The organism is Streptosporangium sp. NPDC049078 (assembly GCF_040648855.1).
Taxonomy (GTDB): Bacteria; Actinomycetota; Actinomycetes; order Streptosporangiales; family Streptosporangiaceae; genus Streptosporangium.
On sequence record NZ_JBEZEL010000012.1, the window covers coordinates 114,765 to 230,107 of the forward strand.

The window sequence follows — 115,343 nt, forward strand, 5'->3', positions numbered from 1 at the left end:
ACCAAGAGCGTCCAGCGGCGCTACATGCTCAACTGATCCGGCCCGGCGCCGCACGGCCCGTCGGGGCTGTGCGGCGCCGGGCCGTCATACGGGTCCGGGTCGGTGTGTCCGGCGGTTCAGGGGAGTGGGGTCACGCTCTCAGCCGGCACTCGTTGGGCAGGTCACCGGTCGAGGGCCTCGGCAGCGTCGCGCTCGGCGGCGGGTTCTGCCCACGCTCCACCCAGCTCTCCAGGGTCTCGAAGGCGCTGCGGAAGCACGGCAGCAACGGGCGGAGCTTGTCGGGGTAGGAGGCGTAGAGGCTGTCCACGTGGGTGCCGTCGGTGATCCGGTAGTAGCGGAACGGCCGGCGGTCGCCGACCATGTCCGCGTAGACGTCGCCGGAGCGGGAGATCGGCAGCAGCGTGTCCAGCGTGCCGTGGATCGTGATCAGCGGCTTGCCGATCCGGCCGGTGAGCCCGATCTTCCGCACCGCCGCGTACGGCTTGCGCGCGTCGTAGTCGTAGTCGGCGTCGCAGGCCGGGGTGCCCGAGGAGCAGAAGGGCGTGCCCGCGTCGGTGTCGCCGTCGAAGGAGGGGTCGAGTTCCTCGCGGTAGACGCGCTGGGTCAGGTCCCAGTAGTACTGGTGGTGGAACGGCCACAGGAACTCCGAGCCACGGGCGAAACCCGCGTCGTACATCGCCTGGGTGTCACCCGCCGGATAGGCCCGCAGCGCCGGAGGCAGGTAGTTGAGCAGGTTGTCGCCCTTGACCCGCCAGAGCGTGCCCTCCCAGTCGATCCCGCCGTCGTAGAGCCAGGACCGGTTCTCCAGCTGCCAGCGGACCAGATATCCGCCGTTGGAGATGCCCGCGGCGTAGGTCCGCTTGGGAAGCCTGCCGTAGCGCTGCGCGACGACGGCCTTGGCCGCGATCGCGATCTGCGTGACCCGGTCGTTCCACTCGGCCACCGCGTCACCGGGCTTGCGGCCGTCCTTGTAGAAGGTGGCGCCGACGTTGCCCTTGTCCGTCACCGCGTAGGCGTACCCCTTGGCCAGCGCCCAGTCGGAGACGGTGAAGTCGTTGGCGTACTGCTCCCGGTTGCCCGGGGTGCCGGTGACCACCAGCCCGCCGTTCCAGTCGTCCGGCAGCCGCAGGACGAACTGCGAGTCGTGGTTCCACCCGTGCGTCGTGTTGAAGGTCGAGGTGTCGGGGAAGTAGCCGTCGATCTGGATGCCGGGCACGCCCTTCGGGTTCACCGCCCCCGCCGGGTGCAGGCCCGCCCAGTCGGCAGGGTCGGTGTGCCCCGAGACGGTCGTGCCCGCCGTCGTGAGGTCGTCCAGGCACGCCTTCACCTGGTGCTCGGCCCCCGGCACCGTCACCCGGTCCAGCTTGGCGCAGTGCGCCGGTGCGGTCCCCGCACTCGCCGCGGGCGCCCCGGCGAGGACCGTCAGCAGGGCGAGCCCGACAGCCACGACCCCCGCCAACAAACCTGTGAGGCCGCGCCGGCGACTGGACTGAGGAGAGGGAGGTCGTGAGGAACGAGCGGCCTTCATCGACGAGGGAAGGAGTCGGGTAAGAGCGGCCTCACCGCGACGCGCAGCGTCGCCATTGATACTGCTACTCATGGTCGGCTCCGCTTCAGGTGGTCGGAGAGGGCGGCGCGGAACTCGGCGGGCCGCTCGATGTGCGGGCTGTGGCCGCAGTCCAGGACGACCTCGGTGTACGGGCCGTACCGCTCCAGGACGGTGCGGGTCTGGGCGACCATCGGCTGCGCGGGGGTGCCGGGCGAGCCGGGGACGGCCCCCAGGGCGCCCAGGTGGGCCAGGTCGAAGAGCGAGGTGTCGGAGATGATCACGTCTGCCTCGCCCCGCACCCACAGGATCGGCGGCTTCGGGTCGATCGTGTGCAGGTCGTCGAGCCGGAAGTGCGTCGGGGCGAACGAGTTGAGCACGCCCCGCGTACCGGGGCGGACCCCCGGCCACTCCTCCGACGCCACCGCGTCGCCGGGGTAGTGGTCCTCGCCGACCCTCGTGGACAGCAACGACGCGACCAGGGCGTCCTCGTCCTCGATCACCGTGCCGGGCTTCACGTACGTGGTGCGCATCACGTTCCTCGGCGAGACCGGGGAGTCGCCGGAGGTGTCCCCGGCCGCGAGCAGCTTCACGAAGTCGGGGTTGGCCGCGCCCGCCCCGGAGCCGGTGCCGTCGGGGTGGTTCAGCACGCCGTCGGGGCCGTGCGTGCCGCCGAAGCCGTACGGGGAGACCGGGTTGACGAGCGTCACGCTCCGTACGGCGGCCGGCCGGTCGCGCAGCGCCTGCAGCACGACGCCGCCGCCCATGCTCCAGCCGACCAGGTGCACGCCGTCCAGCCCGAGGGCGTCGAGGAGGGCGAGCACGTCGTCGGAGTAGTCCCGCAGGCCGCGGGTGGCGTCGACAGGGGCGGGCTCGGTGTCGCCGAAGCCTCGCAGGTCCACGGCGAGCGGCCGATGGCCCGCCTCGGCCAGGGCGAGCAGCGTGGCCCGCCAGAAGGCGGCGCTCGACACGTTCCCGTGCACGAACAGCACCGTCTCGCCGCTCTCCGAGGTGTTCTCCGAGGCGCTCCCCACGACCGACAGGACATTCTGGGTGATCCGGCCGGTGGGCACCGGTCGGTTCTCGATGTGCATCAGACGTCTCTCTGTACGGTTCAGCGGGTGGTGGTCTTGGCCTCGTCGGGGGTGCCGATGGTGACGAGGTCGCGCCCCCTGGTCTCGCGCGAGACATACACGGTGATCAGGGTGAGCACGGCGGCTCCGGCCACGTACAGCATGATCGGGAACGCCGACCGGTAGGTGTCCAGCAGGGCGACCGCGATCAGCGGGGCGAGGGCGCCCGCGACGATCGAGGCGAGCTGCGAGCCGATCGAGACGCCCGAGTAGCGCATCCTCGTCGCGAACAGTTCGGAGAAGAACGCGGCCTGCGGGCCGTACATCGCGCCGTGCAGGATCAGTCCGACGGTCACCGCCAGGGTGACCGCGGCGAAGCTCTTGGTGTCGATCAGCGGGAAGAAGGCGAAGGCCCACAGCCCCACCCCGGCGGCGCCGATCAGGTAGACGGGCCTGCGGCCGAGCCGGTCGGAGAGCGCCCCCCACATCGGGATCGAGACGAAGTGGATGGCCGACCCGATCAGTACCGCGTTGAGCACGAGGGGCTTCGGCAGTCCCGCCTGTGCCGTCGCGTAGACCAGCACGAACGCGGTGATCACGTAGTAGGAGACGTTCTCCGCGAAGCGGGCGCCGATCGCGATGAGGACGTCCCGCCAGTGGTATCTGAAGACGTTCACGATCGGCAGGGACGGCGCGGGCTCGGCGTTGGCGACCGCCTGCTGGAAGACCGGCGACTCGCTGATGGAGAGCCGGATCCACATGCCGACCAGTACCAGGACACCGGACAGCAGGAACGGGATCCGCCAACCCCAGCTCACGAACGCCTCGTCCGTCTGGACCGCGGCCAGCACCGCCAGCACGGCGGTGGCGAGCAGATTGCCGCCGGGGGCGCCGGCCTGCGGCCAGGAGGCCCAGAAGCCGCGGCGCGCGGCGTCGCCGTGCTCGGAGACGATCAACACCGCGCCACCCCACTCGCCACCGAGGGCGAAGCCCTGGACGAGCCGGAGCAAGGTCAGCAGCAGCGGTGCCGCCATGCCGATCGCCGCGTGGGTCGGCAGGCAGCCGATCAGGAAGGTCGCCCCGCCCATCAGCAGCAGACTGATCACCAGCAGCTTCTTACGGCCGAGCCGGTCGCCGAAGTGCCCGAAGACCAGCGCGCCCAGCGGGCGGGCCACGAAGCCCACCGCGTAGGTCAGGAACGCCAGCAGGGTGCCCGTCAGCGGCTCCGACTCGGGGAAGAACAACTGCGGGAACACCAGCGCGGCGGCCGAGCCGTACAGGAAGAAGTCATACCACTCGATCGTGGTGCCGACGAGACTGGCACCGACGATCTTTCCGATGGGGGTACGGGTTTTCTCTGCCATCTCACTCACCAGGGGAAGTCGCTGTTGGGGGGATTTCGGCTACCGTACGTAGTGACCGGCGTCACTCCTATGGGTACGACCGCCATAGCCGACAGGTGCTCTATGTGGACGTGTGCGGCGGCCCTCCGCGAGTCGGTGTGGCCCGGCCTGGCCTGACGGGTCCCGGCACGGTCCGGCGCGGCCCGGTCAGCCGCTGAGACGGTGCAGGCGCAGGGCGAGCTGGACCTCCAGCGCCCTGTCGGGGCTCTGCCAGTCGTCGCCGAGGAGCTGGCCGATCCGGTCCAGGCGCTGGGTGACCGTGTTGACGTGGATGTGCAGGGCCTCGCTCGTCCGCGACAGCGAGCCGCCCATGCCGAAGTACGCGGTGAGGGTCTGCACCAGAGCGGTGCCCCTGCGGGCGTCGTAGTCGATCACCGGGCCGAGCACCGAGGTGAGGAACGCCCCGATGTCGCGTCCCTCACCGACCAGCAGCCCGACGAAACCCAGCTCCCTCGCGCCGGCACCCTCCCCGGCCCTCCCCAGGGCCACCAGGGCGTCGGCGCAACGCTGCGCCTCCCGGTGCGCCGCGGCCACCTCGGCGGTGCCGCGCACGGGCCCTCCGGCGCCCGCCGTGGCCGGATGGCCCAGTGAGGCGCTCAGCTCGGTCGCGACCCGTTTGGCCAGCGGCCCCGGCCGGTCCCCGGGGAGCATCAGGACCACCTCGTCGCCGCGCTGCGCGGCGAGACCGTGGTGCATCGCCGCCTGGGAGGACGCCCAGAACGCGGCACGCTCCCGCCCACCGCCGTGGCGCACCACGACCACCACATGGTCATAGTCCAGATTCACCCCGACCCGCCGGGCGCGGTCGGCCAGGCCGTCGAGCGCGGGCCGCGAGATCAGGTCGTCGAGCAGCTCACCCCTGACCCGGCCCTCCGCCTCGGCCACCGTACGCCTGAACAGCAGCAGCAACGCGGTCACCAGCGCGGCCCGCTCCAGGATGCGCTGGTCGGCGTCCGACACCTGGCCGCCGCTGCGCAACACCAGTGTGCACAGCGGCTCCGCGCCCACGTCCACCGACGCGACCAGCAGATCTCCCTGCCGTACACCGCGCCCCAGCGCCCTCGACGAGCGCGCGGCGTCCGCGATCGCGTCCTTGCCCAGCGCGCCGTCCTCCAGGACGCGCGCGTCCCCGGCGATCGGGCGCCCGGCGTCGTCGAGCACCGCGAGCGAGCCGCCGAGCACCTCCGTCACCACCGCCGCCACGTCCTCGACCCCGCCGCCGCGCAGCACCAGGCCGGTCATCCGGTCGTGCGCGAGCGCAGCGCGCTCCACGGCCTGGCTGTGCGCGCTCACCTGCCGGTTGGCCTCGCTGAGCTCCTCCAGGGCGTGCCTGGTCTCCTGCAGCAGCCGGGCGTTGTCGATCGCCACCGCCGCGTGCGCGGCCAGCGAGCCCAGCAGCACGACCTCGTCCTGGGTGAAGGGCCGTACGCTCCGGTTGGCCGCGAACAGCACCCCGATCACCCGCGCGCCCAGCTTGAGCGGCACGCCGAGGATGGCGACCAGCCCTTCCTCAAGCACCGCGTCGTCGATGTCGGTCTTGTGCCGGAAACGCTCGTCGGCGAAGTAGTCGGCGGTCGAGTACGGGGTGGCGGTCTGGGCCACCAGCCCGCCGAGCCCCGCGCCCATGGCGAGCCGCAGCGCCCGGAACTTCGCCGACACCGAGCCGTCGGTCACCCGCATCCAGGTGTCGCCCCGCTCGGGGTCGTGCAGCGTCATGTAGGCGGCGTCCGTGCCGAGCAACTGCCTGGCCCGGTGCACGATGGCCTCCAGGACGGCGTCCAGGTCCCGCAGCCCGGCGAGGTCGCCCGCCGTGTCGAACAGCGCCGACAGCTCCGCCTCACGCTTCGCCCTGCGCCTCAGCAGCGCCCGCACCCTCAGCGCGGCGAGCTTGGCCTCCTCCAGCTCCGCCAGCGCCTCCGCGCCGATCCCGTCGGACCTCGCCGCGAGAACGGGTCCCTCGAACTCGACGGCCGAAGCCTCCCTGGCCAACAGCTCGAGAAAGATCTGTGTTGTTTGGCGCTGTGTTGTTGGCGACGCTGACGCGTCGCGGTTCGGCCGCTGTGTTGTTGGCGACGCTGACGCGTCGCGGTGAGGCCGCTCTTGTCCGGCTCCTTCCCTCGTCGAGGAAGATCGCTCGTTCCTCACGACCTTCCTCTCCTCAGTCCAGTCGCCGGCGCGGCCTCACGGGTAGTCCCACCACCAAGGACGCTGGGGCATCGCGGTGAGGCTCTTCCTGTCCCGCTCCTTTTCTCGTCGCTCATCCGCTTCCCTCGTGTTTGTTTGCGGCGCTGGTGCGTCGCGGTGAGATCGCTCGTTCTTCGCGACCTCTTCTCCTCAGGCCGGTGGTCGGCGAGGACTCATGGGTTCATTGCGATGTTAGGTGGCTTTGCGGGGGTCAGCGGGCGGTCCAGCCGCCGTCTATGGGGAGGGAGGTGCCGGTGACGAAGGAGCCGTTCGGGCCGCAGAGGTAGGCGACGAGTTCGGCGACCTCCTCGGGTTCGATCAGCCGTTTGACGGCGGCGGGGGCGAGCATGATCTGCTCGATCACCTCGTCTCTGCCGATGCCGTGGGTTCCGGCCTGGGCGCCGATCTGGTTCTCCACCAGGGGGGTGCGGACGTAGGCGGGATTCACACAGTTGGAGGTGACGCCGTGGGGGGCGCCCTCCAGGGCGATCGTCTTGGACAGCCCTTCGAGGGCGTGCTTGGCGGTGACGTACGCCACCTTGTAGGGCGAGGCGCGGAGGCCGTGGACCGAGGAGATGTTGACGATCCGGCCCCAGCCGCGTTCGTACATTCCCGGCAGGACCTCCCTGACCAGCAGGAAGGGCGCCTCCACCATCACTTTGAGGATCTTGGAGAACACCTCTGGGGGGAACTCCTCGATCGGGGCGACGTGCTGGAACCCGGCGTTGTTCACCACGATGTCCGTACCGGGCGGGATCGCCCGTACGAAATCCGGTTCCGACAGGTCCGCGACGACGGGTGTGCCCGAGATCTCCGCGGCGACCTTCGCCGCCGCCTCGGGGTCGATGTCGACCACCAGCACGTGTGCTCCGGCCGCGGCCAGCCGGTGCGCGCAGGCACGCCCGATCCCGCTGCCCGCTCCGGTCACCACGGCTCGCCGACCCGCTAGGTCAATCATGCTGCCGAATCTAGGCAATGACCCGAATCCTGGCCCATGTCGCCCACCTCCACACTCCACCGTACGTTTATGTGGCGGATATCCGCCTGCCCGGTCTCGTCCCGTCGCCCGGCTCGGGACATCTCGGTGACGGAGGGCGCGAAGCGGGTCACCGTCCCGGAAGCCATCGCGTGAGAAGCGATCGCCTCGCGTACCTTTTCGGCGAGCGAGACGAACGTGAACATTCAATGATTCGTTGTCTCGCTCGCTTTGGCCGCTGAGGGGGATCCGGTCGTACGGACGACGGGAACGGTTTCCCGGTGCGGGTTCGTGGAAGGGCGCTCGGCTCTCAGACGGTGACCGGGTAGGTGAGCGTGAGTTCGTCGCCGGGGAGGCCGCGGATGCCCCAGTTGACCTTGGGGGACTCCATGATCACGATCTCCAGGTCCTCGGCGGGGAGGTCGAGGGCGTCACCGACCTCGGTGAACAGGGCGCGGATCAGCGCGCGTTTGGCCTCGTCCGTCCTGCCGCTGAAACAGACGATCTCCACGATGAGATACCGCTCGCTCCGCTGCGGGCAGATCATGTCCTCGGCGTCCAGCAGCAGGAACCGGTGGAACCGCTTGTCCTCGGGGAGCCGCCAGACGTTCACCAGACAGCCGTGGACGGTGTCGGAGATCTCCTGACGCCGGTCGGACCAGGCGTCCCTGCGACCGTAGAACTTGATCTGGGTCATGTTGCCGAGTCTTCCAGGAAGCCGATCTACGACGCCAATCGGGGAGCCGGTTCGCGATCGTGCCGGTTCGCCGGCGTTCCCGGTCGCGATCGCGCCGGTTCGTGGCCGGTGGCCGGGGGTGCCGGGGCACGTGCCGGAGTGGTCATCGGTCCGCGGGGGGGGCTGGGCGCGGGCGGTGACCGGCGGCCGGGGCGGTCTACCGAAATGCGGGCCGGTGCTCCGGCCTTCAGGCCGGGGGTGAAGGCCCGCGCGGGAGTGCCCGCCAGGGCGCGAGCGTGCCTTCACCCGCAGGTCACAGTGGGCGTTGCTGCTGCTCGATGTACTGCTTGAGTACCGTGAGCGGTGCACCGCCGACTGATCCGGCGAAGTAGGACCCGGACCAGAAGTGTCCACCCCACAGGTACTCGCGGACATGCGCGGCATACTCCTTGCGCAGGAGCCGTGCCGAGACGCCCTTGAGACTGTTGACCAGTTTGGACAGGGCGACCTTCGGCGGGTAGTGGATCAGCAGATGGACATGGTCGTGTTCGCCGTTGAACTCACGCAACTCGACCTCGAAGTCCGCGCACACCTCCCGCATGATCTCCTCGCAGCGGGCCAGCATCTCGTCCGTGAACACCCCCCGCCGATACTTAGTGACGAACACCAAGTGCGCATGAAGGTTATAAACGACATGACGTCCCGTCCGGACATCGGGGTTCGGATTCCAGCGCGGTGACATAAACCAAACGATACGATCACGGTGTGGAGTTGGTGAAGCAGACCCGGGCGCACAAGGCGCGTCTGGACCTGAACGCGGCACAGGTGGCCGTGCTGGACGGTCAGGCGCACACCGCTCGCACCCTGTGGAACCTGCTGCATGAGTACTTCACCTTCCGCCAAGGCCGGTTTGCGAGGTTGAAGGAGTGCGACGCGGCGATCCGGGCGGCCCGCCACGAGATCGACTGGATGGGCCAACTACCCGCCCAGGCCGCCCAAGCCGTACTGAAGACCTATCGGCAGGCGTGGGCGAACTTCTTCAACCCCGACCATCCCGCCCAGCGGCCCACCTTCAAGGGCCGCCTGCGCTCCCGGTTGACCGTGGACGTCCCCCAGGCCCGCGATTTGCAGATCAAGCGGATCAACCGGCGCTGGGGCACGGTCAACCTGCCCAAGGCCGGGCGGGTCCGGTTTCGATGGACCAAGGACCTGCCCGGCCTCACCAAGGGTGGCCCCGCCGGGCGGATCACCGGAGCCCGCCTGGTCAAGGAAGCCGACGGCTGGCACATCGTGTTCCGGGCCGAACGCCACGTGCCCGCCCCCGCCCGCCACCTTGGCCCGCAGGTCGGGATCGACCAGGGAATCACCGTCGCCCTGGCCCTGTCAGATGCCACCATGCGCGAACACGGCCCCTGGCTCACCAGCGGCCAGAGAGAACACCTGCGCCGCTTGGAGAAGAAGTCCGCCCGCCAGCGCCGCACCCGCCCCCCCGGCCGGCTCACCTCCAAACGGCTGGCCCGCACCTACAACCAGATCGCCAAGGCCCGCGCGACAGCCAAGCGCCGAGCCGTCGACTGGCAGCACCAGACCACCACCGAACTCGCCGACACCTTCAGCGTGATCAAGGTGGAAGACCTGAAGATCAAGAACATGGTCCGCTCCGCCAGGGGCACCATCGAAAACCCCGGCAGGAACGTCGCACACAAGGCCGGGCTGAACCGCTCGATCGCCGGAGAAGCCTGGGATCGCACCGTCACTCTGCTGGAGTACAAAACCCGCGACCGGGGCGGGCAGGTCGTCAAGGTCCCCGCCCCTGGCACGTCGCAGACCTGCCACCAGTGCGGCCACCGCGACGCCGCCAACCGCGACAAAACCAGGTTCGCGTGCCTCAACCCTGATTGCGGGTGGGTCGGCCATGCCGACACCAACGCCGCGATCAACATCAACAACGCCGACGGAACGCCGGTGTCAGGACGTGGAGACCTCGGGGCTACCCGGTCTGCGAAGCGTCAACCCCCGCGCGCCGCTTAACCGCGACGCGACGGGAGAATCCCCAGCCTTCAGGCCGGGGAGGAGTTCAAGAGGGGGGCCGGGTCATGGAGAGGACGTCGAGCAGTTCGTCGAGCCGTTCCTCGGTGAGGGTGCCGTTGGCGACGTGGCCGCGCTCGATGACGACCTCACGGATGGTCTTGCGCTCGGCCAGGGCCTGCTTCGCTATCTTCGCGGCCTCCTCGTACCCGACGTACGGGTTGAGCGGGGTGACGATCGACGGCGACGACTCCGCGTACTCGCGCATGCGGTCGACGTTGGCGGTGATGCCGTGTACGCACCGGTCGGCCAGTAGGCGGGAGGCGTTGGCGAGCAGACGCACGGACTCCAGGATGTTGCGCGCGATGACCGGGAGCATCACGTTGAGCTCGAACGTGCCGGAGGCGCCGGCGAAGGCGATGGCCGCGTCGTTCCCGATGACCTGGGCGGCGACCATGGTCACCGCCTCGGGGACGACCGGGTTGACCTTGCCCGGCATGATCGACGACCCGGGCTGCAGGTCGGGCAGGTTGATCTCGCCCAGTCCCGCCCGGGGGCCGGAGCCCATCCAGCGCAGATCGTTGGCGATCTTGTTGAGCGAGATCGCGACCGTGCGGAGCTGGCCGGAGAGTTCGACGACGGCGTCCCTCGCGCCCTGGGCCTCGAAGTGGTCGGGAGCCTCGGAGAACGGCAGCCCGGTGGTCTGGCGCAGCTTCTCGATGACCTTGGCCGCGAAGCCGGGCGGGGTGTTGACGCCGGTGCCGACCGCCGTACCGCCCAGGGGCAGCTGGGTGAGGTGCGGGAGCGCGCTCCGCACCCGCCCGATGGCGTTGTCGATCTGTGTGGCGTACCCGCCGAACTCCTGTCCCAGCGTGACCGGGGTGGCGTCCATCAGGTGGGTGCGCCCGGCCTTGACCACGCCGTCGAACTCCAGCGACTTGTCCCGCAGCGCGGTGGCGAGGTGTCGCAGCGAGGGGATCAGGTGGTACGAGACCTCGGTGGCGGTGGCGACGTGGATGGAGGTGGGGAACACGTCGTTGGACGACTGCGAGGCGTTCACGTGGTCGTTCGGGTGGACGGGACGGCCGAGCCGCTCCTCGGCGAGGGTCGCGATCACCTCGTTGGCGTTCATGTTGGAGGAGGTGCCGGAGCCGGTCTGGAAGACGTCGACGGGGAACTCGCCGTCCCACTCGTTCTCCGCGACGTCGGTGGCGGCCTCGGCGATCGCCTCCGCCAGCTCCTTGTCGATCACCCCCAGCTCCGCGTTGACCTCGGCGGCGAGCGCCTTGATCAGGCCGAGGGCCGAGATGTGCGGGATTTCCAGTCCGCGCCCCGAGACGGGGAAGTTCTCCACCGCCCGCTGGGTCTGCGCCCGCCATTTCGCCCCCGCGGGAACCCGTACCTCGCCCATCGAGTCATGCTCGATCCGATACTCGCTCATGACCCCAGTCTGCGTCCTGAGGAGGAAATCAAACGGCGGGTACGGGGTCGCCCTCGCGGGGCGTTCTCGGAAGGGGGGTCTCAGAAGATGGCGGCCACCGCGAGGATCATGATCACCACGAGGGCGATCGCCGCCACGCCCATGAGGACGAGGACGCCGATCCGGGTCTTCTCCGACGGGGGCTTCCTCGGCCCGGGGCGGCCGGGGTCGGGCTGGGCGTTCTGCCCCGCGATCGCGAACAGGTCGGTGCCCAGGCCGGGGGAGCGGTAGGCGCCGTCCGACGCCTCGGGGCCCGGCGGACGCCAGGGCTGTGCGGGCACCGGCCCCGGCTGGTCGGGGGGCGGGTTGCCGGGGACGAGTCTCAGCGGAGGGGGCGCCTCCGCCCCCGGGCCTCCCGCGCCGGGCCTCCCGAACTCCGGAGTGACCGGCGGGAAGCCGTGTGGCGGGGTGGCGGAGAGATCGGCTCTGCCGCTCACGGGGAACCCGTGGGGCGGCGTCGCCGACGCCTCGGCTCCCGGCTCCGCGAAGGCCGTCTCGTCGTCCGGTTCCTCGAACGCGCCCGGCCTTCCGAAGGCGCCGGGTCCCCGGGCGACGGGGGTTCCGAGACCGGGAGGGCCCTGCCGTCTCGCGGCCGGATCGCCCGGCTCTCCGAAGGGAGGACGGTCGGGGTAGGGCGAGGTCGTCGGGCGGCCGGAGGCCGCCGGGGACGGGGCGGCGGGCGGTGTGCCGCCGGGGATGCGCAGGCCGTCCTTGGGGCGGATGACCATCACGGTGCGATTGGCGTCGAATTCCTCGGCGTCGTCCTCGGGGTCCTCGTCGGCGCCCGGGGCATCCCCGATGTCCGCCGGGAAAGGGGCCGCGGAGGCCGAGGGGGACGGCGTGGGAGGGGGCGTGGCGGGCGCGGGGGCCGGTGGCAGGGAGTCCGCGAGGTGCGAGGGGGTGTCGGCCACCGCCCGCAGCAGTGCCCCCGCCTGGGCGGCTGTCAACCGCGCCGTGTGGTCCTTCTCCAGCAGCTGTTCGAGCACCGGGCGGAGCGGCCCCGCCTGGGTCGGCGGGTCGACCTGCTCGCTCATCAGCGCGGCCAGGGTCTCCGCCACGGAGGCCCGCTCGTAGGCCGGGCGGCCTTCGACCGCGAAGTACAGCGTGGCGCCGAGGGACCACAGGTCCGACTCGGGCCCGGTGTGCTCGCCGCGGGCCCGCTCGGGTGCGGTGTATCCGGGGGAACCGATCACCATGCCGGTCTTGGTGAGGCTCGTGTCGCCCTCCGCCTTCGCGATGCCGAAGTCGGTGAGGACCACCCGGCCGCTCTCGGTGATGAGCACGTTGCCGGGTTTGACGTCACGGTGCAGGACCCCCTGGGCGTGGGCCGCGCGGAGCGCCCCCAGCAGGTCGGCCCCGATCTCGGCGACGAGGCGGGGTGGCAGGGGCCCCTCCTCCTCGATCACCTGCTCCAGGGAGCGCGCCTGCACGAGCTCCATGATGATCCAGGGGCTGCCGTCCTCGACGATCGCGTCGTGGACGGTGGCCACCGAGGGGTGGCTGATACGGGCGGCCGTACGACCCTCGCGGATCATCCGCTCCCGAAGCTCGGCGCGTTGCGCCTCGCTGAGGCCGGGCTCCTGACGGATCTCCTTGATCGCGACCTCACGGCCGAGGGAACGGTCGTGGGCTTTCCAAACGGTGCCCATCGTGCCTCGGCCGAGCGGCGCGATCAGCTCGTAACGGTCCGCGAGCACACGCGTCTGCTGTTCCGGCATGAGAAGAAGATAGCCATTCCACCTTGAGAAGCGCTTTACCCGCGCTTACGGAGTTCCCTCGGCCAGAGAAGACGTGGGAGGACCAACCTTATAAAGGGCGTCATAAAACGGACAAGTGGCCGATAGGTTGGCGAAATCTCCACCGGCTTCCGATGGACCCCCTCACCGGGGCGCCGGTGCGCCCGGAGTTGGGGTGTCGGCCCGGACGGAGGTCCCGACGGCGGTGGGGGCGTCCCCGGCGACGAGGGGCGCGGTGCCGGAGGCGGCGCGGAGCCGACCCGGTGCATCCCGCGGTGCTGGGAGCGGCGGCTGAACGGCGGGGCCGACGCGCCGTCGGACCCGCTCGCGGACGACCTGACGTTGAATCCGCCCGTGGACGACCTGCCGCCGGACCCGCTCGCGGGAGGCCTGACGTCGGGTCGTGCGGACGGCCTGGAGAAGGACTCCTCGACCAGCCCGCCGGCCGCCACCCTGGCGAGCATCATCAGGGCACGTCCCGCGTCGAGCCGGGCGTTCGGGTCGATCGTGAGGAGGCCGCGCAGCACCGGCGTCAGCGGTCCGGCCCGCTCCATGGGGATCGGCTCGCCGCTGGTCAGCGCGGCGAGCGCGGCGGCGGCCGTACGACGCCCGTGCAGGCCCCGGCCCTCGACGGCGGTGTAGAGGGTCGCGCCGAGCGACCACAGGTCGCCGGCCGGGCTGGCCTTGGCGCCCAGCACGCGCTCGGGGGCGATGTATCCGGCCGAGCCCAGCACGATGCCCGCCTGGGTGATCGACACGTCTCCTTCGAGCGCGGCCAGGCCGAAGTCGGTGAGCACGGCCCGGTCGTCGGTCACCAGGACGTTGCTCGGCTTCACGTCGCGGTGGAGGATCCCCTTGGCGTGCACGGCGCGCAGCGCCCCCAGGACCTGCCTGCCGATCTCCGCCACCTGGCGGGGCGGCAGCGGGCCGTGGTCCTGGAGGAGTTGCTCCAGCGACCTGGCGCGGAGCAGCTCCATCACGATCCAGGGGCGCTCGTCCTCGGTGACGACGTCGAAGACCGTGATGACGGAGGGGTGGGCGACCATCGCGGTCGCGCGCCCCTCGCGCTCGGTCCTGGCGCACAGTTCGGCGCGGAGCTCCTCGTCGAGGATCACGGGAAGGCGAACCTCTTTGACGGCCACCTCGCGGTTGAGCAACTCGTCGTGTGCACGCCAAACAGTGCCCATGCCGCCGCGCCCAACCGGTTCGGACAACCGGTAGCGCGCTGCGAGAAGGTATCCGGGCGGCGCACGCATGTGGTGCAGCTTACCGATTTGCGTAATGCGACCAGTAGAGACAGGCCCGAATCTTCTTGCCAACTTGAGTCAGATTTTCAGGCTTGTAACTGTTAGGAAACAATGAGTGACATCTGTTGGATTGGCTGGACTCGACGGCTTCTCTCCGTAGTCGGACCGCACGTTGCGGTGAAGGGGGTTGTTCTCGTCGGGAGTGGTGGCCGACGGAACGATGGTCCCGCCAATGATGGTTGCGGCCGTCGTTCCCGAGGTGTCACGCACACCGCCGCACGGCGCTCCGACGTCGAGCTCGTCGACCTCGGGCGCCTGTACGGCGGGTCCTGACCCTCGGCGTCCCGCGAGGGGGTGTGTGGTCAGCGGCGGCCGATGGTGAGGACGGGGCCGGTCGAGTCGGCGAAGAAGTCTTCGCCCTTGTCGTCAACGACGATGAACGCGGGGAAGTCCTCGACCTCGATCTTCCAGACGGCCTCCATGCCCAGCTCGGGGTATTCGAGGACCTCCACCTTCTTGATGCAGTCCTGGGCGAGGCGGGCGGCGGGGCCGCCGATGGAGCCGAGGTAGAAGCCGCCGTGGGCCTTGCACGCGTCGGTGACCTGCTTGGAGCGGTTGCCCTTGGCGAGCATGACCTTGGAGCCCCCCGCCGCCTGGAAGCGTTCGACGTAGGAGTCCATGCGCCCGGCGGTGGTGGGACCGAAGGAGCCCGAGGCGTACCCCTCGGGGGTCTTGGCGGGGCCGGCGTAGTAGACCGCGTGGTTCTTGAGGTACTCGGGCATCTCGCCGCCCGCGTCCAGGAGCTCGCCGATCTTGGCGTGGGCGATGTCGCGGGCGACCACGAGCGGGCCGGTCAGCGACAGGCGGGTCTTGACGGGGTATCTGGTCAGCTCGGCGAGGATGTCCGCCATCGGGCGGTTGAGGTCGATCTTGACGACGTCGTCGGAGAGGTGGTCGTCGGTGGTCTCCGGCAGGAACCTCGCCGGGTCGGTCTCCAGCCGCTCCAGGAAGACCCCCTCGGGGGTGATCTTCGCCAGGGCCTGGCGGTCGGCGCTGCAGGAGACCGCGATGGCCACGGGGCAGGAGGCGCCGTGGCGGGGGAGACGGATGACGCGGACGTCGTGGCAGAAGTACTTGCCGCCGAACTGGGCGCCGATGCCGAGCTTCTGGGTGAGCTCGAAGACCTTGGCCTCAAGGTCGGTGTCGCGGAAGCCGTGACCAGAGGGGGAGCCGGAGGTGGGGATGGAGTCCAGGTAGCGGGCGCTGGCGTACTTGGCGGTCTTCAGGGCGAACTCGGCGGACGTGCCGCCGACGACGATCGCCAGGTGGTACGGCGGGCAGGCGGCGGTCCCGAGCGAGCGGATCTTCTCCTCCAGGAACTGGAGCATCCGCTTCTCGTTGAGCACCGCCTTCGTCTCCTGGTACATGAAGGACTTGTTGGCGCTGCCGCCGCCCTTGGCCATGAACAGCAGCTTGTACTCGTCGGGGTGGCCGCCCGGGTCCTCGGCGTAGAGCTCGATCTGCGCGGGGAGGTTGGAGCCGGTGTTCTTCTCCTCCCACATGGTGAGGGGGGCCATCTGGGAGTAGCGCAGGTTCAGGCGGGTGTAGGCGTCGTACACCCCGCGGGAGATGTGCTCGCCGTCGGCGCCGTCGGTGAGCACGTGGCGCCCGCGCTTGCCCATCACGATCGCGGTGCCGGTGTCCTGGCACATCGGGAGCACGCCGCCCGCCGAGATCGAGGCGTTCTTCAGCAGGTCGAGGGCGACGAAGCGGTCGTTCCCGCTCGACTCGGGGTCCTCGATGATCTTGCGGAGCTGGGCGAGGTGGGACGACCGCAGGTAGTGGGAGATGTCGTGGATCGCGTTCTCGGTGAGCAGCCGCAGCGCCTCGGGCTCGACCTCGAGGAACCTGCGTCCGGCGGCCTCGACGACCCGTACCCCCTCGGTGGTGATCAGGCGGTATTCGGTCTCGTCCGGTCCCAGGGGAAGCAGGTCGGTGTAGTCGAACTCGGGCATCGTCGTCGATCCTCCGTGCGGGCGCCGTTTTCCCTAGAGGGTACGGCCTCGTGTTTCGCGCTCGGCCTCCGCGGTCGGGTTGCGCGCGGCCAGGCGGACATATGAGATGAAAGACACATATTTAGGGCAAGTGTTGATGACCTATGCGTCTTTTATGGCTATCTGTCCGAATTCAAGGAGGAGGCTGGAAAGAGCCGGATCGAGCGTCCGGCGGAAGCGGGGAGACAGACGATGAACATCGGAAACACCATCATGCTGGCGATCGTGGCCCTCTTCGTGGTGGCCGGTCTCACCGTGTCACTGATCGCGATCACGCTGACGAGCATCAAGGAGACCGGCGGACGCGTTCCCCAGTGGCCGGTGAGCTGGCCGGAACCTCCGCTCACCCTCCCTCCGCAGAAGCCCGGCACCGCCTCCGGGCCGGCGAGCCTGCCCTCGCAGCTGGTGACCCTGCACCCGCGGGACGGGGAGACCGTGTGGCGGGTCAGCCTGCCCCAACGGGTCGAGATTCCCCGGCAGCGGGTCGCCTCGTCCCGGTCGGCCGACGTGCCCTCGCAGCGGGTGAGCCCGCTGAGCTGAGGCCGATGACGATGCCGGCGACGACGAGCGCGGCGCCGAGCAGGTCGGGTGCCGAGGGTGCGCCGAGGCCGAGGACCGCGCCGGTGGCGATGGCGCCGACCGGGATCAGCCCGGCGAACAGTCCCGCGGTCGCCGGGCCGAGCCGGGGCAGGGCGTCGTACCAGAGGAAGAACGCCACGCTCGTCACGATCAGCGACTGGTAGCCCAGACCCGCGAGTTCGGGCGCCGTCGGCACGCGGATCATCGCGGTGCCGTCCACGAGCAGCCCGGTGACCACCAGCATCGGCACGGCCAGCGTCACCGAGTACGCCGAGACGCGTACCGCTCCCAGCTTCGGCAGCAGCGGGATGGCGAGCAGGGAGAAACAGACCTCGCAGCCCAGCGCGCCCAGCGACCAAAGCAGCCCGGTCAGGTCGCCGCTGCCGAGTCCGGTCGCCACCGTCGCCCCGGCGACGACCACCGCCGCCGCCCCGACGAGCCGGGGCGAGGGGCGTCCGCCGATCAGGGCGAGCGCGAGCGGTACGGTGCCGAGGACGGTCCCGACCAGGGCCGGACCGCCGTGCCGGGTGGCCTCGATCACGCACACGTTGAAGATCACCAAACCGGTGAGGGAGAGCGCCGCGAGCAGCGCCGTCTCACGGGGGGTGAGGCGGACGAACCGCAGCCCCGCGAGCCGGGCGACGGCGAGCAGGATCACGGCCGCGAGCAGGTAGCGCAGGGCCTGGCCGCCGTGGACGGGATACTCCCCGATCACCCCTGAGACCCCCGCCAGGGTGCCCACCAGGAACATCGCCGTCGCGGCCTCGACCGGGCCGCGCCATCCCCGCCGGGCGGCGGTGCTGACATCCACGTTCATGTGCGAAATGCTAGGAAATCAATGGCACCCCTGTCGGGTCCAATCCAGCGGTGAAACAGAGGACCAATTGGCGGACCTGCACATCGTCGTCGACCGGGCGGCGGGCGGTGTCGCCGCCCAGATCGCCCGCGAACTCCGCGAGGCGGTGCGGCGCGGGCGGCTGGCGGCCGGGGCGAGGCTGCCCGCCAGCCGCGAGCTGGCGCGGGATCTCGGGCTCTCTCGCGGCGTGGTGGTCGAGGCGTACGAGCAGCTCGTCGCCGAGGGTTTCCTGATCTCCAGGATCGGGGCGGGAACCACCGTGGCACCCGCCGCGAGCCGTCCCGCGCCCTTCGACGGTCCTTCCCCGACGCCGCCGGGCCGGCCGCGCGCGAAGGCACGCACCCCCCGCGCGCAGGAGAGCGTTCGCGGGGAGGAGAGCGGTCGCGGGCCGTACCGGGGGCGCCGTTCCACCGCACCCGACCTGGGGGCGTTCCCCAGGCAGCGGTGGCTGGCCTCGATGAGGAGGACGCTCGCCACGCTGCCCGCGGAGGCCCTCAACTACGGCGACCTCGGCGGTGTCCCGGCGCTGCGCGAGGAGCTGGCCGCCTATCTCGGGAGGGTGAGGGCGGCCGACGTGAGCCCGGACAACCTGGTGATCGTGGGCGGGGTGGCCCAGGGGGTGAGCCTCACCGTCCAGGCGCTCGCGGGCAGGCTCCCCCGAGCCGGCTCCCCCCACGATCTCGGCTGGTTCGTCCGGCGGGCCGCGAACCCCGTGCCGCCCCCCGGCCGGATTCGGCTCGCGGTCGAGGATCCGGCGGGGGCGCGTCAGCTCCCTCTGCTGCACGCCGCCGGCGCCGACCTGGTCGCCGTCCCCGTGGACGGCGAGGGCGTCGACGTCGGGGCGCTGGCCGCGACCGGAGCGCGGGCGGTGCTGCTCACGCCCGCGCACCAGTATCCGACGGGGGTCGTGCTCTCGCCCCGCCGCCGCGCCGAGCTGATCGAGTGGGCCGTCGCGACCGGCGCGGCGATCCTGGAGGACGACTACGACGCGGAGTTCCGCTTCGACCGCGACCCGGTGGGCTGCCTGCAGGGGCTGGCGGCCGACCGGGTGATCCTGATCGGGAGCGTCAGCAAGTCCCTCGCCCCCGGCCTCCGCCTGGGCTGGGTGGCGGCCCCGCCCGAGATCGCCGGATCGCTGCGGCTGGCCCGCGGCGAGCTGGACCTGGGATCACCCGTCCTGGAGCAGTACGTCCTGGCCGACTTCATCACGACCGGCGACTACGACCGGCACCTGAGAAGGATGCGCCGGGAGTACCGCGCCCGCCGCGACGCCTTCACGCTCGCCCTCGGCGAGCACCTTCCCGAGATCACCGTGTGGGGTGTCTCCGCCGGGCTCCACCTGCTCGCCGAGCTGCCGCGTGACTGGGACGAGGTGGCGGTGGCGGAGACGGCCCAGGAGTACGGGCTGGCGGCCGAGCCGGTGGGTCCGATGCGATACGCCCCGGGTCCGCCCGCACTGGTGATGGGCTTCGCCCGTCTGCCCGTGCACCGCGCCGACGCGATGGTCGGTGCCCTCGCGGACGCCCTGCGCCGCTGGGTCGCCCCGTGATCCGTGCCCTCGCGGGAACCCGGCCGCCGGTGCCACCGAGGTCGGCGGCCGCGATCCGGGTCCTCGTGGAAACCGGCCCGGCCGTCTCGCGATCCGCCTCCCGGTGGGTGCCGCGCGCCGCTGAGCAGCCCTACGACGACGCCTCCCACCTGTGGATACGCCGTCCGGTGGACGTCGCCCACTGCCCGATGGATCGTCCTGATGTCCTGACAAATTCTTGACGGCTTCCCGGTCCTCACCTAGAACTGGGGATCAACCGCTTTCCTCTCCGAAAGGCACAATGCGTGTTGGATCATCGGGAATCCGCAGAATTAACGCGTTTCCCAGCGTGGTCCGGGGGGAAGCGGAGAGTCACCGCACCGCTGAGGACACCCTCGTGGCGCCCTGCCTCGCCGAGGCCGCGGAACCCTCCCGGCGCGAGGGGCGTCCGGTGCGCGACACGGAGGTGATTATGTGAGAAGAGGCGATCCTGTGAGAGAGTCCGGCTCCGCCGTCGAAGGAGCCCCGGTGCGAACGGCCGGCGCGCCCATCTCCTGGGGGGCCTGCGAGGGCCCGGGCTGGGGGCGGCAGCCGGATCGTTCTCAGGTGCTCGCCGAGATGAGAGAGCTCGGCCTGACGGCCACCGAACTCGGCCCCGCAGGGTTCCTGCCGCCCTCGCCGACACACTGCCGCTCCCTGCTCGCGGAGTACGGGCTGCGCGCGGTGGGCGGGTTCGTCCCCGTCGTCCTGCACGAGGCCGACCACGACCCGCTCCCGATCGTCCGGGCCGCGATGCGCGCCTTCATGGACGGCGAGGTGGACGTGGTCGTGCTCGCCGCCTCCACCGGTGGCGAGAGCCACGACGCCAGGCCGGAGCTGGACGCCGTCGCCTGGAAGACCCTCACGGGCAACCTGCGCCGGATCCTCAAGAACGCCAAGGAGTTCGGCCGGACCGTCACCCTGCACCCGCACATCGGAAGCGTGGTGGAGAACCGCGAGGAGGTCCAGCGGGTGCTCGACGACAGCTCGATGCCGCTGTGCCTGGACACCGGCCATCTCCTCGCGGGCGGCACCGACCCCGCCGAGCTGGTCTCCCACGCCGCGGAACGGATCGCGCACGTCCACCTCAAGGACGTGGACGCCGCGATGGCCGAGCGGGTCAGGGCGGGCGAGCTGACCCACACCCGGGCCGTGAGAAACGGCCTCTACCGCCCGCTGGGCGAAGGCGACGTGAACCTCCCCGCCGTCGTCGGCGGCCTGACGGCGGCCGGGTACGACGGCTGGTACGTCCTGGAGCAGAACATCGTGCTGGAGCCTGCCGGCGGTGGTTCCGATGCTCCCAGGGAGCCCGGTGGTTCCGGCGAGCCCATGGAGAACGTCCGCGAGAGCCTGGCGTACCTGAGGAAGCTCACCGGCGACGAGAGCGGCCGACCGGGCTGACGACGAGGGCCGACGAGGTCCGGGCGAGCCTCGTGCGGCAGGAGGCGACGGCGAACCGCCCAGGCCGGGCCGGCCGATCACCGGGACCGGGGTCACGGTCGTTCGGCGGGCTCCTGCGGGCCTCTCCCGGGGCTGCCTTCGTCCGAGGGTTCCAGGTCGGGCTGGAAACCCCTGGCGAGGAACACGATCAGGGCCACCAGGACGGCCGCCGGTACGAACGCCACCCGGACGCTCACCAGGTCGTTGAGCGTCCCCACCACGGCGGCACCGACGAGGAAGCCGACGTAGTTGAACATGTTGACCCGCGCGATCGCGGTCTCCGCGCCGGCGCCCAGCCGTCCCGCGGCCGAGAACGACTGCGGGGCGATGACGGACAGCCCGACGCCGATCAGGCCGAACGACACGACGGCCACCGTGACGCCGGGCGCGACGACGACTCCGAGCGTGCCGACGGCCGCGATCACCGCGCCCACGCGGACCACCGGCGCCGGCCCGTACCTGCGTACGGCGAGGTCGCCGGGGACCCGCGCCAGCAGCATGGTCGCCTGGTAGACGAGGTAGGCGAACGGCACCAGCCAGCCGCTCGCCGCCAGCGCCTTCTCCATGTAGACCGTGCTGTAGTTGGACACCGCCGCGTCGCCGACGTACAGGAACGCCATCGCCAGGCAGAGCGGGATGATCGGCCGCCACGGCACCCGGGCCGTCACGTGCCCGGCCCGCTCACCGGCCCTCTCCTCCCGATGTCCGTAGAGCCGGGGGAGCATGACGACCGAGATCACCGCGCCGATCAGCACCGGGACGGAGAAGGACCAGCCCAACTCGACGCCGAGCGCGCTGAAGGCGGAGTTGAACCCGGCGCCCAGCATCGAGCCGATGCTCCACACCGCGTGGAAACCGGTCAGCACGCTCATGCCGTACCGGCGCTCGACCGCGACCGCCTGCATGTTCATCGCCGCGTCCACCGCGCCGACGAACAGGCCGAACGCGGCGCTGAGGACGTACAGCCCGGCGAGCTGCCCGTTCCAGCCCATCAGCACCACGGTGGCGCAGACGCCGACCTGGGCGATCCGCAGGACCGGGGCGCTGCCGTACCGGCTCGCCAGGAGACCCGCGACCGCGCTGCCGACCCCGGCGATCACCGGTACGAGCAGCAGGACCAGGGTGAGGTCGCCGTCGCTGAGCCCGAACCTGTGCTGGAGGTCGATCACATGGGTGAGCAGGGTGGCGAAGCAGAGACCCTGGACGAAGAACGCCGCCCAGGTCGCGACGCGCGCCTGCCTGTCACGTGGGGTCGGCATGACGACCTCCGGGAAACATGAGGGGGATTCAAGTTTCCGTCAGGTTATGGGCGAGGTACCCGGTGGTCAATGGTTGATGATCTACTGGTTTTCGCCGGCCCGTCGCGCCGGACGTTCCGGCTCACGGGGCATGTCGGCGCACTCGCGCCGCTGCCGGAGCCCGCGCAGGGATTATGGTCGAAGGGTGGAGAGTCCCCGTCCCCCCGCCGTCCGCCATACCGGTCCCCAGCCGCGCCCCGCCGACCTGAGAGCCGGAGACGTCGACCGCGAGAGAGTGGCCGCCGTACTGGCCGACGCGCTCGCCGACGGGCGTCTCGACCACGCGGAGTACGACGAGCGCACCGAGGCCCTCTATCGCGCCCGCACGCTGGGAGAGCTCTCCGCGCTCACCGCCGACCTGCTCCCGCCCGAGGCGCAGCCGCTGCGCACCGACGTCCGCCCGGTGGCGGCGTTCTTCGGCTCCGAGGAGCGTTCCGGCCGATGGGTGGTGCCGACCCGGTTCACGGCCACCGCCATCTGCGCGAACGTCAAGCTCGACCTGTGTGACGCGCTGCTGCAGTCCAGCCACGTGACCCTGCACGTCACCGTGATGGGCGGCACCCTCACCCTGATCGTCCCCGAGGGCGTGCGGATCGAGATGCCCGCCTCGTCGTACATGGGGGGCAAGAAGAACCAGGTCCCCGCCTCCCCCGACGGGCCGGTCATCGAGATCACCGGCGTCGTCACGCTGGGGAGCATCGTGGCGAAGTCTCCCAAGCGCCCCCGCCGCTCCTGGTTCCGCCGCTGACACCGTTCCCGGGTCGGCGGCGGACGCCGTTTTCCTGGTCTTTCCTGATCCTTTCGGGCTTTTCCCGGCCGCGATCGCTCTTCCGCCGCGCACTCCTCACCGGAAACCCTTCGCCGAGATCCCTTCACCGGGAGCCCTCGGCCGGAGGGCGCCCCGCTGAGGGCGATCCTCGGCCGAAGGGGAATCCCGGCTCCGGCGTCCCGGCTCTCAGCTGGCGCTGTCGAAGTTGATCGCGCTGTAGGCCCGCAGCTTCCAGAGCTGGTGCTCGCTCTCGATCTTCCGTATCGTCCCCGAACGACCGCGCATCACCAGGGAACTGGTGATGGCCCTCCCCGCGCGGTAACGGACGCCCTGCATCAGCTCGCCGTCGGTGATGCCGGTGGCCGCGAAGAACACGTCGTCGGACCTGACCAGGTCGTCGGTGCTCAGCGTGGCGTCGAGGTCGAGGCCCGCGTCCAGCGCCCGGCGGCGCTCGGCGTCGTCCTGCGGCCAGAGCCTGCCCTGGATGACACCGCCGAGGCACTTGAGCGCGCACGCGGCGATGATGCCTTCCGGGGTGCCGCCGATGCCGAGCATCAGGTCGACGCCCGTGCCGACCCTGGCCGCCATGATCGCACCGGCCACGTCGCCGTCGGTGATGAGCCTGATCCTGGCCCCGGCCTCCCGGATCTCCTGGATGATCTTTTCGTGGCGGGGCCGGTCCAGGACGACCACGGTCACATCCGAGGGCACGCCGCCCTTGGCGCGGGCCACCGCGGCGATGTTGTCCGCCACCGGCGCGTTGATGTCGACCGACGAGGCGGCCTCGGGGCCGGTGACCAGCTTGTCCATGTAGAAGACGGCCGAGGGGTCGTACATCGAGCCGCGCTCGCTGACCGCGATCACCGAGATGCCGTTGGGCATGCCGAGCGCGGTGAGCCGGGTGCCGTCGATCGGGTCCACGGCCACGTCGCACGCCGCGCCACTGCCGTCACCCACCTGCTCGCCGTTGTAGAGCATCGGCGCGTTGTCCTTCTCACCTTCGCCGATCACCACCACACCGCTCATGGACACCGTATTGATCAACTGGCGCATCGCGTTCACCGCGGCGCCGTCGGCGCCGTTCTTGTCACCTCGTCCTACCCAGCGGGCACCGGCCATCGCGGCCGCCTCCGTGACCCGGACCAGTTCCAGAGCGAGGTTGCGATCGGGTGCGTGTTCTCCCGTGGCGAGGGCGTCGGGAACGGACGTCTCATCGGACATGGTGGGAAACCCCTCTCGTGTCAATGCAACGATCGTAGTTGGCCCCCCTCTGACCGGTCGGCGGAGGATAATGTGCCCACCATGAGCAGCGACACGGAACGGCTGGTGAAAGGCGCGGGCGGGCGGACATCCGAGCGGGGTGCCGCCACGCGCGTCGCGCTCCTGTCCGCCGCGAGGGAGATCTTCGTCACAAGCGGTTTCGCCGAGACCGGGGTCACCGACGTGGTCGCCCGCGCGGGAGCGAGTGTCGGAAGTCTTTACCATCATTTCTCCGGCAAAGCCGATCTCTATCTCACGCTCTTCGAGGAGTTCCAGACCCGTCAGACCCAGCGGACCAAGCAGGCGGTCCAGGACGCCAGGGCGGAGGGTGAGGGCGACCCGATGCGCCTGTTCATCGCCGGGGCTCGCGCCTACCTGGAGGGATGCCTGGCCGAGCGGGAGGTCTCCGCGCTCTTCCTGCGCGGCGACGGGCCGCCCGGGTTCGAGGTGATCATGCGCGACCGGCTCCGGCAGTGGGCCAAGCGCAACGCCGCCCTGTTCGAGGGCGACGAGGGGGCACTGGTCGTCGTCCTCACCGGCGCGCTCGCCGCCGCCGTCTCCGAGGTCGCCCTCTCCGACGACGAGGACGCCTCCCGGGCACTCGTCGAGGACGTGCTGACCATCATCGCCCAGATCCACCGCCCCTGAGAGCCGACCGCCCACCCGAACGGATAGTGTCGACAGTCGTGCGAAAGTTCACCCAGGGCTTCTACGGCTACGTGTTCGCGATGGCGGTCTGTCTGGCCGCCGTCGGCCTGTTCCTGCTGGTCACGCCGCAAAGCAGGACCGAGCACATCCCCAGGGTCGACTACTCGATCGCCCTCGCCGACCTGCGCCGTACGGCGCCCTTCCTGGTGTGGGCCCCCGAACCCGTCGCCGCCGGATGGGTCCCGAACAGCTCCAAGAACACGAGCGCGAACGGTGTCACGACCTGGAGGCTCGGGTTCGCCACCGCGAAGCGCTTCCACGCGATGCTCGCCCAGAGCGACGAGAAGCCCGAGGCCGAGTTCGCGAACCGGCTCTCCAACACCTCCACGGTCACCGGCACCGTCCAGATCAACGGCGTCACCTGGGAGCAGCGCGTCCGTGAGGACAAGAACCAGCGCTCCCTCGTACGGTTCCTGCCGGACGTCACGATCGTCGTCACCGGCACCGCCCCGTGGGACGAGCTGTCCACCCTGGCCGGGTCCCTCAAACAACTGCCGAGAAACACCTCCTAGAGAGCCGGTCATGTGGCCGTCAGGCGGGCCGGTGCCGGCCACGGGTCATGTGCGTGATCGTTGGTTGTCACGCACCTGACCTGCGTGGTCCGTAAAAGGGTGATGGGGTGGCTCCTCCGGCGGGACGGTCTGTCGGAGAACGGTTGAGCCGCGGTCGCTCCTGGTTTTCGGTCCAGACCCCCGTGTCGGGAACCCAGGCGATCACAAGGGCGCTACGTGCCGCTGATCGCCTTGTCGGACCGCAGCGTCTGAGTGCGGGTGGTCAGGAACGTGCGCAGCTTCTCCGCCTCGGTGTCGGCCTTGGCGGTGTCGGCGTTCTCGTTCAGCTTGTAGGACGTGACAAGATCGTCGAGCAGGCCGGACGCGGTGCCGTTGCCGAGCAGTTCGGTGTACAGAGCGCGATACTGCTCCTGGTAGATCTTCTTGAAGGCGGCGTTCTTGAGGAACTTCTCCTTCAGAGGATGGCCCAAGCGCATCATGCCGCCGCCTTCTGCACCTTGCGGACGCTCCGGCCGGCCATTCCGGGGTGGGGTGGCACTCTGAGACGGCTGGTTCTGCCGACCTTGCTGGTTCTGTTGCCCTTGCTGGGGGAGTCTTCGGCCGCCGCCCATCGAGATCGTGTCGTTCACACCACTCTTGGCGTTACCGTTGAAGGCGAAGTTGAGGTCCCAGGTGATGACTTTGAACTTCTTGGTGTCCAGGTCGTACCACAGGTAGTAGTTGCGTCCGGGCCCAGCCATGTCGTCGAAGTTGACCATGAGGTTCTGCAGGACCAGATAACGGGCGAACGACTCCACGTCCAAACGCTCGCCCAGGCCTGAGGTGAATTCGGCGTCGGAAGCCTCGTTCACCCATTTGACCAGATCGATGACCGGCTGCAGATCCTGGACGCCGACCTTGTTGATCTGCTTGAAGTCGTTGGTGTACCCGGTCTGGTCCTCGCCCTTGTAAGTGAAGGAGCCGCTGGCCAACGACTTGTACAGCACGCCTTCGCCGAGGTTTTCCGCATAGCCCTCGTCGAGGTATTCCACGATCAGGCGCGGTGTCGAGGTGCGGCCGTTGACGGTGAAGGCGCTGTGGATGGAGCGCTGGGTAGGCTCACCGGAGGCGCCGACCAGTGCGATGCCCAGTGCCTCGTTCAGCATCGTCGTCGAGCCCATCGCGGCCGGCCGTACCGCCACCTGGTTGTGCCCCTGGTAGCGGCGGCCCTCCACAAACTCGTCGAAGCTGATCAGCCACGGCAGGTTCTCAGGCTCCTCGCCCTTCAAGGACGCGCCGAACCCACCACCTCTGGGCTGGTCGCCATTTGGCTCACCGCCTTCGGGTGGTTGGAAGCCCTCGGGTGGTTGGAAGCCCTCCGGCATACCTCCGCGTCGTTGCCCGCCGCCAGGCATGCTCCGTTGCCTGGACTGTCCCTTCCAGGTCAGCCCGGCCAGAGTGGAGTTGCCCTTGAGCCGGATGCCCACGCTGGGGACGCGGGTGCCGTCGATGGTCAGATCGGCTTCGACATACTTCTTGTCGCCGTCCTTGAAGTACTCGTTCAGCATGTCCTCATAGGCCGCGTCGGTGAAGGTGATCTTCACCTCGTGCGCCACGGAGGTGTCGAAGAGCTCCTTGGTGCCGGTCACGTTCGTGATGACGGTCTCGGCCGTGGCGGTCTGGGAGACGGTGACGTAGGGGCGGATCATCCCGCTGCCGAGTACGCCCCAGCACAGGGCGAGGAACGCCGCGCACAGCGTGACCAGCTTCCAGTTGTGTCGGAGTTTGACCGGAATGCGATGCTTGAGCTGCGCCATGGTGCCGGCCTACAGGTCGCTCTGGTCGTATCCGGTCAAGATGGTGACCGGCTGGCCGTGGTTGCGCTCGCGCAGCGCGGCCATCACGTCGGCAGGCTCGCTGCCCTTTTTGATCTTCACGGTGTACATCAGCTCCGTCAGTGCGCCACCTCGGATCGACTCCATGCTGACCAGCTCGAACTCCTCGGTGTGCCGGATGAGCACATCCTGGATGACCGCGGTGTAGTCCTCATCCGTGGGAACCTGCACCTTGACCACCTGCCGCCGTACGTTGAGCTGGAACCAGTTGAACCGGTGCATGACCATGATGATCAGCGAGATCGCCACGGCGGCGACGATGGCCAGCAGGTAGAAGCGGGTACCGACGGCCATCCCGATGCCCATGACGAGGAAGATGAACCCGACGTCACGCGTCTCCTTGATGGCGTTACGGAACCGCACCACCGAGAGCGCGCCGACCAGGGCGAAGGCGCGGGCGATGTTCGAGCCGACGACCAGCATGATCAGCGAGATCAGCATGCCCAGGATGACCAGCGTCTGCACGTAGGACTGGCTGTAGGACACGTTGCGGTGCGTGGCCCGGTACACCCAGCCGATCATCGCGCTGAGCACGAACGACAGCGACATCGCGATCGCGATGTCGGCCACGCTGAACGTGCCGGACAGGTCCTGGAACGAGAAGTCCATGGGGAGTCATGCCTCCGAGAGAACGGCCGGCTGATGGCGGCCGAGATCGAGATCGTGGTCGGGAATGTGAAAGACCGAGCGGGGGGCGAGTCCATGCGCCTCCACGCTCTGGCAGTACTTGGAGACCCGGACCACCTGCAGGTTCCGTTTGGCGGTCAGGTCGGTCAGCCAGTACGGCACGCGCTCGTTGGCCTTGACCTCGACGATGGACATGTGGGCGGGGACGATGAGCCTGTTCTCGGCGTCGGCGCCCAGGTGGAAGTCGCGGTCACGGCCCCGGACGCGGTTGTCGAAGGTGACGCGCAGGCCCACGTCGGCGTCGCGGCCCACGTAGGCGTGCCGGGTGTAACCGGTCATCGCGACAGCCCGCAGGTCCAGACGCAAGGAGAGGTCGAGCACCTCCTGCAGGAACGCGCGCTGGGACGGCTCGTGCTCGACCATCTGGCGGCCGTCACACAGGCGCAGCGCGTCCCTGTAGGGCAGGCTCACCCGTCGCTTCTGCGTGACCCGGTTGACCCGCTGCTTGATCTCGACGAACACCGGAGTGTCGTCCCGCAGGGTGAACCGGTCGCCGTAGTGGCGCACCCGCAGTTTCCTGCGGAACCTCAGCCCTTCGATCTTCTCCCAGTAAAAGCGCAACTGCCGGGTGTCGTAGTAGACGCTCCAGATGCCGTACCCCTCCTGGCCGCTGTGACGGTCGCGATCCAGGCGCTGCTCGATCTCTTTCCTGAGCGTGACCGCCTCCGAGGTCTCCACGAGGTACTTGATCTCGTACCGGTTGAAGGCGTGCAGCCTGCTCGGTGCCCGCAGCCGGTGACCCCGATCGTCGGCCGGATCACCGGCTGGTTCGGCGCCGGATGTGCTTCGATCGCTGTCGCGAGCCACGGAGACGGCTGGTTTGCGGAATCTTGCCAGCATGTTTCTCCTTTCGTCAGCGCACATCTGACAGCACCAAGCTGGGAACAGTGTGTGAACCGCATCCGACGAGAAGGTGAACCGCCTGTGGACGTTCAGCTGTCCTGGGGCTGCTCCAGCGGGAGAAGCACGCGGAAGGTGGTGCCGCGGCCAGGTGTGCTGGTCACCTCGATCCGGCCGTCGTGCGCCTGCACGAGCGCGGCGGTTATGGCCAGGCCCAGCCCTGTCCCGCCGCTGTCGCGGGAGCGGTCCGGATCGGCACGGTAGAAGCGGTCGAACAGGTATGGCAGATGCTCGGGGGCGATGCCCTGCCCCTCGTCTCGCACTTCGAGTAGTGCGGCTCCGCGGTGGGGGGCGGGACCGGTACCGGCGTGCACGACACCGGGGGTGAGAACCCCGGCAACCGCTCGCGGAGCGACGGTGAGGCTGATCCCGGTGCCGGAAGAGGTGTGCTGGATGGCGTTGCCGACCAGATTGGCGATGACCTGATGCAGGCGGCGCTCGTCACCGCGCACGAAGACCGGCCCGTCGGAGATGATCAGTTGGATCGGCCGTTCGCGATCGCGAGCGCGAGCGGCGTGCACCACGTCTCCGGCCAGCACGTGCAGGTCCACGACGCTGGGCTCCATCGCGGGCTCCTGGTCCAGCCTGGCCAGCAGCAGCATGTCCTCCACCAGGACGCCCATGCGCTCGGCCTCGGCCTCGATTCTGCGCAGCAGCCGCTCGGTCACCGGATCCCCGGCGTCCTGGCCGTGATGGTAGAGCTCGGCGAAGCCCCTGATGGAGGTGAGCGGGGTACGCAGTTCGTGCGAGGCGTCGGCGACGAAGTGCCGCAATCGCCGTTCTGAGCGCTCGGACTCGTTGAGTGCGGTGGCCAGGCGCTCCAGCATGGTGTTCAGCGCGCCGCCGAGACGGCCTGTCTCGGTGTCGGGGTCGGTGTCGCCGACCCTGCGGTGGATGTCTCCGCCTGCGATGGCCTCGGCGGTCTGCTCCATGCGGGTCAGCGGTCGCAGGCCCAGCCGCACCACGGCGAAGGCGAGCGTGCCGAGCAGCAGTAACACCAGGCTGCCCGCCACCGCCTCGATGACCAGGATCTGGTGCACGGTCGCCCGGTTGGGCTCCAGCGACATCGACACGGTCAGCCTGGTGCCGTCGGGCAGGCTCCTCACCAGCAGTCGCCACTCACCCGTCCCCGTGGCGGGCACGGTGATGGGGCCTCGCGGGACGGTGGCTATCGCCGCGGCGGGGACGATCGGTCCGTCGCCGTTCTCCGCGGGCAGGCTGCGCAGCAGAGTCCCCGAAGGGGAGTAAAAGGCGATCTTGAACTGTGTGGGGATCTGAACGGGCTGCCCCCTGTCCGCCGGGGGTGGGGGCGGAGGCAGGAGCGGGCGCCGGCCGAAGGTGACAGCCGTCTCGGTCAGCTGGGCGTCCACCCTGGACAACAGCGAACGCTCCAGCAGCAGTACGCTCGCGGTGGCGAACACCGTCAGCCCGGCCGCGCACAGACCGAGCAGCGCGGCCAGCAGTCGATGCCGCAGGGGCCAGGTCCGTCTCACGAGAACCTCTGCAACCGGTAGCCGACGCCACGCAACGTGTGGATCAGCGGCGGGCCGTCAGCGTCGATCTTCCGCCGCAGGTAACTGATGTAGGACTCCACGATCCTGCTTTCGCCGTCGAAGGCGTGGTCCCACACGCGATCGAGGATCTGCGCCTTGCTGACCACCCGCTCGGCGTTGATCATCAGGTAGCGCAGCAGGCTGAACTCCGTCGGAGACAGGTGGATCGCCCGGCCCGCCCGCCGTACGGTGTGTGCCTGCTCGTCGAGTTCCAGGTCGGCGTAGCGCAGCACGCCGTCGTCGACCTGCTCCTGCGCGGGCCGCGCCCTGCGCATGATCGCCCGCAGCCGCAGGAGCACCTCCTCCAGACTGAAAGGTTTGGTCACATAGTCGTCACCACCGGCGGTCAGCCCCGCGATCCGGTCGGACACCGCGTCCTTGGCGGTCAGAAAGAGCAGCATGGGGCTGTCACCGGCCTCGTGGAGCCTGCGCGCGACCGTGAACCCATCCAGGCCGGGCATCATCACGTCCAGCACGACGATGTCGGGCCGCTCTCGGGCCACCGCCTCCAGTGCCTCGCGGCCGTCCGCGACGGTCCGTACGGCGAAGCCGTTCAGTTCCAGGGCCTCGGACAGCAGTTCGCGAATGTTCGGTTCGTCGTCGACGACCAGCACCTTCGCGACGGGTTGTTCGTTCACCGCATCGTTCTACTCGCTCTCTATGAGAGAAAGATTGGGAACGGCCGGTCGAGTAGGGATGGCTCTGTCCAACGGCGCGGACATCCGGAGCAGGGCGGCGACGTGATTCCAAAACGATCGATGATCGTGGGCGGTGATGCCGTTGGAAACGCCCGCTCCGACGTCAGCCGGTCGCCGAGGGGACTCAGAAGGGCGTCTCCCCGGCCGGGTCGGGTTGCCGCCGCTGGGCCATCGCGGCCGCGAGCCTCACCCGGGCGCCCTGGAGCCACTCCTCGCAGATCGCGGCCAGCTTCTCGCCGCGCTCCCAGAGCTCGATCGACTGTTCCAGGGTGAGCCCGCCCGCCTCGAGACTGCGGACCACCTCGGTCAGCTCCTCGCGCGCCTGCTCGTACGACGGTCTCTTCTCATCGGCCACGAACCCACCTTAGATCGTCGCGCCCATCCGGTGACGCCGTGCCGTGCCGGGAGTCAACGCCGGCCCGCGAGGGCCGACCGGCGCCGGCGGGCTCCCCTCCCGCCTCGCCGGTGCCGTACGGCTGGAAGAATGCCGAGGTGAACGTTCGTGACGCGGCCGTCGGCGACATTCCCGAGCTGGTGCGCCTCCGTGAGATCCTGGCCGACCGGATGGCGATGGACGGCCACCTCCCCATCGAGGAGGAGTGGCAGCACGCCTACGCCGAGAGCCTCCGGGAGCGGCTGGGCAGCTCCGACACCGCCGTCTACGTGGTGGACTCCCCCCACAGGGGGCTGGCGGCCTGCGGGATCGGCCTCATCTTCGACCGCTTTCCCGGCCCCAGCCTTCCCGACGGCCGCTACGGCTACGTCCAGGGCATGACCACCGATCCCCGCCACCGGCGCAGGGGGCACGGCCGGGCGATCATGGGAGCCCTCCTGGAGTGGTACCGCGACAGCGGGGTCCGCAGGGTCGACCTGCACGCGACCTCCGACGCCGAGCCCCTCTACCGGCAGCTCGGCTTCGTCGACGACGGCTACCCCTCGCTCACCTGGCGGGATCGCTCCTGACCCGGACCCGGTCGTCGGGGAAGCGCACCGTGAGCTCGTCACCGGGGGAGACCTCGCTCGCGAGCCGTACGACCTCGCCCGAGGGGCGCTGCACGATCGCGTAACCGCGTTCCAGCGTGGCGGCGGGAGACAGCGAGACCAGGCGGGCACGCAGGTGCTCCAGCGAGTCGGAGGCACGGTCCAGGGAGGCGGTGAGGGACCGCCTCGCCCGATCCCTGAGCTGCTCGGCCTGCTCGGCCCTGCGTTCGACCTCGCGCACCGGGTCGGCGAGAGAGGGGCGGGAGCGGGCCGCCGCGAGCCAGGCCGTCTCGCGGTCGAGCCAGCCGCCCGCCACCCTGCGACCCCGGTCGCGGAGCTGGCGGATCAGCGTCATCTGCTCGCCGACGTCCGGCACGACCTTCTTCGCGGCGTCCGTCGGGGTGGACGCGCGCACGTCGGCGACCAGGTCGAGCAGCGGATTGTCCTGCTCGTGGCCGATCGCGCTCACCACGGGCGTACGGCAGGCCGCCACCGCCCGCACGAGGGCCTCGTCGGAGAAGGGCAGCAGGTCCTCCATCGACCCGCCGCCCCGCGCGACCACGATGACGTCGACCTCGGCGTCGGCGTCGAACTTGCGCAGCGCCTCGACGACCTCACCGACCGCGTACGGCCCCTGCACGGCCACCGGCTCGACCTTGAACCGCACGGCGGGCCAGCGGCGCCGGGAGTTTTCCAGCACGTCGCGCTCGGCGGCCGAGTCGCGGCCGCAGATCAGCCCGACCGTGCCCGGCAGGAACGGCAGCCGCCGCTTCCTGTCGACGCCGAAAAGCCCCTCCGAGGCGAGCAGCCGGCGCAGCCGCTCAAGCCGCGCCAGCAGCTCACCCACCCCGACCGGCCGCATCTCCAGCGCGGTGAACGCGAACGAGCCCTTGTTGACCCAGAAGTCGGGCTTCAGGTGGGCCACGATCCTCGCGCCGTCGACCGGCCGGGGGACGGTCGCCTCGTAGACACCGCGCGGGCAGGTGATCCGGGCCGACACGTTGGCCACCGGGTCGCGCAACGTCAGGAACACCGTGCCGCCGCGGGCGGTCAGCTCGGTGATCTGCCCCTCGACCCAGACGGTGCCGAGCTTGCCGATCCAGCCGCCGACCATCTGCAACACCGTGCGAACCGGTAGAGGCTGCTCAGGGGTGGTGTTCGAGCTCATGGCCGGGAGCCTACGCGCCGGAGGCGACTATTCCGCGGCCGCCAGCTTGGCCAGGCGGTTCTCGTACATCCGCACGACGACCTCGCGGTCCGCGGTGGCCCGCTCGTAGGCGAGCAGCTCCCGGATCTGCTCGGAGGTCCTGCCGCGCATCCGCGCACGCAGGGACGCGACCGTCAGTTCCGCGTAGCCGGGAAGAGGCTCGGCGGGCGTGGCGGTTTCCGAGGAGGACTCCGCCGCCGTGGTCGTCGTCCTCGGGGAGGGGCCGGCCGCGTCGGCGGCCTCGGGGGCCGCGACCCTGGTCCCGGTCACCTCGACCACCGCGGCGTCCGCGGTCTCGGGCTTCGCGGTGTCGACCTCGGTCACCTCGACCTTCACCACCGCGGGGGCCTCCGCCTCGGCCGCGGAAGTCGTGGCGCTCGTCAGGGTGCCGCTCTCGGCGCGCTCGGCCACGGTGTCCGCAGGGGCGGCCTTGGCGGTCGTCTTGCGGGTCCTGGTCGTCCTGGTCGTCCTGGCCTTCGGGGCGGTGGCCTCGACGGCCTCGGGGGCTGCGGTTGCGGCTTCGGCGGCTGGGGCGTCGGCGGCCTTGGCCCGGGTGGCCCTGGGCTTCCTGGCGGGGGTCTCGGTGACCGCGTCCGCCTCCGCCGCCGGAGTCTCCGCGCCCTTGACCTCGGGGGCCTCGGGGGTCTTGGGTGCCTTGGCGGTCTTGGGAGCCGAGGTCTTGGAGGTCTTGGCGGCCTTGGGAGTCTCGGCGACGGCCGGGGACGCCGAGACTTCCGGGGCGGCCGGTGCTTCCGTGGCCTTCACCTCGGCGGTGTCCGAGGGCTCCGTGGCGACGACCTCGGCGGGCTTCGCCGGGGCGGCCTCAGGCTCCGGAGCCGGGGTGCTCTCGGACTGCGGAGCCGGGGTGCTCTCAGGCTCCGGAGTCGAGGCGGGGGCCTCGGTGGTTCCGGCGGCGGCAGGGGTGTCGACGGCCTCGGGAGCCTTGGCCTCCGGGGCGTCGCCGGCCTCTGCCCTGACCTCGGGGACCTCGGGGACCTCGGGGACCTTGACCTCGGGCGAGGCGGGCGTCGCGGTGTCGGGCTTGGTGGGGCTGAAGATGACGGGGTCGGGGGTGGTCTTCGTCCCGTTGCGCTCGCCGGAGGGAGCGCTCGCGGCCTTCTCCGGACGCGGCGCGAAGATGACGGGCTCGCGACGGGTGGGCTTCCCCGCCTGCTCCGTGCTCTCCTCGCCGCTCTTCGCCGGCTGGTCGCCGATCGTCCCGGTGGGTTCCTCGGCGGTCTCGCCCTGGCCCGAGGTTCCCTTGAACCTGGTCCGGACGCGGTCGCCGAGGAGCAGGGCCTGGCCGACCCCGCTCAGTGCGCTCTGCAGCATGTGCAGCGGCAGGTCTTTTGCCTTTTGTGTGACATTGCGAATCATGTCGGGGACTGACATATCGTCTCCCTGGGAGGTCTGTATCGAGAAGGCTAGTGTGACAAGACTTGTGCCGCATGAGCTTGTGGGACGTATGGGCAGTCTCGCGGGCGTGTCCACGTAGCATATGAGCATGACTTCAGACACCCCCGCGACCCGACGCGTACTAGTGGCGAAGCCCCGTGGTTACTGCGCGGGGGTCGATCGTGCGGTCCAGGCCGTGGAGAAGGCGCTGGAGCAGTACGGCGCCCCGATCTACGTACGTAAGCAGATCGTCCACAACACCCACGTGGTCAAGACGCTGGAGCAGCGCGGGGCGATCTTCGTCGAGGAGACCGAGCAGGTGCCCGAGGGCGCGATCGTCGTCTTCTCCGCCCACGGCGTCTCTCCCGCGGTCCATCAGGAGGCCGCGGACCGCAGCCTCAAGACGATCGACGCCACCTGCCCCCTGGTGACCAAGGTGCACAACGAGGCCAAGCGTTTCGCCTCCCAGGACTACGACATCCTCCTCATCGGTCACGAGGGCCACGAGGAGGTCGAGGGCACCGCGGGCGAGGCGCCCGACCACGTCCAGCTCGTCGACGGCCTGCACTCGGTCGACACCCTGCAGGTCAAGGATCCCGATCGGCTGGTCTGGCTGTCGCAGACCACGCTGTCGGTGGACGAGACGACCGAGACGGTCTCCCGGCTCAAGGAGCGCTTCCCCAACCTGATCGACCCTCCGAGCGACGACATCTGCTACGCCACCCAGAACCGCCAGGTCGCGGTCAAGGAGATCGCCGCCCAGGCCCAGCTGGTCATCGTCGTCGGCTCCGAGAACTCCTCCAACTCCAAGCGGCTCGTCGAGGTCGCCCTCGACCACGGGGCCGACGCCTCCTATCTGGTCGACGACGCCTCGCTCATCGACGACGCCTGGTTCGACGGCGTCACCACGGTCGGCGTGTCGAGTGGTGCCTCGGTGCCCGAGGAGCTCGTCGCCGAGGTCCTGGCCCGTCTCGCCCGAAACGGGTTCGGGGACGTGGAGGAGGTCGAGTCCGTCCGCGAGAGCGTGCGCTTCGCCCTCCCGCACGAGCTGCGCAGGGACCTGCGCGCCACGGTCTGACGTCGGGTCGTCCGCCCACGGGGTCGAAGTCCCTCGGCGAGAGCGTGCGCTTCGCGCTCTCGCACGAGGACCACTGTCACGCTCCGGCCGGCCGATCTTTCATGTGCGGCCCTGGCCCGGCGGCTTTCTCCGCGATCCGGGAGATCCCGTCACGGACGAAACCCCGCGCCCGGCCGCTACTGCCCCTCGCGGGGGGTGCCGTACACCCTGGGCTCGAAGTATCCCTCGGGCTCGGGGGCGAAGGCCCTGCCGTCGCCGTCGCCGTCGCCGCCGTCGCCGCTCCTGGGGCGGGGCACCGAGGCCTTGGAGGCCCTGAGCTCCTCGCGCAGCTCTCGGACGCAGCGGGTCAGCCCCCGGCGCCAGGCGATGACCAGCACCAGGAACGAACCGCCGAACAGCCACGGGGCCCCCTGCGACAGCGCGGTGTACATGCCCAGGCCGAAGGCCTGCACGGGCGTGGACGCGAACAGGGATCGGATCGCCTCGACGAACGCGGTGGTCACGAAGAAGAGCAGGGGCGGGGACACCACCAGCGACAGCAGGTCCCTGCGGTTCACCAGCGACGCGGCGGCGACGCAACCGGCGACGAACGTCGCCCCGGTCAGCGCCGCCACCCCGGTCAGCGCCTGCAGCACGCCGCCCACCAGCGTGGACGCCAGCACGAAGGCCAGTGCGCCCCGAACGGTCAGCCGGATGCCCGAGGCCCGGTCAAGCTCACTCATGCGATCACCCCGCCGACCGGCTGCACGCCGCCTCGCTCGTCCACCACTCGCCCCCTGACCTTGACCACCGCGGCCCCCCGGCGCCGTCGCCCTCGCTATCTCCAGTGTCCGGCCGCAGGAGCCCCCGAGGGAACAGTTTCAGGGCAGGTCGTTGGTCAACCTACCGTTCAGGCGGGATACGAGAGGCGGGCTTGGCTCCTCTCGCGCCAGGAGTTCGGGTGAGGTCAGGGCGCGCGGCAGGTCCTCGACCGCCTGCGGCGTGTCCAGGTCGCTCTCGACCAGCCCCAGGTCGTTCAGCTTGCGGGCGCTCACCAGCACCCGGGTCTCCAGCGAGCCGACCGTCCTGTTGTACGACTCCACGGCCCGGCTCAGCGAGCGGCCCAGGGCGTCGACGTTGCGCCCCATGCTGCCCAGCCGCTCGTACAGCTCCTTGCCGACCTCGAAGATCGCCCGTGCGTTCTCGCCGAGCGCGGCCTGCTGCCAGGCGTACTGCGCGGTGCGGAGCATGGTGATGAGCGTGGTCGGCGTGGCGATGTGGACCCGCCGTCGCATGGCGTACTCCAGCAGGGCGGGGTCGCGTTCCAGCGCGGGGGCGAGGAACGCCTCGCCGGGAATGAACAGCACCATGAACTCCGGCGCCGGACTGAACGCCTGCCAGTAGGGCTTCGAGGCCAGCCGGTCGACGTGGTCGCGCACGTGCCGGGTGTGGGCGTCGAGCCGGGCCGACCGATGGTCGGGGTCGGCCGACTCGGCGGCCTCCAGGTAGGCGGAGAGCGAGACCTTGGAGTCGATCACGATGTTCTTGCCGCCGGCGAGCCGCACGATCATGTCGGGTCGCAGGACGCCGTCCGGCGTGGTGACGCTCACCTGCTCGTCGAAGTCGCAGAACCGCTGCATGCCGGCGATCTCGGCGACCCTGCGGAGCTGGAGCTCGCCCCACCTGCCCCTCGCCTCGGGCCGCTGCAGGGCCCGTACCAGCGAGTTCGTCTGGGCGCGGAGCTGCTCGTTGCTCTCGCGGACGATGTCGATGTGCTTGGCCAGCTCGGCGTGGGCGGCCCGCTGGCCCGCCTGGGTGTCGCGCAGCTGCGTCTCGACGCGGGCCAGGGTGTCCTTCAGCGGCTCGATCAGGTGCTCGACGGCCTGCTTGCGCTGCTCCAGCTCCCCGGCGGCCTCGGCCCGGCTGGCGGCGAGCCTCGTCTCCGCCAGCTCCAGGAACCGCAGGTTGTTGACGTCCAGCGCCCGGCTCGACAGGGCCTGGAACCGTTCGGAGAGCTGTTCCTCGATGTAGACGACCTTCTCCTCGGCGATCTTCGCGCGGGCCTCGGCGTCGGCGAGGCGGGCCATGACGTCGGCGGCTCCCGAGGAGGAACGCGCCCGGCCCAGCAGGAAGCCGATCGCGAGTCCCGCGGCGAGGCCCACCGCGAGCTGGAAGGAGAGAGCCATGACATCCACCCCGGCATGATTCCAGGCTCGGCCGCTTCCGGCGGTTCCGACACGCTCCCCGGCCCGGAACGGCTCGGTTCGCGCCCCATGAGCGTGCCGCGAGCGTCCCGTGAGTGACCCGCGAGCGTCCCGTGATTCGTACCTGTGACCTGCCCGTGGCGGGTAGCAGTGGGTCATTCCGCGTAAACTCGGCTCACGTGAGCCTGAGCATCGGCATCGTCGGATTGCCCAACGTCGGCAAGTCAACGCTTTTCAACGCGCTGACGAAGACCGCCAACGCCCTGGCGGCGAACTATCCGTTCGCCACCATCGAGCCCAACGTGGGCATCGTCGGCGTTCCCGACCCGCGTCTTGAAAAGCTGGCCGAGATCTTCGGGTCGGCGAAGATCCTGCCGGCGAAGGTCGAGTTCGTCGACATCGCCGGCCTGGTCCGCGGCGCCTCCGAGGGACAGGGGCGAGGCAACCAGTTCCTCGCCAACATTCGTGAGACCGACGCGATCTGCCAGGTCATCCGGGTCTTCAACGACCCCGACGTGACCCACGTGGACGGCGGCGTCGCCCCCGGGCGCGACATCGAGACGATCAACACCGAGCTGATCCTCGCCGACCTGCAGACCCTGGAGAAGGCGATTCCCCGCCTCCAGAAGGAGTCCAGGACCAACAAGGACCGCAAGGCCGCGCTGGAGGCGGCGGAGGCGGCGTTCAAGCTCCTCGACGGTGGCACCACCCTGTACGCCGGGGCCAAGGGCGCGGGCATCGACCCCAAGGACCTGCGCGAGCTGCACCTGCTCACGGCCAAGCCGTTCCTGTACGTCTTCAACCTCGACGCCGACGAGCTGGTGGACGAGAAGCTCAGGGCGCAGCTGTCGGCGCTCGTCGCACCGGCCGAGGCCGTCTTCCTCGACGCGAAGATCGAGTCCGAGCTCGTCGAGCTCGACGACGCCGAGGCGCTGGAGCTCCTGCAGTCCGTCGGCCAGGAGGAGTCGGGCCTCACCCAGCTCGCCAGGGTGGGCTTCGAGACCCTGGGCCTGCAGACCTACCTGACCGCGGGTCCCAAGGAGACCAGGGCCTGGACGATCCGCAAGGGCGCCACCGCCCCCGAGGCTGCCGGGGTGATCCACACCGACTTCCAGCGCGGTTTCATCAAGGCGGAGATCGTCTCCTTCGACGAGCTCGTGGAGACCGGTTCCATCGCCGCCGCCCGCCAGGCGGGCAAGGCCCGCATCGAGGGCAAGGACTACGTCATGCGCGACGGCGACGTGGTGGAGTTCCGCTTCAACGTCTGACCGAACGTCGTCTTCGCGGCTCGCCGTCCGTCTCGGGGTGGGCGGGGTCTTCTCGCGAGGGCAGCGGGTGGTGCGGAGGTGTATTTCGAGAGGTTGTGACCCCAGGTGACGTATTTCGTGTTAAATGCGCAGGTCGCGACAGTCAGGGGGCTGTCCGGTTAGCAATGGGTGGCGTTTGAGTAATCACCCCACGCGCTGGCCAGGGGGAATGCGCTTTTCCCCGACCATAGGCCGCATCGGCGCCCTCGTCGAGGTTCCAGACCCGGTTTGCTCAGTCATCATGATGCCTGCAGCATAGGCGTGGCTTTCCTGGAAGAATCGGCGGGGCGGCTAGAGTAAGTGCGTCACCATGGCCAACGGGATCGTCAACAATACGACACCGCACCGGCCGAGGATTGACGCGAGCGGAGGCGTGATGGCTCGAAGGTCGACAGTCCAGCGTGATCCCCGGATCGCTGGCGACCCTGAGCTGTCGTCATATCCGGACTTCCCCGACGATCCCGATCTCGACCGCGCTCCGGCGCGCGGGCGGGGCGTGCCGCGCGGACGCTGGTCCGGTGGAGGCGGCCGCTGGCTGGTGTGGACCGGCCGCGCCGTGCTCTGGGCGCTGATCGTCGTCATCGTCGTGAACGGGGTCCGCGCGCCCTTCGAGCGCTTCACCCAGCAGAACGCACCCGTGGGCGCGGCGCCCGTCGAGGGAAACGGGTTCCCGACGGTCCAGGCCTCCGCCTTCGCGGCCCAGTTCGCCGGGGTCTATCTGAACTTCGACGGGGCCCGCCTCGCGGAGAGGGAGTCGAGGCTCGCCCCCTACCTGCCGGAGGGCGTCGAAGGACAGTTCGGCTGGGACGGTTTCGGCAGGATGGTCGCTGGAGCGGTGCAACCGTACGGGATCGAGGTCGTCGACGCCGACAACGCCGTCGTCACCGTGGCCTACCAGTCGGAGGACCGCCGCCAGCTCCTGTCCGTGCCCGTCTACCGCGACCGGGCCGCGGAGAGGTTCGTCGTCGCCGGCCGTCCGGCCATCCTGCCCGCCCCGAGGGCCGCCGCCCTGCCGCCCAAGGCCGCACCCGAGCGCGACCGCGCCGTGGAGCAGGAGCTGCGCACCACGCTGGAAGACTTCTTCAAGGCCTACGCCGGTGACACCACCTCGCTGCAGCAGTACGCCGACGCCGGGGTCACCCTGCAGGGGTTCGGGGGGGCGTTCACCTTCCTGCAGCTCAAGGACCTCTCCGTGCCCGTCGGCGGGGGGGCGACCCGCGAGGTGACCGCGACGGTCACGTGGGGCGTGCCGTCGAAGGCGGCCCCGTCCACCGACCCCGAGCCCGCCGATCCCGGCCAAATGGGAGGCAAGCTGGAGCAGTCCTACTTGCTCACCATGGTCGAGCAGGGCGACAAGTGGTTCGTCAAGGACATCCGCGGCGCATACCGATCTGTGGCGGGGTAAGCATGATCGAATGGTGCCGATCCACGGTGAGCAGACCCCCCCTGATCGATGAGCCGTCGGTCCGGGTCCCGGCGCACACGCGCCGAGGACTCTTAGCCGCTTGGCGGGCACGATCGTGAGTACGGAGGACAAGAAGTGATTCTCAAGACCATGCTGCTGAGCGCCATGGAGTTCGCTCAGCCCACAGCACCTCCGGCGGGCGTCAACACCGAGGGTCTCGCCGACTTCCTCCGCAGCTTCTTCGCGCCGCTCTTCCTGGTCATCGTCTCGGTGGTGGCCCTCTTCTTCCTCTTCACCCGTGAGATCACCAGATTCGTCCAGTTCATCATTCTGGCGATCGCGATCGGAGTGATCTTCTACGTTCCGAACATCATCGAGGTGACTGCCAAGGCGATCGCGGGCGCGCTGGGCATCTCGGGGGGTTGAGACCGGGTTCGAACGGTCAAACAAGGAGAGGCGGAGAGGAGGATCACGTGGATCTGCCCACGTACACCAATATCTGGAGGATCGAGAAGCGGCTCTACAAGCTGTACGACCTACGGCTGCCGATGCCGCTCCCGATCGTCTGGATCGGTGGGTTCGTGGGAGTGCTGGCCCCGTGGTCGCTGCTGCTCTACCTTCTCGGTCTGCCCTTCGCCGCTCCCTGGCACGTGCTCTATCTGGTGCCCCCCGGTGTCGTCACCTGGCTCTCCACCCGGCCGGTGATCGAGAGCAAGAGGCTCACCGAGCTGCTCCAGTCGCAGGTGCGCTACGTGGGAGAGCCGCGCACCTGGTGCAGGATGGCCCCCCTCTCCGAACCCGCCGAGGTCACGCTGACCGGCCGGATCTGGCGGGCCGCGCCGCAGTACACGGCCGTCAGGGTCAAGGCGTCGCGCAAGGCCCGGCACGCCCAGGCCAAGCGCGCCGCCGCCCGCCGCGAGGTGCGTCCCGCCGTGGCCGCGGCCGCGGCGGCCGCCGCCACCGCGCCCGTCGCCAGGACCGAGGTTCACGCGCTTCGCCAAGGTGTCGCCCCGGCCCTTGGTCAGGCTGCGGGCATCGGTCAGACCCCGGCCCTCGGTCAGGGCCCGGCCGCCGAGACCTCCCGGGGCGTCGAGACCTCCTGGGCCGTCGAGGCCCCCCCGGTCGCCGTCCCCGCGATCCCCGCCGTTCTTCCCGGGCCCGCAGCGCCGCCCGGGCCCGCTGCGTCGTCGGTGCCGTCCCTGCCCGTCGTGACTCCGGTGCCCGAGCCCGTCGCGTTCGCCGAGGCGGCCGAGGCCGTCGAGTCCGCGCCGGGCACGCCGATCCTCGGCCCCGCCTCGCGACCGCCCGCGGACCATTCCCGGGGACCTTCCGAGGAGCGGGCCGACCGCACTCCGCCGGCCGGATCCGCGGCCGAGGGGAACGCGGACGATTCGAGGGACGAGACCCCGGCGGCGTCCGGCGCGTCCGCGGCTCCGCCCGCTCCGATCGGCACCGAGGCGCTGCGGCGGCTGCGCAGGCTCGCGGCCTCCGCGGAGGCCGAGCGCGCCGCCGCGGCCCCCGCCTCGCCCGTCGTGCCCCCACCACCGGCCGTACCTTCCGCCCCGGCCATACCGGTCACGCCTCCCGCGGCGGTCACGCCGCCCTCCGAGGTGATCGTGCCTTTCACGCCGGTCGAGCGACCGAACACGCCGGTCGAGCGTCCCGACGCGCCGGCCGAGCGCCCCGAGGTGATCGCGCCCGCGGCGTCCTTCGAGACCGACGCTCCCGCCTCGAAACCCTCCGAGGAACGACGCGAGGCGCCGGCCGTGCCGCAGCCCTCGGCACCCAGGGCGCCACGGGAGGAGACCTCCGCCCCGGCCCGTGCGGTGTCCGCCGAGAGGCCGGCCGTCGTGCCCGACCCCGTCAGGAGGCCCTCGGAGCCCGCCGCCCCCTCCTTCGTACCGAGGTTCGTCGGACCGGTGCCGGTCGGGCGCCGCGCCGAGGCGGCCGAACTCCCGCAGACCGGACAGAGCGGGCAGGACAAGCGGGACGGATCGGACGAGGAGAGCGCACGGCGTCAACACCGCAAGGGGCAGCCCACGCCGATCGGGCGCGCGGCGGAGACGGCGGAGGCACCGAGGGCACCGAGGGCGTCGAAGGCATGGCCGCCGGAGCGGCCCGCGAGTGCGCAGGCGGGTCCCGGCGCTCCGGCGGGCACCGGCGTCCAGGGTGGCGGCATGTCGATCCGCGCGGTTCCCTCGGGGCCCGACACGGCGGATCCGGTCGCCCCCGCGGTACCGGTGACCGGTCCCGCACGTGGCGAGGCCGAGACCAGGGTCCGCCGGGTCGAGTCGGTGGTCGGCCGTGACTCCTCCGGCGGCTGGCGGCGGCTGGCCCAGGTGGTGATCGGACCCGGTGGTGGCCGTACGGACGGCTCGGAGATCGACGAGGCGCGGGCCAGGGCGGTGTTCAGCGGCAGTCGCCGGGTGGTGGTCCTGGGATGCACCGGCGGCGCCGGGCAGACCACGACCGCGCTCATGCTCGGCCACACCCTCGCCCGCTACCGCGAGGACCGGATTCTCGCGGTCGACGCCAGCACCGGCTCCCACGCCCTGTCCAGCCGGATCCAGGGCGAGTCGCCGGAGACCCTGACCTCCCTGCTCTCCGGGCTCGACAGCGTCCAGGGATATCTCGGCATGCGCGCCTACACCAGCCGCTGCGCCTCGGGGCTGGAGGTCCTCGCCGGAGACAGCGACGCCGGTGCCGAGCAACGCCTGTCCGACCGGACGCTCTTCTCCGACCGGCGGCTCGGCCAGACGATGGACATGCTCGACCGGCACTACAAGGTCGTCGTGATGGACCCGGCCGCGGCTCTGGCCGCGCGGGTCCTCCCCTACGCCGACCAGCTCGTCCTCGTCGTCCCGGCGAGCGAGGACGGGCCGGACGCGGTGGCGATGACCTACGAGTGGCTCGACGGGCACGGTTGCTCCGACCTTCGCCATCGGGCGGTCATGGTGGTCAACGGGGTGAGCCGCCGCAGCATGGCCGACGTGGAGCAGGCGGAGGCGGTCGCGCGGGGCAGGTGCCGGGCGATCGTCCGGGTGCCCTGGGAGGACGCCCTGGCCCCCGGCAGGGCCGATCGGGTGGAACCGTCCCACCTGCGGGCGCCGGGCCGCCGGGCGTATCTCGCCCTGGCCGGTGTCGTCGTGGCGGGCTTCGGAACGGTTCAGGCGGGTCGACCCAGCGAGGAGGAACTAGCCCAGTGATCCCCCGGGCGCGAGGAGATGCGGTGAGCGGGCGAGACGAGGTGCGGGTGGTGAGCGGGCAGGCCGGGGTCCGGATGAGCGGACGCCGTGGGATCCGGATCGGCGAGGGGTCCGGAGGCCGCGGAGCCAGGGCCACGCGCGCGATGGAGGAGGGGTCGTGAGCCGTGCCTCCCAGGCGCGCAGCCGCCTCGCCGTCCGATACTTCGACGATCGGATTTTGCTGACCGACTCGTCGGTCTGGGCCTATTTCAGGCTTCCCACCGTGAGCTACGAGTTCATCACCCCCGAGGAGCGGGAGGCGCTCGCCACCAACATCACGATCGCGCTCGCCGCCATCCGCATGCCCGACGCCGAGGTCCACCTGCGGGTGGCGCACCGCACCTACCCCGCCGCCGAGTGGGCGATGGCGCTGAACGCCACCTCCGACGAGGGGCCGGGCTGGCGCGACTACCTGGAGGACATGTATCGCCACGTCTGGGCCAAGGACTTCTGGACCAAGGAGGTCTATCTCGGCGTGCGGCTCGGCACGCGCGGGCGGCAGCTGGGCACCGGGGTCCTCTCGCAGCTCTTCGGTTTCTACCAGCGCAGTGAGAAGGCCCTGGGCATCGAGGACGACCACGTCCCCAAGGCGGAGATCGCCAAGTGGTCCGAGCAGGCGGAGCGGCTGGGCAGGGCGCTGTCCGCGAGCGCGCTGTACGCCAGGCACGCCACCTCCGTCGAGCTCGCCTGGCTGTTCCAGCACGCCACGACCGGTTCCCTCGGCGACCCCCCGGCCTCGGCGAGTCCCAAGCGCCGCTGGGGGCAGGGGGAGATCGAGTCCCTCGTCGAGGGGCAGATCCACAACGGCAGGGCGCTGCTGCGGATCGAGCAGCCGCAGGGCGACTCCTACGTCGCGCACATGTCCTTCGCCCGCTTCCCCGACCTCATGCCCTTCCCCGACGGCGAGCCCTGGATGCACTTCGCCGACCAGCTGCCCTTCCCGGTGGAGATCAGTTCGAGGATGCGGCTGATCCCGCCGGTCAAGGCGAGCAAGGACGTCGCGCGCAAGCTCGCCCACGCCCGTGACATGGACATCCACATCCGTGAGGCGGGCGCCGAGGCGCCGCTCGCGCTCGCCGAGCAGATCGACGCGGCCAGGATGCTGGAGCACGGCATCACCAAGGAGCGTCTGCCGTTCGTGTACGGCTGGCACCGCCTGATCGTGTCGGCCCCGACCGAGGAGATCTGCGTGCAGCGGGTCGAGGCGGTCGTGGAGCACTACCGCGACATGGGCATCGACATCGTCAACTCCACCGGCGACCAGTTCTCGCTGTTCTGCGAGACGCTGCCGGGAGAGCGGGTCCGGGTGAACGCCTACGCGCAGCGGCAGCCGCTGCGCACCATCGCGGGCGGCATGGCCACCGCCACCGTCGACCTGGGCGACCGGACGGACGAGGGCGGCTCCGGCTGGATGGGCCCGTACGTCGGGGAGACCCTCGGCAGGGCGCGCAGCATCGTGCACTTCGACCCGCTGGTCGCGGCGACGCGCAACCGGCCGACGGCGATCGCCATCACCGGCGAGCCCGGCGGAGGCAAGACCACGCTCGCGCTGCTGATGATCTACCAGATGGCGTTGCGCGGGGTGACGGTCGCGGTGATCGACCCCAAGGGCGACGCCGAGTCGCTGGTGCAGCTGCTGCAGAAGCGGGGCAGGAAGGCGCGGATCATCCCGCTCGGCTCGGCGGCTCCCGGCCTGCTCGACCCGTTCTCGTTCGGTGACGACCTGGCGGCCAAGAAGACGATGGCCACCGAGACCCTGCGTCTGCTGCTGCCTCGCATGTCGGAGGAACGCGAGTCGGCGATGATCCAGGCGGTCGCCGCGGTCTCCAACGGCCAGGACCCGTCGCTGGGCAAGGTCGTCGACTTCCTTGAGCAGACCGAGGACGCCGCCTCCAAGAACCTGGGCGCGGTGCTCCGCTCCATGTCGGACATGCATCTGGCCAGGCTCTGCTTCGACCCCTCGGGCGGCGACCAGATCGACACCGAGGGCTGGACCACGGTCTTCACCCTGGGCGGTCTGACGCTGCCCGACGCCTCCACCGGCCGCGACGACTACTCCTACGAGCAGAGGCTGTCGGTGGCGCTGCTCTATCTCGTCGCGCAGTTCGCGCGGGGTCTGATGAACGGCCTGGACCGGCGGACGCCCAAGGCGATCTTCCTGGACGAGGCGTGGGCGATCACCTCCACCCCCGAGGGGGCCAAGCTGGTGCCCGAGGTCAGCCGGATGGGCCGCTCCCGCAACACGGCGCTGGTCCTGGTCTCGCAGAACGCCGGCGACCTGTTGAGCGAGCAGGTGACGAACTGCCTGTCGTCGGTCTTCGCCTTCCGCTCCACGGAGCGGGTCGAGGTGGAGCACGTGATGGCGCTGCTCGGGGTCGAGCCCTCCGAGGAGCACAAGGCGGTGCTGCGCTCACTCGGTAACGGCGAATGCGTCTTCCGGGATCTGGACGGTCGCGCGGGCCGTATCGGGGTGGACCTGATCTCGGACGAGCTGCTGCGTTGGCTCGACACGAATCCGACCCACGACAAACCCGACGAGAAAGTGCATGATCTTCCTGGGGGCGACAGAGTCGGTAGGCCGGGGGCTGCGGCGCTGGAGGTGCGGTCATGAAAGGCTCCCTTAAGGGATTCGAGGGCTTTCGCGGGAGACGGCCACTCGGAGGGCCGAAGGGTCTCCGAGGGCTCCGTGGCTTCCGCGAGCTCCGAGGGCTCCGTGGCATTCGCGGGCTTCGCGAGGTCCGAGGGCTTCGTGAGGCCCGAGGCACAACGGGCTCTCGCCCGGGTTCCCGCAGGGGACGGCTGGGCAGGCGGATCGCGATCGGGCTGGTCGTGCTCGCCGCCTTCCTCGCGCTGCCGCTGGCGTTCCCCGGCGACACGTCCACGGCCGTCGCCGCGGCTCCCTGTGACATGTCTCCCGACCTGTCACCCGACATCGTCGCCGGAGGCGTGGACGGCCTGATCCAGCCGCCGCTTCCCGACCCGCCCGCGACGGGCGCCCCCGCGGCACAGGCCCCGGCGGCGGCCCAGGGCAACTACGCGACGTACGGCATGAGCGGCCAGTTCTGGCACACCCACCTGCTCGGCTGCGACGACATCGCGGCCGTGATGGGCAACGCGATGGCGAACACGGTCTTCCTGTGGGCGAAGGCGCTGGACCGGTTGACCATCACGACCTACCAGGCGGCGGCCACCGAGGGCCCGCTGGAATCGATCAAGAACGTCGTCGACGACATCGTGGTCCGTCTGGCCGACGCCATGTACTGGCCGTACCTGCGGCCGCTGGTGATCCTCGGCGCCATCTGGCTCGCCTGGTACGGGCTGATCCGCAAACGCGCCACCACCACCGCCGAGGGCGTCATCTGGATGGTCCTCGCGGTCACGGTGGCCGTCTGGTTCTTCAGCCGCCCCGGCGACCTCACGGGCATGGGCAAGATCGTCACCGACAAGACCGGCGAGGTGGTCAACTCCGCCTTCGCCGGGCTGCCGGGCGCGGGCGGGACCTCCTGCCTGCCCGCACCGGGTGAGGCGAACCCGCAGGTTCAGGGCGGCGGATACGGGCAGAGCGGCGTGCCCGGCGTCGAGCAGAACGCCGACGCGCTCTGGTCCACACTGGTCTGCAAACCGTGGCTGATGGGCCAGTTCGGCACGGCCGACCCCGAGGCCCCCATCATCAAGATATTCGGCGCCAAGCTGCTGGAGATCCAGACGATCGACGCGACCGAGCTGAAGGCCCAGCAGGTGCCTGAAGCGGGCTCCCACCAGGCGCGATACGAGACGGAGATCGCCGACAAGCTGCAGAACACGCCGTACTTCCCCCTCTTCCAGGGCAAGGACTGGACGAACCGCCTGGGGGTCGCGATCGGCGCCTTCATGGCCGCGGTGGTCGCGGGACTGCTGATCTTCCTGGTGGCGGTCTCGCTGCTGGTGCTCAAGGTCGGGTTCCTGCTGCTGCTCATTCTCGCTCCGGTCTTCCTGCTGATCGGCGTCCATCCGGGATCCGGGCGGATCATCGCCATGCGCTGGGTGGAGATGCTGATCGGCACCCTGCTCAGACAGGCGGTGCTCGCCCTCGTCCTCGGCATACTCGTCTACGGCTACGCCCTGATCATCTCCACCGCGATGCCGTGGGGCATGCAGGTCATGTTCATGGCGATCCTCACGATCGCGGTGTTCTTCTACCGGAGGCCGTTCCAGCACCTGTTCTCGTCCATGGACGGGCACACGCTCACCACCCGGATGCTCGGCGACGCGGCGTCCGCGCCGACCCTGCAGCGGGCGGCGTCCGCGCTGCCGCCGGTCGCGGCGGTCAGGGCGGGCCGGTGGGGGATGCGCAAGGCCGAGCCGGTGCTGCAGGCGGCCGCGATGGTCGGCGGAGCCTCGGTCGGCGCGGCCGCGGCGGCAGCGGTCGCCCAGGGCAGGGTCCGTGGCGAGGAGGGCGGTGCCACGCCGAACACGCCGTCGGGCACCCGGGTGCCGACCGGCGCCCAACCGGCGCCCCTCGACACCGACGCCCAGGCCGCGGGCAGGCGCAAGGGCACCGGCAGACCGGTCACCGCGGCCCGCGCCGGCGCGGCGCCGCCGCTCAACCTCTCCGGAGCCGGTACGGGAGGCAGCGCGCCTCCGACCAGGTCCGGAGGATCCTCGGGACGCGGCTCGGGAGGGACGGGCTCCTCGGGAGGCTGGTTCGGCGGCCGTTCCGGCGGCTGGGCTCCGCAGGGAGGCTCGGGCGGCCGATCCTCTTCGGCGGGCAGGTCGTCGGGTTCCTCCGCCCCCGCGGTGCGGCCCTCGGCGCCCGCGCCCGGCAGGTCGTCCGGTTCCTCGGGCTCCTCGGGCGGCGGCGGTCGTTCCGGTGGGAGCATCTTCGGCGGCGGCGGTTCGTCCCGGGGGTCCTCGGGATCCGGCTCCTCGCGGGGCGGCTCGGGCTCGGGATCGCGTAACGGCGGAGGTTCCTCCCGCGGCTCCTCGGGGTCGGGAGGCTCGGGGTCGGGCGGAAGCATCTTCGGCGGCTCCCGGGGCTCCGGTGGCTCACGAAACCGCGACTCCGGAGGCAGGTCGTCCGAGGCGCCCCCGCTCTGGATCACCCGGCGGGTGGAGCGCGGCGGGGAGGCCGGTGAGCCGCCGCCGTTCTGGCTGCGTTCGTCCAACCGCGACAAGGACTGACCGTGGTCGAGGGAGGCAGTCGGCGGGGAGCCGTCTTCGCGGTGCTGGTCGTGATACTCGCCGTTGTCGGCGTCTACCTGACCATGTGGCCGGACACCAGTGAGGGGCCGGGGCAGCCGGCCGGTGTCACCCGTACGGTGGCGGCTGGGCAGGAGGCGGCGGAGGAGCCGGCCCGTCCGGCGGCGACGGCGAGTAACGCGCCCTTCGACGTCTACTCCTACCTGCCGATGACCAAGCAGGAGCTGGCCGCGGCGGCCGACTACGCGCAGCGTTTCACCGCCGAGTACGGCACGTTCAGCTACGACGAGGACCCGGCGGTCTACGGCGACCGCCTCAAGGGATACGTCACGGCGGAGTTCTCGGGGACGCTGCTGCGGACCGTCACCTCACCGGGCACCGTCGAGGCGAACAAGGCCGACGAGATCGTGTCGATCGGTACGGCGCGGGTCAAGGGGATCCGGCAGATCGACAGCGCCTCGGTGACCTTCGTGGTCGTCGGCACCCAGAACGTCACGGCGAGGAGCGGGGCGAACGAGCGGACCGCTGAGTACGCCGTCACGCTCATCCAGGCCGGCGCGGAATGGCGGGTCCACGATCTCCAGCCCGCGGACTCCGGCCAGGAGGGGGACGACCAGCCCGTCGAGAGCGGCGCCACCGGCGGGACCGGATGAGCGGCGGGATCGCGTACGGACGGGAGCGAGCGGGCGGGGCCGCGTACCGGCGGGATGAGATGGGCGGCGGGGTGGCATGAGGAACAACAAGCCCGTCCGCCTCGCGTTGATCCTCGGAGTCGCCGCGCTCTGCCTGATCACGCTGATCATGGCGCCGATGATGATGATCAGTGGGTTCCCCTCCTTCCCGTCGATCACCGGCGGGGCGGCGCAGCAGCCCGAGTGCGGAGAGGGCGACGGGGCGGCGGAGGACCAGTCGGAGACCGCGACGTCCGACATCCCCGAGGAGTATCTGAAGCTGTATCGCGAGCACGGCAAGAAGGTCGGCGTGCAGTGGAACGTGCTCGCCGGGGTCGGCAAGCGCGAGACCAACCACGGACGCTCCACGCTCCCCGGGGTGCGCAGCGGCACCAACTACGCGGGCGCGGCCGGGCCGATGCAGTTTCTCATCAGCACGTGGGGCGGCAAGGCCAAGATCAAGATCCCGTCCACGTTCAACGGCTACGCCTCCGACGGCGACGGAGACGGCTGGGCCGACGTGTACAACCCGGCGGACGCCATCCTAGGCGCGGCGAAGATGCTGAAGCGGAACGGCGCGCCGGAGGACGTGCGACGTTCGCTGTTCGTCTACAACCGCGCCTGGTGGTACGTCGACCAGGTGATGGAGATCGCCAAAAAGTACGCCAAGGACGGAGAGGTCACCGTACCGCCGGAGGCGGACGAAGACTGTGACGAGCCCATGCTGGAGGCGGCGCCGACGAGCACGGTGGCCGCGATCCTGGAGTACGCGCTCGCCCAGCGCGGCAAGCCCTACATCTGGGGCGGTACGGGTCCCGCGGGCTACGACTGCTCGGGGATCATCTACATGGCCTACCGGAGCGTCGGCCTGACCATCCCGCGCACCACGTTCGGCCAGTGGCCGTTCGGGGTGGAGGTTCCCGCGGGGGAGGAGCAGGCCGGAGACCTCGTCTTCTTCAACTCCGGTCCGGGAACGGGCCCGGACCGTCCCGGCCACGTGGGGCTGGTGGTCTCCCCGGGCAAGATGGTCGAGGCGAGGTGCCGGTTGTGCGGGCCGATCAAGGTCACCACCTACCGGGAGCGCACCGGGATCGTGGGGTTCACCCGGCCGCTGCGACACCCCCAGGTTCTCGCGCAACTCAAGACACGGGAGCAGGGCTGACAGAATCGAGAACCATGGAAAAGGTCGTTGTGGGCGCCGCCATCGTCGACGGCGACGGGAGACTGCTCGCCGCCCAGCGTGCCGATCCGCCGGAGTTGGCCGGAGGGTGGGAGCTGCCGGGGGGGAAGGTCGATCCGGGCGAGGACGAGCACACGGCACTGGTCAGGGAGTGCCAGGAGGAGCTCGGCGTGCTGATCGAGGTGGGCGAGCGCGTCGGGGGCGACTGGGCGCTCGCCGGCGGCTACGTCCTGCGGGTCTGGCTCGCGGTGGTCGCCGAGGGCAGGCCCGAGGCGAAGGAGCATCTGGACCTGCGCTGGCTGGCCGAGAGCGAGCTCTACGACGTGGCGTGGCTCCCCGCGGACCTGCCAATCGTCCGGGCGGTACAAGGTCGCCTCAACGATGGGCAAGGTCGGTTCAATAAGGATTGATCAACTCCGCAGCGTGACATAACTGCTACTGGACGTGGCGATGTCGCGTGTCCGTACCCGGGGAACGGAGATATGCGGTGACCTTAAGGTGGCGTGGTGCTGGGTTCGTGTCAGCGGTCGGAGCGGGAGTGCTCGTCCTCGGAGCCTCGGGGGTGTACGCCGTTCAGCTGGACGAGTCGGCCCCGTCGCCCCTCGACCTGACCACCGTGGCCGATTCGGGCGCGTGGGCACGGGGGAGCGGCGCCGAGCGGGTGATCCGCTACCGGATCCGGCTGCGGGGGCCGGGCACCGACGCCCGGCTCGCGGTCCTGACGACCCCCGCCGAGGCGCTCAGGGGCATCGAGTGCCCGGAGGAGACCAGGTCGTCGGCGCCCCTCCCGAAGGGGGCGGGGGTGTGCGTGGTCGGAGCCCTGCCCGCCGAGGGCGGCTCCGTCGACGTGCTGCTCGCCCTGCCGGAGCGCCCGCGTGATCTCACGGTGTCCGCCCTGGCCCGGACGATCGGCCCCGACGGCAAGACGGTGAGCCAGCGGGCCCAGAACACGATCAAGAGCACGGACGCGGTGATGCGGCGAGGCGGGGGTGCCGCCGAGGTGCCGGAGACGCTGGAGCACGCCCGCGTCGCGCGGGAGGCGAGGCCCGCCGAGCCCCGCGGCGGTGTGGGAGCTCCAGGTGCCGCCAGCATGGTCCTCAAGGTGCCCCAGACGGCCGAGGAGTCGGGGGAGGCACCATTGGGCGCACCCGATGTCTCGGAGGCGCAGAGGGCCGAACAGCGCATGTCGGCGTTCCTTCTCGATCTCGCCGGGAAGGCGTTCGTCGCGCCGCCCGCTTCGGGTCCTGACGCGGGGGCGAACGCCGCCGGAGCCACCGCCGATCAGGGAACGTCGCGGGGAGCCGGGGCGCCCGTGAACCCGCGGACGGGCGCGCTTCCCGGCGCCCCGGGGGCGACGGGAGGTCCGGCGGCCTCCCACGAGACGCGGGACACGGTGCCGGGCGGGCGCGGGGAGGCCGGGTCTCCGGTGGCCCCCGCCCGGGTTCCCGAAGGGGCGGCTCCCGGTCGCCCCGCGGCCCCGTTTCCTCCCGGTGGCTCGGCCGCCGCGCTCCCTCCCGGTCGCCCCGCAGTCCCGCTCCCTCCCGGTCGTCATACGGCCCCGCTTCCTCCCGGTCGTCCGCAGGAGGGAACACGGCTTCCGGACGGCGCCGCGGCTCAGGGGGCCGCGCCGGAGGCCGGTACGGCGGTGCCGGGACAGGGAACGGCACCGGGGCAAGGAGCGATCGCCATACCGCCGGCGGGAGCGCCCGAGCCCCCCGCCCTCCAAGGGCAGAACGGCAGGAACCACTCGGCCACGGGTGTCCAGACGGGCCGCAAGGCGGCCGGGCGGAAGGCGCGCGGGCAGCGGCACGCGGCCGGTCGGCCCGGTGCGCGCGAGCAGGGAGTGAACCCGCGGGCTCTCCTGCGGCAGGCGGGTCCCGGCGGGCAGAGGGCCGGGCTGCCTGGAATGCCGCAGACGGGACCCGGTCAGCCGGTTCTCCCGCAGATGGGACCGGGCCTGGAGCAGATGGGTCCCCTCTATCCCGGTTACCCGGGAAACGGGAAGAAGGCCGCCGGCCCGGGAGCGGGCCGGCCGATGGTCGGGCCGATGCCTCCCGGCTACCCGGGCATCGGACAGCCCGCCGTGCCCGGACAGGGCATGGGGCAGCCGATGCCTCCCGGCTACCCGGGGATCGGGCAACCGGGGCCGGCGGGACAGCCCGGCGTGCCGCAACAGGGTCCCGGTGGGCCGGTGGGCGGCCCGATGGTTCCCGGCGGGCAGGGAGCGGGGCAGCCTGGCGGGCCGCAGGCGCCGGGCGTTCAGCCCGGCGTACCGGGGGCCATGACGCCGCCGATCTCGATGGGCATGGCGGGAGCGGGTCAGATGCCGGGGCTCGCGAACGGTCTCCAGCTGCCGCAGGCGGGTCCCTTCCCCGCCGCGCAGGTCCCCGTCTCACAGGATTCGCGTCCGCAGGGGGCGCCCCTGCCGCAGGATCTCGACGGTCCGAGCGGTCAGGTCCAGCCGGTCGCCGAGTCAAGCCCGGTACTGACAGGGGCGACGGGTCTCCCGGCGGTAGGTGCGGGGGTGGGGACGTTGCTCGGCCTTCTGTGGCTGCAGCGGAGGATCCAGCGGCGTCGTCGGTCGCGACACGTTTTGTAAAACGCGGATTACTGTTATTTTTGCCCGACTAGTATTTCTTTGGCGTGTTCATGGTTGATTGCACGGAGGACACCGGTGACGCGAGCACGGCGCAGGGCAGCGTTCTCCGCCGTCGCGATGTCCGTCGGACTCAGCGGCGTCGTTCTGTTCGCCGTGGCGCCGTTCGCCGGATCCTCCGCGGCCGGCGCGACCGTCAGGACGATGGTCATCGAACCCTCGCAGGTCGAGGGGTGTGACGTCGATCCCGCGGGTCCCTGTGAGGAGCCCACGCCGGTCGTCACCGTCACGGTCACCGAGGATCCCGAGGTGCCGCAGGAGACGGTGACGACCACGATAACCGTCCCGGCGTCGCCGAAGCCCAAGCCCACGAAGACCACGGCAGCCCCTCCGCCTCCGCCGGAGACGGCGGTCGCGCCGCCGCCGGTCCAGGAGCCGCCCCCGGTGGTCCCGACCGCCGGGGCCAACACGCCGGAGAACACGGAGAACAGCGAACCCCAGTTCCCGCAGACCACCCCTGACCCGAACCAGCAGCTTCCCGCCGCCGATCCCACGCCGTCCGACACGGCCACGCTCGACCAGAGTTCCTCGGGCACCTCCGTGTACGAGATCCGCAACGCGGGTTCCGAGTTCGACGGGGCCACGCTGAGCCGTCAGCTCGGCATCCCGGCGCTCATCCTGGTGCTGCTGGTGCTGTTCGCCGTGCTGATCTTCGAGGGCAGGCTGCGCCGGATGGCCCACGCGGCGGCGATCCGCAGGGCCGGTCCGCGCGGCATGGACCCGATGGCCTACCCCGGCGGTCCCGGTTACGCCGCCGCCGGCCCCTACCAGGGCGGTACGGCCTACGCGCCGATCATCAGCTTCGTGCCCATGCAGATGTACGCCCCGGTCTACCCGGAGGGCTACACCCCCGAGCAGTATCCCCACGGGTACGACCAGACGACGGCGTACATGCCCGCGCCCGGTCACGAGCAGCCCCCGGCCACCGGCCACGGTGCCCCGTACGACCCGCGGACCGGCCAGGTGTATCCCGTGCCCCCCGGTCAGTCGCCTTACGGCCCGACGCTCCAGGAAGGCCCGACGCTTCAGGACGGTCCGGCGCCTCAGGGCGGCGTGGCGGCCTTCCAGGGCACCCCGCACCCCGGCCAGGACTCCCGTGAGGGACGCCTCCCGCAGGGGGCGCCGGAGTTCCCCGGTGCGCCGTTCCCGCAGGAGCCCGCCAGGAGCAGGCCGGGCGACGACCCGCTGGACGACTTGCGGCCGGCCGTCACCGATGACGCTCCCGGTCAGGTTCCCTCGCAGGACCGGCCCCTCAAGGACGGCATCCCGCCGTCGGGGCGGGAGCCGCAGGGCGACCTGGGCGGGTCGAAGGGCGAGGTCATGACCTTCGGACCCCAGCCTCAGGACGGTCCCGGTCAGGGGCCGGGCGAGGACGGTCCCGGTGAGGCACGTCCCGGCGGCGACCAGCCTCCCGCGGGTCCCGGCTCGACGGCGATCTATCCGATTCCCGGCCGGGAGACCGGCAAGTCCTCGGACAAGGATTCCGGTAAGGGCTCCGGCAAGAAGAAGCGCGGTCTCTTCCGCCGCTCCACCTGACCCGCCCCGCCCTTCCGAGCGCGGCGACGATGGCCTGTGCCGTCCGCCGCTCGGTCGTGGACGCGGCGGGCAGCCGTGGGCAGGGCGGCGCGGCCGGGGCGCGGACAGCGGCGCGTTGTCCGGGAAGGCCGCCCTCGGGGCGATGCCGAAGATGATTCGGTTTCGACGTGATAGGGGCGAGCCGGTTTGGGCAGGAGGAGCGGGCATCCTCCCGCGGGAGGGTCGGCCACTCTTTGTCGCATGAGAGAGACTCTCTGATTTGGGGTCTCTCCGTTTTGAAGAGAACGGAAAGAGGGGGCGCCGTGTCAACGGAGCCGGAAGCCCGCAAAGAGATGATCATGGCCGTGTCCGATCAGGGACGTCTGACGGCGATGCGTTCGGTGCTGTTCCACGTCGGTGTGGCAGGCCGGGCCGGAATCAACGTGACCGACTTCAATTGCCTGGCCCTCCTCGACAAGGAGGGCCCTCTCACTCCCCACGACCTGGCCGTACGGCTGGGGCTGACACGCGGTGGCGCGATCACCGCGGTGGTGGACCGCCTGCAGAGAGCGGGGTACGTGCGCCGCGGCCGGGATGCCGCCGACCGGCGCCGCGTGCTCGTCGAGCTGGTGCGCGAGGGCCCCTACCGCGCGCTGCAGGAGATCCTGGGGGACCTCAACCGGGCCTACGCCGATCTCGCCGCGGACTACAGCGACGCGGAGCTGACGGTCATTCACGACTTCGCCGTCCGCGCCGACGACGTCATGCGGAAGCAGACTCGGCGACTGTGGCGGGACTGAGGCCTCCGGGAGCCCGTACGAAGCTCCCGGAGACGGCGGCAGGGAGGGCTCTACGAAGGCCCTGAAGGTCAGGCCGGGAGAGCCCGTACGAAGGCCCTGAAGCCTTAGGCCGGGAGGAAGGCCCTGAAGCCCGTGAAAAAGCGCGAACGGCGCCGTCCCCGGGAGAGCCCGTGGACGACGCCGTGAGACGCGGGAAGGTCAGGTCTTCGAGCTGGAACGCTTGAAGATCTTGTTGCCGAGCCAGACCAGCGGGTCGTACTTCCGGTCGACGACGCGCTCCTTCATGGGGATCAGCGCGTTGTCAGTGATCTTGATGTGCTCGGGGCAGACCTCGGTGCAGCACTTGGTGATGTTGCAGTAGCCGAGGCCGTGCTCCTCCTGGGCGGAGTCCTTGCGGTCGGCCACGTCGTACGGGTGCATGTCCAGCTCGGCGATCCGCATCAGGAAGCGCGGACCGGCGAAGTTGGTCTTGTTCTCCTCGTGGTCGCGGATGACGTGACAGACGTTGTTGCACATGAAGCACTCGATGCACTTGCGGAACTCCTGGGACCGCTCGACGTCGATCTGCTGCATGCGGTACTCGCCCGGCTTCACGTCGGCCGGAGGGGTGAAGGACGGGATCTCCCTGGCCTTCTGGTAGTTGAACGACACGTCCGTGACGAGGTCCTTGATCACCGGGAACGTCCGCATGGGCGTCACGGTGATCGTCTCCTCCTCGGTGAAGGTGGACATCCGGGTCATGCAGCCCAGCTTCGGCTTGCCGTTGATCTCCATCGAGCACGAGCCGCACTTGCCGGCCTTGCAGTTCCAGCGGACGGCGAGGTCGGGAGCCTGGGTGGCCTGCAACCTGTGGATGATGTCGAGGACGACCTCGCCCTCGTTCACCTCGACCGTGAAGTCCTCAAGCTTGCCCTCGCCGCCCTCGCCCCGCCACACGCGGAACTTCGCCTTGTAACTCATGGTTACTCCTCGGCCAGCGCGTCAAAGGCGGCCAGCTCTTCCTCGGTGATGTACTTCTTCAGCTCGTCCCGGTCGAACAGCGTGATGAGGTCGTCCCGCATCGGAGGCTGCACCTTCTCCTCCACCGTGATGCCGGAGGCGTCCGGGGTGAGGGAGCAGCGCAGGATCTTGGCCCGCCACTCGGGCGACATGCCGGGGAAGTCGTCGCGGGTGTGACCGCCGCGGCTCTCCTGGCGCAGCAGCGCCGCCTTCGCGACGCACTCCGAGACCAGGAGCATGTTGCGCAGGTCGAGGGCGAGGTGCCAGCCCGGGTTGTAGATGCGGTTGCCGGCCGCGCCGACGCCCTGGGCCCGCTCCTTGAGCTTCTCCACCGCCTCCAGCGCCTCGGAGACCTCCTCGGCCTTGCGGATGATGCCGACCAGCTCGTTCATCGTCCGCTGCAGCTCGTGGTGGACCTCGTACGGGTTCTCGCCGGTGCGCTCCAGCGGGGCGAGAGCCTCCGCGCTCGCCTCGGCCACGGACTCCTCGGAGATCGTCGGCCGGGCCGCGAGACCGTCCACGTACGAGGCCGCTCCGGCGCCCGCGCGGCGGCCGAACACCAGCAGGTCCGACAGCGAGTTGCCGCCCAGCCGGTTGGAGCCGTGCATGCCGCCGGAGACCTCACCGGCCGCGAACAGGCCGGGCACGTCCGCCGCACCGGTGTCGGCGTCGACCTCGACGCCGCCCATGATGTAGTGGCACGTCGGGCCGACCTGCATGGCCTCCTTGGTGATGTCGACGTCCGCCAGCTCCTTGAACTGGTGGTGCATCGACGGCAGCCGCTTGACGATCTCGGCGGCCGGGAGACGGGTGGAGACGTCGAGATAGACGCCGCCCTGGGGTGACCCGCGGCCCGCCTTCACCTCGGAGTTGATGGCCCGCGCGACCTCGTCGCGGGGGAGCAGCTCCGGAGGGCGGCGGTTGTTCGCCTGGTCGGTGTACCAGCGGTCGCCCTCCTCCTCGGTGGTGGCGTACTTGTCCTTGAACACGTCCGGGATGTAGTCGAACATGAAGCGCTTGCCCTCGGAGTTTCTCAGCACCCCGCCGTCACCGCGGACGGACTCGGTGACGAGGATGCCCCGCACCGAGGGCGGCCAGACCATCCCGGTGGGATGGAACTGGATGAACTCCATGTTGATCAGCTTCGCGCCGGCGAGCAGGGCGAGCGCGTGGCCGTCGCCGGTGTACTCCCACGAGTTGGACGTGACCACGTACGACTTGCCGATGCCGCCGGTGGCGAGCACGATCGCGGGGGCGTCGAACAGGATGAGCTTGCCGTTCTCCCGCCAGTAGCCGAAGGCCCCGGAGATCGCGCCGCTCCCGCCGGGACCCGTCTCCTTGAGCAGGCGGGTGACCGTGCACTCCTGGAAGACCTTGATGTACGCCTCGGCGTCGCCGTGGGTCTTCTCGTCCTCCTGCTGGAGCGCGACCACCCGCTGCTGCAGGGTGCGGATCAGCTCCAGGCCCGTGCGGTCGCCGACGTGCGCGAGCCGCGGGTACTCGTGCCCGCCGAAGTTGCGCTGGCTGATCTTGCCGTCCTTGGTGCGGTCGAACAGCGCGCCCCACGCCTCCAGCTCCCAGACCCGGTCGGGGGACTCCTTGGCGTGCAGCTCGGCCATCCTCCAGTTGTTGAGGAACTTGCCGCCGCGCATGGTGTCGCGGAAGTGCACCATCCAGCTGTCGTCGCTGTTGACGTTGCCCATCGCGGCGGCCGCGCCGCCCTCGGCCATGACCGTGTGCGCCTTGCCGAACAGGGACTTGCAGACGATCGCCGTCCGCTTGCCCTGCTGGCGGGCCTCGATGGCCGCCCGCAGCCCCGCACCGCCGGCGCCGATGACGACGACGTCGTATTCGTGACGCTCGATTTCCACAGGTGATCCTTATGCGAACGGGAAGGCGATGATGCCCTTGGCGACCAGGCGCACGTACAGGTCGGCGCCCATGACGGAGAACATGGAGATCAGCGCGAGCTGCGAGTGCTTGGCGTTGAGCTTGGAGACGAATCCCCAGGCCCGGTAACGGATCGGGTGCTTGGAGAAGTGGTTCAGGCGCCCGGCCGTGATGTGCCGGCAGGAGTGGCACGACAGGGTGTACAGGTTGATCAGCACCGCGTTGACGACCAGGATCCAGGTGCCCAGACCGCCGGGCCTCTCGATCAGCGACTTCACCGCGTCGTGCGCGAGGACGAGGCCGATGACGATGGCCGCGTAGAAGAAGTAGCGGTGGACGTTCTGCAGGATGAGCGGGAAGCGCGACTCACCGGTGTACTTGCTGTGCGGCTCGTTCACCCCGCAGGCCGGGGGCGAGAGCCAGAACCCCCGGTAGTAGGCCTTGCGGTAGTAGTAGCAGGTGAAGCGGAAGCCCGCGGGAAGGCCGAGGATGAGCAGGCCGGGAGGCAGGGTGTACCAGTCGCCGAAGGGCGCGAGGCCGAACAGTCGTGCGCCCGGCGGACAGCTCGTCGCCAGACAGGGCGACGCGAACGGCGCGTGGTACGGCGCCGTGAAGTAGCTTGTATCGAAGATCGCCCACGTGGCGTAGACGAGGAATGCCGTGAAGATGATGAAAGTGACCAGCGGATAGCGCCACCACTGGTCCGTTCGCAGAGTGCGCTCCTTGATCTGCGCACGTTGCCTTCTGGCCGGGCTCTCGGCCGTTGTCTGGGTCATCGAGACCTCTCCACCTCCCGCGGACCCCGCTCGCCCAGGTGTCCGGGTTGTATCAGTCGTGCCGCGCGTCCGGGCCATCGTCGCGCCGGGCTCACACGTGCGCGCGCTTATTGGTGGGGGATACGTTACGACGGACCCCAGGGGTTGTGTGCAAGGGGTCTCTCACAATTTCACTACCCCGGTGTGATTCCTGTCACGTTCGTCTGCCAAGGGTACCTCGCCTGCGACGTCTCACGAGGTGGACGATCACAGGGAGGTCTCGGCGGGCCGGAGGCACAGATGTGGCGAAAGGACAACCCCTGACTTCGTCCATCCCCGCGCCCTCGCGGGCCGTCGGACGAGTACGCGGCACCGGCGACCGATGCGATCCCCACGCCCGCGCCCTCGCGGGCCGTCAGTAGTGCTGGTTGGAGCTGGGCAGTTTGACGACGGTCACGAAGAAGTCGTCGATCCGCCGGACCACGCTGATGAACTGGTCGAAGTCGACCGGCTTGGAGACGTAGGCGTTGGCGTGCAGGTTGTAGCTGCGCAGGATGTCCTCCTCGGACTCCGACGTGGTGAGCACGACCACCGGGATCCCGCGGAGCTTCTCGTCGGCCTTGATGTCCTGGAGCACCTCCCTGCCGTCTTTTCTGGGCAGGTTGAGGTCGAGCAGGATCAGGTCGGGCCTGGGTGCGTCGGCGTAGTCGCCCTCCTTGCGCAGGAAGGCCATGGCCTGCTCGCCGTCGTTCACCACGTGCAGCTTGTTGCGGACCTTGTTGAGCTCGAACGCCTCCCGCGTCAGCAGGACGTCGCCCGGGTCGTCCTCGACCAGGAGCACGTCGATCCAGCGCAGGTCATTCATCCAAATCTCCTGTGGGAAGGGTCCAGCGGAAGGTCGTACCCCGTCTCGGGGCCTTCTCGACGTTCTCACCGGGCTCGGTGACTTCGGTGGTTCCGGCGCTCCGGGTGCTTCCCCCGTTTTCCGAGTCGACCCAGATCCGGCCACCGTGATATTCGACGATCTTCTTGCAGAGTGCCAGCCCGATGCCCGTGCCCGCGTACACGTCCCGTCCGTGCAGGCGCTGGAAGATCAGGAAGATGCGGTCAGTGTACTTACTGTCGATGCCGATGCCGTTGTCGGTGCAGGAGAACTCCCACATGTCCCCGTCGCGCCGCACCCCGATGTGGATCACCGGTGGGTCCTGCGAATGGAACTTGATCGCGTTGCCGATGAGGTTCTGGAAGAGCTGGGTCAGCTGGGCACGGTTGCCGAGCACCTCGGGGAGCTCGTCGTGGGTCACCGTCGCGCCGCTGTCCTCGATGGTCGCGCCGAGGTTGTTCAGCGCGGCCCTGAGCGGCACGGTGGCGTCGATCCCGGTGCGCTCGCCGCCCATCCTGCCGACCCTGGAGAAGTCGAGCAGGTCGTTGATGAGCATCTGCATGCGCTTGGCGCCGTCGACGGCGAAGGCGATGTACTGCTTGGCGCGCTCGTCGAGCTGGTCGCCGTAGCGCTGGTCCAGCATCTGGGTGAAGCTGGCGACCTTGCGCAGCGGCTCCTGCAGGTCGTGGCTGGCCACGTAGGCGAACTGTTCGAGCTCGCCGTTGGAGCGCTTCAGCTCCGCGGCCTGGTCCTCCAGCTTGCGCTGCGTCTCCGAGGACAGGCGCCACTCGGCGAGGATGCGGCGGCGCATCGCGTCGACGTGGCCCGACAGCTCCGACAGCTCGGCGGGGCGCTCGACCTTGAGCCTGTGGTCGAAGTCTCCCTGGGCGACCGCGCGGACCTGCTGGTTCAGCTCCGCCAGCGGGCGGAGCACCGCGTACCGCACGATGAGCACCGCGGCGATCCCGGCCACGACGAGTGCCGCGGCCACCCCGACGAGCGCGACGTAGAGGGCCTGCCAGCCGGCGTCGAGCCGTACGACACCGGCGTCGTGCAGCTGGTTCAGGTGTCTCTGGAGCACCGCGAGGGACTGGCGCACCTCGTTGAAGCGGGTGGCGTTGACGGAGGCGTTCTGCCGGGCCGCGTCGGTCTTGAGGGTCGGCACGGCGGCGATGACCCTCTCGGCGTAGTCGCGCCGCCAGGCCTCTCCCGCGGCCTTCAGCTCGGCCACCTCGGCGCCGACCGCCTGCCCCTCCGGCATCCTGGGGAGCAGCGCGGTGAGGGTGCCCAGCGCGCTCTCCTCCGCGGTGATCGCCTTGCGGTATTCCTGGAGGGAGATCTCCTCGTTGGTCCTGCCGTAGGCCCGTACCGAGCTCTCCTGCGAGGTCAGTGTGTTGGAGATCTCCAGCAGGCGCAGCGCCGCCGGGTCGACGACGTCGACCAGCGCCTCCTTCGCCTCCCGTGTCTCCTCGATCGCGTTGACCGTGACGGCGGCCGAGATCATGAAGACCAGCGCGACGCCCACCCCGGCGAACGCGAACCAGCGTCCGACCGGCAGGTTCCCGAACCCGCGACCGGGGGTGAACGCGGGCAGAGGACGCGGACTGGAACGGTCGGAGCGGGCGGCCATCACTTCCCGTTCCTGGAGATGAGCACGGTCGCCAGGTCGTCGCTGAGCGCGTCGCGGTTCAGCTCGACGACGCGCTCGATGAGGCGGTCGAGCTCGATCCCGCCCTGCTCCTGGACGAGCCTGAGCAGGCCCTCGGTGCCGAGCAGGTCGGGTCCGCCGCCCACGGTGGCCTCGATCAGGCCGTCGGTGTAGAGCAGCAGCGACCAGTCGTCGCCGAGTTCGACGTCGATCTCCGACCACTCGATGCCCTGGAAGATCCCCAGCGGAGGTCCCGAGGGGGTGCCCGGCACCACGCCGATCTCGCCGTCGCGGATGAGCAGCGGCGGCGGATGGCCGACCACGTGCATCCGCGCGGTGCTGAGCGTGGGATCGATCGTGACGATGCACAGGGTGGTGAAGATCTCCGCGGATTTGCGCTCCAGGCGGAGCACCGACTCCAGGGTGGTGAGCAACTCGTTGCCGGTGTGCCCGGCCAGGACCAGGGTCCGCCAGGCGATCCTGAGCGCGACCCCCAGCGCGGCCTCGTCGGGGCCGTGCCCGCACACGTCGCCGACCACCACGTGGACGGCGCCGTCGGGGCTCTGCACGGTGTCCCAGAAGTCACCGGCGAGAAGGGCGCGCCTGCGTCCTGGCAGGTAGCGGGCGTGGTGGTCCAGGACCGTGGTGGTGAGCAGCGGGACCGGCAGCAGCCCGCGTTCGAGGCGGGAGTTCTCCTTGGTGAGCAGCTCGGCCTGGACCAGCCTGCGCTGGGCCAGGTCGGCGCGCTTGCGCTCTATCGAGTAGCGGATCGCCCGCGCCAGCAGGCGGGCCTCCACGTCCTGCTTGACCAGGAAGTCCTGCGCGCCGGCGGCGACGGCCTCCACACCGACGTGGGTGTCGTTCAGACCGGTCAGCACGAGCACGGCGGCGTGCGGTGCCATCGACAGCACCTGCTCCAGTGCCTCAAGACCGGTCGCGTCGGGCAGGGAGAGGTCGACGAGCACGCATCGCACGTCCTCGGTGAGGCGCTCCAGGCTCTCGGCCAGGCTGCGCACCCAAATGATCTTGGGGGGGTTGTCCGCCTGGCTGAGCAGCTCCTCCACGAGGAAGGCGTCGCCCGCGTCGTCCTCGATGAGGAGGAGCGTGAGCGTTTCATTGGCGGGGGCGGTCACTGACGCCTCTTCGTTGATCGGGAGAACCTGTCGACGCTACGTAGAATAGTGCGACACCGGCACTTAGAGGGTGTTGATCAGTCACCTTGATCCACCGGCCGCCGTCGTGCCTGCTCCGCACATGGGAACGCGGCAAAGCTCCCGCCTCCTCCTGCACCGTCAGCTCTCGGTGATCAGGTCGACCCCCTGCGGAAGGCTGCCGTCGCGGGCGGCCTCGGTGAGGAAGCGGAGCAGGGTCGCGCGGAAGGCCTGGGCGGCCCGGGTGGGCTCGACGTCCTTGCGGTGCGCGATCGCTATGGTGCGGCGCAGTCCGGGGGGCGCCAGGGGGGTGCCCGCCAGTCCGGGACGACCGTCCAGCACCATCGAGGGGACCAGGGCGACGCCCAGCCCGGCCTCGACGAAGCGCAGCACGGCGTCCATCTCGCCGCCCTCCACCGCGAACATGGGCTCGAACCCGGCCTGCCTGCAGGCGCTGAGCGTGGCCTCCCGCAGGTCGTACCCGCGCCTGAACATCACCATCGGCCGCCGCCGCAGCTCCTCGATGCGCGCGTACGGCTTGCGGGGGTGGTCGTCGGAGGGGGAGGCGACGACGAGGTTCTCCCGCAGGATCTCCTCGGTGACGAGGGCGGGATCGTCGTTGTGCAGCGGCATGATGATCAACGCCAGGTCGAGCTGGCCCCGGGCGAGGGTGCGGACCAGGTCGCGGGAGCCGCCCTCCTCCACGAACAGCTCGATGCCGGGGTAGGCGTGGTGGAACCTGGCCAGCGCGTCGGCGAGCAGCCCGGCGCAGAGCGAGGGGGTCGCGCCCAGCCGGACCCGGCCGCGGCGCAGTCCCACCAGCTCGCCGACCTCGCTTCTCGCGGTCTCGGCGTCGGCCAGCATCCTGCGGGCCAGCGGGAGCAGGGCCTCGCCCGCGGGGGTGAGCGTGACGTTCCCCCGGGCGCGGCTGAACAGCGACGCGCCGAGTTCGGCCTCCAGGGCCTTGATCTGCTTGCTCAGCGAGGGCTGGGCGACGCGCATCCTCTCGGCGGCCTGGGTGAAGTGGCGGGCCTCGGCGACCGCCACGAAGTAGGCGAGTTGCTGGAGCTGCACGTTTCCCAAGCGTAGGGGGTCGCCGGGGGCGGATGCCTGTCGGGACATACCGGACGTGCGGGTATTTATAGCGCATGGATCCTCCGGCCTTGGATTCGGGGCCGACGGCGACACGGGAGAAAATGGGAGATTGCCGCATAAGGAAGTTGTGAGATTGCTCGCACAGCGGGGCGGTCGCGCCTCCGGAAGCGGCAGAAGCGCAGAGGTGATAGCCGCAGGCTATGGAAACCACATCCTCGATGACTTGGACGGTGGTAAACCCTCCTACCTAGCGTGATGAACGTGACTGCCACGATTGAGCGCGGATCCGCCACCGCGCCGGTGAAACCTTCGGCGGACGCCCCCGCGAAGTCGACGAGACCCAGGCGGCGGGGCGGTTTCCTGGGTTCCACCAACGGCAAGAAGGCCGTGATGGCCGTCACGGGTGCCGTGATGGTGCTCTTCCTCGTCGGGCACATGGCCGGAAACCTCAAGAGTTTCTTCGGCGCGGAGTCCTTCAACTCCTACGCGGCCTTCCTGCGGACCATGGGCGAGCCGATCCTCCCGCACCGCACCCTGCTGACCGTCGTCGAGATCGGACTGGTCGTCGCGGTCGGCCTGCACATGTGGGCGGCGATCTCGCTGGCCAGGCGGGCGCGCAAGGCCCGCCCGGTCAGGTACGCGGCGAGGCGCAGGTCCCGGGCGAACGGCTACGCGGTCCACACGATGCGCTACGGCGGCGTCGTCATCGTGCTGTTCGTGGTCTACCACCTGCTCGACCTGACGTTCGGCGCGGCGAACCCGGCCGGTGCCGGCTCCACCCCGTACGAGCGCCTCGTCGAGGGCTTCGCGCCGTCCCGCTGGTGGGTCACCCTGTTCTACGTGTTCGCGGTCGTCATGGTCGGCCTGCACCTGCGCCACGGCCTGTGGAGCGCCTTCCAGACGCTCGGCCTGGCGAGCCGCCGAGGCTACCGCTCGCTGAGGGCCGCCGCCACGGGGCTGTCCGCCCTGCTGGTCGTCGGCTTCCTCGCGGTCCCGGTCGCGGTCGCGGTCGGAGTGATCAAGTGAGCGGAGCCGGGCGCGGCGGCGTACGGGGAGCCGATCTCCGGTGCGACGAACGAGAGGCGGGTCCTTCGCGGGGTGTGCGGGGAGCCGGCGTACGAGGAGCGGATCTTCCGCGTGGTGAGCGAGGAGCGGTGAGCGGGGCATGAGCACGGGACACGCGGGATATCCGGGATATACGGAGGGCGCGCCGATCCGCGACACCAAGGCTCCCGAAGGCCCGATCGAGGACCGCTGGGAGAAGCGCAAGTTCGGCGCCAAGCTGGTCAACCCGGCCAACAAGCGCAAGCTCAACGTCATCGTCGTGGGCACGGGGCTCGCGGGCGGTTCGGCCGCCGCGACCCTCGGCGAGCTGGGCTACAACGTCAAGTCCTTCTGCTACCAGGACACGCCCCGCCGCGCGCACTCCATCGCGGCCCAGGGCGGCATCAACGCGGCGAAGAACTACCGGGGCGACGGCGACTCGATCTACCGGCTGTTCTACGACACGGTCAAGGGCGGCGACTTCCGCGCCCGCGAGTCCAACGTCTACCGGCTCGCCCAGGTCAGCGTGAACATCATCGACCAGGCCGTGGCCCAGGGCGTGCCGTTCGCCCGCGAGTACGGCGGCCTGCTCGACACCCGCTCCTTCGGCGGCGCGCAGGTCTCCCGCACCTTCTACGCGCGCGGCCAGACGGGCCAGCAGCTCCTGCTCGGCGCGTACCAGGCGCTGGAGCGGCAGATCGCGGCGGGAACCGTCGAGATGCACACCCGCCACGAGATGCTCGACCTGATCGTCTCCGACGGCCGGGCGCGCGGCGTCATCGTCCGCGACATGGTCACCGGCGAGATCGAGCGGCACCTGGCCGACGCGGTCGTGCTGGCGAGCGGCGGGTACGGCAACGTGTTCTTCCTCTCGACCAACGCCAAGGGCTGCAACACCACGGCGATCTGGCGGGCGCACCGGCGCGGCGCGATGTTCGCCAACCCCTGCTACACCCAGATCCACCCGACCTGCATCCCGGTCAGCGGCGACTACCAGTCGAAGCTGACGCTGATGTCGGAGTCGCTGCGCAACGACGGCCGCGTGTGGGTGCCGCTGGAGCGGGGCGACAGCCGTCCGGCCTCGGAGATCCCCGAGGAGGAGCGCGACTACTACCTGGAGCGCATCTACCCGGCGTTCGGCAACCTGGTCCCGCGCGACATCGCCTCCCGCGCCGCCAAGAACGTCTGCGACGAGGGCCGCGGCGTCGGACCCGGCGGCCTGGGCGTCTACCTCGACTTCGCCGACGCGATCCGCCGCCTGGGCCGCGACGCGGTGGAGAAGAAGTACGGCAACCTCTTCGAGATGTACGAGCGCATCACCGGCGAGGACCCCTACGCCCAGCCGATGCGCATCTACCCGGCCGTCCACTACACGATGGGCGGCCTGTGGGTGGACTACGACCTGCAGTCCACGATCCCCGGCCTGTTCGTGATCGGCGAGGCCAACTTCTCCGACCACGGCGCCAACCGCCTCGGCGCGTCCGCGCTGATGCAGGGCCTGGCCGACGGCTACTTCGTGCTGCCGACCACGATCGGCGACTACCTCGCGAACGGTCCGTACGGCGAGGTCGACGAGGAGGCCGTGGCGGAGGCCGAGGTCGCGGTGCGCGAGAAGATCGCCAGGCTGCTGTCGAACGACGGCGACCGCACCGCCGACTCCTACCACCGCGAGCTGGGCAGGCTCATGTGGGACCACTGCGGCATGGAGCGCACCGAGGAGTCGCTGCGCAAGGCCCTGGAGCGGATCCCCGAGCTGCGCGAGGAGTTCTGGAAGAACGTGAAGGTCTCCGGCGAGGCCGGGGAGCTCAACCAGGCGCTTGAGCGGGCCGGGCGGGTGGCCGACTTCTTCGACCTGGCCGAGCTGATGTGCATCGACGCGCTGCACCGCACCGAGTCCTGCGGCGGCCACTTCCGCGCCGAGTCGCAGGACGCCGACGGCGAGGCCCTGCGCGACGACGAGCACTTCGCCTACGTCGCCGCCTGGGAGTACGGGGAGCAGGGCCCGATCCTGCACAAGGAAGATCTCGACTACGAGTACGTCAAGATGAGCCAGCGGAGTTACAAGTGAACCTCACTCTCAAGATCTGGCGGCAGAAGGGGCCCGAGGACAAGGGCCGTATGGTCAACTACCGGGTCGAGGACGTGTCACCGGACATGTCCTTCCTGGAGATGCTCGACGTCCTCAACGAGCGGCTCATCCTGGAGGGCGACGACCCGATCGCCTTCGACCACGACTGCCGCGAGGGCATCTGCGGCATGTGCGGCATGGTCATCAACGGGGTCGCGCACGGCGAGCAGGTGGCCACCACCACCTGCCAGCTGCACATGCGGCACTTCGAGGACAACGCGGTCATCACCATCGAGCCGTGGCGCGCGGCGCCCTTCCCGGTGGTGAAGGACCTGGTCGTGGACCGCTCGGCGTTCGACCGGATCATCCAGGCGGGCGGCTTCGTCTCGGTCCCCGCGGGATCGGCCCCCGACGCGCACAGCGTCCCGGTGAAGAAGGACAACGCCGACTCGGCGTTCGACGCGGCCACCTGCATCGGCTGCGGCGCCTGCGTCGCCGCCTGCCCGAACGGCTCGGCCTCCCTCTTCACGGCTGCCAAGATCACCCACCTCGCCCTGCTGCCGCAGGGCCAGCCCGAGCGCGACTCCCGCGCCAAGGCGATGGTCGAGCAGATGGACGCGGAGGGCTTCGGCGGCTGCACCAACACCGGGGAGTGCACGGCGGTCTGCCCCAAGGGCATCCCGCTGGACACCATCGCCCAGATGAACCGCGACTACCTGCGAGCCGCGAAGTAGATCTCCCGGAAGCGGGAGCCGCCCCACACCGGGCGCGGCTCCCGCTTTCCGGTTTTCCCTGGCCGGTGTGGTTTCCGCCTTCACCGTTCCAGGCCGTCGGTGTCCGGGCGTGGCCGCCTTCACCGTCCCGAGCCGGTGACGTGCCGGGTGTGGTTTCCGCCCCCCGTCAGGGCCGGCGTCCTCCGGGGCCTCCGGGTGGACGGCCGAGCTCGCTCACGATCTCCCGTCGCAGGGTCGCGGCGTCGATGCCCGCGTCGGCCAGGACCTCGCCGCCCCGCCCTCCGCCGTCGCGCAGGATGCCCAGCAGGATGTGGCCGTCGCCGATGTGCTTGTGCTTGAGGTTCACGGCCTCGCGCAGGGACAGCTCCAGGGTCTTCTTCGCCCGAGGGCTGAAGGGGACGTGGAAGCCGAACAGCCGGCCCCGCCGCTGGATGTCGGGTTTGCGGTCCAGCGCGCCGGGTCCGAAGGTCGCCTCGACCTTCTCCCGCACGGCGGACAGGTCGATGCCGATCGACTCCAGCGCCTCGGCGTCGAGCGCGTCGCCGGGCTTTGAGGGGGTGAGGCGGGTGACCGACCGGTAGGCGCGGGCGTGGTCGAGGCCGTGGCGGCCGAGCACCCGCGCCGAGACGCTTTCCGGCTGGGCGAGCAGGCCGAGCAGGATGTGCTCGGTGCCGATGACGTCGTGCCGCAGTTTGCGGGCGTTCTCCTGGGCGAGGACCACCGCCTGGCGGGCATCGTGATGGAACCGTTCGAACATCGCTATCTCTCCCGTCTCAGTAAACCTCGGCCACCCGCGTACTTCTTGTGCACCGCCTGCCGGGTGACCTCCAGGCAGTGCGCGATCTCCTGCCAGGACCAGCCCTGCTCGCGTGCGTTCTCCACCTGGAGTGCCTCCAGCCGGTCGACCAGTGTCCGCAGTGCCCGTACGGCCCGCAGGCCGACGGCCGGATCGCGGCTGCCGGCGTCGGATGCCAGTTGTGCCGTATCGCTCATGTCTGTCAATTTAGGTTGACGTGATGTGCTTGTCAACCCCAATTGACGGCGACACGCCGGGAAGGCCGAAAATGGTTTGCCGGGCCTGGTCGAAGTTTGTGACCCTTGCTGTGAGATGCGCTCCCTACCTGTCGCCGACCCCGGCGTTCCCGATGCCCGCAGCCCTTTCGGATACCTGTGGTGGGTGGCCCGCGCGCAGATGGGCCCGCTGCTCCTCGGCATCGCCTACGCCATCCTGTGGTGGCTCGCGATGGCCCTCGTGCCGTACGCCATGGGCAAGGGGATCGACGCCATCACGGCGAAGGACGTGCCTTCCCTGACCACCTGGGGCGGGGTGGTGCTCGCCCTGGGCGTCACCCAGGCCGTCGCGGGCATCCTGCGCCACCGGATGGCCGTCTACAACTGGCTCGCCGCCGCCTACCGGACCGTCCAGGTCACCGCGAGGCAGGCGACCAGGCTGGGCGCGACCCTGCCCAAGCGCATGTCCACCGGCGAGGTCGTCAGCGTCGGCAACTCCGACATCGCCCACATCGGCAACACGATCGACATCCTCATCCGGGGCGGCGGCGCGGCCGTCGCCGTCGTCGTCGTGACCGTCATCCTGCTGAGCAGCTCGGCGCCGCTCGGCCTGATGGTGCTGGCGGGCCTGCCCGTGATGGCGGTCGCCGTCGCCCCCCTGCTCAGGCCGCTGCACCACCGCCAGAACGCCCACCGCGACCTGCAGGGCGACCTCTCCACCCGCGCCGCGGACATCGTCTCCGGCCTGCGGGTGCTGCGCGGCATCGGCGGCGAGCGGGTCTTCGCCGACCGCTACGGCGCCGAGTCCCAGCGGGTGCGGCGGGCGGGGGTGCGGGTGGCCTCGGTGGAGTCGATGCTGGAGGGCGCGCAGGTCCTGCTGCCCGGGCTGCTGGTCACCGCGGTGACCTGGCTCGGCGCGACCTTCGCGACGCGCGGCGAGATCAGCGCCGGCCAGCTCGTCGCCTTCTACGGCTACGCGGCCTTCCTCATCGCCCCCGTACGCACCCTCACCGAGGCCGCGGACAAGCTGACCAAGGGGCACGTCGCCGCCCGCAGGGTGGTGCGCATCCTCTCGCTGAGGCCGGAGGTGGAGGGCGGCACCGGCCGCTCGGAGGGCGGCCTGCTGCGCGACGTCGCCTCCGGGGTCGCCGTGCGTCCCGGCATGCTCACCGCCGTCGCGGCGGCCGTCCCCGAGGAGGCCGAGGCCATCGCCGACCGGCTCGGCCGCTACGGCGAGGGCGACGTCGACTTCGGCGACGTGTCGCTCGCGACCCTGCCGGTCTCCGAGGTGCGCCGCCGGATCCTCGTCGCCGGCAACGACGCGAGACTGTTCGCCGGAGTGCTCAGGGACGAGCTCGACGTCACAGGGCGCGCCACGGACGAGGAGCTGGGCCGGGCGCTGCGGGTCGCGTGCGCCGAGGACATCGTCGAGGCGCTGCCCGGCGGCCTCGGCGGGCGCGTCGCCGAGGCGGGCCGGGAGTTCTCCGGCGGCCAGCAGCAGCGGCTCCGGCTCGCCAGGGCGCTCACCCTCGACCCGGAGGTGCTCATCCTCATCGAGCCCACCAGCGCGGTCGACGCCCACAGCGAGGCGCGCATCGCCGACCGGCTGGCCAAGGCACGCGCGGGCAGGACCACGCTGGTCTGCACGACGAGCCCGCTGGTGCTCGACCGCACCGACCACGTCGTCTACGTCGAAGGAGGCGTCGTGCGCGCCCAGGGCACGCACCGGGAGCTGCTCGCCGCCCACCCCGGTTACGCCGCCGTCGTCACCCGGGGAGAAGCGTGATGAGCAGGCAGATCCTGCCCGTCGCCGACCAGTCGCAGGTCCGCGCGTACGCCCGCAGGCTCACCCTGAAGTACCCCCGCGACCTGACCGTGGCGCTCCTCCTGCACGCCCTCGCCGCCGTCGCGGGCCTGACGGCGCCGTGGCTGCTCGGTGGCCTCGTCCAGGGCGTCCACGACGACTCGGGGATCGACGTCACCGGGGTGTCGCTCGCCATCGGCGGCTTCGTGGTCGCCCAGGCGGTGCTGGTCAGGTTCGCCGTCTACTTCTCCTCCAGGCTCGGGGAGAAGGTCCTCGCCGAGCTGCGCGAGGAGTTCGTCGGGCGGGTGCTCGGCCTGCCGCTGTCCACGGTCGAGCGCGCCGGATCCGGCGACCTGATCTCCAGGACCTCCCGCGACGTCGACTCGCTGTCGCGCACCGTCCGGCACGCCGTGCCGGAGACCCTGATCGCGCTCGTCACCTGCGTGATCACCGTCGGCGCGCTGCTGCTGGTCGGGCCGCTGCTCGCGCTGCCCTCGCTGCTCGCCGTCCCCGTCCTGTGGATCTCCACCCGCTGGTATCTCAAGCGGGCCAGAGACGGATACCTGCGAGAGAGCGCGGCGTACGCCGACATGACCGACGGCCTCGCCGAGACGGTGAACGGCGCCCGCGCCGTGGAGGCCCTGGGCCTGCAGGACCGGCGCCACCGCCGCACCGACGCCGACATCGCCGAGTCGTGGGCGGCCGAGAGATACACGATGGGGCTGCGCACGGTCTGGTTCCCCACGGTCGAGCTCGGCTACGTGATCCCGATCGTGGCGACGCTCGTCATCGGCGGCCTCTTCTACACCCGGGGCTGGGTATCGCTGGGGCAGGTCACCGCCGCCACCCTGTACGTCCAGCAGCTCATCGACCCGCTCGACCGGCTGCTCATGTGGATCGACGAGCTCCAGGTCGGCGGCGCCTCCATGGCCCGCCTGCTGGGCGTCGCCGAGGTGCCCGACGACCGCGAGGCCACCTCCGCCGCTCCCGAGGGCAGCGAGCTGAGGGCCGACGACGTCCGCTACGCCTACCGTGAGGGCCACGACGTGCTGCACGGCATCGACCTCACGATCAGGCCGGGGGAGCGGCTCGCCATGGTCGGCCCGTCGGGGGCGGGCAAGTCCACGCTAGGACGCCTGCTCGCGGGCATCCACGGCCCCCGCACCGGCTCGGTCGCGGTCGGCGGCGTCCCGCTCGTCGAGCTCCCCCTGGACGACCTGCGCGGCCACGTCGCCCTGGTGACCCAGGAGCACCACGTCTTCCGCGGCACCGTACGCGAGAACGTGCTGATCGCCAGGCCCGACGCCGACGACGCACGGGTCCGCGAGGTGCTGGAGGCCGTCGACGCCTGGGAATGGGTCGAGGCCCTGCCCGAAGGGCTCGACACGGTCGTCGGCTCCGGCGGCGAGGCCGTCCCCGCCGCCCAGGCGCAGCAGCTCGCCCTGGCCCGGTTGGTCCTCGCCGATCCGCACACCCTCGTCCTGGACGAGGCCACCTCGCTGATCGACCCCCGCGCCGCCCGCCACCTGGAGCGCTCGCTCGCCGCCGTCCTCGAAGGACGTACGGTCATCGCGATCGCCCACCGCCTCTACACGGCCCACGACGCCGACCGCGTCGCGGTGGTGGAGGACGGCCGCGTCAGCGAGCTCGGCTCGCACGAGGAGCTGGTCGCGGCCGGAGGCTCGTACGCGGCACTGTGGAGCAGCTGGCACGGCACCTCCCGATGAGAGCGGGGCTCGCACGGCTCGCACCTTCGCAACCCTCCTGGCCAGAACCACCGACAACCTCGGTAAGGCTCGGGACAGAGCCTTACCGAGGAGAGCTCAGGACAGGGCTTTCTTCAGGAAGTCGACCTGGAGGAGCAGGAGGTTCTCCGCCACGGTCTCCTGCGGGGTCATGTGGGTCACCCCCGACAGCGGCAGCACGTTGTGCGGGCGGCCCGCCGCCAGCAGGGCGGAGGACAGGCGCAGGGTGTGCGCGGCGACCACGTTGTCGTCGGCGAGGCCGTGGATCAGCAGCAGGGGGCGGTCCAGCTTCTCGGCGTCGGCGAACAGCGACGAGGAGTCGTAGTGGCCCTCGTCGGGATGGCCGAGGTAGCGCTCGGTGTAGCAGGTGTCGTACAGGCGCCAGTCGGTCACCGGGGCACCGGCGACGGCCGCGTGGAACACGTCGGGGCGGCGGAGCACGGCGAGGGCGGCCAGGTAGCCGCCGAACGACCAGCCCCTGATGCCGACCCGCGACAGGTCCAGGTCGTCGGGGAACCGCGCGGCGGCGCCGTGCAGGGCGTCGATCTGGTCCTCCAGGATCGGGGTGGCCAGATCGTGCAGGACGGCCCGCTCGAACTCCGGGCCGCGCCCCGGGGTGCCGCGGCCGTCGGCGACGACCACCGCGAAGCCCTGGTCGGCGAACCACTGGCTGGTCAGGTGCGCTCCGCTCGCGGCGAGCACGCGCTGGGCGTGCGGTCCGCCGTACGGGTCCATGAGGACCGGCAGCCTCGCCGAGCCCGGCACGTGCCCGGCGGGCAGGAGCACGGCGGTGGACAGGTCACGCTCGCCCGCCTTGATCAGGGAGACCCGCAGGTCCAGGGTGGGACGTTCGGCGTGGGAGGTGATGTGGCCGCGGGGCGTGCCGTTGTGCAGGACGCGGGTGACCGAACCCTCGCTGCCCAGGGTCTGGCCGGTGATCACCAGGGTGCCGCCCGCGGTGTGGCCGCTGTAGACGCCGCCCTCGGTCGGGCTGACCAGGGTGATCTGGCCCCGCCGGTAGGCCCAGACGGCGATCTCGGTGGGCTCACCGCTTGCGCGGAAGAGCACGGTCTCGCCGTCGATGTCGAGGATCTGGCGGACCTGGAGGGTGGGCGGCGTGACGGGGGAGTCGCCGACGATCAGGCGATGGCCGCCCTCGGCGGTGGCGGCCCAGACGAGGCTGCCGTCGGACAGGTGGCCGGGAACACCGGTGACGATGTCGACCCAGGCGGGGTCGGTGTCCTCACGGACGAGCGTGGAGGTGCCGGTGGCGGGGTCGACGTCGAACAGCCGCATGGTCCGCTGGTCGCGCGTCATGGTGACGATCGAGAGGCCGTGGGCGTCCCAGCCGGCGTTGACGAGGTATTCGTCGTCGAAGGGCACCGGGACGCGGGCCCCGTCGAGGGTGAGGACGAAGAGCTCGACCCCGGCGTTGGGCGTACCGGCGGCGGGGTAGCGCTGCTCGGTGGCGGGGCGGGCCGGGTTGGCCGGGTCGGCGATGTGCCAGTGCTGCACCGGTGAGTCGTCGGCCCGCTCGACCAGGATCGCCTCACCCGACGGCGACCACCAGTAGCCCCGCATACGGTCCATCTCCTCGGCGGCGATGAACTCGGCGAGGCCGTACGTCACCTCGGGAGACTCGGGACGGGCCAGCGCGTGGTCGACCTCGTCCTCCAGGTCCTGGATGTGGAACGCGCCGCCGGTCACATAGCCGACGTGGACGCCGGTGGGGGACATCCGGGGGTCGATCACCGGCCCGGAGGTCGTCAGCCGCCGTACGTTCCTGGTCTTCAGGTCGACGACGTAGAGGCCCCCGGAGAGCGCGAACGCGGCGACGGTCACCGCCGAGTCGGTGCTGTATCCGACGATGCCCCCGGCCTGCTCCCTGCTCCGCTCGCGGCGCGCCCGCTCCTCGGGCGGCAGGTCCTCCTCGTCGGCCGTCAGCGCGCGAGGGTCGGCGATGAGCCGTTCCGTGCCGCTGAGGACGTCGTACTCCCACAGGCAGGTCACCGGGTCGAAGCCGCTCCTGGTCCGGAGGAAGACGACGCGGTCACCGCCCGGGGCGATCGTGAAGCCGCGCGGCACCCCGAGGGTGAATCGACGGGTTCTGGCGTGCAGGCGAGGGAAGCTCTCACTCATACGAGCCATCTTGCCAGTTCCGCATCGAGTGTCTTGTTTTCCAGGGACCGCCGGTAAGGGAATTCGGAGGTTCTGGGCGATGCCCGGCATCGATACCCTCGGACGCATGACTGATCGGCGCCTCATGCTCGTACACGCCCACCCGGACGACGAGACGATCGGCAGCGGAGCCACCATGGCCAGGTACGCCGCCGAGGGCGCGCACGTCACGCTGGTGACCTGCACGCTGGGGGAGGAGGGCGAGGTCATCCCCCCGGAGCTGGCCCACCTGACCGCCGACCGCGACGACACGCTGGGCGAGCATCGCGTCGGGGAGCTCGCCGCGGCCTGCGCGGCGCTCGGCGTCACCGACCACCGCTTCCTGGGCGGCCCCGGCCGCTGGAGGGACTCGGGCATGATGGGCGCCGCCTCCAACCACAGGGAGAACGCCTTCTGGGGGGCCGACCTGGACGAGGCGGCGGGCGAGCTCGCGAGGATCATCCGCGAGGTGCGGCCCCAGGTGCTCGTCACCTACGACGAGAACGGCTTCTACGGCCACCCCGACCACATCCAGGCCCACCGCGTCGCCTGGCGGGCCGTCGAGCTGGCCGCCGACCCGGGGTTCGGGGTGTTCTCGGGCTCCGTGACCCGCTCGGAGGGCGCTTCCGCGTCCGGGGAGGCCCCCGGTGGAGGGGGCGGCGAGGTGCCCGGCGAGAGGGCCGGTGGGGCGTCCGGTGGAGGGGGTGGAGTGGCGCTTGGTGAGAGGGCCGGTGGGGCGTCCGGAGAGGTGCTCGGCGGGGACGGGCCGTGGCGGGTCGCGAAGTTCTACCACACCGCCGTCCCCAGATCCGTGCTGTACAGGAGCGAGGAGGCGATGCGCGAGAGCGGCACCCCCTTTCTCGTCGAGCCGGTCGACGACCTGCCGTTCGGTTGCGCGGACGGGGACGTCACCACCGAGATCGACGCCCGCGCCCACATCGGCAGGAAGACCGAGGCGTTGCGGGCGCACGCCACCCAGATCAGCGTGAGCCCGCCCTGGTTCGCCCTGTCCAACGACGTCGGCCAGGAACTCCTCGGGGTCGAGCACTTCATCCTCCGCTCCGGTGTACGGGGTCCCGCGGGCCAGGGAGCGCCGATCGAAATGGGTGGGCTCGGCGAGCCGTACGACCGTGAGGACGATCTCTTCGCCGGGATCCACTAGCCTCGATGCTTGTGATGGAGCAGGTCCCGGCTGTGCGCGCGCCCTCGGAGACGGTTGTCGCCGTGGCGACGAACGCCGTGCTCTTCGTGCTCGGGCTGCTGCTGGGCGTTCTGGGAGGCTTCCAGCACTCCTGGTACATCAGGCCCGTCCCGGTCTCCGCCGTCGTCTGCCTCGCCCTGCTGTTCGCGATCCCCTACGGGGCCGGCCGGATGACGCACGGCAAGTCCGCGGCCGTGGCGTTCGTGGCGGGCTGGGCGCTGATCACCATGATCTGGATCTCCGGACGGCCGGAGGGCGACCTGGTCATCGCCAACGACCTGTCCGGTTACCTTTACCTCTACGGAGGGCTCGCGGCGGTCACGGTGGGGATCATGCTCTCGCCGTCGGCCATCCTGGGCGGGACGTGGCCGCCCACCTCGGACGGCTACCGCTCCGGTCCCGAGTCCGCGCCGATACCGCCGGATTCCCCGCCTCCGTCCGGTTTCCCGCCCGGTTCTCCGCCCTCGCCCGCGACGTCCGACCCGGGGATTCCGCCGGGCCCGGCTCGGTCCGGCTCGGCCGCCCCCGGCCCGGCCCGGTCCGGTGCTGCGCCGCCCGACTCGGTCGTACCCGGTTCCGTACAGCCCGACCGGACCGGGCCGGATCAGACCCCGCCCGGCCGGGTCCCTCCCGGCTCCCAGACCCCACCCGCACCACCGGGCACGTCCGCTCCCTGACGCGGCCCCCGCTCGGCGTCCCGGGGCGTCTGTCGCTCGCCGCCCCGATGGCGGACAATCCGGGTATGCGGCGGTTACATCGAGTACGGCGAACCCTCAACTACGTCAACCTGTCCACACCGCTGGGGCTGCTCCTGGCGCGCGTCGGCCGCGCCCAGGTGACGCCCGGGCCCGACGGGCTGCTCCTGGCGTACGGCTACCGCTTCGGGTTCCCGATCGCCTCGGCGTTCACCGTGGGGAACGTGGTGCTGACCAAGCACCCGGAGGGCTTTCTCACCGGCGCCCTGCTCAAGCATGAGGACCGGCACGCCTCCCAGTACATGTGCTGCGTGGGTCTGCCGATGCTCCCGCTCTACGTCGTCGCGGTGGTCGTCTCCATGATGATCTGCGGAAACCAGGCTTCGTGGAACCTTTTCGAGCGGCTGGCGAACCTGGAGGACGGCAACTACGTCCGAAGGTCGCCCTGGTGGCGTAACACCAGATCCCCACAAAAGGAATGAATCCCGCTGTGGGGGGATCTACAAGGGGTGAGCTGTCGATGACCGAAGGGGGCCGCCCATGTCACAGACCTCCCACCCAGCAACCGCCTCCCACCTGCCCGCGGAATTCGACGGCCTCGTCGCGGTGCCTCCGTGGCGTCCCGGATGGTCGGCCCGCTTCACCGCGCGACCGGCGCGAGCCCTCAGGAAACTGGGCCGCACCGCCGGCCGGGCGGTGCGGGATCGCCCCTCAGGACCGCGTACGGCCATCGCCGAGGCGGCATCCCGTTCCTCCGTGCTCTCCGCCCCCTCGACGGCCCCCGCGATGGCCTTCTCGACGGGAACCTCGACGGGGACGGAGTTCCCCGTACGGTCCGGGACCTCCGTGCGACCCGCGCCTCCCCTACCGCCCGCGCCGCCGAGGCGGCCGGAGCCCCTGCCGAGACGATCGTGGCCGGATGGCTTCAGGGACCGGCTGACCTCGCCGATCCCGACGTTCCAGGAGTTGCTGGCGGTCGCCTGGCACGGCACGCTCCGGCCCGACGTCGGGGACGCGGACCGCATCCCGGTCCACAGGAACGGGCTCCCACGGCTGACGGGGACCGAGGCGGTCGTCACCTGGGTGGGACACGCGACGTACGTGGTGCAGATCGGCGGGCTCACCATTCTCACGGATCCGGTCTGGGCGAGGAAGATCGTCGGTGTCCACCGGCCCCGCCTCACCCCGCCCGGCGTCGCGTGGGCGGACCTGCCCAGGATCGACGCCGTGGTGATCAGCCACAACCACTACGACCACCTGGACGCGTGGACGGTGCGGCGGTTGCCGCGCAACACGCCCGTCCTGGTACCGGCCGGGCTCAGGTCCTGGTTCACCCGGCGCGGATTCCGTGACGTCACCGAGCTCGACTGGTGGGAGAGCACCCGGGTGGGGGACGTCCGCTTCGACTTCGTCCCCGCCCACCACTGGAGCCGCCGGTCGATCTGGGACACCTGCAAGACCCTCTGGGGCGGCTGGGTGATCGCCTCCGACGACCAGACGATCTACTTCGCCGGGGACAGCGCGTACGGTGAGCGCTTCGCGCAGATCGGCGCCCGCTACCCGGACGGCATCGACCTGGCCCTGATGCCGGTGGGAGCGTTCGAGCCCCGCTGGTTCATGCAGGCCGCGCACGTCGATCCCGAACAGGCCGTGCGGGCGTGCCAGGACGTGGGGGCGCGCCGGATGGCGACCATGCACTGGGGCACGTTCGTCCTGTCGGGGGAGTCGTTCCTCGCGCCGGTGGAGGAGGCGAGGGTGGCGTGGGCGCAGGCCGGGCGGGACCGCGCCGACCTGTGGGACCTCGCCGTCGGCGAGTCCCGCGTCCTGACGCCCTGACAGCGGAGCCTCAAGGGCTGAGCGTCAGGGTGTGGGTGGCCGCCTTCTTGACGGCCTCCTGGCCGGCGAGCATGGGGGTGGTCTCGCCGCGCGCCCACAGTGGCGCCTGGTCCCAGTAGTTGTCGTGGAACGCGTGGCCGGAGGCGCCGGTCAGGTTGATCCATCGGGACTTGTCCGGGTTCGCCAGGTCCACCACCATCCGCATGGACGGCAGCCAGCTCACCGCGTAACCGTCCCGTACGTCCCACCCCGCGGCGTTGACCGCGTCGTCGCTGCCCGCGACCGGGAACGGACCCCGGTTGAACAGCCACTCGATCGGGCCGATCCCCGAGGTGCCGAAGGTCTGGTGGACGAGCTCCAGGGAGTGCAGGTCGCCCCAGCGCCAGTCCTTGACGTCCGGGCCGAGCAGGCCGTTCAGCTCGTCGTAGGCCCTCGCCATCGCCCGTCGCAGCATGTCGTCGCGGGTCTCGGCGCGCGGGGTGGTCGTGTCGTCCCAGAACGCCTCGTCCGGCTTGTCGAGCATGACCCGTACGACCTCGAACCAGCGGTCGCCGCCCTGGGGCCAGGCCCCCTCGGGGAGATCGTCGTTGAAGGTCTCGACGAGCAGGTGCCGCCAGACGGCGTTGAAGTACATCGCGGGAGCCGAGTCCGCGCCCTGCCCGTGGTCCCACTCGCGCAGCAGCTCGCGGGCGTCCTTGGCGGGCCCGGCCATCTCGACGTCGAGCAGCTTGGGCACCAGGAAGCGGGCGAAGCCGTTGTCGCTGTCCTGCTGCAGCGCGCTCATCGCCGCCACGCCCACCTTGCCGCCGTCCTTCAGCGCCTCGCGGAGGCGCTGAAGGATGCGCTGGGAGCGGTATCCGTACGCCCAGTCCTTGGTGAGGTTGTACGGATATCGGGCGGGGTCGATGACCGCGTTGTTGGCGGTCACGATGTAGCCCTCCGGCGGGTTGTAGAGGCTGGGCAGCTCGTTGAAGGGGATCGTCGACTGCCAGGCGTACTCACCGGTCCAGCCGGGCACCGGCCAGGTGCCGTCGCCGCGGGTCCGCACCGGGATCCGCCCGGGGGCCTGGTAGCCGATGTTGCCCTCGGTGTCGGCGTAGATCAGGTTCTGCGCGGGCACCTCGAACCTGCTCGCCGCCGCCCTGAACTGCTGCCAGTCCTGAGCGACGTTCAGTTCGAAGATCGCGTCGGCGGTCCTGCCCGGCTCCAGGGCGGTCCACTTGAGCGCGACCGCGTCGCCTTTCTCCTCGAAGACCGCGTCCATGCCGGGCAGCGTGTCCTTCGCGCTCTCCAGGACGTCCGAGATGATCGGCCCGTGCATGGTGTCGCGCACCGTGAGCCGTACGTCCTCGCCCCCGGCCACCTTGATCGTCTCGGTCCTGGTGGTCATCGGCTTCCACTCGCCCATGAGCAGGTACGAATCGTCCTTGATCCGCTCCAGGTAGAGGTCGGCGACGTCCGGGCCGAGGTTGGTGAAGCCCCATGCGATCTTGTCGTTGCGGCCGATGACCACGCCGGGCACGCCGGAGAAGGTGAATCCGGTGACGTCGAACGGGCACTCGGGGCTCTTGACGCGGCAGTGCAGCCCGGCTTGATACCAGACCGAGGGCATGCCCGGCCCCAGGTGGGGGTCGTTGGCGAGGATCGGTTTGCCCGACTCGGTGTGCTCGCCGCCGACCACCCAGGAGTTCGAGCCGATGCCCCTGCCGCCCGCCGGGTCGCCCATCAGGCTCGGCACCGCGCGGATGGCCTCGGCGGCCCGGGTGAGCGCCCCGGTGGCGGGCGCCACCCCTGACGGCTCGGGCTCGGACGTCTTCGGCTCCTCGTCCTGGCGGAACCCGCGCTCGCCGACCGAGCCCCGGGTGACGATCGGCTGGTTGGTCTTGTACGGGTAGTCGGGCCAGAGTTGCTCCACCCGGCCGCGCGGCAGCTTGCTCGCCGCGAGCGCCCGGCCGATCTCGTCGGTCATGTTGGAGCGCAGGTCCCAGGCCATCGCCTTGAGCCAGGCGAGCGAGTCGGCCGGGGTCCACGGCTCGGGCCGGTAGTCCGGGCTGGTCGCCCGCAGCAGCACGTACTCCAGGCTCTTGTCGGCGAAGCCGTCGTTCCGCTTCATCCAGGCGTTCACCCCGCCCGCGTAGGCGTCCAGGTAGCGCCGGGTCCGCTCGTCGAGCAGGGGGAGTTCCTTCTCGGCCACCTTCCGCCAGCCCATGGTCCTGATGACCCTGTCCTCGGTGAGCGTCGCCGAGCCGAACATCTCCGAGAGCCGTCCCGCGGTGACGTGGCGGCGGAAGTCCATCTCGAAGAAGCGGTCCTGGGCGTGGACGTAGCCCTGGGAGAGAAAGAGATCTTCTGGGGAGTCTGCGTATATGTGCGGGATACCCGTCTTATCGCGATATACGGTGACTTTTCCCTTCAAGCCGTCCACCTTGAGCTCGCCTTCGAGCTGTGGGAAGGAGGCTCGCACGCTCCATACGCCCGCTCCGGCGAGCAACAGCCCGAGCACCAGAAGAACGGTGAGCACCCGCGCCAGCCACGTGAGCGGTCGGGGCATCCAGGCGTACGGGCGGAACCTCACAAAAACCTCCTAGGCGACATGCTTCCGCAAGTGTGGCACCACCCCCATGGGGTCGGCACCGACGTCAGGGCGAAGATGCGCGTATGAGACTTTTGCTACCGACCTGGTCAACACCCACGGCACGGTGGCCGCGAGCCGTCTGACCCGGTTCCGCTCGTACGACCCGAGCCCTCAGCGGCGGGCCGGGACGCCGGTCAGATCGGGCCGATCCCCCAGTGGTGGACGGCGCGGTCGCCGGGGGCGAGCCGGATCACGTCCTCACCGCTGCGGAAGGCGTTCGGCGGGCAGGTCATCGGCTCCACCGCGAGCCCCAGGCGGCGGTGACCTTCCGGCAGGGTGTCACCGGTGTAGAGCTGGAGCCACTCGATCCCCTCGCCCGCCCACAGCTCGACCCCGGTCCCGTCGGGGGCCGCCAGCGTGACCCGCACCCGGCCGTCGGCGCCGCGCTCCAGACCGGTGAACGCGGTGTCGAGCTCCGTCCCACCGATCGGGCGGGGAACCCTGAAGTCGTACTCGGTGCCCTCGACGTCGTGGCGGCCGGTGGGGATCTTCCGCTCGTCCACCGCGATCCACTGAGCCGCGGGAAGCTCCAGGAGGGCCTCGTCAAGAGCGCAGAGGGTGCCGAGGGAGAGGTAGGGGTGGGCTCCGAAGCCGTACGGCGCGTCGATGGCGCCGACGTTCTCCACGCTCACTTCGACCTCCAGACCGGCCGCGCTCAGCGCGTACCGGACGGAGAGGTCAAGGACGTGCGGGTAGCCGAGCTGGGGGAACAGCCGCATCCCCAGCCGGATCGAGCTGTCGTCGTGGAAGAGGACAGTCCAGGGGAACGACCGGGAGAAGCCGTGGATCGCGTTGCCGGTCTTGGGCTCGCTCAGTGCGAGCTGCCGCTCCTCGCCGTCGAACGTGTAGCGGCCGTCCTCGACCCTGTTCGGCCAGGGAAGCAGCGGCAGCCCCGCCCCGCCGAGCGGGGGCTCGTCCTCGGGAAAATCGACGACGAGCGGGCGGTCGTCCAGGGTGAGACTCCGTAGTCCTGCTCCGAGTTCGGTGACGACGGCCCGGAAACCGCCGTCCGAGATGGTGTGTTGGGCCCCTGTGGGCGCGATGTTTTTCACCCCGTAATTCAACACCTACGCCCTCGCTCTCGGTTCACGACCGTACTCGGGAAGGCGCACGCCATAACCGAGTCCTCGGCCCCCGGCGGGTGGACGGGGAGTACGTCTCCCGGATGGCACGAGCAGCCTTCGCGTGATGGGTCCGGTAAAACACCAATTACGCGGTCTGGTCGGCCGGGGGCCGGGACCGGCATCGCGGTCTCTCTCACCGATGAGGCGGCGGGCCGACGACCGGAGGGATTCCCCGGGGAGGCGCTCCGTCCTCCCAGCCTCCTCCTGGAGTTTCGTGCGGGCGCTGTGCGTATCGTGCGGGAGACGAGACTGACTTACCCGCCGCCGCTAGCATGGGGCGCATGGGAAGGCTCTGATGCTTACAAGACTGGAAGTCGACGGATTCAAGAACCTCCTGGATTTCGGGGTGGATCTTGGTCCTTTCACGTGCATCGCAGGTGTCAACGGCACAGGTAAGTCAAATATTTTCGATGTGATTCAATTTCTTAGTCTCCTAGCGGACAGATCTCTGCTCGAAGCCGCCCAAGAGGTCCGTGGGGTGCATGGGGAGCGCCTGGGCGATCCCCGCGACCTGTTCTGGAACGGATACTCCGGAGCTCATCACACGATGCGATTCGCAGCGGAGATGATTGTTCCAGGCGAAGTCGAGGACGATTTCGGGCGACCGGCCAGACCTGCGATCACCTTCCTTCGCTACGAACTGGAGCTCGGATATGTTCCTCCCACAGGAATAGAAAAGATTGGACGGCTCGGCCTGCTCGCGGAAAACCTTCGACACATCAAGCTGGGGGATGCGCCCGACAAGCTTCGCTTCAAGCACAATGCCGGTCAGTTTCGTAAAGCGGTACTGCACGGACGTCGGGCCGGTACCGCATTCATCTCGACCACGCAAGATGCCGACGGTCAGCCGATCATCAGCATCCATCAGGATGGCGGAAGCAGGGGTCAACCAAAGCCCGCTGCCGCATCCAGAGCTCCCGCAACGGTCGTGAGTACGGTCACCAGCAGCGATGATCCCACTGTTTTAGCCGCTCGAAGAGAAATGCAGTCCTGGCGTCGGTTGGCTCTTGAGCCCTCCGCGCTTCGGACAGCGGATCGTTACGTTGATACACGTCAAATGGATCCGACAGGACGTCATCTCGCGGCAACTCTTTTTCGTATAGCTTACGAGGATGGTGATCCAGAGCGTATCTACGCAAGAGTCGCGGGGCGACTGGCTGACTTATCGGGCGTTAATGTCAGAAAGCTTCAGGTCGAACAGGACGACGTCCGGGAACTCTTTACGGTGCAGCTTGTCGAGTCCGGAGGGCTTGCCCTTCCCGCCAGAAGTCTGTCCGAAGGAACCCTTAGGTTTCTCGCCCTCTGTGTCCTTCTCGAAGATCCTTCGGTTGAAGGCCTTCTGTGTATGGAGGAGCCCGAGAACGGCATACATCCGGCCAATCTAAACGCGATGGTCCGCCTAGTCGAGGATTTGGCGGTCGATGCCCAAGAGGCGCCGGGCCCGGACAATCCATTCCGTCAGGTCATTGTGAACACTCATTCACCTGCGGTCGTCCAACTCGTGGACCCTCAAGATCTTCTTTTTGCGGAGACGGATATTCGACGGGCGCCTGACGGAACGATGACGAACGCACTCCAGCTACGTCCCCTTGCGGGGTGTTGGCGTGACGACGAGAACGCAAGAGGCGGGGCGGTCACCAAGGCCGACATCCTTCCCTACCTAACGACCCCACCCGGAGCTCAGCTTACCTTGGAGATCGTGTGAGCCTGCGCATCTTGTTCCTTGGCGAAGGAACCAGTGACAGTGGTATCACGACTCATGTCAGGCGTATAGCAAGCGAACATGGATTTATGGTGGTCGTTACGGATCCGCTGATGGAAAGGCTCCCTCAAGCCCGTCAAAGAACGGTCAAATCCAAGCTGGAAATGATCAAGGAGATCGGCGGAGACTACGAGCTTATAATAATTCATCGCGACGCCGACAGGGAAAGCAGGGAGTCTCGGCTGCGCGAAATCCGACTGGCCGTCGAAGCGGTTGTGCCGAACACTCCTTTCATGGGCGCCATCCCGATTCGCATGACCGAGGCATGGCTCATGCTGGATGAGTACAACATCAGGCAGGTTTCCGGAAACCCGAACGGTCGAATGAATCTCGGGCTTCCGAAAGCGAGATCCGTCGAGGAGATCCCGGATCCCAAAGCCATGCTCGCCGAAAAACTCGCTCTCGCTTCAGGGCTGTCCGGAAGAAGGCTGGAAAAGTTCAAGAAGCGTTTCCCGGAGCATCGTCGTCAACTTTTAGATCGCATCGACCCGCTGGGACCCATCTGTGAGGTCTCTTCGTGGAAAGAATTCAACGAGGACCTCTTGTTCGGCCTGCAAAAAGCAGCCGATCTGAACGGCGCCGGTTTTTGATCTGGATCGGCGCTTCTCTCATCGAGAGTCTCAGGTACCGCCTTCGTGTCGCAGCACGGGTCGATCTGGTCGTGGAGGTCGCTGTTCCCGGTGCGGTCAATGGCGGTACGCCACTCGGCGACGGCAAGGAGGATCGGAGCGGAACCGCTCCGGTCCTCGGCGTCGTGGAACGATCTCACTCATGATCGGGACGCTGCCGGCCCCGGAGCGGAACGGCCGTCAGGACCAGGTCTGGCCCCCGGGGGTGTCGACGACCTTCACACCGAGGGCGGCGAGCTCGTCGCGGAGGAGGTCGGAGGCGGCCCAGTCCTTGGCGTCGCGGGCTCGCGAGCGCCGATCGAGCAGTTCGGCGGCGCCTTCCGGCAGGGGCTTCGGCCTGACCGCTTTGCCGATGTCGAGGGAGAGGTCCAGGGCGAGGATCTGGTCGAGGTGCAGGAACGCCTCGAAGCGCGAACCGGGGGAGATCGAGCCGTCGCGCTCCAGCTCGCGCATGAGCCGCAGCGCGAGCGGAGTGTCGAGGTCGTCGTCGAAGGCGGCCTCGATCCTGGAGACCCGGTCGGCGGGCATCGGGCCGCTCGGCGACTCCGACCACTCGGCCACCTGGCCGCGCCAGCGGCGCAGGGTCTTGTCGGCGGCCCGCAGGGTGTCCCAGGTGAGGTTCATCTGCTGGCGGTGGCGGTGCTCAAGCAGCGCGAGCCGTACGGCCAGCGGGTCGAGACCGGCGTCGGCCACGTCCTTGAGCAGGACGACGTTGCCGGTGGACTTCGACATCTTGCGCCCGTCGAAGAGCAGGTGCTCGCCGTGCACCCAGTGCCGCACCACCTCGTGCCCGGCGGTGGCGTCGGACTGGGCGCGCTCGTCGTCGTGGTGCGGGAAGCGCAGGTCGATGCCGCCGGTGTGCAGGTCGATGTTCTCGCCGAGGAAGCGCAGCGACATGGCCGAGCACTCGATGTGCCAGCCGGGGAAGCCGCGGCCCCACGGGGTCTCCCAGGTCAGCCCCTGCTCGGAGGGCTTCCACAGCGCCCAGTCGGCGTGGAAGCGCTTGCGCGGGTCGACGGCCTCGATCCGGTGGCCCGGCCTCAGCTGGTCGAGCCGGTTGCCGGAGATCTCTCCGTACGTCGGGAAGGAGGCGGCGTCGAAGAAGACCGATCCGTCGGGGGTCGCGTACGCGTGCCCCTTCTCGATCAGCTTGGCGATCATCTCGATCATCAGGTCGATCGACTCGCTCGCCCGGGGCGAGTGCTCGGGCGGGCGGATGTTCAGCGCGGTCGTGTCCGCCACGAAGGCGTCCTCGTAGAAGCGCGCGACCTCAAGGACGCTCCGCCCCTCGGCCCTGGCCTGGGCGAGCACCTTGTCCTCGCCGGAGGGGTCGATCTCGGTGTCGTCCACCAGGTGCCCGACGTCGGTGATGTTGCGGCAGGCCACCACCCGGACCTTCTGCCGCTCGCTGACCCGCCTGATCAGGTCCGCGAGCAGGTACGAGCGGAGGTTGCCCACGTGGGCCGACCTGTAGACGGTCGGGCCGCAGGTGTACATCCGCAGGGAACGGCTCCCCTCGGGGACGATCCGCTCGACCCGGCGATTCCGTGTGTCATACAGGCGCAGCATGTGTCGAGCCTACGCAACGATCGCGCCCGATCCCACGGCGCGTGAGCCGCCCCGGGCGCGACCGGAGCCGGGACGGGCGCAGCCGCACCCACTCTCTGGGCGCGTGGCCGCGCCCGTACCGGGGGGTACGGCGAGATCACCCTTCGAGGAAGGCGAGGATCTCGCGGTCGCCCCGGTCGCGCAGGCGGGTGATCACCTCTTCGCGGGTGCAGCCCTCCGACAGGCCGATGCGGGCGCCGATCAGGCGGATGCCCTCCGCCTCTGAGGCCACCGGCGCCGTGTAGCCGATCAGGTGCAGCGCCCGGTTCAGGGCGGGCAGGGTCGGCGAGGCGGCGGGCAGGTAGCGGGTGAGCAGCTCGCCGCCGTCGGAGACCGTGAGGAAGACGTGGTCGCCCTCGGAGGCGTTGGCGGCGATCAGGACGGGACGGATGGAGCCCATCGTCGGCTGGTTGTGCCAGCTGATCACCACGTCGCCCGAGGGGGTGGCGGCGGTGAGCTGGCCGCCGGGGGCCATGCCCAGGTGCGCGGCGAAACCGGTCGGCAGCGGCGAGCCCGAGCCGCGCAGGTGCTCGGCGTTCACGTCCACCCGGTGCCACCAGCGCCCGTCGCGGCTGCGGAAGCAGCGCCGGGTCTCGGAGACGTCCCTGCGCGGCTGGTAGTCGGCCTGCTCGGCTCCGGCGACCCTGATCCACCCGCGCTGCGTACGCTCGAAGCCGGGCCCGCCCGCGTACGCGCGGACCGAGCTCTCGCTCACGTCGTAGCGTTCGGTGAGGTTGGTGACGATCGTGTTGACCGACGCCTCGCCGTTGGCCCGCTCGATCTCCCGGACGATCATCTCCCGGATGCCCAGATACTGCTCGCCGCCCCAGCGCGCGAGCCCGTACTTGTTCCGGTCGACCCGCAGGAAACGGTCGTCGGCGGTGAGCTGGTTGCGGATGCCGACGAGGCTGTAGTCCTCGCCGATGCGTTCCTGGATCTCCTCGGGGGTGAGGGGGCCGCCCGCCACCGCGAGCACGGCCTCGGCCTTGTCGTTGACGCTGCGCGGCCAGGGCACCACGTGGTTCTCCAGCACGCGCAGCTGGGGCACCGCGATGAGCCAGCGCTCGGCGACGTCCTCGCGGATGCCGAGCTGGCTGGCGAGCGTCACGGCCTCGTCCATCGGGCGGGGCCCGTCGGTGAACAGCTGCCGGGTCTTCTCCCTGAGCTCGTCGGCGCCTCCGGCGACCAGCCAGCCGTCCACCTGCTCGTAGCCGGTGAGCAGGGTCCGTACGAACCGCCAGGAGGGGATGCCCAGGGTGGCGAGTTCGGTGCGGTGCCAGGGGACGGCGGCGGCGAGGTCGTCGGCGGGTACGGCGGAGCCCAGCCGGCCCCGCAGCCACGACACGTGGGCGATGAGCGGCGCCGCGTCCTCCTTGGCGAGCCAGGCCTCGACGTGGTCGCGCAGGTCGCGTTCGATCTGCCGGATGCGCTCCCTGGTGACCGAGAACCGCTGGGCCAGGTCGTCGAGGGTGGCCCGCTGGGAGGCGTACAGCCGGTCCCTGGCGATGGCCCGCTGCCGCTCGTCCAGAGTGGCGAAGACCTCGTCGATCAGCTCGGGCAGCGGCCGGTCGGGCCGGGAGGGGCGCATCCTGGTGACGCTCTCCTCGGTGACCGGTTCGAGGAGCCGTTCCAGCACCCCGGTGAACAGCTTGTGCACCACCTCGCGGCCGAGTCCTTCCGGCGTGCGGGCGCTCGCGGCGGGGTCGGCGAACCTGAGCAGGGGGAGGACGTCACCGAGCATCAGGTGGCCCCAGCACGCCAGGGCGAGGTCGGCCAGGCGGCCGGCCACCTCGGACGTCCCGATGGTCGAGCAGGCGGTGTCGAGCGGGAGCGCCTGCCACCACGCCTCGGGGAGGCGGGGGTCGGTCGCGATCGGCGCCACCTGGCCGGGAGAGGTCCAGCGCAGAGGTGGCGCGATGTCGCTCAAACTGAGGTTCATTGAGGTCCAACCGGCAAAGGGGAATATATCCGCAGTTCAGACTATGTGGTCAGGTAGGAAGGAATGGACTTGCCCGTCCGTAATGAGAAACGTAAAGGAGTTCCCTGGCCCGGGTGCAGGCCACATACAGCAGGCCGCGTTCCCGCTGGAGGTCGTGTGCCCTCGCGGCGGGGTCCTCGCCGATCGGGGTGAGGGAGTCGAGGTCGGGGACGATCCCCTCGGTCACGCCGATCACCGCGACCCGGCGGAACTCCAGTCCCTTCATGCCGTGCAGCGTCGTCACCCGTACCCCCAGATCACGCAGAGCGGCCCGCGCGTCACGCACGAGGCCGGCGGTCCTGGCGGCCACCGCTATCTCCTCGGGCGTCACACCCTCATTCACCCACTGTCCCACCTGTGCCACCAGACCCGTCAGTTCGTCCTGCGGTGAATCGTAGGCGCGGACCATCGGCCGGAGCCCGTGCCGGGTGCCCCTGAAGCCGTAAAGCTCCTGCACACCCTTGACGAGCCCGTCGGCGGGACCGCCCCCGCGTAATCGGACTCCCCAGGACAGGATCTCCCGTGGGAGCCGGTACGACACTCGCAGACGCTGCTGGATCGCGTCGATTCCCACGGCGCCGAGCGTCACCCGCGTGTCGAAGATGCGCTGGTGCGGGTCGCCCACGATGAACAGGTCGTCGCGGGCGTGCGGCACCGCCGCCCGCAGCAACCGCCACTGCGCCGGGTGGAGATCCTGCGCCTCGTCCACGATGATGTGCCGGTACGGCTCCCGCGCGGGCTCCGCCTCCTCCAGCAGATCCCCAGTCGTCTGGCCGAGCAGCACCGACGCCTCGGAGGCGAGCTGCAGCAGGGTCCGCTTGCCGCGTGCCCGCAACTGCTCGGTGACGTGCTCGACGGCCCTCCACACGGAGGCGCGCTCCTCACCGGACAGCTCGACGCTGCGGCCGGAGCGGGGGGCCGCCAGATACTCGTCCAGGGTCCGCAGGTTCTGCGCCAGGACCACCTGCTCCCACTCGCGCAGCAGGAACGCCGGGCTGTGACCGGTCTCGGTCTCCTCCCAGAGCGCGGTCAGCTCGGCGGCGCCGATCAGCGAGGGCGGGCGCCCCTCGGCCTCGGCGACGACGCGGTGGGCGAGCCGGTCCACGTTGCCGACCTCGATCCGCTTGCGGACCACCTCGTCCTCGATCAGCAGGTCGAGCCTGGTCGCGAGCTCGGCGCTCAGCCCCTGGGAGAAGGTGACGAGCAGGATCTGCCCGCTCGCGCGCCTGGCCAGGTAGGCGGCCCTGTGCAGGGCGACGAGCGTCTTGCCGGTGCCCGCGCCTCCGGTGACCAGCGTCGGCTGCTGGTAGGACTCCCAGTACGCGAGCCGGTGCTGCGGCGGGTGCAGGAACACGCACCAGCCGGGCGCGTCGAGCACGCGGTTCAGCTCGCGCGGATCGTCGACGAAGACGGCGCGGTCGGGGCTGCGCACGAGCGCGGCGCCGAAGTCCTCGGGATTGATCGGCTCGGGGCCCGCGGCGACGGCGCGGCAGTTCTCCAGCTCCCGCCACGCCCCGGCCATCGACTCGCCCCTGGCGAGCGCCGCCAGCGGCTCGTACTGCGTCGGGGGCAGCAGCGGCTCCAGCGCCTCCAGGGTGAGCTGGTCGGTGATCTGCCTGACTAGCGGCAGGAAACGGCCGTCGACCCCCAGTTCGGCCAGGTCGCTGTCGCAGATGTCGACGAACAGCCGCGTCGCGGACGCCTCTGCCGCCCGGCGCACCGCGGGCCGCACCCGGTCCAGCGCCTCGGCGTCCCACATCTCGACCACGCCCAGCGCCGTGTTCACGCCGAACCGGTAGCGCTGCGCGTACGCCCACGCCTCCGCGTCCGGCAGCACGGTGAGCAGCCAGTACACGTCCCGCTGCTTGACCACGACGCCCCGGTACCGCTCGGCCAGCCACAGGGTGGCCACCCGGGGGTCCCTCGCCCCCCTGACCCGCTCGGGGTGCGGGGCGCCCGCGACGTTCTGAAGGAACCTGCGCGTCGAGACCACGACGTCCCTGCGCACCGGCTGGGCCAGGGCGCCGAGTTCGACGGGGAAGTCGGGGGAGATGGCGAGGCGGGGCATGGGTCAGGCCAACAGGGACAGGAGATCGCGGTCCCCGCGTTCTCGAAGCCTGGTGAGGAGTTCAGGGAAGCCCACGGGGCCCGTCATGCCGACCCGGGTGGCGATGACCCGCCTCGCCTGCTCGGGAGTGCCGCCGGCCGCGGTGTAGCCGACCAGCCGCAGCGCCCGCGCCGTCGTCTCCACCTCCTCGCCCGCGAGCGGCAGGTGCCTGGCCCGCAGGACCCCCTCGTCGGACAGGGTGAGAAACAGGTGACTGCCCTCCTTGGCGCCCACGTCCTCCAGGAGCGTCCTGAGCGACTCCAGCACGGGCCTGTCGTGCCAGCTGAGTACCAGTTCGCCGACCGCGCTGCTGACCGTGCGGCCCTCGCCCGGCGACATCCCGAGGTAGGCGGCGAACCCGCTGGGCAGCGGGCACTCGGCGCCCCCTAGGTGTTCTTCGGTGACGTCGATCCTGAGCCACCAGCGGCCGTCCGGCTGCCGGAAACAGCGCCTGGTGAGCGAGACGTCCTTCAGCGGGCGGAACGGGGCCTTCCTCGGCGGCTCGCCGGTCTCACCGACCTCGCTGCCGGGCTTCTCCACGATGAGGGCCGGGGCGCCGCCGGAACGCTGGGGAGGCCGCTCGCCCGCGCCGAGGATGCGGAGCTGCGGGACGTTCTCCAGCCACTCCTTGGACACCTCGGGGTGAATGCCCAGCGAGGAGACCATGTCGAGGGCCTTGTTGATCGTGAGCGGCGGCTTGGCGCCGCTGATCATGTCGCGGGTACGATGGCGCAGCTCGGTGATGTCGCCCTCCACCAGCCACTCGTCGACCAGGTGGTAGCCGGGGAGGGTGGCCATCACGAACTGCCAGGCCGGTACGTCCAGGGAGTGCAGTTCCCCGGTGTGCCACTCGGCCGCGTTGATCAGACGCTCCCTCGGCGCGGCCTTGCCGAGGACCCTCTTCACCCCCTCCAGGTGCTCCCGGTACGGGGCGGCCTCGTCGGAGGCGACCCACTCGGCGAGTTCCCGGCGCAGATCGGCCTCGATCTCGCCGATGACCTCGGGAGACACCGCGAAGAGTTTGGCCAGCGCCTCCACGGTCGCCGGGGCGTCGCTGAACAACCTGTTCTGCGCCACCGCCCAGCGCTTGTCCTCCACGTTGGCGAAGACGCCGTCCAGCAGCGCGTGCAGGTTCTTCCGCACCGGCCGGGCCTCGTCGCCGTCGTCGCGGCCCTCGTCGCCACCCTCGTCACGCCTGTCGGCCTCGCCGCTCTCCGCGACCGGATCGGGGGCGTCGGGGAGTGCGCGGGCGTCCTCGGAGTCGTCCTCGTGGGCGTCTTCTGCGCTTGTCTCAGCTGTCTCGGCGGCGGGCTCCACGTCCGGCTCGGAGGTTTCCGCGGCTCCGGCTTCCGTAGATCCGGCTCCTGCAGCTCCGGCTTCCACGGCCTCGACTTCCGAGGGTTCAGCCTCGATTTCCGCAGGTCCGTCCCCGGTTTCCGCGGCCCCGGTTTCCACGGCCTCGACTCCCGAGGGTTCGGCCTCCGTTTCCGCAGGTCTGTCCCCGGTTTCCGCGGCTTCGACGTCCGCGGGTTCGGCCCCGGTTTCCACTGGACCGGCCCCCGCTGGACCGGCCCCCGCGGGTTCGGCCCCGGTTTCCAGGAACCCGGCTCCGGTTTCCGCAGGTCCGGCTCCGGAGGCGGGCTCCGCCTCCCCGGGAGCGGGCGCGAACCGGTCCTCCGGCACGAACGCGCTCGCCCCCTCCCACGGGAAGGCGCCCTCCCGCTGGAAGGTGCTCGCAGACGGGCTCTTCCTCGTCGAGGCGGGCTGGAAGAGCGATCCGGGGGCCTCGTCGGGGCGGCGGGCGTCGGTTACCGGTGGCTCCCGGCGGGCCTTGCGCTTCGGCAACACCATCGGCTGCACGGGGGCCTCGGACTCCGGCGTGGGAACGTTCTCGGCCTCTTCCGGCACGGTCTGCGCGCGGAGGTCCGCCACGACGGGCGGGCCGTCCGGCGCCCGGAGCCTTCCGGCGACGGATCCACTCGCGACGGACCCGCTCTCGGCTCCCTCGCCCGCGAGGGCTCCACGCGTGGCGGCACCGTCCGCGACGAGCCCGTCAGCGGCCCCGGCCGCCCTGGAGGACGCGACCCCGGAGGACGCGGCCGCGTGCGCCGGCGGGATCGCGTGGGCGGGGACCGCCAGACGCGTGAAGACCGCCGTGAACAGGACGTGCAGCAGGGGGACCGGCTGGATGAACGGCTGGTCGCGCAGGTCGTGGCCGGTCAGCGCGAGAAGGCCTGACCAGGACCCGGCGCGGTCGAGGGCGATGGCCGTGGAGGGCTCGTCGGCCTCGTCCGGGTCCAGGACGTGCAGGGCGGGGAGCACGTCACCCAGGGCGGCGGCGGGCCAGTGGTTCAGGACGATCGAGGCGAGGATGTCGGCGAGCCTCTCCGGGCCCAGCACGGCGAGCACGCGGGCCATCGGCAGGCTCCGCCACCAAGCGTCCGGTAGGTCGGGCTGTTCGCGCAGAAGTGGGATCGTGGCCGCGTCGCTCCAGCGCAGCGGCGGCACGAGGTCACTCAGACAGAAGTTCATCCGTTCCCTTCACCAGCCCCTCAAGCCGCCCGAGTCACCCCATGTGGCCGGGGAACGAGACTCATGGAACAGACCATAGTCTGGCAAATTACCTCGGCGCATTGGGTGAGTTCAGCGGCGTACGGCCGCGAACCGCAGTCTCACGTAGTCGGCCATCCAGCCGCTCTCCCGCCGCAGAGCGGGTGCGGCCAGCTCGTTCACCCGCCGGAGCAGCGGGTCGACCATCTCCGCGGGCACCTCCTTGAGCAGCGAGCCGGCGAACATCCGCACCCAGTCGGCCGCCCCGCCGGGGCACTCGTCGAGCGGGGTCGGCCGGTCGAAGTATTCCAGCAGGCGGACGGTGAAGCCCCCCTTCTCCAGCCGCGTGGCGTATTCGGCGGGGGTGGGGAAGTACCAGGGCAGGCCGGGCTCGGGCAGCCCGTACTCCCGCCAGGCGGTGGACAGTGCCGCCGTCAGCGCGGCGCAGTTGCCCGCGCCGCCCATCTCGGCCACGAACCGCCCGCCGGGCGTGAGGGCCTCGCGGACCCTGCTGATCACCGCGTCCGGTTCCTGGCCCATCCAGTGCAGGGCGGCGTTGGAGAAGACCGCGTCGTAGGGCTTGGCCACCGTGAAGCTTCGGCCGTCGCCGACGACGAAGTCCAGCCCGGGATGCTGCGCCTGGGCCTTCTCGATCATCGCCTGCGATCCGTCGATCCCCAGGACGTAGGCGCCCCGGGAGGTGATCTCGGCCGCGAGCATTCCCGTGCCGCAGCCGAGATCCACGATGCGCTCCCCGGGCTGCGGGTCGAGGAGGTCGACCAGGGGGGCGCCGTGCGCCGAGACGTACCCGAAGCTGTTGTCGTAGGAGCGAGCGTTCCACCTCATCAAGCTCGGGGTGTCGTATCGCAAGACGATCAGCTCACATTCTGAGACGCGAAGCCTCTTATCGGTACTCTCCAGACACTTTAGAGCCTCTGGGAAGTCGCGACATATCAGCCTCAGCAGCCTCAGGGCTATCTCACCTTGTCGGCCCACTCGCGCTGGAGATAGGCCCTCGCCGTGTCGATCTCCGGGATGGTGAGGACCACCGGCCTCGCGTTGGTGGCGGGGAGTTTCGCGGCCAGTTCCTGATCGAGGGTGCCGCGCATCTGGAGGGCCTCCATCCTCGCGGGCCTGGCGTAACCCTTCAGGAACAGGTTCTGCCCCTTGTCGGAGAACAGGAACTCCTGCCAGAGCCTGGCCGCGGCCGGGTGCGGGGCCCGCTTGTTGATGGCCTGCACGTAGTACGCGCCGAGCACGGCGTCGCCGGGAATCATCACCTTCCACGTCTTGTCGGCGGCGGCCCGCTCGGTGTTGTTGTAGTCCCAGTCGACGAGGACCGAGGCCGCCTTGGGGGTGGCCGCGAGGTTGCCCGCCTTCTTGAGGCGGTGGAAGAACTCCACGCCCCGCTCCGCCCGCGCCTCGCCGCCCCGCAGGGAGGTCGCCATCACCCCGCTGAAGGCCGCGGAGACCTCTCGGGGGTCGCCGGGCAGCGCGACGCTGTGGCGCGGCTTGAGCAGGTCGGAGAAGGACGCGGGGGCCGTGACCCTGGTCGGGTCGTAGCCGATGGACATGTAGCCGCCGTACCCGGCGTACCAGAAGCCCCTGTGGTCCTTCAGGCGGTCGGGGATGTCCTGCCAGCCCTGGACCCGGTACGGGGCGAAACGAGCGGCGTTGGCCGCGGCGACGTCCATGCTCAGGTCGAACACGTCCGGTTTGAGGTCGTCCGCGGCCGCGATCTCCCGTGCGCTTCCGGCGTCGGGCTCCAACTGGTGCACCTTGATCCCGTACTCCTCGGAGAAGGTGTCGATGATCTCGCCGTAGTTCACCCAGTCGCGCGGCAGCGCGATCACCGTGAGTGCCCCCTCCTGCCTGGCGGCCTCCACGAGGCGCTCCATCGTCGAGAAGCCCTCCTTGAGGGAGGCGGCCTGCACGTTGAGAGGCGGGAATTGGACGTTCTGAGGAGCCGGGGCGCCACATCCGGCGATCGTGGCCGTGAGGATCACGGCGGCTGCGGCGCTGGTACGTACGGTCACGAGCGGAATGCTCTCCGCTGTCATTCCCCTGGTCGAGCAGGCGCGACGCTTCTTAGCGAACGGCTTACACGTGTCTTGGCGAGCGGCTTACCCACCGGGCGCCCATCCTGACCGGCCAAGGGTTCCGAGAGTCCCGGCGAGACTCCGGTGAGGTCTGTGGCTTACCCGCGGGGCGCCCGTCCTGACCGGTCGGCGGCTCCGAGCGTCCCGGCGAGGCTCCGGTGGAATCCCCCGAGGTCCCCGGAAGTCCCCTGGAGTCCTTCGGAGTCTCTGTGCCGCCGTTCACGCGCCGGTGCGAGGCCCCCGGGGCCGTGGAGACTCGGGAACGACCTTCGCCGCGGCGAGCGTCTCCTCGGCGATCTCCACCAGGACGCCGTTCCGCCTGCGCACACCGAGCACGCCGTCCCGCCAGAACTCCAACTCGCCGACCGCGTCGCGAAATCCCTCGGGGACCCTTCTCCGAGTGGTGACTCTTTTGCCCACGTCGGAAGGGGTTATGGTGATGCTCAGGCGAGCGCTGACATGAAAGGCCACCGGCTTTTGCCCCCTCCCGTTTCAGAGACGCGGCGGGCACGGCAATACTAGGGCTTAGCAACTCGCGGTCGAAGTCGTGCCTAGGTGCGTAAAGAAGAAGGAGCCCGAGGTGACCTACGTCATCGCGCAGCCTTGCGTGGACGTCCTGGACAAGGCGTGCATCGAGGAGTGCCCTGTCGATTGCATCTACGAGGGTGAGCGGATGCTCTACATCCACCCCGACGAATGCGTCGACTGCGGCGCGTGCGAACCGGTGTGCCCGGTGGAGGCCATCTTCTACGAGGACGACCTTCCCGAGCAGTGGAAGGACTTCTACAAGGCGAACGTGGACTTCTTCGAGGACCTGGGGTCGCCCGGCGGCGCCTCCAAGGTCGGCAAGATCGAGAAGGACCACCCGGTCGTCGCGGCCCTGCCCCCGCAGGCCGAGAGCCACTAGAAGCCGGTGTCCGAGGGGGCGGCCGCGACGGCCGTCCCCTCGCACCGCCGTCGCCGGACCCCGTTCCGGCGAATCCACCGCCATCGCCGGACCCTGTTCCGGTGAATCGCACCGCCGTCGCCGGACGCCGTTCCGGCGAAATCCCTCGCCACGTCATCGGCGGGCCCAGTTCCAGTGAAAGACGACGGCTGATCACCATGAACGCCACTCCCGACCGGTCAGCGGCTTCGAGCGTCCCGGCGAGGCTCCGATGAACGGTCTGCCGGACTTCCCGTGGGACCGGCTCACGCCGCTGAAGGAGCTCGCGGCGTCGCATCCGGACGGGATCGTCGACCTGTCGGTGGGCACGCCCGTCGACCCGGTGCCCGCCATCGTGCGGCAGGCTCTCGCGGACGCCTCCGACAGTCCCGGATACCCGCTGACGTACGGCACCGAGCGCCTCCGCTCGGCCGCCGCCGGGTGGCTGCGACGCAGGCACGGCGTGATCCTCGACCAGGCGAACGTGCTGCCGCTGATCGGTTCCAAGGAGTTCGTGGCCTGGCTGCCGACGCTGCTCGGTGTCGGCCCGGGGCAGCGGGTGATCCTGCCCGAGCTCGCCTACCCCACCTACGACGTGGGAGCGCGGCTCGCGGGCGCCGAGCCGTACGCCACCGACGGGCTGCTCGCGCTCGGTCCCGAGCGGGTGCCGCTGGTCTGGGTGAACTCCCCGTCCAACCCGACCGGCAGGGTGCTGCCCGCCGAGCACCTGCGCAAGGTCGTCTCGTGGGCGCGTGAGCACGGCGCGGTCGTGGCCTCCGACGAGTGCTACATCGAGCTGGGCTGGGAGGAGCGGCCGGTCTCGATCCTGCACCCGGACGTCTGCGGCGGCTCGCACGAGGGCCTGCTCGCGGTGCACTCGCTGTCCAAGCGCTCCAACCTGGCCGGTTACCGGGCCGGGTTCGTCGCGGGAGACCCCGCGCTGGTCAAGCGGCTGCTGGAGATACGCAAGCACGCCGGCATGATCATGCCGGCGCCGGTCCAGGCGGCGATGGCCGTGGCCCTGGACGACGACGAGCACGCCGAGGAGCAGCGGGCCCGCTACGCCGCCCGTCGTGCGGCGCTCCGCCCCGCCCTGGAGGCGGCCGGCTGGAAGATCGAGCACTCCACCGCGGGCCTGTACCTGTGGGCGTCCAACGGAGCCGGCTGCTGGGAGCAGGTCCGCGCGCTGGCCGGGAAGGGAATCCTGGTCGCGCCCGGCGACTTCTACGGGACCGCGGGCGAGAGGCACATCAGGATCGCCGTGACGGCCGACGACGAACGCGTCGCTGCGGCGGTGCGGCGCCTCCAGTAGGATCGCGCGGCATGACCCCCGAGGTCGTCGTGATACTCGGACTGAGTATGGCCACGCTCGTCCTGCTGTTCGTCGCGTTCCTCACGACGACGCGTCAGGACAGGGAGGCCGACGAGTCCGAGCGCTCCGGCGAGACGCCCCTGCCCTCGGTTGAGGCCGCGCAGCCGTCGGCCCAACCGTCCGCGGGCCATGTCGGCATCGACTACCCCGACCCCCGCACGATCAGGGTCGGCGACACGATCGAGTGCCAGGGGGTCCGCAGCAGGGTCCTCGGCGCCCTGTACCTGTCGTGGCAGGGCACCCAGTGGACCGAGTACCGCCTCGACGACGGCACCCGCCGCCCCCAGTGGCTCTCGATCCAGATGCGCCCCGGGCTGGCCACCGATGATCCGCCGCACCTTGAGGTGCTGCTGTGGACGCAGGTGCCCACGGAGGGCATGATCCCCGCCAAGGCCACGCTGAGCGTCGAGGGAGTCGACTTCTTCCCCGTCGACCGGGGCACCGCGGCCTTCCGGGGCGAGGGGGTCACCTCGATGCCCGAGCGGGGCCTGCTCGACTTCGCCGACTACCGGGCCGCCGACGGCCGCCTGCTCAGCTTCGAACGCCTCCAGGGCAAGCGCTGGAGTGCCTCCCACGCCCAGCCCCTCGCCCCCGGCACGATCAAGATCGAAAAGAAGAAGGGCAGCTAGGCCACACGCCCCCGATCACTCCGACGTCCTGTACGTCGACCCGAACCCGACCTGTCCGGTCGCGACGTGGACGCACTCGTCGCGTAGCGAGTCGCGGTGGGGCCCGCCGGGCTCCTCACTCACGGTGTACGAAATGCGGGGTGGGCGGGGCCGCCGTCCCTGACAGGTCGCGGACGATCAGGACAGATCGACTTTCCTGGCGGAGGATTTCGGGTCGGCCCGCCAGCCGTCGTGGCTTTTCGCGGCCGTCCATGCCTGGCCGTCGTAGCGGATCCCTCCCAGCCCGAACTCCTTGGCGTGGGCGATCGACCAGGCGGCCACCAGCCAGCCGCGCCTGCGCGAGGAGGGCTCGAAGGCGCTGCCCGCTCCGAGCGCCCTGGCGAGCTCGCGCGCGGCCCTCCGCTCGTCGGGGAGCGGGGTCTTGCCCGTCGGGGCGGGGAACCAGCAGTGCACCGCCTTGGGCACGCGCCCGGTGAACGCCGCCGCGAGAACCTTCCCGTCCTCCTCGTGCTGGGCGTACGCCGACCCGTCCGCCGAGCGTTGCACGGCCTGGGCCGCCTCGTGGAGCGGCAGCCTGCGGTAGTTTCGCACCTTCACCAGCGCGGAGAAGAACCTTCCCGACGCGTAGACGGGGTCGACGAGCTGCTCGGGCCTACCCCACCCCTGGGAGGGGCGCTGCTGGAACACGCCGACCGAGTCGCGGTCGCCGCCCGTCAAGTTCTCCAGCTTGGACTCCTGGATGCCGGTGGCGTAGGCGATCACCACGGCCCGCTCGGGCAGCTTTCTGCGGGCCGCGACGGCCGCGATGACCGCGGCCACCTTGGCCTGTTCGAGGTCCAGCTCCAGAGAGCCCTCTGGCGTAGTGATCTTGCATCCCTCACCGAGGTCGACGAGCGGTGTCACCTTTCTGAGAAGGCTGAGAAGACCCACGGTGATGGCCACCGCGAGCACGGTCACGATCGCGATGATCGCGATGACCCCTTTTGAGAAGCGCCGTCGCACGGTCAAGAACCTACAGGTCCCCAGCGATTGCGCGGTCTGGTGGAACGCCGCGAACGTAGGCTCCGGCCATGACCCAGAGCGATGCCGGCCCGCTGCCCGCGGCCGTCGACGAGCTGTGGCGGCGCAGGGCCGAGTTGAGTCCCGCCGACACCGAGGCCCGCGCCGTCGTCGTGAGCGCGGTGGACATGCTCGACAGCGGCAAGGTCCGGGTAGCCGGGGTCTCCCGCGCCGGTGAGGTGGTCGTGGACGAGCGCGCCCGGCGGGCCGTCATGCTCGCGTTCCTGGTACTCGGCACGTCCAGGTCCCAGGTGGGCGACTTCCACCACCACGACCGCGTCCCGCTGAAGGCCTCCGTCGAGGGGGTGCGCGTCGTGCCGGGGGCGATCGCCCGCTGGGGCTCCTACCTGGCGCCGGGCGTCGTGCTGATGCCCTCGTTCGTCGACATCGGCGCCCACGTGGACGAGGGCAGCACGGTGGGCGCGTGGGCCTCGATCGGCTCGTGCGCCCAGATCGGCAGGAACGTCCACCTGTCCGGGGGAGTCGGCGTCGGGGAGAGCGGCGACCCCGACGACGGGGAGGCATTCCTCGCCGCCGAGGAACGAACGGTGCCCGCGATCGTCGAGGACGGTGCGATGATCGGCGGCCGGGCGGTGATCGCCGATGGAGCCCGGGTGGGACGGGGTGCCGTGGTCGGCGCCGGGACGATCCTGTCGGGCTCGACCCCGGTGATCGACGTGCGGACGGGCGAGGAACTGGAGCCCGGGCGCGTCCCCGACTGGTGCGTGGCGACCGGAGGCACCCGCCGGCGCGAGTTTCCCGGCGGCGCCTTCGACCTGGGCTGTGTCCTGGTGCTCGAACGCCTGAAGGACGGCCACAGGCCCGGCAGGGCCGAACTCGACCGCGTCCTGCGCGGATAGGGCCGTCGGCGCCCGGACCGGTGGGGGCGCGGCCGAGACGGGAGGACCGTTCGGGTCCGGCACGGGCACGGCGGGTTTCCCACGGGGCGGGACCTCGTGCGGGCTCCCGGGGCGTGGGATCTCGTGCGGGCTCCCGCGGCGTGGGCGTGGGATCTCGTGCGGGCACCCGGGCGTGGGCGTGAGACTCGTGCGGGCACTAGGGTCGCGGGCATGAGTACGCGTCTGGACCTCACGCAGGATGTCGGGGAGCTCACCGCCAGGATCGTGGACGTCGAGTCGGTCAGCGGCGGCGAGAAGGCCCTGGCCGACGCCGTGGAGGAGTCCCTGAGGCCGCTACGGCACCTCACCGTCGAACGCGACGGCGAGTCGATCGTGGCCCGCACTCATCTGGGCCGCGGCGAGCGGGTGGTGATCGCCGGGCACCTCGACACCGTTCCCGTCGCGGGCAACCTGCCCAGCCGGGTCGAGGGAGACCGGCTGTACGGCTGCGGCACCTCGGACATGAAGGCCGGTGTCGCGGTCGCGCTGAAACTCGCGGCCACCCTTCCCGAGCCCAGCAGGGACGTGACCTACGTCTTCTACGACTGCGAGGAGATCGAGGCCGAGCGTAACGGGCTGCTCCGCCTCAGCCGCACCCGTCCCGACTGGCTCGCGGGTGACTTCGCCGTGCTCATGGAGCCCACCGACGGCGTGATCGAGGGCGGCTGCCAGGGCACGCTCCGAGCCCAGATCGTCATCCGGGGCAAGCGCTCGCACAGCGCCAGGTCCTGGTTCGGGATCAACGCGATCCACGCCGCCCAGCCGGTGCTCGCGATCCTGAACGCCTACGAGGCGAGACTTCCCGTCGTGGACGGCCTGGAGTATCACGAGGGACTGAACGCGGTGGGCATCGGCGGCGGCATCGCGGGCAACGTGATCCCGGACGAGTGCGTGGTGACCGTGAACTACCGCTTCGCTCCCGACCTGTCGCTGGACGAGGCGCGCGCCCACGTACGCGAGGTCTTCGACGGGTACGAGGTCCGCTTCACCGACGGCGCCGCCGCCGCGCGGCCCGGCCTGACCCATCCGACGGCGTCGGCCTTCGTCGAGGCCGTCGGCGGCACGCCGCGGGCCAAGCTCGGCTGGACCGACGTCTCGCTCTTTTCCGGCCTGGGTGTGCCCGCGGTCAACTACGGCCCAGGGGATCCGAACCTGGCGCACCAGAAGGAGGAGTTCGTCTCGTTGGCGAAGATCGCCGACTGCGAGCGCGGAATGCTCGGCTGGCTGTCGTGAGGGCTTGTTCGCGGCGTGCGCGGGCCTCGGCGTGCGAGAGCCTGGAGGGGCGGTGCAAATGAAAGTGGCTTTCCTCGCCGGCCATTTGGCGGGGAAAGCCACTTTCAGTCCCGAGCAGCACCCTCGTTCGGTTAGACGTGCGCTGTTCAAAGTCCGGTTCCATGTTTTCATGGAGATTTTTCAAGATTTTTCTGAGACGACGTTACGGTGGCCCGCATGAAGAAAACACGTCCGGAGCGTCGCCAGGGGGCCGCCGTGGTCCGTGGTGACCTCGTCTCCGAGTCCACCCACGACCAGCGGCTTCTTGATCGGAGGGGTCCCGCCGACTGGCTGCACATGGATCCGTGGCGGGTGATGCGCATCCAGGCCGAGTTTGTGGAGGGCTTCGGTCACCTCGCCGAGCTGCCCCAGGCGGTCACCGTCTTCGGGTCCGCGCGCACCCCCGAGGGCACCCCCGAGTACGAGATGGGGGTTCAGCTGGGCAGGAAGCTGTCCGAGGCGGGCTACGCCGTGATCACCGGTGGCGGCCCCGGCTGCATGGAGGCCGCCAACAGGGGAGCCGTGGAGGCGGACGGCGTCTCGGTCGGCCTGGGCATCGAGCTGCCCTTCGAGCAGAGCATGAACGAGTACGTCGATCTCGGCATCGAGTTCCGCTACTTCTTCGTCCGCAAGACCATGTTCGTGAAGTACTCCTGCGGATTCGTCACGCTGCCCGGCGGTTTCGGCACCATGGACGAGCTCTTCGAGGCGCTCACCCTGGTCCAGACCCGGAAGGTCACCTCCTTCCCCGTGGTGCTGATGGGGACGGAGTTCTGGGGCGGCCTGATCGACTGGATCAAGAACACCCTCGTGACAACGGGCAAGATCTCTCCGGTGGACGTGAATCTCATCCACGTCACCGACGACGTCGACGAGGCGGTCCGGATCATCGTGGACGCCGACAGCAAGAGGGGCCGCCTACTGGAGGACGAACGGAAGGCGGCCATGTCCACGGTCGGTGACGCCGAATAGTTGGCGCGTGTTCGGCCACGCCGAATAGGGTCGGCGCGTGTTCATTTGCATATTCCTCGCGTCGAGTCAGAAGATCGACAAGAAGTATCTGGAGCTGGCGGAGCAGGTCGGCACCGAGCTAGCCAGGCGCGGCCACTCCCTGGTGAGTGGCGGGGCCAGGGTGTCCTGCATGGGAGCCGTGGCCCGTGCGGCCCGTGCGGGCGGCGCCCGGACCATCGGAGTGATCCCTCAGTCGCTGGTCGACATCGAGCTCGCGGACGAGAACGCCGACGAGTTGGTGGTCACCACCGACATGCGTGAGCGCAAGGGCGTGATGGACGCCCGCTCCGACGCCTTCCTGGTCCTGCCCGGCGGCATCGGGACCTTGGAGGAGTTGTTCGAGATCTGGACGTCCCGCACCCTGGGTCTGCACGACAAGCCGCTGGTGGTCCTCGATCCCTGGGGGATCTTCAAGCCGCTGCGGGAGCTGGTCGAGGGTATGGAGGAGGCGGGCTTCACCCGCCCGAACGTCTTCGACGCCATCTCCTGGGCCACCACGGTCGACGAGGCGTTCCGGCTGCTGGAGAAGTCGACCAGGCACCTGGAGCCGAGCGCGGAGGAGCTAGGCGAGGCCACGGCGGGTTAGCGCGGGCGGTCGCCGCCCGGCGAGGGCGTCGGTCATCTCGACCGCGAGCCGCACCTGCTCGACGCGGTCCGTACGGAAGACGCGGGCACCGGCCCACGCGCAGATCGAGGCCGCGGTGAGCTCGGCGGCCTCGGCGTCCCGCTCCCTCGCGGCGTCTCCGGCGGTGTCCATCCAGGTCGCTGGGGTTCCGGTGGCGTTCGTCCCGGTCCTGGAGTTTTCTGCGCCCTTTTCCGAGGCCGCTGCGGCGTCCGGCCCGCCTCCGGTGTTGCCCGCGGCCGCTGTTGCGGCCCTGGCGTCCGCCCTTCCGACGTTTCCGGCCGTGTCCGCCCCGCCCTCGGCCTCGTCGGACTCCCCGAGGTCGCCGGACGGTACGGGTGGTGCGGAGGTGACGCCGGCGAGCCTGGCCGGAGTGACGACCACGGTGCGCCCGGCACGGGCGAGCTCCTCGACCTCCCCGATCGAGGCGGCCTCGACCCAGCCGGGCTCGCCCGGATCACCGGGACGGAGCAGGACGAAGGCTGCCAAGCCGGGGGCGGACGTCATGATCCGATCCTAGGCCAGCGCAGATGTGGCACGATTCGTATGTGCTGGTCGTATTAGCTCTCGCTGCCGTAGCCGTTATCGCCGGTGTCACGGTCGTCGCCATGGGCCGGGGAGGGGAGCTGAGTGAGTTCGCCCCCGACGTGCCCCCGCTGAACCTGCCCCAGGCAGGTCAGCTCGGCGCGGTCGACTTCATGGCCCTCCAACTCCCGGTGAGCCTCGTCGGATACAACACGCAGAGCGTGGACGAGACGCTGAGCCGGGTCGCCGGGGCACTGAGCGAGCGTGATACCAGGATCGCCGTGCTGGAGCAGCGGGTGTCGGAGTTGCTCGCCGGTCGGCTCCAGGCTCGTCACGAGCTCAACCCCGGCTCCCGGACCTCGCCGCGCGGCCCCGAGGCGCCGTACGAGCTTTCCGGCGGGGACGGTTTCGGGCCGCCCGAGGAGTTGTCGAGCGGGTCGCGGGTGGTTTCGGGTGCCGAGAGTGAGAGGTCATCCGGGCCCTTCGGCGGGGACGGCTTCGGGCCGCCCGAGGAGTTGTCCAGCGGTTCGCGCGTGGTTTCGGGTGCCGGGGATGAGACGTCCGGATCCTCCGGCGGGGACGGTTTCGAGGCGTCCGAGAAGCTCTCTGACGGGGCGAAGGCCGAGGATGAGCCCGAGGAGGCTGCGCCTTCCAAGGATTCCGAGCCGGAGGAGCCTCTCGGGTCCGAGGAGGCCGGGCCCTCCAAGAGCTCCGAGCCGGAGAAGGCTCCCAGGTCTGAGGAGGATGTGCCTTCCAAGGATTCCGAGCCGGAGGAGACTGCCAGGCCCGACGAGGCGTCTGAGGCGTCCGGGTCATCCGGTGTGTCGCCTTTCGCCAGGCCGTCCGAGCCGCCCCAGGTGCCGGATTCGTCTTCCTCGTCCGAGACTTCGGATTCGAAGAAATCGTCTCCCGGATCCGTCGGCCTCCGTACGGGGGAGCGGGAGACGGAGGACACCCGGTGACCGAGACCTCGCGGGCAGTGGCTCCAGGCGCCCCGGTTCACGGTGAGCCTGTGACATCCGAGACTCTCGCGCAGCCCGTGGAATCGGCGGAATCCCCAGGGCTCGTGCGCTGCGGCTGGGCGACCTCGGCCCCCGACTACATCGCCTACCACGACGAGGAGTGGGGGCGTCCGGTCACCGGTGACGACCAGGTGTTCGAGCGGATCTCGCTGGAGTCCTTCCAGTCCGGCCTGTCGTGGATCACCATCCTGCGCAAGCGGGAGAACTTCCGGGCGGCCTTCGCGGGATTCTCCATCCCGGCCGTGGCCGCGTTCGGCGAGGAGGACGTCGATCGTCTGCTCGGCGACGCGGGCATCGTCCGCAACCGGGCCAAGATCGAGGCGACGATCGCGAACGCGCGGGCCGCGCTCGACGTCGACCTGTCCGACCTCGTCTGGAAGCACGCGGACCCCGGCGCGCCCGTACCGAAGACCCCCGCGGACGTGCCCGCCCAGACCCCCGGTTCCAAGGCACTGGCCAAGGAGCTCAAGGCGCACGGCTTCCGTTTCTTCGGCCCGACCACCGCCTACGCGCTGATGCAGGCCATCGGCCTGGTCAACGATCACCTGGCCGACTGCTGGATACGCCGGGCCTGACGTTTTCCCTCAGGGCTTGTGGCGCGGGGTCACCTTCTCACGCGGGGAGACGACGGTGCCCGGCGGCTTTTTCCTCGAGCCCCGTGAAGCGGGCGGGCTCGGTGAACTCCGTGTGCGGTTTCAGGCCTCGTTGAGCTGGCGGTCGACGAAGGCGGCGGCGGCGGGGAGCAGCCGCCCGGCCTCGTGCTCGAAGTAGATTCTCGCCTTCTCTCCCGGCCAGCCTCGCGGCAGGAGTTCCGCGGGGAGCCCGGGGTCGCGGAACAGGAAGTTGCGCCAGCCGTGCAGCAGCCTGCTCCGGGTGGCGAACACCTGGTCGCCGCCCGCGTTGTCGGGCAGCCCGCCGACCAGCTCCGTCGCCTGGGTCATCCACTCCTCGTAGGCGGCCCCGATGGCGTCCAGGTCCCATGTCCTGGCGACGAGCGCGGCGGGGTCACCGTCGAACACCGCCTCGAACCGGTCGGCGGCGAGATCCGCGCCTTCGAGGATCGCGTCGAGTTCCGGGGAGGGACGCGGTCCGATCCAGGTCGTCTCCGACAGGGAGGCATATCCGATGAAGGAGAGATCCGAGCGCAGGCGCTCCCGTCTGGGACGCTCGCGCACGGGTTCCACCACGAGGATGTGCCATCGGCCGTTCCACGTGATCGTTCCGACTCGGTAAATTCTTAGCGCGGTTTCGTCGAGGCGGCGTACGCACTTGGGAGTGACCTCGTAGCCGGGTCCCCTGGGCAGCCGGGCCGGTGTGAGCCAGCCCTGCCGGACCATCCGTGAGACGGCGGTGCGGACGGCGGGAGCCGCGATGTCCAGCGGGGCGAGCAGACGAACGAGGGCGGCCACGGACGCGCGACCGCCTCGGGACCTGAGGTGGTCCCCGTACAGATCGAAGAGAGCGGCGCGGGCGTTCACGAGGACAAGTTTGGCCGTCTGAAGGGGGCTTGGACAACGGTCTTGATCGCCGGATGAGCCGACGCTGAGATTGATCGTTCCCATTCTCCCTGCGGAGGCGGGATAATAGGACATCACAGAAGACGTGAATGCGTCGGCCACCCTCGGGTCAGTCGGAGATCCGGAGCCCGAAGCAGGAAGGGATACACGCATGGCGGCTATGAAGCCGAGGACCGGTGATGGTCCGCTGGAGGTCGTCAAGGAAGGCAGGGGCATCGTCATGCGGGTTCCCCTGGAGGGTGGCGGCCGCCTTGTCGTCGAACTCTCGGCGGACGAGGCAAGTGCCCTCGGTGAGGAACTGAAGAAAATCGTCGGTTGATCCCGATCTAAACCAGAAGTGGTGGAGCCGGGCCCTATTTGAGCTTGCTCGGGGAGCATGACACCTGCGACGGCCCGCGAGACCGACGATGGACAGACGACGACACGGCCCTGGCCGTCGGACCGCCTCACGGTGGCTCGCGCCAGGGCCGTGGTGTTCTCCCTGGTGCCTCTCCCCACGCCGGGCCTGATGACTGGAGTTACCGCTATGCCCATCTCCCCCCATCTGCTCCTGCCGCGCGTTCCCTATGCGCAGGGGCTGTCCGTCGCGTCCTCGGAGGGCGCGGAGCCGGCCGCAGGGGAGGGGTCCGGGACCACGCTCCCCGGTGACGCCGAGTTGCTGGCCGTCCCCTTCGCCGAGGACCTCGCGCCCGATATCGAGCTGCCGGTTCCGGTGGCGGCGCTGCTCGCCCATCACAAGGTCAAGGGCGAGGCGGGCGAGATCGTCGAGGTTCCGGTCGTGAACGGCGACGCCGTCGGCCGGGTGCTTCTCTACGGGGTCGGCGACGGTTCGCCGGCCACCCTGCGCAAGGCGGGCGCGGCGGTGGCGCGGCGCGGCAAGGGCAGGGACGCCATCAGGATCGTGCTCCCGAGCGGGCCGGTGTCCGCGTTCGTGGAGGGCGCGCTCCTGGCCACGTACACCTTCAGGGTCGGTGAGGTGAAGTCCTCCCCGGTCACGCTCGAGTTCGTCGGCGACGGGGTCGAGACGGAGGTCGCCGCCGCCGAGGTGGTGGCCGAGGCCGTGGCGCTCGCCAGAGACCTGACCAACACCCCCTCCTCGGTGAAGTCACCCGCCTGGCTCGCCGAGCGCGCCGCCGAGCGGGGTGTCGCGGTGCGGGTGTGGGACGAGCGTGAGCTGCGCTCCGGCGGGTTCGGCGGCATCCTCGCCGTCGGCCAGGGATCGGTGAGCCCGCCTCGGCTGATCCAGCTCTCCTACGAGCCCGAGGACGCGACCGGTCACGTGGTCCTGGTCGGCAAGGGCATCACGTACGACACCGGCGGCATCTCGCTCAAGCCGACGAGCAACATGGTGTTCATGAAGACCGACATGGCCGGCGGAGCCGTCGTCATCGCGGTCCTGGGCGCGCTGGCCGCGCTCGGCGTGCGGGTTCGGGTCACCGGCCTCGTCGCCGCCGCCGAGAACTCCTTCTCCGGCACGGCCCAGCGCCCCTCCGACGTGATCACGCAGTACGGGGGCCGGACGGTGGAGGTGCTCAACACCGACGCCGAGGGCCGTCTGGTCCTGGCCGACGCGCTGGCGTACGCCGACGCGGAGCTGAAGCCGGACGTCATGATCGACATCGCCACGCTGACCGGGGCGATCGGCATCGCCCTGGGCAAGGATCTCGGCGCGGTCTTCGCCTCCGACGACGAGCTGGCCGACGCCCTGATCGGGGCGGGGGAGACGAGTGGGGAGCGGCTCTGGCGGATGCCCCTGATCGACGACTACGTTCCCGCGCTCGACTCGTCCGTGGCGGACCTGACCAACATCGAGGCGGGATCGACCTACGGCGCGGGCTCCGTCACCGCGGCGCTGTTCCTGCGCGAGTTCACCGGCGGACGGCCGTGGGCGCACCTGGACATCGCGAATGTCGGCCGCAGCGGCGCCGACGACGGCGTTCTCAGCAAGGGGGCCACCGGGTACGGCGTGCGTCTGCTGCTCGGATGGCTGTCGGAGCTCCAGGGAGCGCCGATCGGGGGGCGGTGACAGCCGCGCCGACCATGCCGACCAGGTGGCGTTGAGCGAGCAGCGGTGGACGGCAGGCTGACCACGTGGCGCCGAGTCAGGTGGTGGTGACCGTCCGCGCCGATCGCGTGGCGCTGAGCGGTTGGCGGTGACCAGGCCGGGAGCCAGGCCCGTGGGCCTGGCTCCCGGTCGGCCTGCGGTCGCGGGACCGGATCCCCCGAAGGGTCCGGTGCGGGCCGCCGCTCCCGCCGGACCAACTCCTACCTGCTCGCCTCCGCGAGGCTGACGATGGCCTCGGCGGCCCGGAAGTGCTTGTTGCGGCCGAGGTCGCCGATGGTCCTGATACCGAACGCCTTGGCCAGGTCCTGGGCGTCGCTCTCGCTCACCCCGGAGAGCGCGCTGACCGGCGCGTTGGCAAGCGAGTGAAGATCGGACCCCTCGTACTCCTTGTCGAGCAGTTTGTCGAGCTTGGCGGCAACCGTCATGGCGCACCCCTGTGTATCGGTGATCGTGGGAAAGGCCCGCGTTGTGGCGACATGGCCTTATCGGCATCGTTTCCGGCCGATAGAGGATTGACGCGCGTCTCCCAGGATCTTGGTGATCGCTTGCCGGACCCGTGTGAACGGTATTGCCAGGTTTCGGGGTGTGTCGCGGGCGGTGAAGGTCGAGACGCCGGCCGGTGGGCGGGGTGGACCCGCCCCGACGGCACCGTGGACATCGTCAGGGCCGCCCGAGAACCGGCTCTCTCCATGCGAGGCGACCGTTCGGGCGCACCGGGAGCCGGCTTGAGCGTCTCGGCGCACGGGACGCCCGTAGCCGGCTCAGTCGGCGAGTTTGACGGCCGCCAGGATGCCGTCTCCCAGGGGCATCATCAGCGGGCGGAGCCGCTCGTCGGAGCGGACCAGCTTGCCCAGTTCCCTGATGACGACCGTTTCCGGATCCCGCTGCGAGGGGTCGGCCACCCTGTTGCCCCAGAGGGCGTTGTCGAAGACGACGATGCCGCCGACCCGCAGCAGGCGGACGGACTCGGCCAGGTAGTCGGCGTACTCGTGCATGGCGCCGTCGCAGAAGACCAGGTCGTAGCCGCCGTCGGAGAGACGGGGGAGCACGTCGAGGGCGCGGCCGGTGATCAGGCGGATCCGGCCGCCGGAGAATCCGGCCTGGGCGAAGCTCTGCCTGGCCAGCCGCTGGTGCTCGGGTTCCACGTCCACGCTGGTGAGCGTGCCGTCCTGGCGCATGCCGCGGAGCAGCCACAGCCCCGACACGCCGCAACCGGTGCCGATCTCCACGACGGCACGGGCGTTGATGGCGGTGGCGAGGAAGCAGAGAGCGGCGCCGCCGCCGGGCAGGATCGGGGGTGCCCCCACCTCCGCGCCGCGCATGCGCGCGGCCCGCAGGATGTCGTCCTCCCTGTGGAACTCGTCGGCATAGGCCAGAGTGGCCTCCAACGGACTTGTCGGCGTCTCTGCCATCGGCCTCTCCTCCCGCTTTCTCCGTACACAGTCATATAGGCGCTGGGTCGCAGCCTAAGGGAGGCAGGCCCGATCGGGAACTCATGTCACCCCCGGTGCGTTGCACGGTTTAAGCGGCCTTTGCCGGTCCTGAAGGTAGTGAGTGCGCACGAAGGGACGAAACCAGGCACTATGGCGATAGCGGTGGCCCCTGAGAGAGGAGTGCCGGTGGAGGGTTCCGACCACCAGGCGGAAGCTCCCATGTCCGACTGGACGCCTCCCACCTGGGAGGAGGTGGTGCGGACGCACTCTGCGCGCGTCTACCGGCTGGCCTATCGGCTGACCGGGAACGTGCACGATGCGGAGGATCTCACCCAGGAGGTCTTCGTCCGGGTCTTCAGGTCGTTGTCCAACTACACGCCGGGCACTTTCGAGGGCTGGCTGCACCGCATCACCACCAACCTGTTCCTCGACATGGCGCGGCGCAAGCAGCGCATCAGGTTCGAGGGGCTCGCCGACGACGCCGCCGAGCGGTTGCGCGGACGCGAGCCTTCTCCCGCCCAGGTGTACGACGACACCCATCTGGAGCCCGACATCCAGGCGGCACTCGACGCGCTCGCGCCCGAGTTCCGTGCGGCCGTCGTCCTGTGTGACATCGAGGGGCTGTCCTACGAGGAGATCGCGGCGACGCTGGGCGTGAAGCTCGGCACCGTCCGCAGCAGGATCCACCGTGGGCGGTCGCAGTTGCGTGAGGCGCTGGATCACCGTGCGCCGCGGAACGATCAATTCCCCCCGAACGTTACTCACGGGGAGGAATTCGCATGAGAAACCACAGTCATGACGAATGTCACGACGAGCCACTTGGCAAGGAGTGCGCATGAGTCACCTCGGAGAACGCGTTTCCGCGCTGGTCGACGGTGAGCTGAATCACCACGAGCGCGACCGTGCCCTCTCGCACCTGACCTTCTGTGCCCCCTGCAGGGCCGAGGTCGACGCCGTGCGGGCCCTGAAGAGCCGGTTGCGCTCCCTCGACGGTCCGGCGATGCCGACCGACCTGACGATGTCCCTGCTGCGAATGGCCGAGCCCGGCGGCCCGTTGCCGCCGCGTGAGCGCCCCTTTCGGGCCGCACGCACCTTCGGTGGCGCGCCCATTCCGAGCATGCACGGCATCGCACCCCCCGACAACCGGCCCAGGGGCCGTGCCGGAGGACCCCGCCGCGCGCGCAGGGCGGGTTACGTCGCGGTGGGCGTCGCCTCGGCGGCCGTGGCCATCGGGACCCTGTTCGTGGTAGGCGGGGCCGATCCCAACCCGCGCATCGTGCCGCCGGTCGACATGTTCGCCAACCAGCACAGGAACACCGCGCCCTATGGCGGGTCGGCGACGCCGACTCTCTCCCCCTCTCCGTGATCCGGCTGCCCGCCACGGTCATCCTGGCCGCTCTCATGCTGCTGGGGCTGGTGACGGGCGGTACGGCACACGCCGTCCGGTCCCCGCACGTCGCGCCGCCGGACGACGTCGAGAGCGAGGACACCGGCCTGCACCTGCTCCGCGAGGCGGCGGCCGCGGGCCGCTCCCGCGGATACTCCGGCACCCAGTACGTCACCTCCTGGGGCACCTCGGGTGCCGTCTCCGAGGTGTTGGAGGTGCGCAACGTCCCGGGAAAGGGGTTGACGGTACGCACCGCGTCCTCGGGGTCCTCGGGGTCCTCGGGGTCCGTGGGAGATGCCGCCCCCTCGGGTTCGGTGCGGAACGCCGATCCCGGCACCCCGGCCGGGGGCATGTCCAGCCCGTCCGAGGTGATGCTCGAGGTCATGGCCCGCAACTACCGGGTCGTGGACGCGGGGGAGGGCTTCGCCTGCGGGCGCCCGGCCCGCCTGGTGAACGTCCTGCGGGTCGACGGCACGGTCGCCGCCCGCTACTGGCTCGACCGGGACGGAGGCCCGGTGCTGCGCCGCGAGCTCATGGACACGAAGGGGCGGGTCGTCAGGGCCGGAGCCTTCGTCGACCTGACCCTCGATCCGGTGGTGAGGAGCGCGGCGCCCGCGATGGCGGCCGGTGGCCTTGACCTGGCCGAGCTGCCGCGGATGGAGGCCGAGGGGCTGCGTCTCCCCCACACCCTGCCGGGACGGCTGGAGCTCTTCGCCGCTCGCATCGTCCCTTCCGGATACGTGTATCTCGGATATTCAGATGGTCTGTCGGTTGTGTCGGTTTTTATCCAGTCTGGGATGCTTGACGAAGAACGTCTCCAGGGTTGGCATGCGGAACGGCGTAAGGGGCATACGATCTGGATTCGAGACCCTGCTGTGCAGGAGACGATCTGGGCGAGTGGGGGTCATGTCTACACTGTCTTTGCCGACGCGCCGGCCGACATGGTCGACGCCGCTGTCGCGGCGCTGCCGCACGAGCCCGTTCCCGATCTCTGGACGCGGCTCGGCCGCGGTGCCAGCCGTCTGCTCTCCTGGGTCAATCCCTTCGGATAGCGCGTGCTTTACACATCGCGTATGCCACTCGGGGGAAGATTGCCGGGTTGCACCGGTGAGCGGCCGTCCGCGAGTCAAGGAGTAGTGAGTATTCGATGACCGACGACGCCCGTACTGCCCGCGAGGCGAACGATGCTGAGGGCCGTACGCCGTCGGAATTCGCCGACGGCGGACACGAGACCCAGGAGTCCCGCCGCCCCGACTTATCCGGCCCCGAGTTCTCCCGTCCCGAGTTCCTGCCCGCCGGAGAGGGTGCTCCCTTCCAGGCCGAGCAGCCCCGCGACGGCGACGGCTGGAGCCGGCCGGGTCCTCAGTCCGACCACGCCCGGTGGGGCAGGCCGCAGGACCAGCCAGAGCCGCTCCACCACGACAGGCACCTGCCGCCCGACGAGGGCGACCAGGGCCCCGGTCCCGTGGGCCACAGCTGGGGCGACCCCTCGGGCAGGCCGCCCAGGCAGGACACGATGGTCTTCGCCTCCCAGTCCGCTCAGCCCCCTCCGCCCACCCAGGCGTTCGGCATGGGGCCCGGGTGGGCGCCGCCGCCCGGGGCCCCCGTGGGCCCCGGAGGTTTCGGCGGCTTCGGCGGTTCGCCGCCCAGGCCCGCCAGGAGTGGGCCTCGCACCACCACGCTGGTGATCCTCGGCCTGGTGATCGCGCTGCTCGCCTCCACGCTCGGCAGCGTCGGCACCTATCTCCTCACCAAGCCCGCGGGCTCGGGGCGCGACCCCTCCTTCAGCCTGGGCGGGGCGCCGACGGGCTCCAACGTCCGGCCTCCGGAGTCGGTCGCGGGCGTGGCCTCGAAGGTCCTGCCCAGCGTGGTGTCACTCGCCGTCGAGGGCGGGGCGAGTTCCAGCACCGGTTCGGGCTTCCTGATCAAGGGCGGCTACGTGGTGACCAACAACCACGTGGTGGCCAACGCCGACTCGCGCGTCCAGATCCAGATCCAGTTCAACAACCGCAAGTCCACCTCGGCCGTCGTCGTGGGCCGTGACCCCGAGTCCGACCTGGCCGTGGTCAAGCCCGCGGAGACCTTCGGCGCCCCCGAGATCGTTCTCGGCAACTCGGACAACGTGGTCGTGGGAGACCCGGTCATCGCGATCGGATCCCCGCTGGGCCTGACCGGCACCGTGACCTCCGGCATCGTCAGCTCGCTCAACCGGCCCGTCCAGGCGGGTGAGGAGAACAGCTCCGACACCACCTGGCTCAGCGCCGTGCAGACCGACGCGGCCATCAACCCCGGCAACTCGGGGGGACCGCTGGTCAACGTGAACGGTGAGGTGATCGGCGTCAACTCGGCGATCGCCACGCTCGGCAGGTCGGTCGGCGGCCAGAGCGGCAGCATCGGCCTCGGCTTCGCCATCCCGGTGAACCACGCCAGGCGGGTCGCCGAGGAGCTGATCACCACGGGCAAGGCGAAGAAGTCGCGCATCGGCGTCGCGATCGACCCGACCTACCAGGGCGTCGGGGTGCGCATCGCCACCGAGTCCAGGCAGGGCACCCAGCCGGTCGAGCCGAACGGCCCCGCGGCACAGGCGGGCCTCAAGCCCGGAGACGTCATCCTGGAGATCGACGGTGTTGTGCTCCAGGACGGCAACGAGCTGATCGCCATGATCCGTAACAGGGCTCCCGGTGAGAAGCTCGCGGTCAAGTACCAGCGCGGCGGTGAGGAGAAGACCGCGACCGTCACCGTCGGCACCGCCCCCGAGCAGCCCTCACCCCAACCCTCCTGAGCGGCCCTTTTGAGAGGCGGGGTGAGGCGCGTGCTCACCGGTGGGGGCGTTAGTGTGGAACCTCTCCGGCGTGTGGCCGGAGAGGTGCCTCTGGCACCTTCCTCCCGGTAGGAGATCACCGTGTTCGGACTCGGCTGGCCTGAGATCGTGGCGCTGGTGGTGATCGCCCTTCTCGTCTTCGGCCCGGAGAAACTGCCCCAGGCCGCCTCGCAGGCGGGCAAGACGATACGCAACCTGCGCCGGATGGCCAACAACGCGAGAGACGACCTGCGGTCGGGGCTCGGTCCCGAGTTCGCCGACTTCGACCCGGCCGACCTCAACCCGAAGAACTTCGTCAGAAAGCACCTCATCGCCGATCTTGAGGACGATCTGAACGGCACTTCGAAGACCACCGCCACCGCGGAACCGGCGGCCGACCACCACGCGATGAGCGGCGGCGGGGAGCTGGGGTACGGCGAGATCCCCCCGTACGACTCCGACGCGACCTAGCGGCCCGTCTCCGAACGCCGGCCGGGTCTCCCGGCCGGGTGACCGATTCCTTTCGGGTCTGGTTTCCCCGGCAAGGTCGCGTGTCGGCACACCAGCTATTTGAACTTTGCGTAGTTTTTCCGTTTCGCGCGGCTGAGGTGCGCCTCACACGGCCGACGGCGGCGTCCCCGGTTCCGGGGACGCCGCCGTCGTCGCGTCGCGGGAGAGGCCGCTCCAGGTCCCGAGAGACCGGTCCGTTGGCCTCTGGCTCGGCCGGCCCGGTCGCCTCAGCCGCGCCGGGTGGGCGAGATGCCGAGCTGGAGCCCCTTGAGGCTGGTCGACTTCTTGCTGAGGGACGCGGCGATGCGGCTCAACTCGGCCGCGGCCGGGGCGTCCGGGTCGGTCAGCACGAGCGGCTTGCCCTCGTCGCCGCCCTCGCGCAGCCGCGTGTCGATGGGCACCTGGCCCAGCAGCGGCACGCGGGAGCCCAGGGTGCGGGTGAGCGCGTCGGCCACGGTCTGGCCGCCGCCCTCGCCGAAGACCGAGATCCGCTCGTCGCAGTGCGGGCAGGGCAGCCACGACATGTTCTCGATGACACCGGCGATCTGCTGGTGGGTCTGGACGGCGATCGACCCCGCGCGCTCGGCGACCTCGGCGGCGGCCTGTTGCGGGGTGGTCACCACCAGGAGTTCGGCGGACGGCATCCGCTGCGCCACGGAGATCGCGATGTCACCGGTGCCCGGGGGCAGGTCCATCAGAAGCACGTCCAGGTCGCCCCAGTAGACGTCGGCGAGGAACTGGTGCAGGGCACGGTCGAGCATCGGGCCACGCCACACGACCGGGGTGTTGCCCTCCGGCTTGAACATGCCGACCGAGATGACCTTGATGTCATGCGCCACCGGCGGCATGATCATGTCCTCGACCTTGGTGGGGCGCTCGGAGACGCCGAGCATGCGCGGCACACTGTGGCCGTAGATGTCGGCGTCGACGACGCCGACCTTCAGGCCGCTCGCGGCCATCGCGGCGGCCAGGTTGACGGTGACGGACGACTTGCCGACGCCGCCCTTGCCCGAGGCGACCGCGAAGACACGGGTCAGCGAGCCGGGCTGGGCGAAGGGGATCTCCTTCTCCGGCCCCTTCGCGCCCCGCAACTTGGTCTGCAGCGTCTTGCGCTGCTCGGTGCTCATCACGTCCATCTCGACGGAGACACCGGTCACCCCGTCGACCTTGGAGACGGCGCCG

The 115,343-nt window shown here is 70.3% G+C and carries 99 protein-coding genes (2 of these 99 cut by a window edge); 50 read left to right on the forward strand and 49 right to left on the reverse strand.

The window, feature by feature from the left end:
- Positions 1–36, forward strand: partial view of a glycosyltransferase family 2 protein gene (locus AB0B90_RS21680; protein WP_350950290.1) — the 3' end only. Its footprint begins 1,941 nt before the window's first position; 36 of the gene's 1,977 nt are visible here — the last part of the coding sequence; its start codon lies beyond the left edge, outside the window; the stop codon is at positions 34–36.
- Positions 37–130: 94 nt separating this feature from the next.
- Here the strand turns inward: AB0B90_RS21680 and AB0B90_RS21685 are convergent, their stop codons facing one another.
- The 7 genes from AB0B90_RS21685 to tnpA all read right to left on the reverse strand — a co-directional run bounded on the left by AB0B90_RS21685 (position 131) and on the right by tnpA (position 8,600).
- Complete coding sequence (locus AB0B90_RS21685; RefSeq protein ID WP_350950289.1) at positions 131–1,447, reverse strand: tannase/feruloyl esterase family alpha/beta hydrolase; 1,317 nt, start codon at positions 1,445–1,447, stop codon at positions 131–133.
- Between the two features lie 149 nt (positions 1,448–1,596).
- Entirely contained in the window at positions 1,597–2,640 is a 1,044-nt protein-coding gene (locus AB0B90_RS21690; protein ID WP_362924305.1) for an alpha/beta hydrolase, read from the reverse strand.
- Positions 2,641–2,660: 20 nt separating this feature from the next.
- Positions 2,661–3,983 carry an MFS transporter gene (locus AB0B90_RS21695; RefSeq protein ID WP_362924307.1) on the reverse strand — a complete coding sequence of 441 codons (1,323 nt, stop codon included), beginning with the start codon at positions 3,981–3,983 and terminating at the stop codon, positions 2,661–2,663.
- Between the two features lie 186 nt (positions 3,984–4,169).
- Positions 4,170–6,011 (reverse strand): helix-turn-helix domain-containing protein, encoded by a 1,842-nt coding sequence (locus AB0B90_RS21700; protein ID WP_362924309.1) that lies wholly within the window; start codon positions 6,009–6,011, stop codon positions 4,170–4,172.
- A gap of 406 nt (positions 6,012–6,417) precedes the next feature.
- On the reverse strand, positions 6,418–7,164 hold the full coding sequence (locus tag AB0B90_RS21705) for a 3-hydroxybutyrate dehydrogenase (RefSeq protein ID WP_350950285.1): 747 nt from the start codon (positions 7,162–7,164) through the stop codon (positions 6,418–6,420).
- 328 nt (positions 7,165–7,492) lie between these two features.
- Positions 7,493–7,879 carry a tautomerase family protein gene (locus tag AB0B90_RS21710; protein WP_350950284.1) on the reverse strand — a complete coding sequence of 129 codons (387 nt, stop codon included), beginning with the start codon at positions 7,877–7,879 and terminating at the stop codon, positions 7,493–7,495.
- A 292-nt stretch (positions 7,880–8,171) separates the two neighbouring features.
- Positions 8,172–8,600, reverse strand: a complete 429-nt coding sequence (tnpA, locus tag AB0B90_RS21715; RefSeq protein WP_362924312.1) for an IS200/IS605 family transposase — start codon at positions 8,598–8,600, stop codon at positions 8,172–8,174.
- Between the two features lie 23 nt (positions 8,601–8,623).
- Between tnpA and AB0B90_RS21720 the strand changes: the two genes are divergently transcribed.
- Entirely contained in the window at positions 8,624–9,889 is a 1,266-nt protein-coding gene (locus tag AB0B90_RS21720) for a transposase (RefSeq protein ID WP_362924314.1), read from the forward strand.
- Between the two features lie 46 nt (positions 9,890–9,935).
- Here AB0B90_RS21720 and AB0B90_RS21725 read toward each other — a convergent pair whose 3' ends face one another.
- From AB0B90_RS21725 to AB0B90_RS21740, 4 genes are all read right to left on the reverse strand, one after another.
- Positions 9,936–11,327, reverse strand: a complete 1,392-nt coding sequence (locus AB0B90_RS21725; protein WP_350947980.1) for a class II fumarate hydratase — start codon at positions 11,325–11,327, stop codon at positions 9,936–9,938.
- 80 nt (positions 11,328–11,407) lie between these two features.
- A complete protein-coding gene (locus AB0B90_RS21730; RefSeq protein WP_362924316.1) occupies positions 11,408–13,084 on the reverse strand; it encodes a serine/threonine-protein kinase in 1,677 nt (558 codons plus the stop codon).
- Positions 13,085–13,119: 35 nt separating this feature from the next.
- Positions 13,120–14,358, reverse strand: coding sequence for a serine/threonine-protein kinase (locus AB0B90_RS21735; RefSeq protein ID WP_362924318.1), 1,239 nt, complete (start codon positions 14,356–14,358; stop codon positions 13,120–13,122).
- A gap of 353 nt (positions 14,359–14,711) precedes the next feature.
- Complete coding sequence (locus AB0B90_RS21740) at positions 14,712–16,364, reverse strand: fumarate hydratase (protein WP_350947977.1); 1,653 nt, start codon at positions 16,362–16,364, stop codon at positions 14,712–14,714.
- Positions 16,365–16,595: 231 nt separating this feature from the next.
- On the opposite strand from AB0B90_RS21740, the gene AB0B90_RS21745 reads away from it, so the two are divergent.
- The gene (locus tag AB0B90_RS21745) at positions 16,596–16,943 is read left to right on the forward strand and encodes a hypothetical protein (protein WP_362924321.1); all 348 of its coding nucleotides are present in this window, start codon (positions 16,596–16,598) and stop codon (positions 16,941–16,943) included.
- On the opposite strand, the gene AB0B90_RS21750 is transcribed toward AB0B90_RS21745, so the two are convergent.
- Positions 16,849–17,799 (reverse strand): DMT family transporter, encoded by a 951-nt coding sequence (locus AB0B90_RS21750; protein WP_350947975.1) that lies wholly within the window; start codon positions 17,797–17,799, stop codon positions 16,849–16,851. The two genes, AB0B90_RS21745 and AB0B90_RS21750, sit on opposite strands and share 95 nt — an antisense overlap.
- Before the next feature lie 67 nt (positions 17,800–17,866).
- On the opposite strand from AB0B90_RS21750, the gene AB0B90_RS21755 reads away from it, so the two are divergent.
- Together AB0B90_RS21755 and AB0B90_RS21760 are read left to right on the forward strand one after the other, a co-directional pair.
- The gene (locus tag AB0B90_RS21755; RefSeq protein ID WP_350947974.1) at positions 17,867–19,387 is read left to right on the forward strand and encodes a PLP-dependent aminotransferase family protein; all 1,521 of its coding nucleotides are present in this window, start codon (positions 17,867–17,869) and stop codon (positions 19,385–19,387) included.
- Between the two features lie 507 nt (positions 19,388–19,894).
- Complete coding sequence (locus tag AB0B90_RS21760) at positions 19,895–20,806, forward strand: TIM barrel protein (protein ID WP_350947973.1); 912 nt, start codon at positions 19,895–19,897, stop codon at positions 20,804–20,806.
- 92 nt (positions 20,807–20,898) lie between these two features.
- On the opposite strand, the gene AB0B90_RS21765 is transcribed toward AB0B90_RS21760, so the two are convergent.
- Positions 20,899–22,104, reverse strand: a complete 1,206-nt coding sequence (locus tag AB0B90_RS21765; RefSeq protein ID WP_350947972.1) for an MFS transporter — start codon at positions 22,102–22,104, stop codon at positions 20,899–20,901.
- Positions 22,105–22,288: 184 nt separating this feature from the next.
- Between AB0B90_RS21765 and AB0B90_RS21770 the strand changes: the two genes are divergently transcribed.
- Positions 22,289–22,891, forward strand: coding sequence for a DUF1707 domain-containing protein (locus AB0B90_RS21770; protein WP_350947971.1), 603 nt, complete (start codon positions 22,289–22,291; stop codon positions 22,889–22,891).
- Positions 22,892–23,098: 207 nt separating this feature from the next.
- Here AB0B90_RS21770 and glpX read toward each other — a convergent pair whose 3' ends face one another.
- Positions 23,099–24,133 (reverse strand): class II fructose-bisphosphatase, encoded by a 1,035-nt coding sequence (gene glpX, locus AB0B90_RS21775; protein ID WP_350947970.1) that lies wholly within the window; start codon positions 24,131–24,133, stop codon positions 23,099–23,101.
- An 81-nt stretch (positions 24,134–24,214) separates the two neighbouring features.
- Here glpX and AB0B90_RS21780 point away from each other — a divergent pair, with 81 nt between their 5' ends.
- Positions 24,215–24,820, forward strand: a complete 606-nt coding sequence (locus AB0B90_RS21780; RefSeq protein WP_350947969.1) for a TetR/AcrR family transcriptional regulator — start codon at positions 24,215–24,217, stop codon at positions 24,818–24,820.
- A gap of 38 nt (positions 24,821–24,858) precedes the next feature.
- Positions 24,859–25,392 (forward strand): DUF4245 domain-containing protein, encoded by a 534-nt coding sequence (locus AB0B90_RS21785; protein WP_350947968.1) that lies wholly within the window; start codon positions 24,859–24,861, stop codon positions 25,390–25,392.
- Between the two features lie 212 nt (positions 25,393–25,604).
- On the opposite strand, the gene AB0B90_RS21790 is transcribed toward AB0B90_RS21785, so the two are convergent.
- The 6 genes from AB0B90_RS21790 to AB0B90_RS21815 all read right to left on the reverse strand — a co-directional run bounded on the left by AB0B90_RS21790 (position 25,605) and on the right by AB0B90_RS21815 (position 31,459).
- Positions 25,605–27,188 carry a CotH kinase family protein gene (locus AB0B90_RS21790; RefSeq protein ID WP_362924326.1) on the reverse strand — a complete coding sequence of 528 codons (1,584 nt, stop codon included), beginning with the start codon at positions 27,186–27,188 and terminating at the stop codon, positions 25,605–25,607.
- 9 nt (positions 27,189–27,197) lie between these two features.
- A complete protein-coding gene (locus tag AB0B90_RS21795) occupies positions 27,198–27,875 on the reverse strand; it encodes a DUF4956 domain-containing protein (protein WP_350947966.1) in 678 nt (225 codons plus the stop codon).
- A 6-nt stretch (positions 27,876–27,881) separates the two neighbouring features.
- The gene (locus AB0B90_RS21800) at positions 27,882–28,793 is read right to left on the reverse strand and encodes a polyphosphate polymerase domain-containing protein (RefSeq protein ID WP_362924328.1); all 912 of its coding nucleotides are present in this window, start codon (positions 28,791–28,793) and stop codon (positions 27,882–27,884) included.
- A gap of 92 nt (positions 28,794–28,885) precedes the next feature.
- Positions 28,886–30,346 carry an ATP-binding protein gene (locus tag AB0B90_RS21805; RefSeq protein WP_362924330.1) on the reverse strand — a complete coding sequence of 487 codons (1,461 nt, stop codon included), beginning with the start codon at positions 30,344–30,346 and terminating at the stop codon, positions 28,886–28,888.
- On the reverse strand, positions 30,343–31,044 hold the full coding sequence (locus AB0B90_RS21810) for a response regulator transcription factor (RefSeq protein ID WP_350947963.1): 702 nt from the start codon (positions 31,042–31,044) through the stop codon (positions 30,343–30,345). The genes AB0B90_RS21805 and AB0B90_RS21810 overlap by 4 nt, the downstream gene beginning before the upstream one ends.
- Positions 31,045–31,228: 184 nt before the next feature.
- The gene (locus AB0B90_RS21815; RefSeq protein WP_350947962.1) at positions 31,229–31,459 is read right to left on the reverse strand and encodes an exodeoxyribonuclease VII small subunit; all 231 of its coding nucleotides are present in this window, start codon (positions 31,457–31,459) and stop codon (positions 31,229–31,231) included.
- A 137-nt stretch (positions 31,460–31,596) separates the two neighbouring features.
- Between AB0B90_RS21815 and AB0B90_RS21820 the strand changes: the two genes are divergently transcribed.
- Positions 31,597–32,067, forward strand: coding sequence for a GNAT family N-acetyltransferase (locus tag AB0B90_RS21820; protein WP_362924332.1), 471 nt, complete (start codon positions 31,597–31,599; stop codon positions 32,065–32,067).
- On the opposite strand, the gene xseA is transcribed toward AB0B90_RS21820, so the two are convergent.
- Both xseA and AB0B90_RS21830 read right to left on the reverse strand, forming a co-directional pair.
- Entirely contained in the window at positions 32,045–33,253 is a 1,209-nt protein-coding gene (gene xseA, locus AB0B90_RS21825) for an exodeoxyribonuclease VII large subunit (RefSeq protein ID WP_350947960.1), read from the reverse strand. The two genes, AB0B90_RS21820 and xseA, sit on opposite strands and share 23 nt — an antisense overlap.
- 27 nt (positions 33,254–33,280) lie before the next feature.
- Positions 33,281–34,684 carry a hypothetical protein gene (locus AB0B90_RS21830; RefSeq protein ID WP_350947959.1) on the reverse strand — a complete coding sequence of 468 codons (1,404 nt, stop codon included), beginning with the start codon at positions 34,682–34,684 and terminating at the stop codon, positions 33,281–33,283.
- 112 nt (positions 34,685–34,796) lie between these two features.
- On the opposite strand from AB0B90_RS21830, the gene AB0B90_RS21835 reads away from it, so the two are divergent.
- The gene (locus AB0B90_RS21835) at positions 34,797–35,765 is read left to right on the forward strand and encodes a 4-hydroxy-3-methylbut-2-enyl diphosphate reductase (protein WP_350947958.1); all 969 of its coding nucleotides are present in this window, start codon (positions 34,797–34,799) and stop codon (positions 35,763–35,765) included.
- Between the two features lie 176 nt (positions 35,766–35,941).
- On the opposite strand, the gene AB0B90_RS21840 is transcribed toward AB0B90_RS21835, so the two are convergent.
- Positions 35,942–36,487 carry a DUF6542 domain-containing protein gene (locus tag AB0B90_RS21840; RefSeq protein ID WP_362924335.1) on the reverse strand — a complete coding sequence of 182 codons (546 nt, stop codon included), beginning with the start codon at positions 36,485–36,487 and terminating at the stop codon, positions 35,942–35,944.
- A gap of 138 nt (positions 36,488–36,625) precedes the next feature.
- Positions 36,626–37,930, reverse strand: a complete 1,305-nt coding sequence (gene rmuC / locus AB0B90_RS21845; protein WP_350947985.1) for a DNA recombination protein RmuC — start codon at positions 37,928–37,930, stop codon at positions 36,626–36,628.
- A gap of 197 nt (positions 37,931–38,127) precedes the next feature.
- On the opposite strand from rmuC, the gene ychF reads away from it, so the two are divergent.
- From ychF to AB0B90_RS21910, 13 genes are all read left to right on the forward strand, one after another.
- On the forward strand, positions 38,128–39,216 hold the full coding sequence (gene ychF / locus AB0B90_RS21850; RefSeq protein WP_350947956.1) for a redox-regulated ATPase YchF: 1,089 nt from the start codon (positions 38,128–38,130) through the stop codon (positions 39,214–39,216).
- A 415-nt stretch (positions 39,217–39,631) separates the two neighbouring features.
- Entirely contained in the window at positions 39,632–40,660 is a 1,029-nt protein-coding gene (locus AB0B90_RS21855) for a conjugal transfer protein (protein WP_350947955.1), read from the forward strand.
- A gap of 150 nt (positions 40,661–40,810) precedes the next feature.
- Positions 40,811–41,086 carry a hypothetical protein gene (locus AB0B90_RS21860; protein ID WP_037970213.1) on the forward strand — a complete coding sequence of 92 codons (276 nt, stop codon included), beginning with the start codon at positions 40,811–40,813 and terminating at the stop codon, positions 41,084–41,086.
- 47 nt (positions 41,087–41,133) lie between these two features.
- Positions 41,134–43,866 (forward strand): TcpE family conjugal transfer membrane protein, encoded by a 2,733-nt coding sequence (locus tag AB0B90_RS21865; protein WP_362924337.1) that lies wholly within the window; start codon positions 41,134–41,136, stop codon positions 43,864–43,866.
- A gap of 23 nt (positions 43,867–43,889) precedes the next feature.
- Entirely contained in the window at positions 43,890–44,027 is a 138-nt protein-coding gene (locus AB0B90_RS21870; protein WP_350947953.1) for a hypothetical protein, read from the forward strand.
- A complete protein-coding gene (locus tag AB0B90_RS21875; RefSeq protein WP_350947952.1) occupies positions 44,024–46,516 on the forward strand; it encodes an ATP-binding protein in 2,493 nt (830 codons plus the stop codon). Before AB0B90_RS21870 ends, AB0B90_RS21875 begins: the two co-directional genes overlap by 4 nt.
- Positions 46,513–49,065, forward strand: coding sequence for a type IV secretion system protein (locus AB0B90_RS21880; RefSeq protein WP_362924340.1), 2,553 nt, complete (start codon positions 46,513–46,515; stop codon positions 49,063–49,065). Before AB0B90_RS21875 ends, AB0B90_RS21880 begins: the two co-directional genes overlap by 4 nt.
- A gap of 2 nt (positions 49,066–49,067) precedes the next feature.
- Complete coding sequence (locus AB0B90_RS21885) at positions 49,068–49,736, forward strand: hypothetical protein (RefSeq protein WP_350947950.1); 669 nt, start codon at positions 49,068–49,070, stop codon at positions 49,734–49,736.
- Between the two features lie 76 nt (positions 49,737–49,812).
- The gene (locus AB0B90_RS21890; RefSeq protein ID WP_362924343.1) at positions 49,813–50,916 is read left to right on the forward strand and encodes a bifunctional lytic transglycosylase/C40 family peptidase; all 1,104 of its coding nucleotides are present in this window, start codon (positions 49,813–49,815) and stop codon (positions 50,914–50,916) included.
- Between the two features lie 14 nt (positions 50,917–50,930).
- Entirely contained in the window at positions 50,931–51,344 is a 414-nt protein-coding gene (locus AB0B90_RS21895; RefSeq protein WP_350947948.1) for a (deoxy)nucleoside triphosphate pyrophosphohydrolase, read from the forward strand.
- Positions 51,345–51,451: 107 nt separating this feature from the next.
- Positions 51,452–53,533 (forward strand): hypothetical protein, encoded by a 2,082-nt coding sequence (locus AB0B90_RS21900; RefSeq protein WP_362924345.1) that lies wholly within the window; start codon positions 51,452–51,454, stop codon positions 53,531–53,533.
- 75 nt (positions 53,534–53,608) lie between these two features.
- Entirely contained in the window at positions 53,609–55,126 is a 1,518-nt protein-coding gene (locus tag AB0B90_RS21905) for a hypothetical protein (RefSeq protein ID WP_362924347.1), read from the forward strand.
- A gap of 338 nt (positions 55,127–55,464) precedes the next feature.
- Positions 55,465–55,905, forward strand: a complete 441-nt coding sequence (locus AB0B90_RS21910; protein ID WP_350947945.1) for a MarR family transcriptional regulator — start codon at positions 55,465–55,467, stop codon at positions 55,903–55,905.
- Between the two features lie 198 nt (positions 55,906–56,103).
- Here AB0B90_RS21910 and AB0B90_RS21915 read toward each other — a convergent pair whose 3' ends face one another.
- The 7 genes from AB0B90_RS21915 to AB0B90_RS21945 form a co-directional block, all read right to left on the reverse strand.
- On the reverse strand, positions 56,104–56,865 hold the full coding sequence (locus AB0B90_RS21915) for a succinate dehydrogenase/fumarate reductase iron-sulfur subunit (protein ID WP_350947944.1): 762 nt from the start codon (positions 56,863–56,865) through the stop codon (positions 56,104–56,106).
- A gap of 2 nt (positions 56,866–56,867) precedes the next feature.
- Positions 56,868–58,775 carry a fumarate reductase/succinate dehydrogenase flavoprotein subunit gene (locus AB0B90_RS21920; RefSeq protein WP_350947943.1) on the reverse strand — a complete coding sequence of 636 codons (1,908 nt, stop codon included), beginning with the start codon at positions 58,773–58,775 and terminating at the stop codon, positions 56,868–56,870.
- 9 nt (positions 58,776–58,784) lie between these two features.
- Positions 58,785–59,570 carry a hypothetical protein gene (locus tag AB0B90_RS21925; protein WP_362898988.1) on the reverse strand — a complete coding sequence of 262 codons (786 nt, stop codon included), beginning with the start codon at positions 59,568–59,570 and terminating at the stop codon, positions 58,785–58,787.
- Positions 59,571–59,964: 394 nt separating this feature from the next.
- Positions 59,965–60,414, reverse strand: a complete 450-nt coding sequence (locus tag AB0B90_RS21930) for a response regulator (protein WP_350947941.1) — start codon at positions 60,412–60,414, stop codon at positions 59,965–59,967.
- Entirely contained in the window at positions 60,407–62,062 is a 1,656-nt protein-coding gene (locus tag AB0B90_RS21935) for an ATP-binding protein (RefSeq protein ID WP_350947940.1), read from the reverse strand. Before AB0B90_RS21935 ends, AB0B90_RS21930 begins: the two co-directional genes overlap by 8 nt.
- The gene (locus AB0B90_RS21940; RefSeq protein WP_350947939.1) at positions 62,062–63,213 is read right to left on the reverse strand and encodes a SpoIIE family protein phosphatase; all 1,152 of its coding nucleotides are present in this window, start codon (positions 63,211–63,213) and stop codon (positions 62,062–62,064) included. The genes AB0B90_RS21935 and AB0B90_RS21940 overlap by 1 nt, the downstream gene beginning before the upstream one ends.
- Before the next feature lie 159 nt (positions 63,214–63,372).
- On the reverse strand, positions 63,373–64,305 hold the full coding sequence (locus AB0B90_RS21945; RefSeq protein WP_350947938.1) for a LysR family transcriptional regulator: 933 nt from the start codon (positions 64,303–64,305) through the stop codon (positions 63,373–63,375).
- A gap of 282 nt (positions 64,306–64,587) precedes the next feature.
- Between AB0B90_RS21945 and AB0B90_RS21950 the strand changes: the two genes are divergently transcribed.
- From AB0B90_RS21950 to AB0B90_RS21960, 3 genes are all read left to right on the forward strand, one after another.
- Positions 64,588–65,352 carry a succinate dehydrogenase cytochrome b subunit gene (locus tag AB0B90_RS21950; protein ID WP_362924350.1) on the forward strand — a complete coding sequence of 255 codons (765 nt, stop codon included), beginning with the start codon at positions 64,588–64,590 and terminating at the stop codon, positions 65,350–65,352.
- Positions 65,353–65,491: 139 nt separating this feature from the next.
- Positions 65,492–67,438 (forward strand): fumarate reductase/succinate dehydrogenase flavoprotein subunit, encoded by a 1,947-nt coding sequence (locus AB0B90_RS21955; protein WP_362898997.1) that lies wholly within the window; start codon positions 65,492–65,494, stop codon positions 67,436–67,438.
- Positions 67,435–68,172, forward strand: coding sequence for a succinate dehydrogenase/fumarate reductase iron-sulfur subunit (locus AB0B90_RS21960; protein WP_362924352.1), 738 nt, complete (start codon positions 67,435–67,437; stop codon positions 68,170–68,172). Before AB0B90_RS21955 ends, AB0B90_RS21960 begins: the two co-directional genes overlap by 4 nt.
- 166 nt (positions 68,173–68,338) lie before the next feature.
- On the opposite strand, the gene AB0B90_RS21965 is transcribed toward AB0B90_RS21960, so the two are convergent.
- Positions 68,339–68,929 carry a Clp protease N-terminal domain-containing protein gene (locus AB0B90_RS21965; protein ID WP_362924354.1) on the reverse strand — a complete coding sequence of 197 codons (591 nt, stop codon included), beginning with the start codon at positions 68,927–68,929 and terminating at the stop codon, positions 68,339–68,341.
- Positions 68,930–68,931: 2 nt separating this feature from the next.
- On the reverse strand, positions 68,932–69,165 hold the full coding sequence (locus AB0B90_RS21970) for an RNA polymerase subunit sigma-70 (RefSeq protein WP_329085846.1): 234 nt from the start codon (positions 69,163–69,165) through the stop codon (positions 68,932–68,934).
- Between the two features lie 115 nt (positions 69,166–69,280).
- Here AB0B90_RS21970 and AB0B90_RS21975 point away from each other — a divergent pair, with 115 nt between their 5' ends.
- Positions 69,281–70,969, forward strand: a complete 1,689-nt coding sequence (locus tag AB0B90_RS21975; protein WP_350947933.1) for an ABC transporter ATP-binding protein — start codon at positions 69,281–69,283, stop codon at positions 70,967–70,969.
- A complete protein-coding gene (locus tag AB0B90_RS21980) occupies positions 70,969–72,714 on the forward strand; it encodes an ABC transporter ATP-binding protein (protein ID WP_350947932.1) in 1,746 nt (581 codons plus the stop codon). The genes AB0B90_RS21975 and AB0B90_RS21980 overlap by 1 nt, the downstream gene beginning before the upstream one ends.
- A gap of 96 nt (positions 72,715–72,810) precedes the next feature.
- On the opposite strand, the gene AB0B90_RS21985 is transcribed toward AB0B90_RS21980, so the two are convergent.
- Positions 72,811–74,871, reverse strand: coding sequence for a prolyl oligopeptidase family serine peptidase (locus tag AB0B90_RS21985; RefSeq protein ID WP_362924357.1), 2,061 nt, complete (start codon positions 74,869–74,871; stop codon positions 72,811–72,813).
- 106 nt (positions 74,872–74,977) lie between these two features.
- Between AB0B90_RS21985 and mshB the strand changes: the two genes are divergently transcribed.
- From mshB to AB0B90_RS22005, 4 genes are all read left to right on the forward strand, one after another.
- The gene (mshB, locus tag AB0B90_RS21990; protein ID WP_362924359.1) at positions 74,978–76,051 is read left to right on the forward strand and encodes an N-acetyl-1-D-myo-inositol-2-amino-2-deoxy-alpha-D-glucopyranoside deacetylase; all 1,074 of its coding nucleotides are present in this window, start codon (positions 74,978–74,980) and stop codon (positions 76,049–76,051) included.
- Between the two features lie 5 nt (positions 76,052–76,056).
- Positions 76,057–76,767: a DUF6113 family protein gene (locus AB0B90_RS21995; protein WP_362924361.1), complete on the forward strand. Its 711-nt coding sequence runs from the start codon at positions 76,057–76,059 to the stop codon at positions 76,765–76,767.
- 65 nt (positions 76,768–76,832) lie between these two features.
- Entirely contained in the window at positions 76,833–77,267 is a 435-nt protein-coding gene (locus tag AB0B90_RS22000; protein WP_350947928.1) for a hypothetical protein, read from the forward strand.
- Between the two features lie 58 nt (positions 77,268–77,325).
- On the forward strand, positions 77,326–78,621 hold the full coding sequence (locus AB0B90_RS22005; RefSeq protein ID WP_362924363.1) for an MBL fold metallo-hydrolase: 1,296 nt from the start codon (positions 77,326–77,328) through the stop codon (positions 78,619–78,621).
- Positions 78,622–78,631: 10 nt separating this feature from the next.
- On the opposite strand, the gene AB0B90_RS22010 is transcribed toward AB0B90_RS22005, so the two are convergent.
- Both AB0B90_RS22010 and AB0B90_RS22015 read right to left on the reverse strand, forming a co-directional pair.
- Positions 78,632–81,172 (reverse strand): penicillin acylase family protein, encoded by a 2,541-nt coding sequence (locus AB0B90_RS22010; RefSeq protein ID WP_362924466.1) that lies wholly within the window; start codon positions 81,170–81,172, stop codon positions 78,632–78,634.
- 218 nt (positions 81,173–81,390) lie between these two features.
- Positions 81,391–82,308, reverse strand: coding sequence for an aldose 1-epimerase family protein (locus tag AB0B90_RS22015; RefSeq protein ID WP_362924365.1), 918 nt, complete (start codon positions 82,306–82,308; stop codon positions 81,391–81,393).
- A 367-nt stretch (positions 82,309–82,675) separates the two neighbouring features.
- Between AB0B90_RS22015 and AB0B90_RS22020 the strand changes: the two genes are divergently transcribed.
- Both AB0B90_RS22020 and AB0B90_RS22025 read left to right on the forward strand, forming a co-directional pair.
- On the forward strand, positions 82,676–84,085 hold the full coding sequence (locus AB0B90_RS22020; RefSeq protein ID WP_350947925.1) for an AAA family ATPase: 1,410 nt from the start codon (positions 82,676–82,678) through the stop codon (positions 84,083–84,085).
- Positions 84,082–84,732, forward strand: coding sequence for a hypothetical protein (locus AB0B90_RS22025; protein WP_350947924.1), 651 nt, complete (start codon positions 84,082–84,084; stop codon positions 84,730–84,732). Before AB0B90_RS22020 ends, AB0B90_RS22025 begins: the two co-directional genes overlap by 4 nt.
- A gap of 219 nt (positions 84,733–84,951) precedes the next feature.
- Here the strand turns inward: AB0B90_RS22025 and cysS are convergent, their stop codons facing one another.
- The 7 genes from cysS to AB0B90_RS22060 all read right to left on the reverse strand — a co-directional run bounded on the left by cysS (position 84,952) and on the right by AB0B90_RS22060 (position 95,533).
- Positions 84,952–86,340, reverse strand: a complete 1,389-nt coding sequence (gene cysS / locus AB0B90_RS22030) for a cysteine--tRNA ligase (RefSeq protein WP_362924368.1) — start codon at positions 86,338–86,340, stop codon at positions 84,952–84,954.
- Between the two features lie 136 nt (positions 86,341–86,476).
- Entirely contained in the window at positions 86,477–88,306 is a 1,830-nt protein-coding gene (locus AB0B90_RS22035) for a sigma factor-like helix-turn-helix DNA-binding protein (protein ID WP_350947922.1), read from the reverse strand.
- 61 nt (positions 88,307–88,367) lie between these two features.
- The gene (locus AB0B90_RS22040) at positions 88,368–90,425 is read right to left on the reverse strand and encodes a UvrD-helicase domain-containing protein (RefSeq protein ID WP_362924371.1); all 2,058 of its coding nucleotides are present in this window, start codon (positions 90,423–90,425) and stop codon (positions 88,368–88,370) included.
- Between the two features lie 3 nt (positions 90,426–90,428).
- Complete coding sequence (locus AB0B90_RS22045; protein WP_362924373.1) at positions 90,429–92,996, reverse strand: hypothetical protein; 2,568 nt, start codon at positions 92,994–92,996, stop codon at positions 90,429–90,431.
- A gap of 111 nt (positions 92,997–93,107) precedes the next feature.
- Positions 93,108–93,860, reverse strand: a complete 753-nt coding sequence (locus tag AB0B90_RS22050) for a methyltransferase domain-containing protein (protein ID WP_362924375.1) — start codon at positions 93,858–93,860, stop codon at positions 93,108–93,110.
- Positions 93,861–93,988: 128 nt separating this feature from the next.
- On the reverse strand, positions 93,989–95,050 hold the full coding sequence (locus tag AB0B90_RS22055) for an ABC transporter substrate-binding protein (RefSeq protein WP_350947918.1): 1,062 nt from the start codon (positions 95,048–95,050) through the stop codon (positions 93,989–93,991).
- Between the two features lie 282 nt (positions 95,051–95,332).
- Complete coding sequence (locus AB0B90_RS22060; RefSeq protein ID WP_350947917.1) at positions 95,333–95,533, reverse strand: hypothetical protein; 201 nt, start codon at positions 95,531–95,533, stop codon at positions 95,333–95,335.
- Positions 95,534–95,693: 160 nt separating this feature from the next.
- On the opposite strand from AB0B90_RS22060, the gene fdxA reads away from it, so the two are divergent.
- The 3 genes from fdxA to AB0B90_RS22075 all read left to right on the forward strand — a co-directional run bounded on the left by fdxA (position 95,694) and on the right by AB0B90_RS22075 (position 98,039).
- Positions 95,694–96,020 (forward strand): ferredoxin, encoded by a 327-nt coding sequence (fdxA, locus tag AB0B90_RS22065; protein WP_344902423.1) that lies wholly within the window; start codon positions 95,694–95,696, stop codon positions 96,018–96,020.
- A 250-nt stretch (positions 96,021–96,270) separates the two neighbouring features.
- Positions 96,271–97,350, forward strand: coding sequence for a succinyldiaminopimelate transaminase (gene dapC / locus AB0B90_RS22070; protein ID WP_350947916.1), 1,080 nt, complete (start codon positions 96,271–96,273; stop codon positions 97,348–97,350).
- An 11-nt stretch (positions 97,351–97,361) separates the two neighbouring features.
- The gene (locus tag AB0B90_RS22075) at positions 97,362–98,039 is read left to right on the forward strand and encodes a DUF4178 domain-containing protein (protein ID WP_350947915.1); all 678 of its coding nucleotides are present in this window, start codon (positions 97,362–97,364) and stop codon (positions 98,037–98,039) included.
- Positions 98,040–98,216: 177 nt separating this feature from the next.
- Here AB0B90_RS22075 and AB0B90_RS22080 read toward each other — a convergent pair whose 3' ends face one another.
- Positions 98,217–99,041, reverse strand: coding sequence for a hypothetical protein (locus AB0B90_RS22080; protein ID WP_362924378.1), 825 nt, complete (start codon positions 99,039–99,041; stop codon positions 98,217–98,219).
- 68 nt (positions 99,042–99,109) lie between these two features.
- Between AB0B90_RS22080 and AB0B90_RS22085 the strand changes: the two genes are divergently transcribed.
- The 4 genes from AB0B90_RS22085 to AB0B90_RS22100 all read left to right on the forward strand — a co-directional run bounded on the left by AB0B90_RS22085 (position 99,110) and on the right by AB0B90_RS22100 (position 102,866).
- On the forward strand, positions 99,110–99,958 hold the full coding sequence (locus AB0B90_RS22085) for a 2,3,4,5-tetrahydropyridine-2,6-dicarboxylate N-succinyltransferase (RefSeq protein WP_362924380.1): 849 nt from the start codon (positions 99,110–99,112) through the stop codon (positions 99,956–99,958).
- Between the two features lie 210 nt (positions 99,959–100,168).
- Positions 100,169–101,230 (forward strand): succinyl-diaminopimelate desuccinylase, encoded by a 1,062-nt coding sequence (gene dapE, locus AB0B90_RS22090; protein WP_362924382.1) that lies wholly within the window; start codon positions 100,169–100,171, stop codon positions 101,228–101,230.
- Between the two features lie 216 nt (positions 101,231–101,446).
- The gene (locus tag AB0B90_RS22095; RefSeq protein ID WP_350947911.1) at positions 101,447–102,241 is read left to right on the forward strand and encodes a TIGR00730 family Rossman fold protein; all 795 of its coding nucleotides are present in this window, start codon (positions 101,447–101,449) and stop codon (positions 102,239–102,241) included.
- A gap of 37 nt (positions 102,242–102,278) precedes the next feature.
- Entirely contained in the window at positions 102,279–102,866 is a 588-nt protein-coding gene (locus AB0B90_RS22100) for a TIGR00730 family Rossman fold protein (RefSeq protein WP_350947910.1), read from the forward strand.
- Here the strand turns inward: AB0B90_RS22100 and AB0B90_RS22105 are convergent.
- Positions 102,843–103,409 (reverse strand): hypothetical protein, encoded by a 567-nt coding sequence (locus tag AB0B90_RS22105; RefSeq protein ID WP_362924385.1) that lies wholly within the window; start codon positions 103,407–103,409, stop codon positions 102,843–102,845. The genes AB0B90_RS22100 and AB0B90_RS22105 overlap by 24 nt on opposite strands.
- Before the next feature lie 23 nt (positions 103,410–103,432).
- On the opposite strand from AB0B90_RS22105, the gene AB0B90_RS22110 reads away from it, so the two are divergent.
- Both AB0B90_RS22110 and AB0B90_RS22115 read left to right on the forward strand, forming a co-directional pair.
- Positions 103,433–104,389 carry a hypothetical protein gene (locus tag AB0B90_RS22110; protein ID WP_362924387.1) on the forward strand — a complete coding sequence of 319 codons (957 nt, stop codon included), beginning with the start codon at positions 103,433–103,435 and terminating at the stop codon, positions 104,387–104,389.
- 50 nt (positions 104,390–104,439) lie between these two features.
- Positions 104,440–105,024 (forward strand): DNA-3-methyladenine glycosylase I, encoded by a 585-nt coding sequence (locus AB0B90_RS22115; protein ID WP_350947907.1) that lies wholly within the window; start codon positions 104,440–104,442, stop codon positions 105,022–105,024.
- Positions 105,025–105,144: 120 nt separating this feature from the next.
- Here AB0B90_RS22115 and AB0B90_RS22120 read toward each other — a convergent pair whose 3' ends face one another.
- Positions 105,145–105,927, reverse strand: a complete 783-nt coding sequence (locus AB0B90_RS22120) for a PaaX family transcriptional regulator C-terminal domain-containing protein (RefSeq protein WP_350947906.1) — start codon at positions 105,925–105,927, stop codon at positions 105,145–105,147.
- A 190-nt stretch (positions 105,928–106,117) separates the two neighbouring features.
- Here AB0B90_RS22120 and AB0B90_RS22125 point away from each other — a divergent pair, with 190 nt between their 5' ends.
- Positions 106,118–106,285, forward strand: a complete 168-nt coding sequence (locus AB0B90_RS22125; RefSeq protein WP_084195322.1) for a DUF3117 domain-containing protein — start codon at positions 106,118–106,120, stop codon at positions 106,283–106,285.
- A 207-nt stretch (positions 106,286–106,492) separates the two neighbouring features.
- Entirely contained in the window at positions 106,493–107,992 is a 1,500-nt protein-coding gene (locus tag AB0B90_RS22130) for a leucyl aminopeptidase family protein (protein ID WP_362924390.1), read from the forward strand.
- Positions 107,993–108,231: 239 nt separating this feature from the next.
- Here AB0B90_RS22130 and AB0B90_RS22135 read toward each other — a convergent pair whose 3' ends face one another.
- Together AB0B90_RS22135 and AB0B90_RS22140 are read right to left on the reverse strand one after the other, a co-directional pair.
- Positions 108,232–108,456: a hypothetical protein gene (locus AB0B90_RS22135; RefSeq protein ID WP_350947904.1), complete on the reverse strand. Its 225-nt coding sequence runs from the start codon at positions 108,454–108,456 to the stop codon at positions 108,232–108,234.
- A 336-nt stretch (positions 108,457–108,792) separates the two neighbouring features.
- A complete protein-coding gene (locus AB0B90_RS22140; RefSeq protein WP_350947903.1) occupies positions 108,793–109,443 on the reverse strand; it encodes an O-methyltransferase in 651 nt (216 codons plus the stop codon).
- A gap of 171 nt (positions 109,444–109,614) precedes the next feature.
- On the opposite strand from AB0B90_RS22140, the gene sigE reads away from it, so the two are divergent.
- From sigE to AB0B90_RS22165, 5 genes are all read left to right on the forward strand, one after another.
- Positions 109,615–110,247, forward strand: coding sequence for an RNA polymerase sigma factor SigE (sigE, locus tag AB0B90_RS22145; RefSeq protein WP_350947901.1), 633 nt, complete (start codon positions 109,615–109,617; stop codon positions 110,245–110,247).
- Between the two features lie 52 nt (positions 110,248–110,299).
- On the forward strand, positions 110,300–110,830 hold the full coding sequence (locus tag AB0B90_RS22150) for a zf-HC2 domain-containing protein (RefSeq protein WP_350947900.1): 531 nt from the start codon (positions 110,300–110,302) through the stop codon (positions 110,828–110,830).
- Positions 110,827–111,903 (forward strand): sigma-E factor regulatory protein RseB domain-containing protein, encoded by a 1,077-nt coding sequence (locus tag AB0B90_RS22155; RefSeq protein WP_362924392.1) that lies wholly within the window; start codon positions 110,827–110,829, stop codon positions 111,901–111,903. Before AB0B90_RS22150 ends, AB0B90_RS22155 begins: the two co-directional genes overlap by 4 nt.
- 95 nt (positions 111,904–111,998) lie before the next feature.
- Positions 111,999–113,633 carry a trypsin-like peptidase domain-containing protein gene (locus AB0B90_RS22160; protein ID WP_362924394.1) on the forward strand — a complete coding sequence of 545 codons (1,635 nt, stop codon included), beginning with the start codon at positions 111,999–112,001 and terminating at the stop codon, positions 113,631–113,633.
- Positions 113,634–113,753: 120 nt separating this feature from the next.
- Complete coding sequence (locus AB0B90_RS22165) at positions 113,754–114,122, forward strand: sec-independent translocase (RefSeq protein ID WP_350947897.1); 369 nt, start codon at positions 113,754–113,756, stop codon at positions 114,120–114,122.
- Between the two features lie 266 nt (positions 114,123–114,388).
- Here AB0B90_RS22165 and AB0B90_RS22170 read toward each other — a convergent pair whose 3' ends face one another.
- On the reverse strand, positions 114,389–115,343 hold the 3' portion of the coding sequence (locus AB0B90_RS22170) for an Mrp/NBP35 family ATP-binding protein (protein ID WP_350947896.1). Its footprint extends 188 nt past the window's final position; only the last 955 of its 1,143 coding nucleotides appear in the window; the start codon falls outside the window, past its right edge; it ends in the stop codon at positions 114,389–114,391.

Bases quoted from the DNA above. Each gene is read 5' to 3' on its own strand.
- AB0B90_RS21830 (WP_350947959.1), bottom strand. From the start codon at position 34,684: ATGTCAGTCCCCGACATGATTCGCAATGTCACACAAAAGGCAAAAGAC.
- AB0B90_RS21895 (WP_350947948.1), top strand. From the start codon at position 50,931: ATGGAAAAGGTCGTTGTGGGCGCCGCCATCGTCGACGGCGACGGGAGA.
- AB0B90_RS21780 (WP_350947969.1), top strand. From the start codon at position 24,215: ATGAGCAGCGACACGGAACGGCTGGTGAAAGGCGCGGGCGGGCGGACA.
- dapE (WP_362924382.1), top strand. From the start codon at position 100,169: ATGAGTACGCGTCTGGACCTCACGCAGGATGTCGGGGAGCTCACCGCC.
- AB0B90_RS21995 (WP_362924361.1), top strand. From the start codon at position 76,057: ATGCTTGTGATGGAGCAGGTCCCGGCTGTGCGCGCGCCCTCGGAGACG.
- AB0B90_RS21795 (WP_350947966.1), bottom strand. From the start codon at position 27,875: ATGGACTTCTCGTTCCAGGACCTGTCCGGCACGTTCAGCGTGGCCGAC.
- AB0B90_RS22050 (WP_362924375.1), bottom strand. From the start codon at position 93,860: ATGAGGTGGAACGCTCGCTCCTACGACAACAGCTTCGGGTACGTCTCG.
- AB0B90_RS22125 (WP_084195322.1), top strand. From the start codon at position 106,118: ATGGCGGCTATGAAGCCGAGGACCGGTGATGGTCCGCTGGAGGTCGTC.
- AB0B90_RS22010 (WP_362924466.1), bottom strand. From the start codon at position 81,172: ATGCCCCGACCGCTCACGTGGCTGGCGCGGGTGCTCACCGTTCTTCTG.
- AB0B90_RS22110 (WP_362924387.1), top strand. From the start codon at position 103,433: ATGTGGCACGATTCGTATGTGCTGGTCGTATTAGCTCTCGCTGCCGTA.
- AB0B90_RS22005 (WP_362924363.1), top strand. From the start codon at position 77,326: ATGTCACAGACCTCCCACCCAGCAACCGCCTCCCACCTGCCCGCGGAA.
- AB0B90_RS22095 (WP_350947911.1), top strand. From the start codon at position 101,447: ATGAAGAAAACACGTCCGGAGCGTCGCCAGGGGGCCGCCGTGGTCCGT.
- AB0B90_RS22140 (WP_350947903.1), bottom strand. From the start codon at position 109,443: ATGGCAGAGACGCCGACAAGTCCGTTGGAGGCCACTCTGGCCTATGCC.
- AB0B90_RS21730 (WP_362924316.1), bottom strand. From the start codon at position 13,084: ATGCCGGAACAGCAGACGCGTGTGCTCGCGGACCGTTACGAGCTGATC.
- AB0B90_RS22000 (WP_350947928.1), top strand. From the start codon at position 76,833: ATGCGGCGGTTACATCGAGTACGGCGAACCCTCAACTACGTCAACCTG.
- AB0B90_RS21955 (WP_362898997.1), top strand. From the start codon at position 65,492: ATGAGCACGGGACACGCGGGATATCCGGGATATACGGAGGGCGCGCCG.
- AB0B90_RS22075 (WP_350947915.1), top strand. From the start codon at position 97,362: ATGACCCCCGAGGTCGTCGTGATACTCGGACTGAGTATGGCCACGCTC.
- AB0B90_RS21965 (WP_362924354.1), bottom strand. From the start codon at position 68,929: ATGTTCGAACGGTTCCATCACGATGCCCGCCAGGCGGTGGTCCTCGCC.
- AB0B90_RS21840 (WP_362924335.1), bottom strand. From the start codon at position 36,487: ATGAGTGAGCTTGACCGGGCCTCGGGCATCCGGCTGACCGTTCGGGGC.
- AB0B90_RS21855 (WP_350947955.1), top strand. From the start codon at position 39,632: ATGGCTCGAAGGTCGACAGTCCAGCGTGATCCCCGGATCGCTGGCGAC.
- rmuC (WP_350947985.1), bottom strand. From the start codon at position 37,930: ATGGCTCTCTCCTTCCAGCTCGCGGTGGGCCTCGCCGCGGGACTCGCG.
- AB0B90_RS21890 (WP_362924343.1), top strand. From the start codon at position 49,813: ATGAGGAACAACAAGCCCGTCCGCCTCGCGTTGATCCTCGGAGTCGCC.
- AB0B90_RS22085 (WP_362924380.1), top strand. From the start codon at position 99,110: ATGACCCAGAGCGATGCCGGCCCGCTGCCCGCGGCCGTCGACGAGCTG.
- AB0B90_RS21745 (WP_362924321.1), top strand. From the start codon at position 16,596: ATGAACATCGGAAACACCATCATGCTGGCGATCGTGGCCCTCTTCGTG.
- AB0B90_RS21860 (WP_037970213.1), top strand. From the start codon at position 40,811: ATGCTGCTGAGCGCCATGGAGTTCGCTCAGCCCACAGCACCTCCGGCG.
- AB0B90_RS21935 (WP_350947940.1), bottom strand. From the start codon at position 62,062: ATGGCCGCCCGCTCCGACCGTTCCAGTCCGCGTCCTCTGCCCGCGTTC.
- AB0B90_RS22020 (WP_350947925.1), top strand. From the start codon at position 82,676: ATGCTTACAAGACTGGAAGTCGACGGATTCAAGAACCTCCTGGATTTC.
- xseA (WP_350947960.1), bottom strand. From the start codon at position 33,253: ATGAGCTCGAACACCACCCCTGAGCAGCCTCTACCGGTTCGCACGGTG.
- AB0B90_RS21835 (WP_350947958.1), top strand. From the start codon at position 34,797: ATGACTTCAGACACCCCCGCGACCCGACGCGTACTAGTGGCGAAGCCC.
- AB0B90_RS21790 (WP_362924326.1), bottom strand. From the start codon at position 27,188: ATGGCGCAGCTCAAGCATCGCATTCCGGTCAAACTCCGACACAACTGG.
- AB0B90_RS22135 (WP_350947904.1), bottom strand. From the start codon at position 108,456: ATGACGGTTGCCGCCAAGCTCGACAAACTGCTCGACAAGGAGTACGAG.
- AB0B90_RS21800 (WP_362924328.1), bottom strand. From the start codon at position 28,793: ATGCTGGCAAGATTCCGCAAACCAGCCGTCTCCGTGGCTCGCGACAGC.
- AB0B90_RS21750 (WP_350947975.1), bottom strand. From the start codon at position 17,799: ATGAACGTGGATGTCAGCACCGCCGCCCGGCGGGGATGGCGCGGCCCG.
- cysS (WP_362924368.1), bottom strand. From the start codon at position 86,340: ATGCTGCGCCTGTATGACACACGGAATCGCCGGGTCGAGCGGATCGTC.
- tnpA (WP_362924312.1), bottom strand. From the start codon at position 8,600: ATGTCACCGCGCTGGAATCCGAACCCCGATGTCCGGACGGGACGTCAT.
- AB0B90_RS22130 (WP_362924390.1), top strand. From the start codon at position 106,493: ATGCCCATCTCCCCCCATCTGCTCCTGCCGCGCGTTCCCTATGCGCAG.
- AB0B90_RS21930 (WP_350947941.1), bottom strand. From the start codon at position 60,414: ATGAATGACCTGCGCTGGATCGACGTGCTCCTGGTCGAGGACGACCCG.
- mshB (WP_362924359.1), top strand. From the start codon at position 74,978: ATGACTGATCGGCGCCTCATGCTCGTACACGCCCACCCGGACGACGAG.
- AB0B90_RS21690 (WP_362924305.1), bottom strand. From the start codon at position 2,640: ATGCACATCGAGAACCGACCGGTGCCCACCGGCCGGATCACCCAGAAT.
- AB0B90_RS21740 (WP_350947977.1), bottom strand. From the start codon at position 16,364: ATGCCCGAGTTCGACTACACCGACCTGCTTCCCCTGGGACCGGACGAG.
- AB0B90_RS21765 (WP_350947972.1), bottom strand. From the start codon at position 22,104: ATGCCGACCCCACGTGACAGGCAGGCGCGCGTCGCGACCTGGGCGGCG.
- AB0B90_RS21985 (WP_362924357.1), bottom strand. From the start codon at position 74,871: ATGAGTGAGAGCTTCCCTCGCCTGCACGCCAGAACCCGTCGATTCACC.
- sigE (WP_350947901.1), top strand. From the start codon at position 109,615: ATGGCGATAGCGGTGGCCCCTGAGAGAGGAGTGCCGGTGGAGGGTTCC.
- AB0B90_RS21915 (WP_350947944.1), bottom strand. From the start codon at position 56,865: ATGAGTTACAAGGCGAAGTTCCGCGTGTGGCGGGGCGAGGGCGGCGAG.
- AB0B90_RS21880 (WP_362924340.1), top strand. From the start codon at position 46,513: ATGAAAGGCTCCCTTAAGGGATTCGAGGGCTTTCGCGGGAGACGGCCA.
- dapC (WP_350947916.1), top strand. From the start codon at position 96,271: ATGAACGGTCTGCCGGACTTCCCGTGGGACCGGCTCACGCCGCTGAAG.
- AB0B90_RS21695 (WP_362924307.1), bottom strand. From the start codon at position 3,983: ATGGCAGAGAAAACCCGTACCCCCATCGGAAAGATCGTCGGTGCCAGT.
- AB0B90_RS22040 (WP_362924371.1), bottom strand. From the start codon at position 90,425: ATGCCCCGCCTCGCCATCTCCCCCGACTTCCCCGTCGAACTCGGCGCC.
- AB0B90_RS21705 (WP_350950285.1), bottom strand. From the start codon at position 7,164: ATGATTGACCTAGCGGGTCGGCGAGCCGTGGTGACCGGAGCGGGCAGC.
- AB0B90_RS22045 (WP_362924373.1), bottom strand. From the start codon at position 92,996: ATGAACTTCTGTCTGAGTGACCTCGTGCCGCCGCTGCGCTGGAGCGAC.
- AB0B90_RS22160 (WP_362924394.1), top strand. From the start codon at position 111,999: ATGACCGACGACGCCCGTACTGCCCGCGAGGCGAACGATGCTGAGGGC.
- AB0B90_RS22150 (WP_350947900.1), top strand. From the start codon at position 110,300: ATGAGTCACCTCGGAGAACGCGTTTCCGCGCTGGTCGACGGTGAGCTG.
- glpX (WP_350947970.1), bottom strand. From the start codon at position 24,133: ATGTCCGATGAGACGTCCGTTCCCGACGCCCTCGCCACGGGAGAACAC.
- AB0B90_RS22105 (WP_362924385.1), bottom strand. From the start codon at position 103,409: ATGACGTCCGCCCCCGGCTTGGCAGCCTTCGTCCTGCTCCGTCCCGGT.
- AB0B90_RS21980 (WP_350947932.1), top strand. From the start codon at position 70,969: ATGAGCAGGCAGATCCTGCCCGTCGCCGACCAGTCGCAGGTCCGCGCG.
- AB0B90_RS21910 (WP_350947945.1), top strand. From the start codon at position 55,465: ATGGCCGTGTCCGATCAGGGACGTCTGACGGCGATGCGTTCGGTGCTG.
- AB0B90_RS21710 (WP_350950284.1), bottom strand. From the start codon at position 7,879: ATGACCCAGATCAAGTTCTACGGTCGCAGGGACGCCTGGTCCGACCGG.
- AB0B90_RS21725 (WP_350947980.1), bottom strand. From the start codon at position 11,327: ATGAGCGAGTATCGGATCGAGCATGACTCGATGGGCGAGGTACGGGTT.
- AB0B90_RS21925 (WP_362898988.1), bottom strand. From the start codon at position 59,570: ATGACCCAGACAACGGCCGAGAGCCCGGCCAGAAGGCAACGTGCGCAG.
- AB0B90_RS21975 (WP_350947933.1), top strand. From the start codon at position 69,281: ATGCGCTCCCTACCTGTCGCCGACCCCGGCGTTCCCGATGCCCGCAGC.
- AB0B90_RS21735 (WP_362924318.1), bottom strand. From the start codon at position 14,358: ATGCGTGCGCCGCCCGGATACCTTCTCGCAGCGCGCTACCGGTTGTCC.
- AB0B90_RS21970 (WP_329085846.1), bottom strand. From the start codon at position 69,165: ATGAGCGATACGGCACAACTGGCATCCGACGCCGGCAGCCGCGATCCG.